The following is an 83909-nucleotide window of genomic DNA, read 5'->3' as shown; positions in this document are numbered from 1 at the left end:
CCCTCCCCCCGCTCCGCCACCCCACGCCGGGAACTCTCACGCCCTGGATCAGTCTCTCGCCGAGCAGTCAGCCGCAGCGCGCGATAGCGCTCGCCTTTCGTCTCGATAGCCTGACGTATCGCTCGCGTGGACTAGGATTTTCTTCAGTGACCAGGAGGAGAACTGCATGTTGGCCACATTGCTTCCCGCTCTGCGTGAACTTGCCTTGCCGCTGCGGCTGCGACTATGGGATGGAAAGGAGCTCGACCTCGGCCCGTCGCCACGTGTCACGCTGGCGATCAACGACCCCAACCTGATCCCGCAACTGGCCCATCCGAGCCTGGATGTGCTCGGCGCGGCCTATGTCGAAGGGCGCATCGACCTGCACGGGCCGCTCGCCGAGGTGATCCGCATCGGCGACGAGCTCACCCGGGCGCTGGGGGAGGACACCAGCACCGCGCCGCCGCGCGAGGAGCATGACAAGGCCACCGACGCGAAGGCCATTTCCTACCACTACGACCTGTCCAACGCCTTCTACGGCCTCTGGCTGGACCGGGACATGGTCTACTCCTGCGCCTATTTCGAGACCGGCAACGAGTCCCTCGACCAGGCCCAGCAGGCCAAGCTGCGCCATCTGTGCCGCAAGCTGCGGCTGAAGCCGGGCGATCGCCTGCTGGATGTCGGCTGCGGCTGGGGCGGGCTGGCGCGCTTCGCGGCGCGCGAGTACGGCGCCGAGGTGTTCGGCATCACCTTAAGCCGCGAGCAGCTCGCCCTGGCGCGTCAACGCGTGGCCGACGAGGGGCTGGAGGATCGGGTGCGCCTGGAGCTGATGGACTACCGCGACCTGCCGGCCGACGAGGGGTTCGACAAGGTGGTCAGCGTCGGCATGTTCGAGCACGTCGGCCATGCCAACCTGCCGCTCTACTGCAAGCAGCTGTTCGGCGCGGTGAGGCCCGGCGGCCTGGTGATGAATCACGGGATCACCGCTCGACACACCGACGGCCGGCCCGTCGGCCACGGTGCCGGCGAGTTCATCGACCGCTACGTCTTCCCCCACGGCGAACTGCCGCACCTGGTGAAGATCGGCGCCTGCATCAGCGAGACCGGGCTCGAGATCGTCGATGTCGAAAGCCTGCGCCTGCACTACGCCAGGACCCTGGAGCTGTGGAGCCAGCGGCTCGAAGCGCGCCTGGAGGACGCCAGGGCGCTGGTGCCCGAGCGCGCGCTGCGGATCTGGCGGCTGTACCTGGCCGGCTGCGCCTACGGCTTTCGCCGCAACTGGATCAACCTGCACCAGATCCTTGCCAGCAAACCCCTGGCGGACGGGTCCCACGAACTCCCCTGGACGCGCGCCGACCTCTATCCCTCGGCCTGAAGGCGCAACGCTCGGCGAGCGTAGGGGCTTTGGCTTACCATGCGCCGATACCCCGCGCCGAGCCGTCCATGCCCGTCCTGCCCAGAAGCCGTTCGTTCCTGCCGATCACCCTGCTGATTCTCCTGGGCCTGGCGATCAGCCTCTACGGCGCCGGCCAGTTCGCCGAGCGCCGGGCCTGGAGCGAGCGCAGCCTGGAGGCGCGCGGCCAGCTCGAACTCTATGGCCAGGCGATTCACACCCTGGTCGAGCGCTTCCGCTCGGTGCCGGCCCTGCTGGCGCTGGACAGCGACATCCGGCAGCTGCTCGAGTCGCCCGACGATCAGGTGCTGCGCCAGCTGCTCAACGAACGCCTCGAGCAGCAGAACCAGGCCGCCGGCTCGGCCGTGCTCTATCTGCTCGATGCCCAGGGGCTGACCATCGCGGCGAGCAACTGGCGCGAATGGACCAGCTTCGTCGGAAACAATTATTCCTTCCGGCCGTACTTTCGCGACGCGATGAGCGACGGCGCGGGGCGCTATTTCGCGGTGGGGGTGACGACGGGCATTCCCGGCTATTTCCTTTCCCACGCGGTGAAGGATGAACAGGGCCGGTCCCTGGGCGTGCTGGTGGTGAAGCTCGAACTCGAAGAGATGCAGCGCGATTGGGTCGGCCAGCCCGGCATCCTGCTGGTGGCCGACTCACTGGACATCGTCATCCTCACCAACCGCCCCGCCTGGCGCTTTCGCCACCTCAGCCCCCTCAGCGACGCCAACCGCGAGCGCCTGGTGGCCGCGCGTCGCTATGCCGAGCAGAACCTGCAGCCGCTCGGATCCCAGCTGCTGGCGCGCCTGGACGAAAGCAGCGAGCAGCGCCGGGTGAACGGGCCGGACGGGCGTCGCAACTACCTCTGGCAACACCTGTCGCTGGTCGAGGAAGGCTGGACCCTGCACCTGTTGCAGGAGCCCCAGACCATCGCCGAAAGCGTGCGCAGCTATCGCCTGGCCGCCGCCGGGGTGTGGATGACCCTCGCCTTCCTGCTGCTGTTCCTGGCCCAGCGGCGCAAGACGCGGCGCCTCGAGGCGCGCAGCCGCAGCGAGCTGGAGCAGCTGGTGCAGGCGCGCACGGCCGAGCTGCGCACCGCCCAGGACGAACTGGTGCACGCGGCGCGCATGGCGGCGCTGGGGCAGATGTCGGCCGCCATGGCCCATGAGATCAACCAGCCGCTGACCGCTCTGCGCATGCAGCTCGGCAGCCTGCGCCTGCTGCTCGACCACCAGCGCACCGAGGAGGTCCGCGACGGGCTGGTGCAGGTCGAGGGCCTGCTCGAACGCATGGCGGCGCTGACCGGTCATCTGAAGACCTTCGCCCGCAAGAGCCCGGGCGGCCTGCACGAGCGGCTGAACCTGGCCCACGTGCTCGACCAGGCCCTGCAGCTGCTGGCCCCGCGCATTCGCAGCGACGCGGTGGAGGTGATCGTGCGCTTGCCGAAGGACGCCGAGGTGATCGGCAATGGCATCCGCCTGGAACAGGTGCTGATCAACCTGCTGCAGAACGCCCTCGACGCGATGGCCGGCCGCGAGCGCAGGCAGCTGCGCATCAGCGGCCGTCGCGAGGGCGACAGCTGGGTCATCAGCGTCGCCGATACCGGCGGTGGCGTCGTCGGCGACGATCTGGAGAAGGTCTTCGAACCCTTCTACACCACCAAACCGGTCGGCCAGGGTCTGGGGTTGGGGCTGGCGGTGTCCTATGGCATCGTCCGTGACCTGGGCGGCAGCCTGGAGGTGAGCAACGACGAGCTGGGCGCGGTGTTCACCCTGAGGCTCGCCGCCGCCCCGGCGCAGGTGCCGGTGACATGAGCGGACACTTGCCGCGCCCCTCGCGGGCCGGTATCAACAGGCTGAAGCCGACAAGCAGGAGCAGTGCGTGAGCGGGCAGGTCATTTTCATCGACGACGAGGCGGCGATTCGCCAGGCGGTTCAGCAATGGCTGGAGCTGTCGGGTTTTTCGGTGCGCAGCTGCGCCAGCGCGCGCGAGGCGCTGGGGCTGATCGACCGCGACTTCGCCGGGGTGGTGATCAGCGACGTGCGCATGCCCGACATCGACGGCCTGAGCCTGCTCGAACGCCTGGTGGCGATCGATGCCGACCTGCCGGTGATCATGGTCACCGGCCACGGCGACGTGCCGATGGCGGTCCAGGCCCTGCACCAGGGCGCCTACGACTTCATCGAGAAGCCCTTCACCCCCGAGCGCCTGCTCGACAGCGTGCGCCGTGCCCAGGACAAGCGCCGCCTGGTCTGCGAAAACCGCCAGCTGCGCGACCAGTTCGCCCGCAGCGGCCGCATCGAGTCGCAGCTGCTCGGCGTCTCGCGGGCGATGCAGACCTTGCGCCGCCAGGTGCTGGAACTGGCCGGCACCGACGTCAACATCCTGATCCGTGGCGAAACCGGCAGCGGCAAGGAGCTGGTCGCCCGCTCGCTGCACGACTTCAGCCGCCGCGCCGACGGCCCCTTCGTCGCGCTCAACTGCGCCGCGATCCCCGAGACCATCTTCGAGAGCGAGCTGTTCGGCCATGAGAGCGGCGCCTTCACCGGGGCGCAGGGCAAACGCATCGGCCGCATCGAACATGCCGCCGGCGGCACGCTGTTCCTCGACGAGGTGGAAAGCATGCCCCTGGCGCAGCAGGTCAAGCTGCTGCGGGTGCTGCAGGAAAAGACCCTGGAGCGGCTCGGCTCGAACCGCAGCATCGAGGTGGACCTGCGGGTCATCAGCGCGGCCAAGCCCGACCTGCTGGACGAAGTGCGCGGCGGGCGCTTTCGCGAAGACCTGCTGTACCGGCTCAACGTCGCCGAGCTGCACATCCCGCCGCTGCGCGAACGCCGCGAAGACATCCCGCTGCTGTTCGAGCATTTCGCCGTGCGCGCAGCCCAGCGCCACGGCCGGGAAGCGCCGCCGCCGAGCCCGGCGCAACTGGCGCACCTGCTCGGCCACGACTGGCCGGGCAACGTGCGCGAGCTGATCAATGCCGCCGAACGCCACGCCCTGGGCCTGACCGCCTCGACGGCGCCCGCCGTGGCGACCTCGGCGGGCGATCAGTCGCTCAGCGCGCAGATGGAAGCCTTCGAGGCGCGCTGCCTGCACAACGCGCTGCTGCAATGCCGGGGCAACATCACCGAAGTGATGGCGCTGCTGCAGGTGCCGCGGCGCACGCTCAATGAAAAGATGCAGCGCCACGGCCTCAGCCGCAGCGACTACCGCCCCACCGACAGCGACGACGACTAGCGCGCGAGCTGCTCCAGCCGCTGGCGCAGGAAGCGCCGCTCCGGCTCCTGTCTCGCCAGCGTCAGCGCGCGCCGGTAGCTCTCCCCGGCTTCACGGGTACGCCCGAGGCGCCGGCAGAGGTCGGCGCGCGCGGCGTGGGCCAGGTGATAGTCGGCCAGCTCGCCGCGTGCCAGCAGCCTGTCGACCTGCGCCAGCCCCGCCGCCGGCCCCTCGCACATCGCCAGCGCCACCGCGCGGTTGAGTTCGACCACCGCCGAGGGCTCCAGCTGCAGGAGCACATCGTAGAGCCCGACGATCTGCCGCCAGTCGGTCGCCTCGGAGTGCCGGGCCTGGGCGTGCACCGCGGCGATCGCCGCCTGCAGCGAATAGGGGCCGAACCGGCGTGACATCAGCGCGCGCGTCACCAGCAGCACGCCCTCGGCGATCGCCGAGGGCTCCCAGAGCGAACGGTCCTGTTCCTCCAGCAGCACCAGCTGGCCGTGGGCATCGGTGCGCGCCGCCTGGCGGGCGTTCTGCAGCAGCATCAGCGCCAACAGCCCGAACGCCTCCGGCTCGGGGAGCAGCTCCGTCAGCAGGCGGCCGAGCCGGATCGCCTCGCCGGTCAGGTCGGCGCGGATCAACGCATCGCCCGACGAAGCGCAGTAGCCCTCGTTGAACACCAGATAGATCACCCGCAACACGCTGCCCAGCCGCCCGGCGAGCGCCTGCGGGCCCGGCACCTCGTAGGGGAGGCCCAGCGAACGGATCCGGCTCTTGGCCCTGACGATGCGCTGCGCGATGGTGGTGGGCGCGACGAGGAACGCCCGGGCGATCTGCTCGGTCTTCAGCCCGCACACCTCGCGCAGCGTCAGCGCCACCTGGGCATCGTCCGGCAACCGGGGATGGCAGCAGATGAAGATCAACCGCAGGCGGTCGTCTTCCATGCCCGGCTCGTCCAGCTCACGCTCCGGCGCGGCCAGCTGCTCGGCCAATGCCGCCAGCGAGGCATCGAAGCGCGCTCGCCGGCGCAACCCGTCGATCGCCTTGAAACGGCCGGTGGAAACCAGCCAGGCGCGCGGGTTGGCGGGCAGACCGTCACGCGGCCACTGCTCGACCGCCGCGATGAAAGCCTCGTGAAGCGCTTCCTCGGCCAGGTCGAAATCGCCCAGCAGGCGGATCAGGGTGGCCAGGACCCGCCGTGACTCCTGCCGGTAGATCGCCTCGACGGTGCTCGCAGCCATGACCGCGTCCACCCTCAGCGCTGCGGCAGCTGGCGCAGCGGCCTGACTTCGATGCTGCCCAGGTGAGCGGGCGGGATATCCGCGGCGATCGCCACCGCCGCCTCGATATCCGGCGCGTCGATCATGTAGAAGCCCGCCAGCTGCTCCTTGGTCTCGGCGAATGGGCCGTCCACCACGGACAACGCACCCCCTTCGCTGCGCAGCGTCTTGGCGGTACGCACCGACTGCAGCGGCTCGCCGGCGAGCATCTGCCCGCTGGCACGCAGCCGCTCGCCGAAGGCCTGGCACCGACCGACCAGGGCCAGCCACTGCTCGTCGGTCATGGCGTCGACCTTGGCTTCGTCGTAATAGATCAGGCAGAGAAAATTCATGCGTGCTCCCCGGATGTCGCGCCCGATTCCGGCTGCAGGTCGAACCGCACCGCGCCGGACTGCATGTCGAAGGGCGCGGAGAAGTGTTCGTGGACCACCTTCCACTCGCCGCCCTGCTTGCGCCAGCAGCGGGTGCCGCGCATCCAGCAGGTCTGCATCTCGCCCTGCTCGTTCGGGCCGCCGCAGTGACTGAGAAAGTGCCCGAACGCCAGGTCGCCGGTGGCTTGAACGTCCATGTCGTGGATCTCGAACAGTCCTTCGCCCTGGCAGAACGACAGGCAGCGCTGCCAGTGTTCTCGGTATAGCTGCGCGCCCTTGAATTGCAACTCCCCGACGGCATCGAAGGCGATCACCTCGTCGGCATAGCCGGCCATGATCCGATCCAGGTCCTTGGCACCCACCGCGGCGACGAACGCCTCGGTCAGCTCACGGATGCGGGTTTCTTCGTGGTTGGCGGTACTCATCTTGCGGTCCTCCGGGTGTGGGGCGTCGCCGGCGGCGACGCCGGGGTTATCAGTGCGGGAGCGGCAGCGCGGCGCCGTGCACCGCGCGGATCTCGATGCAGCCATGGCGGGCCGAGGGCGCGTGGGCGGTGAGCCTGATCGCGTCATTGAGGTCGGCGGCTTCGATCAGGTAGAAGCCGCAGAGCGGGTCGCGCGCCGGCAGGCAGGGCCCGGCGTCGAGGCACGGATCGGCGCCGCGCAGGCGAAGCGAGGTCGCCGCGCGCAGCGGCTGGAGAAACCCTGCGGCAATCAGCTGCCCGCCGCGCTGCAGATCGTCCCGGTAGGCCAGGCACTCGCTGGCCAGCGACGCGCACTGGGCACCGCTCAAACGGGCGAAGGCATCGTGATCGAGATGAATCAGGCAGAGGTATTTCACGTCGGTATCCCCGTGCGGGCGGTGACTGGATACCTCTAGTCGAACGGGCAAGGGATGAATCGACAGTGACGCTCAAAAAAACGGGGCGCACACAGATGCGCCGGGGACGGCGGGTTCGGGCGCTTAAAGAAAGAAGGGGGGGACGAGGCCCCGGCAAGGGGCCTCGGAGGGATCAGGACAGCAGGCTGACCACGGCGAACCGGCTGATGTTGGCCTGGGCGACCACGGTCTGGGTGACGGCGGCGTAGCTCGACGGGCTGCGGTTCATCAGGTCGAAGACCGAGCGGGCATAGGCGAGCGCCCATTCCTTCTCGTCGGCGTCGGCCTGGCGGGCGAGGAATTCGCGGATTTCCTCCTGGCGGTGGCCGAGCTGCTCGCGCAGCGCCGAAACCTTGTCCAGCGCCGTGACGACCGAGTCGAGCACGCGACGCATCTCGCGCAGCGAATCGAGGCGCAGATCGTCCGGGAATGCCAGCAGCTGTTCCTGCTCGCTGTGCAGCCGCACGTACTGGCCCTTGGCGAACAGCTTGCCCTCGCCCTGGACGCCCAGCTGGTCCTTCAGGCGCAGCCAGTCGCCCTCGCGCGCCGAGAATTTCAGCTCGCCGCCCTGGTCCAGCTCGGCGCGGATGCCGGCCTGCCCCAGGGAGCCGTTGAAGCGGCGCAGGATCTGCTCGTCGCTGAGGTTGTCGTCCAGCACGACCGCCACCGGTTCGGCGAGCTGCCGCCCGCCGCTGAACAGCAGGGTTTCCTTGCCGGACTGGCGAACCGCTTCGATCGATTCCAGCCCCTGCAGGCTGAAACGTGCACGAACCGGCTCGTGCAGGTGGAGCTTGAGGTTCGCGTCCAGCGCATTGCCGGAGCGTCTGGCGCGCTGTTCGAGCAGCTCGCCGACCTTCTTCACGCCCTGGCGAATGCTTTCCCGCTCGCCGACCTGGGACTGCGCGGCGAGTTCGCGGCTGAGGTTGAGCTTGAGGTCCGACAGGCGGCTCTGCAGGTCCGTCAGGTAGCTTTCGGCCGACTGCATCGAGGACAGCTGCTGGTTGAGCTGCAGGTTGAAGCTGGCGTTCTTCTTGCCGCCCCTGGCAGTACCGGCGGACAGCTCGCTGCCGGCCCGCTCGCCGCGCGCCTTGGGCAGCGGCGCATCGGGCGGCAACGCCTGGCGGCGATCCTGTGGGTTGATCGTCGAAACAGCGGGAAGCTGCTTGCCAATCTTCATTCACACCACCTCGGTCAGAGCAGCCCGAACAGGGACAGTTCGTTGATCTTCAGGTACGTCTTCTGGGTCGCCTGCAATGCCATCTGATAGTTGTTCAGATCGATGCTCGCGCCAGCGTAATCCAGGCGCGACAGCTCGCCTTCGATCTTCTGGTTCACCAGCGACACGTCCTCGTTGCTGTCGGTGAGCAGCGTCAGGGTGTTCTGCCGACCGCCCAGCTCGGTCACCGCCCCCAGCAGGTCGCCGTGGGTGGCGTCGAGGCTGCCCAGCGTGGCGGTGATCCGGGCGCGCACGGCCGGATCGCCCGCATCGAGCGCCGGGTCCTTGAGCATCTGCACCAGCGCATTGAGTTCGTTGAGCATGGAGACGTCGCCGAACACCTGCGCCGCGGTGACATTCTCCTCGACCAGCACGCCATTGGCGACCGCCGCCTGGCGGTACTTGTCGTTGCCGTTGAGGGCGTAGCGGCCGGTGGCCTCGTCGAAGACGATGGCCGGACGGTCGCTCAGCGTCCCGGAGAACAGGTAGCGCCCCTCCTCGTCCCGCACGTTGGCGAAGCTCAGGATGGTCTTCTCCAGCGTCTCCAGCTCGTTGGCGATGGCGCCCAGGTCTTCGCTGGTGTTGGAGCCGTTGGCGGCCCAGAGCAGCAGGTCGCGCACGCTGAGCATGCTGTCGGAGGCGGCCTTGAGGTTGGTTTCCTGCTTCGACAGGTTGCCCGAGACGTTGGCGATGTTGCTGCGGTACTGCGCCAGGCTCGCTTCCTCGCGCTGGATGCGCAGCACGCGCACGCTGGCGATGGGGTCGTCCGACGGCAGCAGCAGCCGCTCGCCGGTGGCCATCTGCTGCATCAGCTTGCCGAGTTTTTCGGAACTGGTGTTCATCGAGCCGTGCATCAGCGCGGTGATCTGGGCGTTGGAGATCCGCATGGGTGTAAGTCTCGTCTATCCGCTTGCGCGCGTCAGAACATCGCCAGAACGGCGCTGAACAGGTCGTTGGAGGTGCTGATGACCTTCAGGTTGGCCTGGTAGGCCTGCTGGTAGGCCATGAGGTTGACGGCTTCCTCGTCCAGGTTCACCGCGCTGACGCTGTCACGCTGCGCCTGGGCCTGCTGGGTGAGCGTGGTGGCGGCGGCCAGGTCGGCCTGGTTCTGCCGGCTGCCGCTGGCCACGCGGCCCACGAGGCCGGCGTAGCCTTCGTTGAGTGCCACCTGGTTGCCGCCGACCTCGATGCGGCGGTTCTTGACCTCCAGCAGGCCCAGCAGCGTTTCGTTGTTGCCGACTTCGCCGGCGACCGAGGAGAACGCCAGTTCGGAGGGTTTCAAGGCGCTCACGCCGAGCATGCCGCTGGTGCTGTCGGGGTCATAGACGAACAGCGGCTGACCGGGATTGCCGTCGAGATCGAAGCCGCCGGCCAGGGTCTCGTTGACCATCTGCGACAACGCCGAAGCCATCTCGTGAAGCTCCGCCTGGGCCGGACGCAGGTCGCCGTATTCAGCGTCGTGAAGCCCGCCGAGCGAACCGCCGAGCCCGTCCTGCACCAAGGGGAAGGTGGTCTTGGCGAACACCAGCGAGACGTCCTGGCGACCGTCGAGGGTGTTCTCGATCCGCAGCTCCCCCGCCGTGCCGCCGGCGACCAGCGGCTGGCCGTTGGCCAGCGACACGCTGAGCGAGCCGTCGGCCATTTCCTGCACGCGGATGCCGGCGTACTGGCTGAGATCCTTGACCAGGTTCTCGCGGTAATCGCGCAGGGTCGCGGTGTCGCTGCCGGTGGATTCGAGTTCGGTGATCTGCTTGTTCAGCACGGCGATGTTGCCGGCCAGCCCGTTCATCTCGCTGACCATGGCGGTACGCTGGCCCTGCAGCGCGATGATCTGCGTGCCGATGTTGCCGTTGAGGCCGTTGAAGCGCTGCGCGAGCTGCTTGGCCTCGCCCAGGATCTGCTGGCGCAGGGCACTGGATTCGGGCGTCGAGCTCGCTTCGCTGAGCGCCGCGAAGAAGTTGTCGAGGCCGACGCTGATGCTCGAGCCCTCGGCCGCGAGCAGGCCTTCGAGCGACGTCAGGTACTGCTGGGTGGTGCTGAAATAGTTCTGCTCGGTGGTGGCGCGCCACAGCTGCTGGGTCTGGAACTCGTTGGCCAGGCGGCGGATGCTGGTGACCTGCACGCCGGAACCGATGTTCGAGCCGCTCAGGCCGGCGACCGAGCGCAGCTCCGGCGAGAGCCGGCTGAAGCCGGGGGTATTGACGTTGGCGATGTTCTGGCTGGTCGAGGTCATCGCCAGTTGAGAGGCGCGCACACCGCTGTAGCCGATCTGACTCAAAATGCTCACGACAGGATTTCCTTCTCGATGCGGATCGGCTGGGCGAACGCGACCGACTGATGGCCGCCCGGCGCCGCGACGGGATGCTGATGCCTGAACAGAGCGACCGGATCGGCGGCGGACTTAAGCGGCGCATCGTCCGAATCGGCATCCTCGGCCAGCAGCCGTTTTCCCTGGCTCACGGCGATCAGCTCGGCGTTCTTCAGCCGCTCGGCCGACTCCAGGCCGGCACGGGCCTGCTGCGACCAGCGTGGCGCCGCCTCGAGCGTCGTTTGCGCCTGCTCGGCCCGCGGCCGCGCGGCGGCCTGCAGGTCGCCGAGGATGTTGCGGGTGTAGTTGCGGGTTTCCTGGTAGGGAATCTTCTGCACCCAGGCCGCGGTACCGATCTCGCCTGTGCGCGGATCGCCCAGCGTCCGGAGCCATTCGTCCACCTTGCCGGGCCCGGCGTTGTAGGCCGCCAGGGCCAGGGCCTGATGGCCGTCGTAACGGTCGAGCATCTTGTTCAGGTAGGCGCTGCCCAGGCGCTTGTTGTACTCGGCGTCCTCGGTCAGCCGCGCCTCGCTGTAGGGCAGGCCGAGTTCGGCGGCCATGTCCCGCGCCGTGCCGGGCATCAGCTGCATCAGACCCCGGGCGCCCTTGGCCGAAACGGCGGCGACGTTGCCGCTGGACTCGTGCTTGATCACGCTGTCGACCAGCGCCCTGAAGCCTTCCCTGCCGCGGGTCCAGGCCGTGTCCAGCGCCTCGACGCCGCGCTGAACGGAGCGGCCGATGGCATGCAGGCTGGCGCCCTGGGACCTGCCGGGCAGGGCTCCGGAGGCCGGGGCTTGCGCGGCGACCAGGTCGGCGCCGCCGCCGAGTTGCTGCACCAGCATGTCGGCGATGCCCGTCTGGCGCTTGCCGGCCAGGGTCTGGGCCAGCACTTCGTCGTAGAAGTCGCGCATGGTGTCCAGCTCGCGGCTGCGCATCGGGTTGCCGGCGCCCAGCACGTCGCTGGCCTTGCGCATCTGCTTGAGGATCTGCTGCAGGAACAGCGCCTCGAACTGCTCGGATACCGCTTCGAGCTGCTGGCGCCGCGCCGCCGCCGGGCTCTCGCCACGGGCACGCTGGGCGTTGAAGTGCTGCGGGAGGGAAACGATGCTCATGGGGCCTTCTTCAGATCACGACCAGTTCGGCGTTCAGCGCGCCGGCACGTTCGAGCGCCTGGAGGATGCTCATCACGTCGTCCGGGGTGGCGCCCAGGCTGTTGACCGTATTGATGATGCTTTCCAGGTTGGCGCCCTCGGGCCACTCGAACATCGCGTTGCGCTCCTGCTCGACGGCGACGTCCGATTGCGGCGTGACGACGGTCTGGCCGCCCGAGAGCGGACCCGGCTGGCTGACCTGCGGGCGCTCGCTGATGGTCACGGTCAGGGTGCCATGGGCTACCGCGGCCGCCTTCACCCGTACGCCCTGGCCCACCACCACGGTCCCGGTACGGCTGTTGAACACGACCTTCGGCCGGGTCCGCCCTTCCTGCACATCCAGCCCCTCCAGCAGCGCCATGAAGCTCATGCGCTGGGTCGGGGTCACCGGCGCGCGCAGCGACACCTTGGTGGCGTTCAACGCGGTGGCGGTGCCCGGCCCGAAGAATTCGTTCACCGCATCGACCACCCGGGTAGCGGTCTGGAAGCTCGGCTGGCGCAGGTTGAGCATCACGTCGGGGCGTTCGGTGAAATCGGTGGGAATCTCCCGCTCCACCGTCGCGCCGTTGGGGATCAGGCCGGCGTTGGCGCTGTTGATCGCCACGCTGGAGCCGCTCTGGCCGGAGGCGTTGAGCCCGCCGACGACGAGGTTGCCCTGGGCCAGCGCGTAGGTTTCGCCGTCCACGCCCTGCAGCTGGGTCATCAGCAGGGTGCCGCCCCGCAGGCTCTTGGCGTCGCCCAGGGACGACACCGTGACGTCCAGGGTCTGGCCGGGGCTGTAGGACGGCGGCAAGGTCGCGGTGACGGTCACCGCCGCGACGTTCTTGAGCTTGGGATCGACCTTGTCCGGCAGGTTCACGCCGAACTGCTTAAGCATGTTGCCGACCGACTGGCTGGTGAACCTGACCTGGTTCTTGTCACCGGTGCCGTCGAGGCCGACCACCAGGCCGTAGCCGATCAGCTGGTTGCCGCGGATGCCCTCGATGTCCACCAGGTCCATCAGCGGCACGGCGCTCGCGACCGGCAGCCAGGCCAGCACGGCGCCCGCCAGCAGGTATTTGAAGGAAGCACGCATGCCGGTCTCCATCAGATCGGGAACAGGGGTGAGCTGAAGAAGCGCGTCAGCCAGCCGGCCGAGTTGCTGTCGTTGAGCACGCCGCGCCCGGCGTAGGAGATGCGGGCGTTGGCCACGTTCTGCGAGGACACCTGGTTGCTGCGGTTGATGTCATCGATCCGCACCAGGCCCGTGAGGCGGATGAATTCATCACCCTGGTTCAGGCGCAGGGCCTTTTCGCCCTTGACTACCAGCACGCCGCTGGTCAGCACCTGGTGCACGGTGACGGCGATGGAGCCGCGCAGGGTGTTCTGCTGCGAACTCTTGGCGGCGCCGTTGAAGTCGCGCTCGCCGCCCACCGAGGTCTCGATGTCCGGGTACTCGCGGCCCAGCACCTTGGGTACCGGCACGCCGATGCTGGAGGACTTGCCGAAGCTGGTCCCGGCGCTCTTGCTCGACTGGGTCGACTCGTCGAGCACGATGGTCAGGATGTCACCCACCCGCACCGCGCGGCGGTCGTGGGTCAGGGCGCTGGCATAGCCCTGGCGGAACAGCCCGCCGGCGACGGTGGGCGGCGGCGTGTAGTCCAGCTCCGGCGGCTGGTAGAGCGCAGAATCGTCCTCGGGGATGATCTCGTGGAAGCTGGCGCAACCGGCGAGCGTCGCCAACAGGCCGAACAGGAGTGCCTTGCGCATGATCGGGCTCAGACGGTCTGGTTGAGGAATTGCTGCATGCCGCTGGCGGCGTCCAGCACCTTGGCGTTGGCTTCGTAGGCGCGCTGGATGGCGATCATCGCCACCATCGCCTCGACCACCTGGACGTTGGAGCCTTCGAGCACGCCCTGCTTGAGCTGACCGAGGCCCTCTTCGCCCGGCACGCCCTCGACCGGCTCGCCGCTGGCCACGGTCTCGCGGTAAAGGTTGCCGCCCAGGGCTTCGAGGCCGGCCGGGTTGACGAAGTTGACCAGGGTGATCTGCCCCAGCTCCGACGGCAGCGTGTCGCCGGCCAGCACCGCGGTGACGATGCCGTCGCTGCCGACGGTGAAGCCGCTGCTGCCTTCGGGCACTTCGATGGCCGGTGCCAGGGGCAGGCCCTGCGCGTTGACCATCATCCCCTCGGCGTTGAGCTGGAACTGCCCGTTCTCGGTGTAGTAGAGGTCGCCGTTGGGCGCCTCGACCTGGAAGAAGCCACGCCCGACGATCGCCAGGTCCATCGGCTGGCCGGTGGTCTGGATGCTGCCTTCGGTGAAGACCTTCTGGGTCCCGGCGACGCGCACGCCGCTACCGAGCTGAATGCCCGACGGCACGGTGTTGACCACGTCGGCCTGGGCACCAGGCTGCTTTTCGATGGTGTAGAACAGGTCTTCGAAGACCGCCCGGTCGCTCTTGAAGCCGTTGGTGTTGACGTTCGCCAGGTTGTTGGCGACGGTCGACATGGCCTTGTCCTGCGCCGCGAGGCCGGTCTTGCTGACCCAAAGTGCCGAATTCATAGTCGTGTCTCTCCGATCAGCTGCCGCGAATCATTCGGTTGCCCGCGTCGGAGAGGTCCTCGGCGGCTTTCATCATCTTTACCTGGGTTTCGAACAGGCGGTTCAGGCTCATGGTCGAGGCCAGCTCGTCGATCGCCGACACGTTGCTGCCCTCGAGAAAGCCGCTGACCAGCCGACCGTCCTCGAACACTGGCGCCGGCTCGCCGTTGCGGGTCACCAGCAGGCCCGCCTCGTTCTTCATCAGGGCTTCGGCCGGCACGTCCACCAGCCGGATGCGGTCGACCTCGGCCATCAGGTAATCCCCCGGGGCCATGATCGAGACCAGGCCGTCGTTGCCGATCTCCATGCGGTCGTGCTCGGGCAGCACGATCGGGCCGCCCTCGCCGAGCACCGCCCGGCCGTTGAGGGTCAGACGACCCTCGGCGTCGAGCTGCAGGCTGCCGTGGCGGGTGTAGGCCTCGCCGTCACCATCCTGCAGGGCGATCAGGCCCGGGCCCTTGACCGCGAAATCGAGTTCGCGGCCGGTGCTCATCAGCGGCCCTGGCGCGAGGTTCACGCCGTTGTTCTGCACCAGCGCCATGTGCCGGCTGTCGTAGCCATAGCCCTCGACCTTCACCGCCTGGGCGCGCTCCATGTCGGCGCGAAAGCCCGGGGTGTTGACGTTGGCCAAGTTGTTGGAGCGCACCTGCAGCGACATCATCGTGCGGCTGGCGGCGGTCATCGCGGTGTATCCCAGACGGTCCATCGGTCAGCCTCAGATCGCGTTGAACAGCACCTGGGTCAGTTCCTTGTTCGTGGAAATGACCTGGGTGTTGGCTTGGTAGTTACGCTGGCCTTCCATCAGGCCCACCAGCTGCTGGGTGAGGTCGACGTTGGAGCTTTCCAGGGCACCGGCCACCAGGCTGCCGAACTGGCCGACGCCCGGCGCCCCGATCAGGGCGTTGCCGGAGGCGGCGGTTTCGGTCCAGGCGGTACCGCTGATGTTCTTGAGCCCCTCGGCATTGACGAAGCTGGCCAGGACCACCTGACCCTGCAGCAGGCGCTGGCCGTTGCTGTAGCTGGCGTAGATCCTGCCGTCGCTTTCCACCGTCATGCCGGTCTGCTCGCCCGCCGAATAGCCGGTCGGACGGTTGGTGCTGACCATGAATTCGGAGCCGTACTGGCTGCTGCCGCTGTAGTCGAGCGCGATGTTCAGGGGATCGACGCCCGGCAGCGTTGCCGTGAGGTTGACCGCCCCGACCGGCGCGGTGAGCTGCCCGGCGGTGCTGAAGGTCAGCGCATCGGGACCGCCGATAGCGGCGCCGTCGAGGTAGTAGTGGGCATCCCAGGTGTTGTCGCCGGTCTTGGCGAAGTACTGGGTCAGGGTGTGCTCGCGCCCGAGGGAGTCGTACACCTTGGTGGTGTAGGTGGAGTTGTAGCTGGTGGCGTCCTGGGGATCGAACACGGCGGTCGCCGGCACGTCCTGGTTGGCGTTGAGGTTGGCGACGAAGGCGATCGAGTCGGTGGCCTTGGCGGGCAGGCTGCCGGCCTGCAGGCTCAGGTCGCCCACGGTACCGGTCTGCAGGTTGCCGGCGGCGTCGGTGGGATAGCCCTGCAGGCGCTGGCCCTGACTGTTGACGATGTTGTTGGCCGTGTCGGTGCCGAAGATACCGGCGCGGGTGTAGGCGATGTCGCCGTTGCTGGCACGGGTGACGAAGAATCCGCCGCCGGAAATCGCCAGGTCGAGCGTGCGGTTGGTGGTGGTCAGCGCACCGCCCTGGCTGATGCTCTGGGTGCTGCCGAGCACCTCGACACCCATCGCCTGGCTGTCGGCATAGAGGCTGCCGAAGTCGGTACGCGAGGATTTGAAGCCGACGGTGGCCGAGTTGGCGATGTTGTTGCCGATGGTGTTGAGTTGTTCGTTGACGGCCGAAAGACCGGTCAGGGCGATATTGAAGCTCATGGCAAGGGTCTCGATCTGCTAAGGGGATGTCCGCTGCGAGCGGCTAAAGGAGTGCGCCGTCGTTGCGGCCGAATTCGAGGATCTTGTAGAACGGCACCGACCCGGCGCCCTTCACGTCCAGCACGGGGCCTTCGGCGCTGACGCGGACGTGGCCGACCAGGCCGGCGACTTCGATCGGCGGAAACTCACCGGTGTCGGTCTTGATCTCGACGGCGTAGCGCCCCGGCGCCAGTCCGAGCGCACGCGGATCGACCTCGAACGCGACGCTCCCCGCGCCCTGCGGGCCGAGCGTGATGTCCGTCTTCAGGCCATTGGCATCGGTCAGCTGCAATACCGTGCTACCCGAGGCATGGCCCAGCTGGAACTGGCCGCTGACCGGCTGATCGGACAGCTCCAGCGCGTCGACCGACACGGTGACCTGCTGGCCCACCAGGCCGGCGGCGGTCAGGGTCTGCAGGTTGTCCAGCAGCACCAGGTTGCTCTGCGACAGGCTGGCCATGTTCTCCATGCTCTTGACCTGGGACATGGCCGAGAACTGGTTGAGGAACTCGGTGCTGTCCACCGGGTTGGTCGGGTCCTGGTACTTGATCTGGGCGACCATCAGGCTGATGAACTGATTCTCCATCTGGGTGGCGTCGCTGACGTTGACCGCCTGCCGGGGCAGGCCGGTCGAGCCGTTGTTCGTCAGCGCGTTGGCGCCCAGGTCATTGCTCACGGCGCTCATCAGGACTCTCCCAGCCGCAGCAGGCCCTGCTGCATGCTCTTGACGCGGTTGAGCACCTCGACGCTGGTCTCGAAGCTGCGCGTGGCCGACATCATGTCGGTCATTTCCTCGATCTCGTTGACGTCGGGGTAGTAGACGTAGCCGTCACGGTCGGCCAGCGGGTTGCCGGGCTCGTAACGACGCTGCGGGTCGCGCCCGGACGTCACCACGTCCAGCACCTGGACATGGGCGCCGCCGAGCCCGACGCTGCGGGTCAGGGAGCCGTTCTGGTAGACGGCGGCGAACATCGGCTTGCGCGCCTGATAGACGTCTTCGGCACTGGTGGCCGCCGAGTCGGCGTTGGCCAGGTTGCTGGCAACGGTGTTCAGGCGAACGGTCTGGGCGTTCATCGCGGAACCCGCGATGCGGTAGATCGAGTCGAATGACATCTATCAGCGTCCTTCAATGGCCTGCTTGAGCCCACGAAACTTCATGGTCAGAAAGGTCAGGCTGGTCTGGAAATCCATCGAGTTGCGCGAGAACTGCGCCTGCTCGACCGACAGTTCGACGGTGTTGCCGTCCTGCGAAGCCTGGGTCGGCACGCGGTACAACGGACGCGGATCGCCCCCGGCGATGGCCAGCCGCGGGGCATGGTCTTCCAGCCGCCGCATCTCCTGGGTGAAGTCGATATCGCGTGCCTGGAAGCCCGGGGTGTCCTCGTTGGCGAGGTTCGCGGCGAGGATCTCGCTGCGCTGCATGCGCAGCCCCAGCGCGCGCGCATGGACGTTCAAGGTGTCGTCGATCCGTATACTCATTGGCCTTACCCTGGAAATGCCGAGTGGTCAGAAATAGCGTTCGCCGCTCTTCGCAAGGCTATTTGCAGGAACCATGCCTAGATGAAGAACATGGATAAGCCTTTGATTTTAAATAATAAAATCCAGCCCAATCGACCTCGTTCGGGCGCCCCGCTTCCGCTTGGCGGCCGCCGGAGCCGGACAAGGGGAAAAGCCGTTTCCGCTGCAGCGCTGCTGCTCGCCCTGGGCATCTGCGAAGCATCGGCCGCCACGAGCGCTGCCGAGCAGATCAACCAGGCCGTGGAGAACCACCTGCGTCAGGCGCTGGAACTCGAGGCGAAGCGCCAGGGCTGGCAAGGACTGCGGGTGAGCCATGCCACCGAACTGCCGCCACGGGTCGCCGGCTTGTCGCCATGCAGCCGGGCGCTGCAGGTGAGACCTACCGGGCCGGCCGCCTCGCCCCTGGATCGCCAGCGGCTACAGGTTTCATGCCCCGGAACCGGTGGCTGGTCGCTGTCGCTCAGCAGCCAGGCCAATGCGCTGCTGCCGGCGGTCCACGCCCAGGGGCTCATCGAGCGCGGCCAGACCATCGGCGCAGGCGACGTGAAGCTGGAGCCGCTGAACATCGCCAGGGCCAACCGCGGCTTCTACAACCGGCTCGAAGACGTGGTCGGGATGGACGCCAAGCGCCGGATACGCCCCAACCAGCTGCTGACCCCGGTCCTGCTGGCCGAGACCCTGGCCGTTCGACGCGGCCAGCCGGTGAAGATCATCGCCAGCCAGGACGGCATCGAAGCCTCGGCCAGTGGCGAGGCGCTGGCCGACGGCCGCCCCGGTGACGTGATCCGGGTGCGCAACCTGCGCAGCCAGAACGTGATCGACGCCAAGGTCGTGGAAGACGGAGTGGTCAGCAGCACCTTCTAGGGCGGCGGGTGCGCGGGTGCGCGTCAGCCCGGCGGTGGGCAAGGCATCGGGCCGCGGGGGCCTGCAAAAAAATTTGGCGCCAACCTTTAAGGCATCGCCCAAAGGTGTCGCCTTGTTCCTTCAGCAGGCAGTCGAAGCCAGCTCCCAAACGCCCACTCGCACGAAGGAATCAACATGGCCCTGTCCATCCATACCAACTACTCCGCGCTGACCACCAACACCAGCCTGAACAAGTTCAACAGCGCCCTGGCCACCAACCAGCAGCGCCTGGGTACCGGCCTGCGCATCAACTCGGCCGCCGACGACGCCGCCGGTCTGCAGATCGCCACCCGCCTGAACGCCCAGAGCCGCGGCATGGGCGTTGCCATGCGCAACGTCGGCGACTCCGTTTCCATGCTGCAGACCGCCGAAGGCGCCTTCAGCGAAATGACCGACATCATGCAGCGCATGAAGGATCTGGCCACCCAGGCCGCCAACGACACCAACAGCGCCGATGACCGCACCGCGCTGCAGGCCGAATACGACGAGTTGGGCAAGGAACTGACCAACATCATCGACAACACCAAGTATGCCGGCGAAGCCCTGTTCGGCGCCGGCGGCAAGTTCACCGCCGGGATCAACTTCCAGATCGGTTCCAGCAGCGCCGAGACCATGGAGCTGGACGCCAGCGACAAGCTGACCGAAGTCACTGACGCCATCACCACCGTCAAGGCCGAGGCCCTGGACGACGCCACCAACGCCGGCACCGCCATGGACGAGCTGGAAACCGCGCTCAATGCGGTCGGGGCGATGCGTGCCACCCTGGGTGCCAACATCAACCGCCTGAACCACACCAACAACAACCTGGCCAACATGAAGGACAACACCGACATGGCCAAGGGCCGCATCATGGACGCCGACTTCGCCGTCGAAAGCGCCAACATGAGCAAGAACTCCATGCTCATGCAGTCCGGCATCTCCATGCTCAAGCAAGCTGGCCAGATGCCCAGCATGGTCATGTCCCTCCTGGGCTGATGACACGAAGGCGCCCGGCGACGGGCGCCATTGACGCCCCGAACGCGACCGCTTACGGGGCGACGATCGCCAACCGCTCATAAGGATCCAAGACATGGCATTGTCCATCCATACCAACTATTCCGCGCTGACCACCAACACCAGCCTGAACAAGTTCAACAGCGCCCTGGCCACCAACCAGCAGCGTCTGGGCACCGGCCTGCGCATCAACTCGGCCGCCGACGACGCCGCCGGCCTGCAGATCGCCACCCGCCTGAACGCCCAGAGCCGCGGCATGGGCGTCGCCATGCGCAACGTCGGCGATTCGGTATCCATGCTGCAGACCGCCGAAGGCGCCTTCAGCGAGATGACCGACATCGTCCAGCGCATGAAGGACCTGGCCACTCAGGGCGCCAACGGCACCAACGGCGTAGACGACCTCAAGTCGATCCAGGCCGAGTACGACGAGCTGGGCAAGGAACTGCTGAACATCTTCAAGAACACCAAGTACGCCGGTGAGGGCCTGTTCAGCGACGGCGACGGCGTCGACGGCGCCAGCGGCAAGTTCGGCGAAGCCGAGGGCGTGAACTTCCAGATCGGTTCGAGCTCGAGCGAGACCATGGAGGTCAACGTCTCCACCGCGCTCGGCACCCTGGCCACCAACCTGGGCGCGGCGTCGGCGATCTTCACCGACAACGGCGATGACCCAACCACCGTCGGCACCGAAATCGCCACCATCACTGCCGGTACCGCCCCCGCGCCCGACACCGCGGTGAACAATGCCAACGGCACCATCACCAAGCTGGAAACCCTGCTCAACTCGTTGGGCGAGGTGCGCGCTCAGTTTGGTGCCAACATCAACCGCCTGAATCACACCAACAACAACCTGGCCAACATGAAGGACAACACCGACATGGCCAAGGGTCGCATCATGGACGCCGACTTCGCCGTCGAAAGCGCCAACATGAGCAAGAACTCCATGCTCATGCAGTCCGGCATCTCCATGCTCAAGCAAGCCGGCCAGATGCCCAGCATGGTCATGTCCCTGCTCGGCTAAGCCGCGTCACACGGGCCGCCCAAGCGGCCTCGCTGTACCCGAACGCCCCGCTTGTCGGGGCGTTTTCATGTCCGATGACAGTGACGACCATTCGTCGCCCCCGCCTCAGCAATCGGTACCGTCTGCCGATAGCGTTCCGCGCCCGAACGACCTCGCCGGCCCTAGCGCAATCCGCGACATCAATCGAGCAGAAAACGACCAGCGGTAAAAAACAAGGCTTGTATCATCAAAATACTGACGCCAATATATCGCCAGACCGTCCGGTCATACCCAGTCCTTTTTGCAGTTTCGGGCTTCCATGACTACAGACAACGCTCCCCCGGCTTCGGGCGTCGCTCGCTGCCTGTCCCTTAAAACGGGACTTCCCGGTCAGACCGTACGGTTCTTTCCTGCGTTGTATCGCCTGGAGTTCGGCGATGGCGCCGTGCAGGGCGTCGATCTCGGCTTCTCCGGCAGTCGTGTCCTGGAGCGCCTGCTGGCCAGTTGCGGCGAAGTGGTCTCGCGAGACGAATTGCTGGCCTACGCCTGGCAGAGCCGGGTGGTCAGCCAGGGCAGCCTGAACCAGCAGATCTACACGCTGCGCCAGTGCCTGTCCGATGACGCCAACCGCATCATCCAGACCCTGCCCCGGCGTGGCTATCTGTTCAATCCGCAGTTTCTCGAGGTGGAACCGGCACCCGAACCCGCAGCCGCGGCCATCGCAGCCGAAGCCCGGACAGCGCCGGCAGAACCGCCCCGAACGGAAACCGTCGCACCGCAGCGCCGGCGGACGAGGCGCTGGCTCACCGGTGTCGCCGCGGCGATGCTGGTCGCGGCCGGCATGCTGGGCTACGGCCGCCTGCCGCCCCCGGTAGCGGGGAGCGTCACCCACAGCCTGGACCTCGGTCCGCTGCACGTACTTTATGTGGAAAGCACCGACCGGCTGCTGCAGGCGCTGGTCGCCGACACCCGCAGCCTGGTACAGGACATCGCACAGCTCACCGACAAACCGGCTCGACTGATCGTCAACATGTCGCCTGGCTTTTACGAAATTCGTTGCCTGCAACCTGACGGCAGCATCAATTGGTTAAAAGTGCACAAGAGCCGGCTGAATTCAGTCGCCGATGAGCAACTTCAAGGGTGCCTGAAATGAACCTCCACAGCGAAACCGGCGCGGTAGGCAAACTTCTGCTATTGGTGATGGTGCCCGCGGCGCTGCTGTTCTGGGCGTTCGTGGCGACGGCAAGTTATGTCGCCCCGTCGAGCCTGGACGGCCGCTACACCTCGACCGGACAGGTGATCACCGGCAATGGCGAAGTGCTCAACGTCAGCCACAGCGTGGTGCTCAGCAACGGCCGCTTCTACTCGATGACCCGCAAGGCGCCCGCCGTCCTGGAAGCCTCCGGAAGGGTCGAGACCGATCTGCGCGGGCGCATCAGGCTGCATGTCGAATCCGGGGAGATCTCGGGCCTGTCCGACGAGACGGCGCTGGATGACGAATTGCTGTTCAACCTGCTCTACGGACGCCACAAAGGCGCCCAGATCACCTTCGAGCGTGTCGGGGCCTGCTTCTACGGCGTTGAAACCCAGCAGGTCTATTGCGCCGACAACCGCGCCGACCTGCTCTGACCGTCGCGGTACGGCCCAAGCCGCCCCGTTCGACGCGCCTTCGCGCCGCGGCGCGCCTGGACCCAGGCGTATCGGACGCACCCAGACCACCCGGCTTTCCTCTTCTGCGCCGAGGCCTTCCCAGGCCCCGTGACGGTTATGGCTGGCTCGCGCCGCGGTAGCGGGCACCGCTCTCGGTGAAGCGCACCTGCTCGTACGCTTCGCCGAACAGCTCGCGATACAGCGTCTCGGCCGCATCGGTGAGCAACAGGATCTCGACCCGGCGGTTGGCGCCGTTCTCGGGGTCCTCCGGGCGCAGCGGCATGACGTCGGCCTGGGCCGAGACCTGCAGCACCGAACGCTCCGGCAGACCAGCCGCCACCAGCACGTTGCGCGCACGCAGCGCCCGGTCGCCGGAGAGGTTCCAGTTGTCGTAACCCGACGCCAGGCGGTACGGCGTGGCATCGGTATGGCCGCTGATGATCAGCTTGTTCTCGACCTTGGCCAGCACCCCGGAGAGCACCGCGAGGAGCTGGCTGAAATGCGGGTTGAGCGTCGCGCTGCCGCGCTGGAACATGAAACGCTGCTGGTCGTCCTTGATCAGGATGCGCAGGCCCTGGGGCACCACGTTGACCTCAATGTTGGCCAGCGCATCTACCTCTTCGGCCACCTCGCGCATCAGATCGGCCAGCGACTGCATCTCGGCGGCCGAGCTGTAGCGCCTGCTCCCTGACTGATCGCTTTCGGCCTGACCGTCATCCGCCCGCGCCTGGGGCGCCGGCAACGGCACCCCGTCCAGATCCAGCGGGGTGTTGCTGTTGCCATCGAAGATACCCGCGCCGCCGTCGACGATCGGGTTGGTGTCCATCTGCCCGAACGAGGGGTTGGACTGGTCGATCTGCGGCTGGATGATCCAGAGCACCATGAACAGCGCCATCATCGCCAGCGTGAAATCCGCGAAGGCCACCTTCCAGGCACCGCCGTGCTCGTCGCCGTGGCCCTTCTTGCCACGGCGCTTGACGATGGTGACTTCGTGATCCTTGCCGGCCCGGCCCTTCATGCGGCGTCCCTTTCTTCCTCGTACTGGTTGACCCAGACCTCGAGCTGCTTGAAGGCGGGTTTGACGTCCTGCTCGATCAGCTTGCGCCCGGCGTCGACCGCCAGCAGCGTGGGCTTGCCGGCCACGTGCGCCACCAGGGTGGTACGCACGCATTCGAGCGCCGAGAGTTCGGTCTTGATGCGCTGGCTCATGGCATTGGAGAGCGGGTCCATCAGGCAGTAGCAGAAGAAGATGCCGAGGAAGGTACCCACCAGCGCCGCCGCGACGTGCGCGCCGATCTCGGCGACCGAGCCGCCGATGCTGCCCATGGTGATGATGATGCCCATGATCGCCGCCAGGATGCCGAAGCCCGGCATCGCCTCGCCGATCTTGTGCAGCGAGCGCGCCGGCTGCAGCAGGGCGTGCTCCATGGCCTCGAGCTCCTGCTCGAGGAAGCCTTCGAGCTCATGGGCGCTGATCTTGCCCATCGCCATCAGCCGGAAGTTGTCGGCGATGAACGCCATCAGGTTCTTTTCCTTGAGGATCAGCGGATAGCGGGCGAACAGCTCGCTGCTTTCCGGCTCCTCGATGTGCGAATCGAGCACCTTGAGGCCGCCCACGTCGACCATTTCCAGCAGCTCGTACAGCAGCATCAGCAACTGGCGCTGGAACTCCTCGCCGCGGCGCTGGTAAGCGAACACGCCCTTGATCTGATGCAGCATCTCGATCAGCACTTCCTTGGGATTGCCGACCACCAGGCTGCCGAACGCGGCCCCCAGGATGATCACCACCTCCGCGGGCTGCCAGAGCACGCGCATATCGCCGTTGGCCATGGCGTAGCCGCCCAGGACGCAGGCGACGATGATCAGGGCTCCTATGAATTTCTGCATGACGATGACTACTTCCGTTGGTGGCAGACTGTTGAACGCCGCGGCGGACGCCGCGCCTGGGTATCGGCCGCTACTGGCGGTCCGTGAGAAAACGGCAGGCCTTGGCGATGGCCTGCTTGCTGAGCTGGCAGACCCGCGCATCGCTCACTTCGAGCACCAGCGCGATTTCCTTCAGGCTCAGCTCATGTTGGTAATAAAGCGTCAGCACCAGCCGCTCGCGCTCGTCCAGGCGGCTCAGCGCCTGGGTCAGCAGACGCTCCTTGACGAAGCGCTCCTCGAGGCCGTCCCCGCCCTCGGCAAAGCCCTCCTGGCCGCTCTGCAGCAACTCGTCCAGGCTCTCGATGGCCTCGGAGGAATCAGCCCAGAGAAACTCCTGGTACTGCGCCTCGGTAAGGCCGGCATGGCTGCGGATTTCCTCGTCGGTCGGCTGGCGACCGAGTTGCCGCACCAGGCCTCGAATGGCATCACGGACCTTGTGCACCTGCTGGCGGACCTGGCGCGGCCGCCAGTCCTGGCGGCGCAGCTCATCCAGGATCGCGCCACGGATGCGCAGCGCCGCGAACGACCCGAACTGCTCGTCCGGAACGCCATAGCGACGCAATCCTTCGAGCAGCCCCATCAGGCCGATCTGCTCCATGTCTTCCCGATCAAGGACCTGGTTGGCCTGCAGCGACAGTTGCCGGACGATGCGCTTGACCAGCGGCAGGTACTGCATCAGCCAACGCTGCTCGGCCCCGGGCGCGAACAGCGAATGTCCGGCGGGCTCGGCCTCGTAGCCATAGTCGAGAGCATGGTTCGCGATCATGGTGGTTACTGCACGATCAGCTTGCTGACCAGCACCTGCTTGAAGGGCACCGCGGCCTTCTTGCTGGCGAAGTCGGCGAACAGCGCCTGCTCCAGGCGCGTCTGCAACTCGGTGATCTGCAGGCCGCGCAGTTCCTCGAAGGACAGCGTCGAGAGGTAGGACACCACCGAGTTGCGCACCAGGGGCTCGGCCTGCGCGAAGTTCTTCGGCTCGTCGCCGGACTCGGCCTGCAGCATCAGGTCGAGGACGAAATAGCGCTCGCGCCCGTCCCCGCGCAGGCTGACGATGATCTTCTCCACCGGATGGAAGGCGTAGTCGACGATGGTCGCCTCCGGGGCGATCTCGGCTTGGCCAGACAGGGGCTCGCCCGCCGCGTTCAGGCCCGGCTTGAGCAGCCAGTAGGCCACGCCCACGCCACCCGCCACGATCAGCACGTTGAGCACGACCATCAGAATCAAAAGGCGAGGCGCCGTCATATCACACCCATATTCGAGAAATCACTGTTGAGCCCGGTCATACGGTGACCAGGACATCGCTGTCGCTACCGCGCGCATTGTCGGCCGCAGGCGCCGTGGCGAAGTTGCCCATGATCTGAGGCTCGTCGGCCGGCAGGTGCGGCTGGCGGCCCTGTCCCTGGCCACGCCCGGACTGGCCGTCGGCGCCGACCTGGACGTTGACCTGGGTGAAGTTCTGCCCCACCAGCTCGTGGCGCAGACGGTCGCTGGTCTGCTGCAGCAGCCGCGCCACGTCGCCGTTGGTGGCGGAGATCTGCACCGTCAGGCGGCCGGACTCATGGCTGAGGAAGATCTCCATGCTGCCGAGTTCCGGCGGATCGAGGCGGATGGTCGCGTTCTGTACACGCTGCTGCAGCTGCATCTCGACGTTGTCGCGCAGCGCCTGGAGCATCTGCTCGCCCCACTTGGCGTGCGGCGCCTCCAACCGGAGCAGCCGCTCATTGCCCTGCGGCTGGGCCAGCAGCTGGCGCTCCCCGCCTGGCAGGGCCGTGTCGGCGAGCCCGGTATCGCCGGTCGCCAGCAGAGCGTCCAGCTGAGCGCCGAGCGCCTGTTCGGACCGTCCGACACCGGCCATGGGCGTGGCCGTCAGGTCGAGCGGACGCTGGACCAGTTTCGCGGCCGCGGCCGGCCCGCTCCAGCGATCGAGCAGGACGGCCGGCATCGCCAGCAGGACCTCGTCGGTCACGGCGGCTTCCGGCTGCGGCTGCGCAGCGACGTCCTGCGACAGCACCTGCTGCTCGGACAGCGCTTCGGCGCCGTCGCCAGCGATCCGGCCGCCCTCGCGCGCCTCAACCACGGCCAGGCTCTGCTCGAGCATGCCCTGCAGCCACTGCTCGGCGGTGAGTTCCGGCTGCTCGGCGGACTCCGGCTGTCCGGGTCGCCCTTGCGGCAGGTCCGGCTGCGGCTGCGCGAGGCGCTCCTCCTGCGCGGCGAGCACCTGGCCGGCGGCCGCCGCGCTCGTCATCTGCTCGGCGAAACGCCCCTGGAGGCGGCCAACCGCGCGCTCCGACAGCTCTGCCGAACGCTGGGCGAAACCCGCCGGGCGCGCCACCTGGGGCTGCCCTTCGACCGCGGCGCCGGCCTGCTGCGGCAGGCTGACCGGGCGCATCATGGCTGGTCCCCTACCGCGTAGAGACCGATGCGCTGGTAGGCCGCGCGCCCTTCGGCGTGCTCGACGCAGTTCTCCAGCAGCTGGCGCAGGCGCTCGCACTCCTCGGCGCAACGCTTGAGCGCCCGGGCATGCGACTGCTGGAGCTCGGCGCGGGCGCGCATCAGCTCGTCGCTCGGATGCAGGCGCTCGCCCAGAGCCTTCAGGCACTGCGCGATCGCCTGGTCGGCTTCGCTGATCAGGCTCCAGTCATCGAGCTGCATCGCCTGCTCGAGCTGTTGACCCAGCTCCTTCAGGCGGCGGATGTCATTTGCGTGCGGCACTGACGCCCTCCCAGCCTTCGCGCAGGATGCCGAGCAGGCGCACGACTTCGTCCAGCCCCTCCAGCGAAAGGGTGACGCTGACATCGGAGAGCCGGTAGATGCAGTAGTCGTACAGACGCGCCAGCTCCTGCACCACCTCGCCGCCGCCCTCGTAGTCGAGCGCGCCGTTGAGGCCATTGAGGATGTTCATGCACTTTTCCAGCGAAGCGCCCTTCTGCTGGAAGCGCTTGTGCTCGATGTGCCCGCGGGCACGCGCCAGCTCGTCGAGCAGGCCGTCGAACAGGACCAGCACCAGCTCGTAGGGCGACGCCGCGGCCGCGCGGGCCTCGAGGTCCACGGAGCGGTAGCTGTCGTAGCTGTCATTGAACGAATAGGGATTCATCAGAACATTCCAAAGGTCTGCTCCATGGCCTGCATCGTCTGCATCATGGAGGTGTACTGCTTGAGGTAGCGGGCATAGAAGCTGTTGTACTGCTCCTGCAGCTTGTCGAACTGTTCGTCGATCCGCCGCAGGTTCATGTCCAGGGTGTCCATGCGATTCTTCAGCACCCCGTTGGCGCTGCTGGTGTAGACCGACAGGTTCTTGTCGATGGAATCGAGCAGGTTGCCCTTGCCGGTGAAGAGCTTTTCGAAGCCCTCCGGATCATTGGCCACCGCCGCGTCGAAGCGGGCGGCATCGATGGTCAGCTTGCCGTTGCGGTCGGCGCTGATGCCGAAGCTGATCAGGTTGACGCCACCGAAGTCGGTACGCAGCAGCTGGTTCAGGCGGTTTTCGATGGCGCGAATGCTCGAATCGCCGGCCAGCGGGCCGCGGGCGGTGGTGTCGTTGCCGCTGGCGGTGAGGCTGTCCAGGCTGGTCATCAAGGTGTTGAAGGCATTGACGAAGCTCTGCGCCTTCTCCTTGGTCGCGCTCTTGTCCTGGCCGATTTCCAGGCTCAGCGGCTGCTCGCCGGCGGCGTGGGTCTTGGTGAAGGTCAGGCTGACGCCGTCGATGACGCTGTCGAAGGTGTTGCTGGCGTTGGTCAGCAGCATGCCGCTTTCGCCGCCCAGACGCACTCGCGCGTCCTGGGCACGGGTCAGCTCCTGGCGCGCGTCGATCGCGGCGCTCAGCGCGGCGGTGGTGCCGCTGGTCTGCAGGCTGATGGCGTTGTCCGCCCCGCTCTTCTCGCTCGAGAGCACCAGCGAAACCTCGCCGTTGCTGCGCACCAGGGTCGCCTTGGTGCCGGTGTTGCCGGCGTGCTGGTTGATCGCGGCGGCCAGTTCTTCCAGGGAAGTGCTGCCGTTGCCGTCGCTGTCGACCGTGGACAGGTCGATGTCGAAACTGCTGCCGCCCTGGCCGATGGTGAGGGTGCCCTGGGTGCCGATGTCGGCGGCGCTCAGCCCGCCGATCGCGACCTGATGGGCGCTGGCCAGCTGCTCGACGAAGAAGTTGTAGGAGCCGGGGACGGCCTTGGTTCCGACGGTTGCGCTGGCATAGCCGTCCTGGCTGAAAGTCGCGCTGTTGACCAGCATGGTCGAGGTGGTGCTCTTGAGTCCCTTGACCACCGAATTGAAGGTGCTCAGCGAGGTACGCAGCGTCGACAGGGCCGTGCGCTGGGCCTTGTAGTTGGCTTCGTTGCGGTTGAGCCGGTTCAGCGAGGATTGCACCTCGTAATCGGCCAGCTGCTTCGACATCTGCTGAATGTAATCGGAATCTATTGCCATGACGGCCCCCTCTTCCCAAGCGAAAAAGCAAGATGAGTGCCAACGATCCAAAGCCACGAATCACGCGGCTTTGCGCAGGCCTCGCGCAGAAAATCTACTTCCGCCTCGCAAGACGACGACGCAACGGGGAAAAGCCGTTTCCGCCCAGGGTGCAAAGCTGAAGCTGTCCTGATAACAGGCGACCCGGGCGGACGATTACTTAAGGCGGGGTGGCCGAGGGGCCAGGAGGATGGAGCGGGATCAGTAGCCTTGCGGGCCGTACAGGCGCGCGTCGGCCTGGGCGTCGAGCAGCTGGCTGAGGATGTCGTTATGCATCGCCAGCAACGCCCCGTTGCGATCGTTGAGTCCCTTGCACTGTTCGGCCAGATTGCCCAGCTGCTGCCAGACGTTCTGCAGATCGCGGGACTGGGACGCGGGCAGCTGGGCGAGCAGCGCCAGCATGTCCTCGCCGCGCTGGCCCAGCCCGAAGGCGGCGAGCACCTTGCTGCGGCGCTGGGCGCGCAGGCGCAACAGGTCGACCAGGGCGACGATCTGTGGATTGAGCACGTCGATCTGCGCGCTGTCGCGCTCGAGCAGGCACCCGTAGAGCTCCTGCATCAGGCCGCGAAGGCTCAGGTAGTCGCCGCAGTCCTGACGCAGGTCCGCCTCGATCACGCCAAGCAGTTTTTCACGCTGGCTCACGCATCGCTTCCGCTGTGATAGGTCATCACGCTGCTGGCGAGCGCGGCCGGGTCGGTGGAGATTTCGCCGCGCTGCAGCGCCTGCTTGATCGCCGCGACCTTGTCCAGATCGACGTCGGGCATGGCGCGCAGCGCAGCCTGGAGCTGCTCGAGCGGCAGGTCCTGTGCCGTGACGGCCGGGCGCTGCGAGGCGCTCGACGCGGCGTTCGCTTCGACGGCGCGGGATTTGCCGGAGGCTTCGACCGGAGTCGCCAGGACGGGCTTGAAGTGCCTGCTGATTTCCATGAGAGGTTCCAGAAATGTTTCGGTTACAGCCAAACAGGCGACCGCGAGGACGGATAACTTAAATCAATTTTTCGCCGCGCCTCGCGCCGGCCGTCAGAACGCCTGTCCACGCCACCACGCCTGGGCGGCAAGGCCATCCTGGATCTTCTGCTCCTGCTGGGCCAGCAGCAGCTGCCACTGGTCCATCTTGGTCTCGATCAGCTGGGCCACGACCTTTTCGCTGCGCATCGCCTGCAGGAGTTCGCGCTGGATCCGCTCCAGCGCCTGCTCGGCCACTTCCAGTTCGCGCCGCTGCAACTCGACCATCTTGTACAGGGTGGCCTTGTAGCGCTGCTGGTTGTCGCGCTGCAGCGGCGTGCTCATGGGCACGCTGAAGCCGCACAGGCGGCTCAGGCCGGTGATGTTGTTGCGGTAGCGCTGGCAGAGGTTCTGCTGGTACTGGACCCGGCCGAGCATCTGCCGAACCTTGTTGCCGCGCAGGCTGGCCAGCCGCGAAAGGGTGTCGATCTGCTCCTTCATGACTTGCCGAGCACTCCCTGCAGGGTGGCCAGGCTGGTCTGCAGCTCCGCGGCCTCGCCCACTTCCTGGCGCAGGAAGCGCTCGATCCGCGGCGCGAGCTGCACCGCCCGGTCGGTCTTGACGTCCATGCCCGGCGTGTAGCCGCCGAGCGGGATCAGCTCCCTGATCTTCTCGAAGGTGCCGTACAGCTCCTTGAGCTGCCTGGCCGCGCCCAGCTGCGCCGGCGGGCTGACCTGGCTCATGCAGCGGCTGACCGAGGCGCTGATGTCGATGGCCGGGTAGTGGCCGATTTCGGCCAGACGCCGCGAGAGCACTATGTGCCCGTCGAGAATCGCCCGTGCGCAGTCGACGATCGGGTCCTGCTGGTCGTCGCCCTCGGCCAGCACCGTGTAGAGCGCGCTGAGGCTGCCGGATTCGTTGGCGCCATTGCCGGCGCTTTCCACCAGCTCCGGCAGCATGCCGAACACCGACGGCGGATAGCCCTTGGTCGCCGGCGGCTCGCCGAGCGCCAGGGCGATTTCGCGCTGGGCCATGGCGTAGCGGGTCAGCGAATCGACCAGCAGCAGGACGTCCTGGCCCTGGTCGCGGTAGTAGGCGGCGATGCTGTGGCAGAGTTCGGTCGCCTTGAGCCGCATCAGCGGCGATTCGTTGGCGGGCGCGACCACCACCACGGCTTTCTTCAGACCTTCCTCGCCGAGCGAGTGCAGGATGAACTCCTGCACCTCGCGGCCGCGCTCGCCGATCAGCCCGACCACCACCACGTCGGCCTTGGTCTGCCGGGTGATCATCCCCAGCAGCACGCTCTTGCCCACGCCGCTGCCGGCGAACAGGCCGACGCGCTGGCCCTTGCCCAGGGTCAGCAGCGCATTGATCGCCCGCACGCCGACATCCAGCGGCTCGCTGACCGGCCGGCGCCGGAGCGGATTGACCGACGGCAGTTCGGCCGGCAACGGGTCGCGGCCGGACAGCTTGCCCAGCCCGTCCAGCGGCTCGCCCAGGCCGTTGACCACTCGCCCCAGCCAGGTCTCGTCGATGTGCAGCGAGGCTTCGTCCGGCGCCGGGAAGACGCGCGAGCCGGAGGTCAGGCCCACCGGCTTCTTGAACGGCATCAGGTAGGTGATTTCGCGGTTGAAGCCCACCACCTGGGCTTCGAGCATGCTGCCGTCGCCCTGTTCGACGTAGCAGCGCTGGCCGGTCATGCGCTGGCAGCCGAGCGATTCGAGCAGCATGCCGGAGACGCGCACCAGCCGGCCGCTGACCTTGGCCAGCTGCACGCCGTCGAGCGAGCGCAGCGCCTCGTCGAGCTTGAAGGCTTCGCGCAGCGACATCTCAGGCGGACGTCCGGATGTGTTCGCCCAGGGTTTCCATGCAGGCATCGAGGCGCTGCTGGCACCCGATATCGGCCTCGGCCTCGGCGGTGATCACCCGGCACTCGCCCAGCGCCAGGCGCTCATCCGGCACCAGCCGCCAGGCCGCGGCGCGCTCCGGCGCCAGCTCCCGGATCCGGGCGCACTCCTCGGGGTTGAGCAGGATACGCACGTCCTCCTGATCGCCCGGCATCGCCGCCAGGGCCTCCTCGGCCAGGGACAGCAACTGCGTCGGATGCAGCGTCAGCTCGCAGCGAATCACCTGGCGGGCGACCTTCTGCACCAGCTCCAGCAACTCGTCGCGACGGGCCTGCTGGTACTCGCCCTGGAACTGCTCGAAGCGTTCGATCAGACGGTCCAGCGGACGCGCGGCCTCGTCGAAGGCCTGTCGCCCCTGCAGCCGGCCCTCTTCACGGCCCAGGGACTTGCCATCCTCGATGCCGCGCTCGAAGCCTTCGGCATGGCCAGCGGCGCGGCCCTGTTCGAGCCCCTCGCCGTAGCCCTTCTCGATCCCTTCCTGGAAGCCTTCGGAGGGCGCTCGCTGCAGCGCCGCCGGATCGCCTTCCAGCGCCTCGGCCAGGCCCGGCCCGGCAACCTTGAAGCGCGGCGGAAAGCGGAACGGGCGCCAGTTCTTGCCGGCCCCCTTGATCACCTTGATGCTCATGCTCGGCTCACTCGACGGTCTGTTCGCGGAACAGCTGCACCTGCAGCTCGCCGTTGGCGGTCATTTCCCGCACCACACCCATGATGTCCTTGCGGACCTGCTCGACCCGCGACAGCGGTACCGGGCCCTGGCGGCGGTTGATCGACTCCATCTGCTGCGCCTGGCGCTTGGGCAGCGCCGCCTGGATCGCCTTGACCAGCGCGGGCTCGGCGCCCTTGAGCGCGACCACCCACTCTTCCAGCGGGATCACTTCCAGCAGCGTCTGCAGGACATCGGGGTTCTGCCGCGAAAGGATGAAGAAGTCGTACATCTCGTCCTCGATCTTCTCCACCAACTCCTCGTTGTGCGCGCGCAGCAGTTCGAACATCTGGTCGCGGTTGCCCTTGAAGCGATTCATGATGTCGGCCGCCTGCTTGACGCCGCGCACCTGGGAACCCTGGGTCGAGAGCACCTTGAGGCTGCGGTCGATCAGCTGCTCGAGCTCGGCGATCACGTCGCTGTTGACCTCCGAGAGGTTGGCGATGCGATAGAGCAACTCGTCCTGGCGCTCGGCCGGCATGCATTCGAGCACGTCGGTGGCCATGCCCGGCGGCAGGAAGGCGAGGAACACGGCCTGCATCTGGGCGTGTTCCTTGGCGATCAGGGCGGCGAACTGCTTGGGATCGAGCCATTCCATCTTGGCCATCTTGGCGCGGATTTCCTCGCCGTAGATGCTGTCGAGCAGGCTGCGGGTGATCTCCCCGCCCAGCGCCTTGCCGAGCATCCCGGCCAGGTAGCTGCGCGAGGCGCCCTTGATGCTGCTCTGCTCCTTGTAGTCCTCGAAGAAGCGGCTGATGACGTCGGAAACCATCGGCTGCTTGACGTTGGACAGCCGCGCCATCGCCTGGCTGATGCTGATGATTTCCTCGCGCGAGAAGTTGCGCAGAATGCCGGCGGAAATGTCGTCGCCCATGCTCAGCATCAGGATCGCCGCCTGGTCGAGGGAGCTGACCGAGCGGATCTGGCTGGGGCGCGGCTTGATTTCCTTCGCCGAGGCCTTGCCTTCGCTAGCCGGCTGGGTTGAGGTCTCTTTCATTGCGCCCTATCCAATGCTTGATGACTTCCGAAACGCGCTCGGGGTCGTTCTTGGCGAGCATCTGGAGATGCTCGATCTGCAGTTCCAGACCCGATCCCGGCGCCGGCAGGCGGATTTCCGAGAGCGGGTTGAGCTCGCCGAAGATCGGCGAACCATCGGCATCCGTGCGGCCCGGCAGCGCCGGCAGGCGCTCGCTTTCGAGTGCCGCGACACCGCCCGCGGCGAGGGCGCCCGGTGCGGCGAGATCGGCGTTCGGCTGCCCGGCCTGGGGATCGGCGGCCTGGGTCAGCTTGCGCACTGCCGGGCGGACCACGATCAGCAGCAGGAGCAGGGCGATCAGGCCGAACAGCGCGAGCTTGGCGAGCGAATGGATCTGCGGGTTCTCCCACCAGGGCGTTTCCTCGATCGAGGCCTCGGTGGTGGCGAACGGGAACACGCTGACGGTCAGCAGGTCGCCACGCGCCTGGTTGAAACCCACCGCGCTGCGCACCATGGCTTCCATCTCGGCGCGCGCTTCGGCGGTCCAGCCGCCTTCCGGCGCGCTGGCCGCGTTGAGCACCACCGCCACGCTCTGCTGGCGCAGGGAAAAGCCCGGGTGCTTCACATGGGTAACGCTCTGGTCGTAGTCGAGCTGGCGGGTGGACTCTTCGCGCAGCGAGGTCGCCGCCTTGTTTTCCGTGTTCGCCGGCGGGGTTTCGCCTTCCTTGGGCGGGGCTACCGGGCGGTTGGCCAGGGAACCGGGGACCCCGAGGGCGAGCTGGTCCAGCGCGCTTTCGTTGCGCAGCACCTCGTTGCGCAGGCGTGGCGTTTCGCCAAAGGCCTGGAAGGTTTCTTCCTTCTGGCTGAAGTCGATGTCCGCGGCGACGCTGATGCGGTAGTTGCCGCTGCCCAGTACCGGCGCCAGCACCTGCTCGATGTTGGCCACGGCCTTGTTCTGGTAGTCGTCGACCACCTGCCAGTTCTGCGAGGGACCGCCGCCGGCGTTGACGCCGCGCGAGAGCAGCGTGCCGTACTGGTCGACCACGCTGACGTCTTCGGCCTTGAGCTGGGGCACGCTATTGGCCACCAGGTTGATGATCGCCCCGACCTGCTCGGGCTGGAGCTTGTAGCCCGGGTCGAGCTGCAGCACCACCGAGGCCTTGGTCGGCCCGCGACGGCTGACCACGAAGGAGCTGTTCTCCTCCTGGGCCAGGTGGACCCGTGCGCGGTCGATGCCCTTGAGCGACATCACCGTGCGCGCCAGCTCCCCCTCCAGGCTGCGCTTGAGGCGCACGTCCTGGACGAACTGGCTGGTGCCCAGCGGCTCTTCCTTGTCGAACAGCTCATAGCCGGCCGGCAGGCTGACCTTCACGCCCTTGGCCGACAGCAGCATCCGCGCGCGCGCCAGCTGGTCGTCGCGCACCAGGATCTGCCCGCTCTGCGGGTGAATGCGATAGGGCACCGATTCGCCGTCGAGCACCTGCATCACTTCGGCGGCGGGAAAGGACTCGCCCGTGCCGTACAGCGGGCGGAACGAATCGCCGTCGCGCCACAGGTAGTAGACCACCGCCAGCGCCAGTGCAGCCGCGGCGGCAGCCATCCCGACCAGTGCCAGGCGCGGATCGAGTTTGAAGCCCTCTGCCGACAGCTTGCTCTTGATTGTCTCCAGCACGGTTCAGTACCCACGCCCGATCACAGCGGCATCCTCATCACGTCGTCGAACGCCGTGGTCAGCTTGTTGCGTACCTGCAGCAGCGCGGAGAACGAGACGCTGGCCTTCTGGCTGTCGATCATCGCCCCGACCAGGTCGTCGCTCCTGCCGCTGTCCACCGCCGCCATGGCCGCGCTGGCCTTGTGCTGGTCGGCGTCCACGGCACGCATCGCCGCCGCGAACAGGTTGCCCATACCGGCGCCCTGCCCGGGCGCGAACGGGTTGGCGGGCTTGATCGCCTCGCCCTCGGCGGCGCTGGCCAGCGCCTGCATCCGTCCCAGCATCTGTTGCTGCACCTGCATGATTGAGCTCATCGCTTGCGGATTCCCTAGAAGTTCAGCTGGATGCCCTGCTCGCGCATGGCATTGAGTCGATAGCGCAAGGCGCGCGGGGTCATGCCCAGGCTTTGCGCCGCCTTGGCCTTGTGGCCGTCGAAGCGGCGGATGGTGTCGATCACGTGCTGGTACTCGGCCCACTTGCCGCTGGCACGCAGTGCCGCCTTGCCGGTCTCGCCGGGCGCCGCCACCGGCGGCTCGTCATCGCGGGCCGCAGCCGCGAGGGCCGGGGCCTGGAGGCCGAGGTCGCGCGGCTGGATGAACAGCCCGTTGCGCAGCACCAGGGCGCGCTGCACGGTGTTCTCCAGTTCGCGGGCATTGCCCGGCCAGTCGTGTTGCAGCAGGGCGCGGCAGGCGTCCTCGGTGAGTAGCTCGAGATCGGCATCCAGCGGGGCGTATTTGCGGATGAAGCTTCGCGCCAGCGGCAGCACGTCTTCCTTGCGTTCGCGCAGCGGGCTGATGTGCAGCGGCAGCACGTCCAGGCGGAACATCAGGTCGGCACGGAAGCGCCCTTCGGCCACTTCCTGCTGCAGGTCGCGGTTGGTCGCGGCGATCACCCGCACGTCCAGGTCCATCTCGCGCCGCCCGCCGAGCCGCTCGATGCGCTGTTCCTGCAGCACGCGCAGCAGCTTGGCCTGAAGCCCCAGCGGCAGCTCTCCGATCTCGTCGAGAAGCAGGGTGCCGCCATTGGCCAGTTCGAACTTGCCCGGCTGGGCGCTGACGGCGCCGGTGAAGGCGCCGCGCTCGTGGCCGAAGAGGATGGATTCGAGCATCTGCTCGGGGATGGCGGCACAGTTCACGGCGACGAATGGCGCCTCGTCACCGGCGGAAAAGCGGTGGATGTAGCGCGCCATCAGTTCCTTGCCGGTACCCGTCTCGCCGGTGATCAGGATCGGTGCCCGGGTCAGGGCCACGCGCTGGGCCATCGACAACAGGCGACGCCCGGCCTGGGAGCAGGAGACGAAACTCTCCTCGGCCGCTTCGGCGTGCTGCTGACGACGCAGCAAGGCGTCGAGCTGGGTTTCGCTGAACGGCGACAACAGGTAATCGACGCAACCGAGTTCAAGGAGCGCGGCGGCTTTTTCCTGGTCGGCGTATTCGACGATGGGAATGACGTTGATATGTCGGGCCGAACTGACCAGCGCACCGACACGGCCATAAAGAGTGTCCTGGGGCAGACTGCCGATGAGCACGAATACCGTGCCGGTCGATTGCAGCGAGTGCTGCTCCAGTTCGTCGAAACTTGCATATACGGCCACTTCGCGCCGACGAATATTCAGGGCCTGGAGCAGAACGGCGGTCGTGGCGTGATCGCGGCTGCCGACAATTGCGATCTTCTTCTGCGCGAGCGTGCACCCGGGCAGTCGGTCACCGGAATAATCAATGGCTTGGCTGGCGCTTTTCACTCTGACCACCTTGTCCGCTGCTGCTCACCGTTCGGTGAACGCTGCGCCGACGCTGCAAAAAAAATTTTAAATCTCTGGGAACTTTCGTCGCCCTGCCTGTCCAACTGTCGGCAACTTTCCGATGCCGCTTCAGCCGACATCGAGCGATTGCGCGCACGCTAACAAGCGTCGCGCGTGCCGAGCCAATCAGATGTGCTCAAAGCAGATCAAAGACCAAGCCACGACCTCAAAAAAGGTCATTTGAGATCTATTGATTTAATCGCGCCGCGCCCTCCCTCCTACACTGCGCCCACGCCAGAGCCCGTCCTGCGCGCCTTGCAGCCCTTCGGCTGTCGCGTGGCCGACCCTGCGCCATCCATCCAGGCCCTCCAGGCATTCTGCAGTTCGCGGCCAACCTGCCGCTAATGCTGTCAACGACAGGACACTTCGCTCACAACATGACTGGCAATTCAAAAGTCCACCATGGCGTGCCCGCCCAAAGTCTGACTGTGTTGAAACCTCAGAAGCTTGGCCGGCACTACCACCGGATTCCTCAATACATCCGGGAAATCACCCACAAGCATCCGCGACTGGTCGGCGACTATTTCCTGCGCAATTACCGGGTCAATATCGAGTTGTGCCGAATCGATGTGCAGGAACATGCCGCTCGCGCACCGGACTGCATCTATCGGTCACCGCTGGGCAAAGTGGGTTTTGCCATCGATCGCGCGCTGCTGACCGAAGCACTGGAGTGTTATTACGGCGGCACCCTCGTCGCCAACCAGGAAACCCCGCCGATCAGTTCATCCGAACAACGGATGCGCAATCGCCTGGGCCGCGACGTCATCGATATATTCGCGCGCTCGTTATTGTCGGGCAGCACCTTCGGCGCACTCGAACGGTTCGAGAACGATTACGAAGAAACCGTCTGGGAATATGTCGCCGAGTTCGAATACCTGAGCCACCTGACCGGGGCGAAGTCGTCGATCCTGATCTATCTGGACACGCATCTGGCCGACGAGCTGACCCTGCTGCTCGCCGGCCCGCCGCCACGCCTCAACGCCAGCCCCGCAGACAACATCAAGCACCTGCCGGTACGCCTCGACTGCGTGATCGCGGCGGCGCAGGTGCCGCTGGCGCAGGTACTGGGCCTGGAGCTCAACGACATCCTCATGCTGCGCCCGCTGGACCGCTACGACGTCCGCATCAATGGCCAGAAGCTCTTTCGCGGCACCGTCTTCGAGGAAGACGGTGGCCTGTTCCTCACATCACTTGAAAGCGTGAAATCCCAATGAACGGCGATATTTCCGATAACGAGTTCGAAAGCCTGCTCAACGAGGGCGACCTCAACCCCGCGCAGCCGGCCGAGCCGCCGCGCGCCGAAGCGCCGATCCAGCCCAGCCGCCCGGACATGAGCTTCTTCGGCAAGATTCCGGTGAACGTCACTCTGGAAGTGGCTTCGGTGGAAATCACCCTCAAGGAGCTGATGGAAGTCGACACCAGCAGCGTGATCGTGCTCGACAAGCTGGCCGGCGAGCCGCTGGACGTGAAGGTCAACGGCGCCCTGTTCGCCAAGGCCGAAGTGGTGGTGATGAACGGCAACTACGGCCTGCGCATCGTCGAGCTGTCGGGCACCAGCCTGGACGAGCTGACCGCATGAACCGCCGCCTGCTCGCCTCGCTCGGCGTCCTGGCGCTGGGGCTCTGCCCCCTGCTGGCGCAGGCGGCGAACGGCGAGATCACCCTGTTCAACCTGAACGATACGGAAAACGGGCAGGAATTCTCGGTCAAGCTGCAGATCCTGATCGTCATGACGCTGCTCGGCTTCCTGCCGGCGATGCTGATGATGATGACCTGCTTCACCCGCTTCATCATCGTGCTGGCGATCCTGCGCCAGGCCATCGGCCTGCAGCAGAGCCCGCCGAACAACGTGCTGATCGGCATCGCCCTGATCGTCACGCTGCTGGTGATGCGCCCGGTCTGGCAGGAGATCCACAGCCAGGCCTTCGAGCCCTTCCAGAACGACGAGATCAGCCTGGAACAGGGGCTCGACTCGGCCAAGGGCAGCCTGTCGAAGTTCATGCTGGCGCAGACCAACGAGACGTCGCTCGAGACCATGGTCTCGCTGGCCGGCGAGGAACTGCCGGAAAACCTCGAGGATCTGGACTTCTCGCTGCTGCTGCCGGCGTTCGTGCTCAGCGAGCTGAAGACCGCCTTCCAGCTCGGCTTCATGATCTTCGTGCCCTTTCTGGTGATCGACCTGGTGGTCGCCAGCGTGCTGATGGCCATGGGCATGATGATGCTCTCGCCAATGATGATCTCGCTGCCGTTCAAGCTGATGGTGTTCGTGCTCGTCGACGGCTGGGCGCTGCTGATGGGCACCCTCACCACCAGTGTCCAACCCTTCTAGAGGCGCGCCATGCTCACTCCGGATACCGCCGTGAACCTGATTTCCAACGCGATCCACATCATCGTGCTGGTGGTCTGCGTGCTGATCGTGCCGAGCCTGATCGGCGGCCTGCTGGTGAGCATTTTCCAGGCCGCGACCCAGATCAACGAGCAGATGCTCAGCTTCCTGCCGCGCCTGCTGATCACCCTCGGCATGCTGGTGTTCGCCGGGCATTGGATCCTTCGCACCCTGAGCGACCTGTTCATCGAGACCTTCACCCAGGCGGGGCGCCTGGTGGGCTGACATGGCGAACGAACCCCTGATGCAGGTCGGCCACTACCTGCAATCGCTGCTCGCCTACTGGTGGCCGTTCTGCCGGATCATGGCGGTGTTCAGCCTCGCGCCGCTGTTCAACCACAAGGCGATCAGCGTGCGGGTACGGGTGCTGCTGGCGCTGGTGCTGACCGTGACGCTGGCCGCGGCCCTGCCGACGCCGCCGATGATCGACCCGCTCTCGGTGACGGGCATCCTCACCGCGCTCGAGCAGGTGGCCATGGGGCTGATGCTGGGCCTGGCGCTGCTGCTGGTGTTCACCGTGTTCACGCTGATCGGCGACGTGGTCTCGACCCAGCTGGGCCTGTCCATGGCGGTCTACAACGACCCGGTCAACGGCGTGTCGTCTTCGTCGATCATCTACCAGCTGTATTTCATCCTGCTGGTACTGCTGTTCTTCGCCGTCGACGGCCATCTGGTCACGGTGAGCATCATCTACCAGAGCTTCGTCTACTGGCCGATCGGCAGCGGCATCCCGTTCGACGGCCTGCAGACCATCGCCTTCGCCATGAGCTGGGTGCTCTCGGCCGCGCTGCTGATCGCCCTGCCGATCGTCTTCTGCATGACCCTGGTGCAGTTCTGCTTCGGCCTGCTCAACCGCATCTCGCCGGCGATGAACCTGTTCTCCCTGGGCTTTCCCATGGCGATCATCGCCGGGCTGATCCTGATCTACCTGACCCTGCCCAATCTGTCGGAGGCCTACCTGCAGCTGACCCGGCAACTGCTGGACAACATCGGCCTGCTGCTACGGAGCGGCGCCAATGTCTGAGCAGAACAGCTCCCAGGAAAAGACCGAAGAGGCGTCCCAGCACAAGCTGACCAAGAGCCGCAAGGACGGCCAGGTCCCCCGCTCCAAGGACGTCGCGACCATGGTCTCGCTGCTGGTCACGCTGCTGGTGCTCAAGATGAGCGCCGGGCTGTTCATGGATGCGATGCACGAGAGCTTCAGCCTCTCCTACATCAACTTCGGCCACAGCGAGATCGGCGTCGACGACCTGCAGCTGATCATGCTGCACAACCTGTTCCTGTTCATCGGCGTGCTTGTGCCGCTGCTGGTCACGCCGCTGCTGGTGATCGCGCTGGGGCTGATTCCCGGCGGCTGGGTGTTCTCGGCCAAGAATTTCGCGCCCAAGTTCAGCAAGCTCAACCCCATCACCGGGCTGGGCCGGATGGTCGGCGCGCAGAACTGGACCGAACTGGCCAAGTCGATCCTGAAGATCACCGCCCTGCTCGGCGTCGCCGCCTGGCAGCTGTCCTACGCGGCGCCGCGCTACATCGCCCTGCAGCGCAGCGACATCTTCACCGCCATCGGCGGCGCGTTCTCGCTGACCTTCGACCTGGCCTTCTCGCTGCTGCTGGTGTTCGTGCTGTTCTCGCTGATCGACATTCCGCTGCAGCGCTTCTTCTTTCTCAAGAAAATGCGCATGACCAAGCAGGAGCGCAAGGAAGAACACAAGAACCAGGAAGGCCGCCCCGAAGTGAAGGCGCGCATCCGCCAACTGCAGCGGCAGATGGCCCAGCGGCAGATCGCGCGGGTGATCAAGGAAGCCGACGTGGTGATCGTCAACCCGGTGCACTACGCCGTGGCGATCCGCTACGACAGCAAGAAGGCCGAGGCGCCCTACGTGATCGCCAAGGGCATGGACGAGACCGCGCTGTACATCCGCAAGATGGCCCAGGCCCACGCGCTGGAGGTGGTCGAGCTGCCGCCGCTGGCCCGCGCGATCTATTTCAGCACCCAGGTCAACCAGCAGATTCCCGCGCCGCTCTACACCGCGGTGGCCCACGTGCTGACCTACATCCTGCAACTCAAGGCCTGGAAGCAGGGGCGCCGCGCCAAGCCGAAGCTCTCCAGTGACATCCACATTCCCGAACACCTGAACCGAGCCTGATCATGAACCTACTGCAGCGTTTGACGCCGACCTTTCGCAGCGGCCGGATAGGGATCCCGCTGATCATCCTGTCGATCCTGGCGATGATCATCCTGCCGTTGCCGCCGCAACTGCTGGACGTGCTGTTCACCTTCAACATCGCCATGGCGGTGCTGGTGCTGCTGGTCAGCGTGTCGTCCAGGAGCCCGCTGGACTTCTCCCTGTTCCCCACGGTGATCCTGGTCACCACGCTGATGCGCCTGACCCTCAACGTCGCCTCGACCCGCGTGGTGCTGCTCGAAGGCCACTCGGGCACCGGCGCGGCGGGCAAGGTGATCGAGGCCTTCGGCGAGGTGGTGATCGGCGGCAACTTCATCGTCGGCCTGGTGGTGTTCGTGATCCTGATGATCATCAACTTCATCGTCATCACCAAGGGCGGCGAGCGGATCTCCGAGGTCACCGCGCGCTTCACCCTGGACGCCCTGCCGGGCAAGCAGATGGCCATCGACGCCGACCTGAACGCAGGTCTGGTGACCCAGGAAGAAGCCAAGGCGCGGCGCCAGGAAGTGGCCAAGGAAGCGGACTTCTACGGCGCGATGGACGGCGCCTCGAAATTCGTTCGCGGCGACGCCATCGCCGGCATCCTGATCCTGTTGATCAACCTGTTCGGTGGCTTCGCCATCGGCGTGTTCATCCATGACCTGGGCGCGGGGGAGGCCTTCAGGCAGTACGCCCTGCTCACCATCGGCGACGGCCTGGTGGCACAGATCCCGGCGCTGCTGCTGTCCACCGCGGCGGCGATCATCGTCACGCGGATCAACGAGTCCAGCGACATCACCAGCCAGGTGCAGCGCCAACTCTTGGCCAACCCGGGCTCGCTGTACACGGTGGCGGGGATTCTCTTCGTGCTCGGCCTGGTGCCGGGCATGCCGCACCTGGCCTTCATCGGCTTCGCCGCGCTGATCGGCTTCATCGCCTGGCGGGTCTCGCTGCACCAGCCGATCGCCGAGGCCGCCAGCCTCGATCAGGTGCAGGCGATCAGCAAGGCGATGGAGCAGGAACGCAGCCAGACCCTGGCCTGGGACGACATCCCGCTGGTGGAGCGGCTGTCGATCTCGCTGGGCTACAAGCTGGTGGGGCTGGTCAACGAGGCTTCCGGCGCGCCACTGCCGCAGCGGGTACGCGGGGTTCGCCAGACGCTGTCGGAGAACCTGGGGTTCCTGCTGCCGGAGGTGCGGATTCGCGACAGCCTGCGCCTGAAGGCCTCCGAATACGCCATCTACATCAACGGCGAGAAGATCGACGGCGCCGAACTGCACGCCGATCGGCTGATGGCGATTCCCTCGCCGGAACTCTATGGCGAGGTCGACGGCATCCTCGGCACGGACCCGGCGTACCGCATGCAGGTGGTGTGGATCCAGCCCACCGACAAGTCCCGTGCGCTGAACCTCGGCTACCAGGTGATCGACTGCGCCAGCGTGGTCGCCACCCACCTGAACAAGGCGATCCGCGAGCACCTGCCGGACCTCTTCAAGCACGACGACGTCGAGCATCTGATGCAGCGCCTGACGGTACAGGCGCCCAAGCTCGCCGAAAGCCTGAAGGCCCAGCTCAGCTATACCCAGCAGCTGCGCGTATACCGCCAGCTGCTCCAGGAAGAAGTGCCGCTGCGCGACATCGAGACCATCGGCAGCACCCTGCTCGAAAGCAGCGAGAGCACCAAGGACCCGGTGCTACTGACCGCCGACGTGCGCTACGCACTACGCCGCACCCTCGTCGGCGCCATCGCCGGAGACCGGCGCGAACTGGGCGTCTTCGTGCTGGAGAACGCGCTGGAGAACACCCTGCTCAATGCCCTGGCGATCGCCCAGCAGGCCGGCCCGGTGAGCCTGGACAACATCCCGGTGGAGCCGAGCCTGCTCAATCAGCTGCAGAACAGCATGCCGGTGGTGAAGGAGAAACTGCGCAAGGACGGCCATCCGCCGATCCTCACCGTGATGCCGCAGCTGCGCCCGTTGCTGGCGCGCTACGCCCGGGTGTTCAGCCCCGGGCTGCACGTGCTGTCCCAGAACGAGATTCCGGACCGGGTCGGCGTGAACATCCTCGGCACGCTCGGCTGATGGCCAGCCGGGCCGGTCAGCGCCGGCGCGGCAGCAGCCGCGCCACCATCTCGGTGAATGCCGGGCAGGGCCGGTCGAGGGCGAAACCCATGTCGAAGCTGTCGCGGCGCGAATCCTTGCGCGACCACTGGCAGATTACATGGACGTCCACATCGGTGATGCGCTCACCGTGCTCGGGCACCCTCAGGGTCATCTCGTAGCAGCCGCCAATCACCAATGGCTGGCTGGCTACCAGGCGCAGGCCGGCCAGGGAGACGTCGGCGACGTAGCCCATGGGCTCGCCACTCAGGCGGTTGGTGGCCTGGATACGGGACATGTGCCGGAAGGCGATACGGCTGTGTTGACGCATGGGACGGTCTGACGTGCTGGCAAAAGGGTGGCCGTCTGTATACACCCAAGCTCCTGCGACGCGCCACCCCGAGGGCCACGATGAGCGCGGCGGGTCACACGCCAAGGGCTACCCGCGCGAGGCACCGCCATGACGCCAACAGCACGTTCCCGCGCTGCGAGCGGTCCAATGCGCGTCGCCTAACGCGCAACGACCATGAGGAGACGCGATGAACGCTGGCGCACCCCTTCGCCTCGCGCTGGTCTTAGGGTTTTCGACCTTCAGCACAGCGGGGATCACGGCACCCATGCATGACGTACTGATCGGCACCTATACCGAAAACGACAGCCAGGGCATCTATCACCTGCGCTTCGACGGCCAGAGCGGGCGGCTGGACCCGGCGCCGGTACAGGTGATCCCCAGCCAGAACCCGTCCTGGCTGACGCTCGACGCCGAGCAGCGCCTGCTGTTCGCCACCAACGAGAACGGCCCGGGCAAGCCCGACCCGGTCGGCCGCGTCAGCAGTTTTTCGATCGACCCCAAGGATCGCACCCTGACGCCCATCGGCCAGCAGATGACCCTGGGCGACGAGCCGACCCACGCCAGCCTGACGCCCGATGGCCGCTACCTGCTGGTCGCCAACTACGGCTCGCGGGAAGATCCGGGTGGCAGCCTGGTGGTGATGCCGGTGGACGAACAGGGTCGGCCGGGGCCGGTGACGCAGCTCAGCACCCACCAGGCCAGCGGGGTGAACCCCGAGCGCCAGCGCTCGTCCCACGTGCACTCGGCGGTGCTGTCGCCCGATGGCCGGCATGTCTTCAGCAGCGATCTGGGCGCCGACAAGGTCTTCGTCTACCGCTACCAGCCGGACAACCAGGAGCGCCCGCTGCAACCGGCAGAGCCCGCCGAAGTCAGCCTGCCGCCGGGCAGCGGCCCGCGTCACCTGGTATTCAGTCCGGACGGCCGCCATGCCTTCCTGACCCTGGAGCTGACCGCCCAGGTCGCACGCTTCAGCCATGACGACGGCAGGCTGACCCAGCGCCAGCTGGTCGACCTGGTCGGCGAAGCCGACGGCCGCAAGCATTCGGCCGGCGCGATCCATCCTTCGCCCGACGGGCGCTTTCTCTATGTCAGCGACCGCGGCGAGGTGAACCGCATTCTGGTGTTCTCGATCGCCGAGGACGGCGAGCTGCGCGAGATACAGCGCCGGGACGTGGAAGGCAAGGAGCCGCGCGAGTTCGCCTTCGACCCCAGCGGGAGATTCCTGCTCGTCGCCAACCAGCTGAGCGACGAGATCGTGGTGCTGCGGCGCGACCCGCAAAGCGGCGAGCTGGGCGATAAGGTGCAGGCGCTGCCCCTGAGCCGACCCTCGTCGATCCGCTTCCTGAACACGCCCTGACGCCGGTCGGGCCCGGCTGCACGACCGGGCCCGGTGACTCAGCGGCGCTGCTGCGCCTCGTCCTCGCTGACGTCCTCGGCGATCTCTTCCGGCACGTTGTAGGCACCGCCCGGCACGTCCCGGTCGTCGCCTCCGGCGCGCTCGCCGTTGCTCGATCCCGCCGACCCGCCCTGGCCGGTTTTCGGCTGCATGATGTCCGCGTTCTCGCGGCCACGTTCGCTCTGGCTCATGAGGATTCCTCCGTTGCGATGACGCGCCTCGACACGGGCGCCCTCTGGGTAGAAGAGCCGGAACCGCCGAAAGTTGCATGGCGCGTCGGGCCATGTGACCGGTGGCCGCTTGGCGGCGACGCTGAACTTATGCGCGCGGGCGCGGGCCCAATTATCAACGGGGATGTCCCGCTGCCACCTGCGTGAATTATGCAACTGACGACTCGAAGCCTTCCGATAGAACCGGTAGTCGCCTCGGCCGAGGCGAACGAACCGGCAAAGGCCCTCTATTTCGCCCTGTCCGAACCGCATCTGGACGAACGCACCCGGCGCCGTGCCGAGGACTACCTCGTCACCCAGCTGGAGCGGGCCGCGGCCCTGCCCTGCGACCTGCCCGAGGACCCGCAGGGGCTGATCGACTGGATCGAGCGCCACACCGCCGAGGTGGGCCAGCAATACCAGGCCTACCTGCAGAGCCGCGCGGCCGGCGCACCGCGGCGCTACTTTCGCAACAAGTCCCACGCGCTGCATTTCCTGCAGGGCGTCGCGCCGACCAAGCTGGTGGACGGCGCCTGGCTCTACGGCCTGTTGCAGCACTGGAACGATCCGCGCTTCACCGCGCTGATCCAGACCTACCTGGAAGAGCTGGGCGACGGGCTGCCGGAAAAGAACCACGTGGTGCTCTACCGCAAGCTGCTGGCCAGCCAGGGCTGCGAGGACTGGCAGAGCCTGGATGACGAGCACTTCGTGCAGGGCGCCATCCAGCTGTCGCTGGCCGAGCACGCCGAGCACTTCCTGCCCGAGGTGATCGGCTTCAACCTGGGCTACGAGCAGTTGCCGCTGCACCTGCTGATCACCAGCTACGAGCTGACCGAGCTGGGGATCGACCCCTACTACTTCACCCTGCACGTCACCGTCGACAACGCGTCGAGCGGCCACGCCCGCAAGGCCGTGCAGGGCGTACACGCCGCCTGGCCACAGGTCGGCGACAGCAAGGCGTTCTACCGCCGGGTGGCCAACGGTTATCGGCTCAACGACCTGGGCGCCAGCACCCTGTCGGTGATCGCGAACTTCGATCTGGACCGCGAGGTGCTCAAGGTCTTCGAAAAGAAGAGCGCCGTCGGCCAGTTCGTCCATTCCGACTACTGCCGCTTCGCCGGGCGCACCGTCAACCAGTTGCTGGCCAACCCGGCGCTGATCCCGGAATTCCTCCAGACGCTTGAGCAGCGCGGCTGGATCAAGCGCAACGAAGACCCGCGCAACAGCCGCTTCTGGGGGCTGATCCAGGGCGAGCAGGCGGAGATGTTCGGCGTCTTCAGTGCGCAGGAGCAGCAGCTGATCCACGACTGGATCGCCGGCGACTGGTCGGCCAGCGGCACGGCATCCGAAGGGCCCAGCGTGACTTCCGCGCCCGGGCGCCATGTGCTCGAAGGCCGCCGCCAGCTGCTGCGCCGCCGCGCGGGACTGCCCCTGGGCGAACCGGGCCCGGCCGCCCCGACCGCCGACAGCGACTTCGACCAGGAACTGCGTGACCTGGAACGGCAACTCGCCTCGCTGCCCACGCGGGACGCGAAGATGGCGCTGCTGCTGCCGCTGCTGGCGCCGACGCGCCACCACACCCTTCCCGGCCTGATGGCCACCCGGGTATTCGCCGAACTGTTCAGCTGATCGCAACGACAACAAGGATTCGCCATGACCCTGGAAACCGCGCAGGACCGCGCACTGCTGAAGCTGGCCGAGAGCCTGCGCGACAGTGGCTACCGCTTCACCACCCCTTCGCCCCTGACCCACGAACGGGTCAATCAGCGCCCCGAAAACGCCGTCGCCCACGACCTGGCCGGCGTCTTCGGCTGGAGCCGGCTGTTTCCCGCCGAGCTGCTGCCGCCGGCCCTCTTCACCCTGATGGACCAGGCCGGCGTGCTCGAGGCACGAGAGCACCGCTGGCACAGCAAGGTGCGCCTCTCGAGCCTGGCCGGCGAGCTGTTCCTGCATTCGGCCTACCCCACGCGGGCGGCGGACTCGGTGTTCTTCGGCCCGGACACCTACCGCTTCGCCAATGCGATCCAGGCATACCTCGCGAGCCGCTTCACCACCATCGAGCGGGCGATCGACATCGGCTGCGGCTCGGGCGCCGGCGCCATCCTGGTGGCCAAGGCGCGCCCCCAGGCCGAGGTCCTGGCGATCGACATCAACCCCGAAGCCTTGCGCCTGACCCGCCTGAACGCGGCGCTGGCCGACGTCGCCAACCTGCGCGCGCAGCACAGCGACCTGCTGGCGGACGTCACTGGCGAATTCGACCTGATCGTCGCCAACCCGCCCTACCTGGTCGATCCGCACGAGCGCGCCTACCGGCACGGCGGCGGGCCGCTGGGGGCGGGGCTGTCACTGAAGATCGTCGATGCCGCGCTGGATCGCCTGGCACCGGGTGGCTGCCTGCTGCTCTACACCGGCGTGGCGATGATCGACAACGGCGACCCCTTCCTCGCCGAGATCGAACGGCGCCTGGAAGGCCGCGGCTTCGACTGGCACTACCGCGAGACCGACCCCGACGTGTTCGGCGAAGAGCTGCTCAGCGGCGCCTACGTCCACTGCGACCGCATCGCGGCGGTGGTCCTGGAAGTCACCCGTCCGAGCCACACCGGGCTGGCGTAGCCGAACTGGCGTTCGACCTCAATCCACCGGCAGCAGATACAGGCACGCCGACAGGGTCAGCAGCGAGCCCAGGGTCGACAGCAGCACCACCCGCGACACCCGGGCCGCTTCGCGGCCGTAGAACTCGGCGAGCATGAAGGGCCCGGTGCCGGTGGGCAGCGCGCTGAGCAGCAGCGCCGAATAGGTCCACATCGGCGGCAGATGGAAGACCTTCGCGGCCAGGTACCAGGTGATCAGCGGCTGGCCGACCAGCTTGAGCAGCACCAGCGGCCAGACGCCCTTGACCGGCCCACCCGGCTGCGGCTGCGCCAGGAACAGGCCGAGCGAGACCAGCGCGCACGGCGCCGCGGCCGCGCCGAGCAGGCGAAGCAGGGTATCGACCGGCACCGGCAACGGTGCCCCGCCGGCGGCCCACAGTCCGCCCAGCACGGGCGCGATCACCAGCGGATTGCGCACCAGCGCCAGGCTCACCTTGCGCAGCGTCTGGCCTAAACCCTGCCCACCATGCAGGCCGGTCTCCACGCAGGCCAGGGCGATCGCGAACAGCACGCATACGACGATCAGGCTGGACACCAGCGCAGGCTGCAGCGCCTGGTCGCCCAGGATCAGCATGCACAGCGGAATACCGATGTAGCCGGTATTGGCATAGGACGCGCCGAGCGCATCGAGGCTGGCGTCGACCAGGGGCAGTTTCTGCCAGAGCATCCGGTACAGCAGCGTGAAACCGAATACGCCAAGACAACCGACCGAGAAGGCGATGATGAAACCCGGCTGCCAGATCTCCTCCCAGGTGGATCTGGCGGTGATGCTGAACAGCAGCGCCGGCAGCCCGAGCCAGACCACGAAACGGTTGAGCTCCGACGCCGCCGTGGGGCCGAGACGACCGCTGCGCAGGCAAAGGTAGCCCAGCAGGATCAGCGCGAAGACGGGCAATACGACATTGATGACCGAAGACATTGCACTCCGCGCGATGAACGACCCCCTCGGGCCCGGCCGACCACCTTAGCAAAAAAGTGTCACCGCCGGTTTCGCTTGCGTGGCCTCTGGCATGCGGCAGACCGCCTCGCCCGACGCCTGGCGGTCACGACCAGACGTCCCCGACCGCTTCCACGGAACAGGTCATAGGCGCATCGGGGATGGCGTCGACCAACCCTGAACGCTCCCCTTCAGGTTCGTCCCGGGGAGCGGTCTCGGCCGCGAAAAGGGCTCCAGCGGTCCGACCTACACCCCACCGCACGGACCGACGCAGCGGCGACGGCGGTCGAAGCCCCCGCCGCCGTCAGCGCAGCCGAGGCCTCAATGCCGAACCTCGGTCTCGCGGTCGGCGGCATCCATTCCGGTGATCTGCGGGATGCTGTCCATCCGGCCATCGCTGCTCACCAGCCCGCGCATCTGCTCCGCCGGTTTGGGGAAGCCGCTGCGGTCGCTGTAGTCATAGACGGTCACCGGGTGATGTTCCTCGGCCAGGCCCCTGGCGCAGGCGACGTCGAGGGTGGTGATGCCCAGCACGGCGCCGGCCGCGACGGCGGCGCCGGCCGGGTTGTCGCCCTGCTGCATGCCCACGCCGAGGGTCGTCAGGTCCAGCGCATCGCCGGCGATGCGGCCGTAGATCCAGGGCTCGGGGTTGTCTGACAGCAGCAGGCCCACGCCGGTGCCGATCTCGCGCAGGCCGTACAGGCGCATCAGCCCCTCCTGCTCGGGCATGCCCAGCACGCGGGCGAACGGGCGCGGCATCAGCAGCTGGGCGACGCCCAGGCCGATGCTGAACCAGCCGAGCCCGCGGGCCATGCGACGCGCCGCATGGTTGTGGCGGTATTCCTGATAGTGACGAGACATGGGGAAACTCCTCAGGGCTTGAGCACGACTTTGACGCAGCCGTCGTGCTTGTCGCGGAAGGTCTTGTACATGTCGGGCCCCTGCTCCAGGCCGACGGTATGGGTGATCACGAACGACGGATCGATCTGCCCTTCCTGGATGCGGTTGAGCAGGTCGTCGGTCCAGCGGTTCACGTGGGTCTGGCCCATGCGGAAGGTCAGGCCCTTGTTCATCGCCGCGCCGAAGGGGATCTTGTCGATCAGCCCGCCATAGACGCCGGGGATGGAGATGATGCCGGCCGGCCGGCAGACGTAGATCATCTCGCGCAGCACGTGCGGGCGATCGGTCTCCAGCATCACCGCCTGCTTGGCGCGGTCGTACATCGAGTCGATCGAGCGCGCGGCGTGGGCCTCCATCCCGACGGAGTCGATGCACTTCTCCGGCCCCTTGCCCCGGGTCAGCTCCTTGAGCCGCTCGAGCACGCTTTCCTCGTCGAAGTTGATGGTGATGGCCCCGCCAGCGCGCGCCATGGACAGGCGCTCGGGCACGTTGTCGATGCAGATCACCTGCTCGGCGCCCATCATCACCGCGCTGCGGATGGCGAACTGGCCGACCGGACCTGCGCCCCAGATCGCCACGGTGTCGGTGGGCTCGATCTCGCACTGGGCCGCGGCCTGCCAGCCGGTGGGGAAGATGTCGCCGAGGAACAGCACCTGCTCGTCGGTGAGGCCGTTGGGAATCACCACCGGGCCGACGTCGGCGAAGGGCACGCGCACGTATTCGGCCTGCCCGCCCGGATAGCCGCCGGTGAGGTGGGTGTAGCCGTACAGGCCGGCCGTGGCGTGGCCGAACACCTTGTCGGCGAGGTCCTTGTTGCGGTTGCTGCGCTCGCACACCGAGAAGTTGCCGCGCCGGCACTGGTCGCATTCGCCGCAGACGATGGTGAAGGGCACGACCACCCGGTCGCCCACCTTGAGTTTCTTGTTGGCCGAGCCGACTTCCATCACCTCGCCCATGAACTCGTGGCCCATGATGTCGCCGTGCTGCATGCCCGGCATGAAGCCGTCGTAGAGGTGAAGGTCGGAACCGCAGATCGCGCAGGAGCTGACCTTGATGATGGCGTCGCGCGGATCTTCTATCGAGGGATCGGGCACATGGTTGTCGCAGCGGATGTCATGCTTGCCATGCCAGCGGAGGGCTCTCATACGGGACATTCTCCTGGTCGGTGATCGAAACGCCGCCTGGTGTCTATCCCTGGGTGCCCTCGCTCACCGGGGCACGGCTTGTTGCTCCCTCACCTTCTCAGCCTGGGCTGGAACGTCGCGGCGCGCACAAGGGTTTAGTACACAGCGCCCCGCGAGAGTTGCCCGTCAGGCGGCCCTTCACCGACGGGCTGTATTCACGCCAGTGTCGCCCCCCGTTCGGCGATGATCGCGGCATAGCCGTCGCGATAGCTCGGATAGCGCGGCGACCAGCCCAGCGCCCGGGCGCGGGCGTTGCTGCAGCGCTTGCTGCCGGAGCGGCGCATGCCGGCCTCTTCGGACGAATGGGTGACGCCCAGCCGTTCACGCAGCCAGTCCACCACCTCGGCCAGCGGCGCGGGCGCATCGTCGACGCCCAGGTAGCAGCGCTCCAGCGCGGCGCCGCCCGCATCGGCGAGCAGCAGGAACGCCAGCAGCCCGGCGGCGTCGTCGACGTGGATGCGGTTGCCATACAGCGGCGGCTCGCTGACGGGGCGATAGCCGTTGCGCACCTGACGCAGCAGCGCCTGTCGGCCGGGCCCGTAGATGCCGCTCAGGCGCACCACGCTGGCCGGCAGGCCGCTGTCGAGGGCCTGGCGCTCGGCCTGCAGCATGATCCGCCCGGAAAAGCCGGCCGGCTCGGTGGCCGAGGTTTCGTCCACCCACTCACCCTCGTGCTGCCCGTAGACGCTGGTGCTGGAGACGAACAGCAGGCGCCGGGGGCGCTGCCCGTGGCCGGCGAGCCAGCCCAGCACGTGGGAAAGCCCCTGGACATAGGCGGCCTGGTAGCCGGCCTCGTCGTGCTGGTTGGCCGAAGCGGCATAGACGAGGTAATCGAGCTCGCCCGTCGGCCAGGCGGCGGGGGCTTCGGCCCGCTCGAGGTCGCCGGCAACCGGGTGGATCGGCTCGGGCAGCGCCGCGGTATTTCGACGCAGCCCGTAGACGGTCCAGCCACGCGCGTGCAGCTGCAGCCCCAGGCGGCTGCCGACATCGCCGCAGCCGGCAATCAGCACAGAAGGAGGGTTCGACATGGGCAGTCTCCCGGGCTCGCAACGAGGAGCCGTGGTCAGAATGAAGGGTGCAGAGTCTAGCCTTGTGACGGTTTCAGCGGTTGGTTCGAGGCGTTGCAAAGGCTATGCTAGCCGGCACGCTGATGGATGCTCGCTATGACACTGACCGAACTGCGCTATATCGTCACCCTCGCCCAGGAACAGCACTTTGGCCGCGCCGCCGAGCGCTGCCATGTCAGCCAGCCGACCCTCTCCGTCGGCGTGAAGAAGCTCGAAGACGAGCTCGGCGTGCTGATCTTCGAACGCAGCAAGAGCGCGGTACGCCTGACACCGGTGGGCGAAGGCATCGTCACCCAGGCACAGAAGGTGCTCGAACAGGCACAGGGCATCCGCGAACTGGCCCAGGTCGGCAAGAACCAGTTGGCCGCGCCGCTCAAGGTCGGCGCCATCTATACCGTCGGCCCGTACATCTTCCCGCATCTGATCCCGCAGCTTCATCGCGTTGCGCCGGACATGCCGCTGTACATCGAAGAGAACTTCACCCACATCCTGCGCGACAAGCTGCGCACCGGCGAGCTGGACGCGATCATCATCGCGCTGCCGTTCCAGGAAGCCGACGTGCTGACCAAGCCGCTCTACGACGAGCCCTTCTACGTGCTGATGCCCCACGGCCACCCCTGGACCGAGCGGGAAACCATCGACGCCGAGGCGCTCAACGACAAGAGCCTGCTGCTGCTCGGCGAGGGCCATTGCTTCCGCGACCAGGTGCTCGAGGCCTGCCCGACCACGCGCAAGGGCGACACCGCCACCCACACCACGGTCGAGTCCAGCTCGCTGGAAACCATCCGCCACATGGTCGCCTCCGGCCTCGGCATCTCGATCCTGCCGCTGTCGGCGGTGGACAGCCACCACTACGCGCCCGGCGTCATCGAGGTGCGTCCGCTGACGCCGCCGGTGCCATACCGCACCGTGGCGATCGCCTGGCGCGCCAGCTTCCCGCGGCCCAAGGCCATCGAAGTGCTGGCCGACTCCATTCGCCTGTGCTCGGTCGCCAAACCACCGTCAGCCAGCTGATCGCCGCATGAGCGAGCTGTCGGCGATCCCGGTCACCGCCCTCAAGGGCGTGGGCGCGGCCCTGGCCGAAAAGCTCGCCAGGGTCGGCCTGGAAACCCTGCAGGACGTCCTCTTCCACCTGCCGCTGCGCTACCAGGACCGCACCCGCATCACCCCGATCGGCGCCCTGCGTCCCGGTCAGGATGCGGTCGTCGAAGGCGTGGTGTCGGGCGCCGACATCGTCATGGGACGCCGGCGCAGCCTGCTGGTGCGGCTGCAGGACGGCAGCGGCACGCTGTCGCTGCGCTTCTACCACTTCAGCCAGGCGCAGAAGGAAGCGCTCAAGCGCGGCACCCACCTGCGCTGCTACGGCGAGGCGCGCCCCGGAGCCTCGGGACTGGAAATCTACCACCCCGAATACCGGCCCCTGAACGGCGAGGAAACGCCGCCGGTGGAACAGACCCTCACGCCGATCTACCCCACCACCGAGGGGCTGACCCAGCAGCGATTGCGCCAGCTCAGCGCCCAGGCGCTGGCGCGGCTCGGCCCGCAGAGCCTGCCGGACTGGCTGCCGCCCGAACTGGCCCGCGAGCACCGGCTCGGCGCGCTGGACGAGGCGCTGCGCTACCTGCACCGACCGCCACCGGATGCCGATCTCGACGAACTCGCCGAAGGCCGCCACTGGGCCCAGCACCGCCTGGCCTTCGAGGAACTGCTGACCCACCAGCTGTCGCTGCAGCGGCTGCGCGAAAGCGTCCGTGCGCAGCAGGCGCCGCAGCTGCCGCCGGCGCGGCGGCTGCCTGAGCGGTTTCTGGCCAATCTCGGCTTCCAGCCCACCGGCGCCCAGCAGCGGGTCGGCGCCGAGATCGCCTACGACCTCAGCCAGCCCGAGCCGATGCTGCGCCTGGTGCAGGGCGACGTCGGCGCCGGCAAGACGGTGGTCGCCGCCCTCGCCGCTCTGCAGGCGCTGGAAGCCGGCTACCAGGTGGCGCTGATGGCACCCACCGAGATCCTCGCCGAACAGCACTTCATCAACTTCAGCCGCTGGCTCGAACCGCTCGGCATCGAGGTCGCCTGGCTGGCCGGCAAGCTCAAGGGCAAGGCCCGCGCCTCGGCGCTGGAGCGGATCGCCGCCGGCTGCCCGATGGTGGTCGGCACCCATGCGCTGTTCCAGGACGAGGTGCGTTTCCAGCGCCTGGCGCTGGTGATCATCGACGAGCAACACCGCTTCGGCGTCCAGCAGCGCCTGGCGCTGCGCCAGAAGGGCATCGACGGCAGGCTCTGCCCCCATCAGCTGATCATGACCGCGACGCCCATCCCGCGCACGCTCGCGATGAGCGCCTACGCCGACCTCGACACCTCGATCCTCGACGAGCTGCCGCCGGGGCGCACGCCGGTCAATACGGTGCTGGTCGCCGACAGCCGCCGTCTCGAAGTCATCGAACGGGTGCGCTCGGCCTGCAACGAAGGGCGCCAGGCCTACTGGGTCTGCACGCTGATCGAGGAATCCGAAGAGCTCACCTGCCAGGCGGCGCAGAGCACCTTCGAGGACCTGAGCGCGGCCCTGGTCGGCCTGCAGGTCGGGCTGATCCACGGTCGCATGAAGCCGGCGGAAAAGGCCGCCGTGATGCTCGAATTCAAGGAAGGCCGCCTGCAGCTGCTGGTGGCGACCACGGTCATCGAGGTGGGCGTGGACGTGCCCAACGCCAGCCTGATGATCATCGAGAACCCCGAGCGCCTGGGCCTCGCACAGTTGCACCAGCTGCGCGGACGGGTCGGACGCGGCAGCGCGGCGAGCCATTGCGTGCTGCTCTACCACCCACCGCTGTCGCAGATGGGCCGCGAACGCCTGGCGATCATGCGCGAGACCTGCGACGGCTTCGTGATTGCCGAGAAGGACCTGGAGCTGCGCGGCCCCGGCGAGATGCTCGGCACTCGCCAGACCGGCCTGCTGCAGTTCAAGGTGGCCGACCTGATGCGCGACGCGGATCTGCTGCCCGCCGTGCGCGAGGCCGCGCAGACCCTGCTGGCGCAGTGGCCGGGGCACGTGAGCCCCTTGCTAGAGCGGTGGCTGCGCCACGGGCAGCAATACGGGCAAGTCTGACGCTCTGTCGGGCGTTTGCATCACCCTTGTACAGGTATGGCTATACTGCCGCAGAGTCCAGACGTCGGATATTGCAATGAATACAGCTTACGAGACCGCCTTGAACCCGGAGTTGCCACCGCTGATCGCACAGCTGCTGGAAAAGCTGGGCCTGCACTATCAGGTCCGCCGGGAAGAGCCGGGGATACCCGCCGCACAGCGGGTACAAGCTGTACTGCTGGACGACGCCGTCGGCGCGCTGCTGGTGCTCTACCCGCAGGATCACCTGCTCGACCTGCCGCGCCTGACCGAACTCACCGGCCGCCAGCTCACCGCCGTCAAGCCCGAGCGCCTGGAGCGGATGCTCGGCAAGCACAACCTCGGCGTGCTGCCGGGCCTGCCGCCGCTGACCAGTTCGCCCTGCCTCTACGAGGACGTGCTGCTGCAGCGCCCACGCCTGCTGATCGAGTCCGGCCAGCCCGGCATGCTGCTCGAATTCGACGGCGAGTCGTTCAGGCAGCTGGTGACCAAGGGCAGCGCGGGCCGCTTCGCCGTGCCGCTCGGCGAGATCCGCCCGAACCTGGACCGTCCCGACGACGACCGCGCCGAGATCACCCAGGCGGTCCAGGCCTTCACCGCGCGGCGCATCCAGCAGCGCCTGGAAGAGACCATCGAGATTCCCCCGCTGCCGTCCACCGCGCAGCGCATCATCAAGCTGCGCGTGGACCCCAACGCCAGCGTCGACGACATCACCGGCGTGGTGGAGACCGACCCGGCACTGGCGGCCCAGGTGGTCAGCTGGGCCGCCTCGCCCTACTACGCCGCTCCCGGCAGGATTCGCTCGGTGGAGGACGCGATCGTCCGGGTGCTCGGCTTCGACCTGGTGATCAACCTGGCCCTGGGCCTGGCCCTGGGCAAGACCCTGAGCCTGCCGACGGACAAGCCGCAGCATTCGACGCCCTACTGGCAGCAGTCGATCTACACCGCCGCGGTGATCGAGGGGCTGACCCGCGCCATCCCGCGCGCGCAGCGTCCCGAAGGCGGGCTGACCTACCTGGCCGGCCTGCTGCACAATTTCGGCTACCTGGTGCTGGCCCACGTGTTCCCGCCGCATTTCTCGCTGATCTGCCGCCATCTGGAGGTCAACCCGCACCTGGGCCACAGCTACATCGAGCAGCACCTGCTGGGAATCACCCGCGAGCAGATCGGCGCCTGGCTGATGCGCTACTGGGGCATGCCCGAGGAGCTGACCGTCGCCCTGCGCTTCCAGCACGACCCGGACTACCAGGGCGATCACGCCGCCTACGCCAACCTGGTGTGCCTGGCCGTGCGCCTGCTGCGCGACCGCGGGATCGGCTCCGATCCGCAGGTCGAGATTCCCCAGGGGCTTTACGACCGCCTCGGGCTGACCCGCGAAGCGGCCAACAAGGCCGTGGACAAGGTGCTGGAAGCCGAAGCGGCGCTGCGTGAGCTGGCCGGCCAGTTCAACGGCTGACCAGCGGCTGGGCGCGCGACAGGGTCGCGCGCCTCGTACAGGTCTCAGCTGCCGGCGCGAAGGCTCAGCCGCGCATCGACCTGACCCTCCCCGGCACGGTTGAGGCTGACTTCGGCCAGGGTCACGCCCTGGCCTTGCAGCTCGTCGAGCCAGCGCAACAACACCCCGTAGGAGGCCGTCGGCAGCGAGACCAGCAGGCCGCCGTCGCTGCTGTTGTCGAAGCTCGCGATCACCAGGCCATGCTGCTGCGCCGTCTGGGTCACCAACCCCTGCAGCTGTTCGGGCGCCAGCTCGACCCGGTTGACCCGGGACATCTGCCGGGCCAGTTCGGTGTTCTGTTCGATGAAGGCGTACAGCTCGCGCTGCTGCTGGAAATAGGCGCGCGCGTCCTGGACGTTGCGCTGGGCCGGCAGCCACAGCGCCAGGTAGAAGATCACCGCCAGGAGAAAGGCGCCGAGCAGCGCCAGCGACAGCTGCTCGCGCGGTGCCAGGCGCTGCCAGCGGGCCCACAGGGGCGAGGCGGCCAGGCGCGCGCTCAACGGGTTCTTCATCGTCATCCTCCTATCACCACCCGCGCCGTCACGCCGTCGCCTTCGCGACTGGCCGAGCCCAGCTGGACCGACTGGCCGATCTCGGCCAGGCGCTGGCGCAGCTGTTCGAGGGCAGGGAAATCGTTGGCCCGCACCTGCATCGACAGGTCGCCGCGGTCCTCGTTGTAATCGAGCTGGCCGACGGTCACCGCGGTCTCCTCCACCGCCTGCGCGGCGTTGCCGAGCAGGGTCATGAAGCCGGCGCCGGGCCCGGCGTGCTGGCCGATGCGGTCGGTGAACTGCGCCCGCAGGTTGACGATGCGCGTGTCCTCGGGAAACAGCTCGCTGTACAGCGCGCGGCTCGCCTCGGCATAGGCGTCGCCCTGGCGTTCCAAGTACCAGGCCTGGGCGACGTTGAAGCCCAGCTGGATCAGCAGCACCAGCGCAAGGGCGCCGAACAGCGGCTTCCAGGGGCCGATGCCGGTGGCGGCCGTACGCGCGGCGAAATCGCCCTGGGCCAGGTCGACCGCCTCGGCGCGCCCATCGCCGAGCAGTCGATAGGGGTCCTCGACCTGGCGATAGTCATCCACCTCCACCGGCGGCTGGGCGTCGGTGCCCTGGGCGTGACGCGGCGAAGGGCACTGCGCGGCGAGCATCGGCCAGTGTTCGCTGGCGAAGGCCAGGCGCGGCTCGGGGCTGCCGCCGAGCAGGCCGCGCTCGCCGATGAACAGCAGCTGCGCGCCCTCGCGCGGCAGCAGGTCGGCATCGACGTGGATCGCGCCGATGGCGAGACCAAGCGCCTGCAGGTCCTCGTACCAGGCGGCGAGCCGCTCACGGTTGATGGCGATCACCCGGTGGCGGCCGTCTTCGAGCACGTCGCCATGGGTCAGGTGCAGGTCGTCGACATTCTCGGCGAGCAGTTCCTCGACGGCATAGGCCAGCGCCTGGTTGACCCAGCGCGCCTTGCGCGTCGGCAGGCTGACCGCGAAGAAGCTGCAGACCTCGGCCGGCAGTATCAGGGCCACCGGGCCGCGGGCCTGCGCGGCGCTTTCGGCCAGGCTCAGCCAGGCGCCGGCGCCCGTACCCGGCAGCCAATAGACCGACGTCTCTTCGGTCAGCCGGGTGCCGCAGTCGGCGGGCAGAAACAGGCAATCCATCGGCTATCGGTCTCCATCGTCGGATTGGGAAGGCAGGCGCAACGGCTGGCCCAGGTTACGGTAGAGCACCTGCACCGAGCCGTCCTCCTCGCGCTGCAGTACGCTGACCAGCGACAGCCGGCGGTCGCCGACGCGCACTTCGCTGGTCGCCTGAAAGAGTTGACTGCCAACCGCGAGCCGGGTGCCCTGAAGCTGTGTCCCCGACATCGCCGGCTGGGCGAGAAACGCGGCCACGTCCTTGAAGCCGCCGGCGTTGCGGGTGACTTCGACGGCCGCCTCGGCCGCACTCAGACTCAGACTGTCGGACAGGCTGGATATCACCATGGCGCTGGCGGTATTGACGTTCAGCCCCGTCTCCGGCGGCAGCGCCGCCGTGACATAGGGCGCCAGGCGCTGGAAATCCTCCTCGCGCATGCCCAGCAGCAGACGCAGCTCGGAAAGGTCGTACAGGCGACGGCCGGCCGTGCGGTAGGGCGGATCGAGCAGCTGGTAGGCGTTGTCTTCGGCACCCAGCTCGCCGCTCGGCTCCTGGTCGCGGTCGAGCCAGTCGATCAGCCGCTCCGGATAGGGCTCGCTGATCTGCAGCCGCAGCAGCAACCGACGAAACTGGGCCAGCGCGGCCGCGTCGGGCTGCTCGTTGAGCACCAGGCTGTTGAGGTTGAAACGTGCGCTGAGGTCTTCGATGCGCACCCGGATCTCGCCTTCGTCGATGGGGAACGCCGGCAGCGGCCGCGCCCAGGCCTCTAGCATGTGATCGACCACGGCCCCGGGGTCGCCCGGCGCGGCGTCCTGGATGTCGCGCCGCAGGATCGCCTTGGCCAGCGTCTCGCCGCCGAGGGCGTACTGGAAGGCCTGGCGCGCCTGCACCTGGTTGGTGACCGAGCGGATGCTCAGTTGCTGGCGCGCGATCAGCCCCGCGCTGACCACGGTGACGATGGCCACCACCAGCAGCACGGTGATCAGGGCGACGCCGCGCTGGCGCTTCATTGGGTCAGCTCCAGCTGCGGCGCGGGCACGCCGCCGGCGTCCGGCAGCGGCACCTGGGTTCCGGCGCTCTGCGGGTCGGGCAGGCGCAGCAGGCGGCTGATGGCGCCGTAGCGCGGGTGCACGAAACTCAGCTCGACGGCCACCGGCAGCCGCTCGGCGGAGGTCTGCGGACTGCCGCGATTGAAGTCGAACGGCGGCCACTCGTCGCGCCAGCCGCCCTGCTCGTCCATGTAGCGCAGGCGCATGTCCTCGAGGTCTTCGAGCACGCGCTGCACCCGCGGCTCGCTGTCGAGATCGCGGTCGAGGACGACCCAGTAGACGCGCTCGAGGGTCTGCTCGTTGAGCCGCCAGCGCACCCGCTGCAGGTTGGCGCGCTGCAGCCCGGTGGGGTTGCGCCAGCCGCTGCGGGTCAGCTCGACGATCGACTGGCCGTCCTCGGCGCCCTGCTGGCCGATGAAAGCACTGCGCTCGTCGCCGTAGCCGTCGCGGATCGGCCTGGGCACGGCCTGCTGCAGGTCCCGCTCGAAACTCGCGATCGCGCGGTTGAGCTCGCGCAGCCGCTGCTCCTGCAGGCGCGTCGCCTCGTCGCTGCGCAGCACCGATTCGAGCATCCGGTAGGTGGCCAGCCCGAGCAGGGCGAACAGCGCGATGGCGATCAGCAGCTCGAGCAGGGTGAAACCCTGCGCCATGCGTCTGCCCGGCCGGCTCACGGGCGCACCTCGATGAAGCCGGTCAGGCTGCTGATCGAGCGGTCGCGCAGGTTGGCGTTGCGATTGGCGCCTCGCGGCTGGGCCTCGGCCACCCACACGGTGACGCGACGCATCAGCGGCTCGGAGGTCGCCTCGACTTCGCTGAGCACCTGCCAGCGACGGTTGGCGAATTCCAGCTCGCGGGTCTCGCTGCCCTCGGCGGGAATGGGCTCGGCCAGCTGCAGTTCGGTGATGCGGTTGTCGGCGATCCAGTTGGCGAAGGTGATCTGCTCCAGCCGCGCGGCGTTGTTCAGGCTGCGCCCGGCCGCCGTGAGGACCACCGCGGCGACGGTGGCGAAGATGGCCAGGGCGACCAGCACTTCGAGCAGGGTGAACCCGGCGGCACTCGCCGGGCGCCTCGGCGCCGGTCGTTTCATCGCCGCTCCTGCGCCGGCACGGCTTCGGGCAGGGCGAAACCGTCGCTTGCCACGACCCAGGCGTTGCCATCGGGCCGTCGCTCCGAGACCCGCAGGCTGAACGGCGACAGTTCGCCGCTGGAGAGGATCAGCAGTTGCGGCTGCAACCGCGCGGCCTCCCTTTTGCGCTGCTCCTCGTCCTCGTCGCGGGAAAGCCCGGCGCGGTCGCCGCCCTGGCGAACCGGCGCCAGCAGCCGCAGGGGCGTGCCGTCGAGCGCCAGGTCCAGCCGCGCCCAGGAGGGCAGGCGGTGAGTGCCGCGGGCACCATCGTCGACCCAGCGGCCCTGGGCATCGTCGTAACGCAGCACGCGATAACCTTCGTCGTCGATCAGCAGCCCGTACTCGCGGCTGTCGAGCACGGCCTCGTCGGCCAGCAGGCCGATCACCGCGGCGATCCGCTGCGCCTCGTCACGCAGCTCCCGCGCGCTGCTGGCGCTGCCAGTCGAAAGTACCGCCAGGCTGATCAGCGTGCCGAGGATCACCAGCACCACCATCAGCTCGATCAGCGTGAAGCCGGCGGCCCGGCGGCCGTGAAGCATGGGCGTCAGAGATCCCAGTTGCCGATGTCCGCGTTCAGGTCGGAGCCGCCTTCCTTGCCGTCGGCACCGAAGGAATAGAGGTCGAACTGGCCGCGGGTACCGGGCGACAGGTACTGGTAGTCATTGCCCCAGGGGTCCTGCGGCAGGCGCTTGAGGTAGCCGTCGCGGTTCCAGTTCTTCGGCTGCGGGTTGCCGGTGGGCCGCTGGACCAGCGCATCGAGCCCCTGCTGGGTGCTCGGGTAGGCAAAGTTGTCCAGCTTGTACATGTCCAGCGCCGCGGCGATGGCCTTGATGTCGCCCTTGGCGACGGTGACCTTGGCCTGGTCCGGACGGCTCATCACCTGCGGGACCACCAACGCGGCGAGGATCCCCAGGATCACCACCACGACCATGATTTCGATGAGGGTGAAACCACCCTGTGTGCGTGTACGCAACGTCATGTTTAACCTACCAACTGATTGAGAGAAAGAATCGGCATGAGGATCGCAAGGACGATCACCAGGACCACGGCGCCCATGAACACGAGCATGAAGGGCTCGAACAGGCCGACCAGCAGCGAGACCTGGGCCGCCAGGTCGTTCTCCTGGTTGCGCGCGGTACGCGCCAGCATCTGGTCCAGTTCGCCGGATTTTTCACCGCTGGCGATCATGTGCAGCATCATCGGCGGAAATTCGCCGGTCGCATCCAGCGAACGCGTCAGGCTGCTGCCTTCGCGCACCTTCTGGGCGGCTTCGATCACCTTGTCGCGGATGCGTAGGTTAGCGATCACAGCCGCTGCGATGGACAACGCCTCGACCAGCGGTACGCCGCTGCGGGTGAGAATCGCCAGGGTCGAGGCGAAGCGCGCGGTGTTGGTCGCCCGCGACAGGCGGCCGATCAGGGGCAGCTTGAGAATGAACGCATGCCAGCGCCGGCGCAGGTTTTCGTCGCGCAGCGCCCGGCGCATCGCCAGCACCCCGCCGACCGCCACCAGCACCATCAGCCAGCCCCAGGACTGGACCAGTTCGCTCGCGGCGATCAGCCCGGTGGTCAGCGCCGGCAGCTCCTGCCCGGTGTTGACGAAGACCTTGACCACGTCCGGCACCACGTAGCCGAGCAGGAAGCCGACGATGGTCAGCGAGGCGATCATCAGGATGATCGGGTAGAGCAACGCGAGCTGGATCTTCTGCCGCGACTGCTGCCGCTGGTCGGTGTAGTCGGCCAGCTGGTCGAGCACCAGCCCCAGGTGCCCGGCATGCTCGCCGGCCGCCACGGTGGCGCGGTAGAGCTCGGGGAACGCCGACGGGTACTCGCGCAGCGCGGCGGCCAGGCTGTGGCCTTCCATCACCCGCGCCCGCACCGCCAGCAGCATCGACTTGATCTTCTGCGAACTCGATTGCGCCGCGGCGGCGCGCAGGGCTTCCTCGATCGGCAGGGCCGCCTGGACCAGGGTCGACAACTGGCGGGTCACCAGCGCCAGGTCGCGCGCCGACAGCCCGCGGCCGAAGGAGAAGCCACCGCCGCCGGTGTCCTCCCGCGCCCGGGCCTGCTTGACCTCCAGCGGCGACCACTGTTTCTCGCGCAGGAGCTGCCGCGCCTGACGTGGGCTGTCGGCCTCGATCAGCCCTTTCTGCTCGCGGCCGCGGCCGTCGAGGGCCAGGTATTCGAAGGCCGCCATCAGCACGGCCCCGCAGCAGATGCGTGAAACGGCCATTCGCGGTCAAGACCGCTCCCACAGGGACCGGGCGCCGTCATGGGAGCAAGCCTGTGCTCGGGCTTCGAGGGAGCACGCCTGTGCGCGTGCTCCGTGGGAGCGGTCTTGACCGCGATCATCCCGGTGGAGTCGAACAAACCCTTCACCGTTACTCCTCCCGCGTCACGCGCAGTACTTCTTCGATGGTGGTCACGCCTTCGCGCACCTTGCGCATCCCGTCGTCGCGGATGCTCGGCCCGAGCAGGCGCGCATGACGGGTCATGTCCTGCTCCGAGGCCCGGGTATGGATCATGGTGCGCAGGGTGTCGTCGAGCACGACCAGTTCGTAGATCCCGGTTCGCCCCCGATAGCCGAGGTTGCGGCAGACCTCGCAGCCTTCGGCGTGATAGAGGGTCGGCGCGTCGGCCGGGTCGACACCGAGCAGCGCGCACTCGGCCTCGTCGGCGACGTAGGCGCGTTTGCAGTCATTACACAACACCCGCACGAGGCGCTGGGCCAGTACGCCGAGCAGCGAGGAGGAAATCAGGAAGGGTTCCACGCCCATGTCCACCAGGCGCGTGACCGCGCCGATGGCGCTGTTGGTGTGCAGGGTCGAGAGCACCAGGTGGCCGGTCAGGGAGGCCTGCACCGCCATGTCGGCGGTCTCCTGGTCGCGGATCTCGCCGACCATCACCACGTCCGGGTCCTGGCGCAGGATGGCGCGCAGGCCGCGGGCGAAGGTCATGTCGACCTTGGTGTTGACCTGGGTCTGGCCGATGCCCTCGAGGTGGTATTCGATGGGGTCCTCGACGGTGAGGATGTTGCGCGTGCGGTCGTTGAGGGTGGTCAGCGCCGCGTACAGGGTGGTGGTCTTGCCCGAACCGGTCGGGCCGGTGACCAGAATGATGCCGTGGGGCTTCTTCACCGCCTGCTCGAGCTGGCGGCGGTCCTGTTCGTTCATGCCCAGGTGGCGCAGGGTCAGGCGCCCGGCCTGCTTGTCGAGCAGACGCAGCACCACCCGTTCGCCGTTGGCCGAGGGCAGGGTCGAGACGCGGATGTCCACCTCGCGGCCACCGACCCGCAGGGAAATGCGCCCGTCCTGGGGGACGCGCTTCTCGGCGATGTCCAGCCTGGCCATGACCTTGATCCGCGACACCAGCAGCGCCGCCAGCTCGCGCTTGGGCTGGACCACCTCGCGCAGGATGCCGTCGATGCGAAAACGGATCACCAGGCGCTTCTCGAAGGTCTCGACGTGGATATCGGAGGCGTTCTCGTTGATCGCTTCGCCGAGGATGGCGTTGATCAGGCGGATGATCGGCGCATCGTCCTCCTGCTCGAGCAGGTCCTCGGTTTCCTGGACCTGGTCGGCCAGGCTGGCCAGGTCCATGTCGTTGCCCAGCCCCTCGACCATCAGCATGGCCGTCGACGAATCGTGCTGGTAGGCCGTCGACAGCGCCTGGTCGAACGCCTCGGCGCTCAGCCACTGCATGGCCAGCGGCCCGCCGGCCAGGCGCTGGGCCTCCTGCAGGGCGGTCAGCGGGGCGCCTTCGCGCACGCACAGGCGCAGGCCGCCCGCCCCGTCGAGCAGGATCACGCCGTGACGACGGGCGAAGGCGAAAGGCAGGCGCCGCTGGACGGGCGGTTCGTCCAGCAACGGGGCGATGGGATTCATGTCGAGTTCGGGCATGGCGGGCTCCTGCTGGCGCTGCGGAACGTCTGGGACGCCGTTTCCACGGGCGGACGACGAGGCGTTCATCAACGTGGCGTTATCTTTGGACTACAAGGTTTCGATGACATTGCAGACGCGCCGGTTTTTCGGGCTCCGTTTATAAACATTTAAGCACTGCCATGAAACGCCGACGGGCAGGTAGTGTCTCATCGCGGTTCGCTACAAATCGCCGACGCAGCCCTGCGGCGGGCCCGATCGGCCCGCGTCTGTCCATAGCGAAGGGAAATGCGGGGCCATTCAGCCAGCAGGACCTGAGGCCATACGCCTCGGCGCCTGTGGCCTGCAGCGAGGCCGAATCAGGCGATGACGCTTTTTTGGTCAGCTCGTGACTTGTAGTGAACGAATCGTTTTACTTCAAAATGGTTGTCGGGCCACCGCTTCGCCTGCAAAATGCCGCGCCGCCGGCCTTCTGCCGGCGATGCCGGTACCGCTGATCCGCATGCCAGGGCGCCAACGCAGTGCGCTGGTCAATCACGATTGGGTCGCTGAACAGACGGCTTGGAGCCGCGCAAGCACCTGAAAAGATCACGCAGGAGAACAAGACGTGCACATCGGTGTTCCTCTCGAAACCCAGGCTGGGGAAACACGCGTCGCCGCGACCCCGGAGACCATCAAGAAGCTGATCGGCCAGGGCCACCAGGTCACGGTGCAGAGCGGCGCAGGCCAGCGCTCCAGCGTACCGGACAGCGCCTTCGAGGCCGCCGGCGCGATCATCGGCGATGCCGGTGCCGCGCTCGGCGCCGAGATCGTGCTCAAGGTGCTCGCCCCGAACGACGCCGAACTTGCGCAAATGCGCCCCGGCGCCGTGCTGATCGGCATGCTCAACCCCTTCGACAACGCGACCATCGCCCGCATGGCCGAACGCGGCATCACCGCCTTCGCCCTCGAAGCGGCGCCGCGCACCTCCCGCGCGCAGAGCCTGGACGTGCTGTCCTCGCAGGCCAACATCGCCGGCTACAAGGCGGTGCTGCTGGCCGCCCATCACTATCCGCGCTTCATGCCGATGCTGATGACCGCCGCCGGCACGGTGAAAGCCGCGCGGGTGCTGGTGCTGGGCGCCGGGGTCGCCGGTCTGCAGGCGATCGCTACGGCCAAGCGCCTGGGCGCGGTGATCGAGGCGTCCGACGTGCGTCCGGCGGTGAAGGAACAGATCGAGTCGCTCGGCGCCAAGTTCGTCGACGTGCCCTTCGAGACCGACGAGGAGCGCGAGTGCGCCGAAGGCGTCGGCGGCTATGCGCGGCCGATGCCGGCCTCGTGGATGGCGCGTCAGGCCCAGGCCGTGCACGAGCGGGCCAAGCAGGCCGATATCGTCATCACCACCGCGCTGATTCCCGGCCGCAAGGCACCGACCCTGCTCCACGAGGAAACCGTGCAGCAGATGAAGCCCGGCTCGGTGGTCATCGACCTGGCCGCGTCCCAGGGCGGCAACTGCCCGCTGACGGTGCTCGATCAGGTGGTGGTCGCCCACGGCGTGACCCTGGTCGGCTATGCCAACCTGGCCACCTGGGTGCCGGCCGACGCCTCGGCGCTGTACGCCCGCAACCTGCTGGACTTCCTGAAGCTGGTGATCGACAGCGAAGGCCGCTTCCAGCTCAACCTCGAAGACGACATCGTCGCCGCCTGCCTGATGTGCGAAGGCGGCCGGATCGTGCGCACCAACGGCTAAGGGAGACGAACCATGGACCTGATTTCGGACGGCCTCTACAACCTGATCATCTTCGTGCTGGCGATCTACGTCGGCTACCACGTGGTGTGGAACGTCACCCCCGCCCTGCACACGCCGCTGATGGCGGTCACCAACGCGATCTCGGCGATCGTCATCGTCGGCGCCATGCTCGCCGCCGCCCTCACCGTGACCCCGCTGGGCAAGGCGATGGGCACCCTGGCGGTGGCCCTGGCCGCGGTCAACGTGTTCGGCGGCTTCCTGGTCACGCGCCGGATGCTGGAAATGTTCAAGAAGAAGGCCCCGAAGGCCTCGGTGGAGAAGCACTAAGATGAGCATGAATACCATCACCCTGCTCTACCTCGTGGCCTCGGTGTGCTTCATCCAGGCCCTCAAGGGGCTCTCCCACCCGACCACCTCGCGCCGCGGCAACCTGTTCGGCATGGCCGGCATGGCGATCGCCGTGATCACCACGGTGTTCCTGGTGTTCAAGCTCGGCGCACAGCTGTCGGAGAGCAACAACGCCGCCACCGGCATCGTCTTCGTGCTGATCGGCCTGTTGGTCGGCGGTAGCGCCGGCACCCTGATGGCGCGCCGCGTCGAGATGACCAAGATGCCGGAGCTGGTGGCCTTCATGCACAGCATGATCGGCCTGGCCGCGGTGTTCATCGCCATCGCCGCGGTGGTCGAGCCGCAGTCGCTCGGCATCGTCCCGGCGGCCGGCTACAGCATCCCGCTGGGCAACCGGCTGGAGCTGCTCCTCGGCGCGGCCATCGGCGCGATCACCTTCTCCGGGTCGGTCATCGCCTTCGGCAAGCTCTCGGGCAAGTACAAGTTCCGCCTGTTCCAGGGCACGCCCGTGGTGTTCAAGGGCCAGCACCTGGTCAACCTGGCGGTGGGCATCGCGATCCTGGCCCTCGGCCTGATCTACATGTTCACCGGCAGCCTCTCGGCCTTCGCGATCATGCTGGCGCTGGCCTTCGTCATCGGCGTGCTGATCATCATCCCCATCGGCGGCGCCGACATGCCGGTGGTGGTGTCGATGCTCAACAGCTACTCGGGCTGGGCGGCGGCCGGCATCGGCTTCTCGCTGAACAACTCGATGCTGATCATCGCCGGCTCCCTGGTGGGCTCCTCCGGCGCGATCCTCTCCTACATCATGTGCAAGGCGATGAACCGCTCGTTCTTCAACGTGATCCTCGGCGGCTTCGGTGCCGACGCCGATGCCGGCGCGGCGACGGGCAGCAAGGAGCAGCGTCCGGTCAAGTCCGGCTCCAGCGACGATGCCGCCTTCCTGCTGGGCAACGCCGACACCGTGATCATCGTGCCCGGCTACGGCCTGGCGGTGGCGCGCGCGCAGCACGCCCTGATGGAGCTGGCCGAGAAGCTGACCCACCGCGGCGTGACCGTGAAGTACGCGATCCACCCGGTCGCCGGCCGCATGCCCGGCCACATGAACGTGCTGCTGGCCGAGGCCGAGGTGCCTTACGAGCAGGTGTTCGAGATGGACGACATCAACTCCGAGTTCGGCCAGGCCGACGTGGTGCTGGTGCTCGGCGCCAACGACGTGGTCAATCCGGCGGCCAAGAACGATCCCAAGTCGCCAATCGCCGGGATGCCGATCCTCGAAGCCTTCAAGGCCAAGACGATCATCGTCAACAAGCGCTCCATGGCCAGCGGCTATGCGGGCCTGGACAACGAACTGTTCTACATGGACAAGACGATGATGGTCTTCGGCGACGCCAAGAAAGTGGTCGAGGACATGGTCAAGGCCGTGGAATAGAGCACTCGCGTGCACCAAAAGACACCGGCCCCGTGCCGGTGTCCTGCCTTGCGGACGGCTACAAACAGTTCCTGCGCCAGCTGCCGGTACAGTTGCGCCAGGGCGCCGACTGTACCCGCACAATCCCCGCCGCCTGTGACTGTAACCGAACACCCCTTCGCGCGATCCTACTGACCCATGCCCCCACACCCGTTCAGAGACGGGAAGGTCAGTCCGCCATGCAACGCACACTGCCTCGCACCACCCTGCCCACCTTCTCCCGCGACGCAGCCTTCGGCCACCTTCTCGCGATGCTGCAGCTCATCCGCCTGTGGCGCCAGCGCAGCCGCACCCGCCGCCAGCTCGCCCGCCTCGATGAACGCCAGCTGGCCGACATCGGCATCAGCCCGGCGGCCCGCGAAGTCGAGCTCGACAAGCCGTTCTGGCGCTGAGCGCGCCCGCGCAGCGGGAACGCAACGTCCGGCCGGGAGTCTAGAGTCGACGATAGACTGGAGACTCCGCCATGCCCCGCCTGTACCCCTCCCTCGGTATCGCCCTGTGCCTGCTGGCCGGCCACGCCTCGGCCAGCAGCTTTCTCGCCACCACCGACCTGGTGGTGGGCGGGCTGATCAACAGCGTCGAAGCGACGTCGGACCTCACCTCCTCGGCCCGCGACGACAAGCTCGTGCTGCAGGCGCGTGACGACGCGGCGCGCTTCGTCGCCAGCGACGGGCAGCAGCGCGGCGTGCACCTGGAAGCGGCGCTCGACCACATCCGCAGCCAGGCGCCGGAACTGAACGCCAGCGACCGTCAGCTCGCCGAAGCGATCCTGGCGCGCTGACCGCAACGTGCCGCTACAGTTGTACCGGCGCAACGGCGCGCCAGGACTGGCCGCAGCCGCCGGGTTTCGCTAGCCTTGGCGCCGTTTTTCGTTACGGTTCCGCTTCGCCATGCGTCTGCTTACAGCCCTTTCGATCGCCGGCCTCTCGTTCGGCTGCCATGCCCAAGTGCTCGACGTCTCCACCGCCGCGCTCGTGCGGACCAGCTACGTGAGCAGCCTGCTGACCAGCGCGCCCTTCGAGAACAAGCTCGTCATCGGCGCGCGGGACGATGCCGCCTCCTTCGTCGCCAGCGACGGGCTGATGCGCGGCGCCCGGCTGGAAGCGGTCCTGACACGCCTGCGCCAGACCAGCCCCGAGCTCGCCGCCAGCGACCGGGAACTGGCCGAGGCGATCCTCGTTCAATGAACCCAGGAAGACTCTCCCATGCGTAAATCCACGATCGCACAGGCCGCGCTGGCCTCCGCCCTGGTGCTCGGCGCGGCCGCCGCCCAGGCACAGACGCTGGTCGCCACCAGCAACCTGGTCGTTCGCGCCCTCGACCGCAGCATCAACTTCACATCCGACGTCACCAGCCGCATCAGCGACATGAAGGTGGTCCAGGAGGCACGCGACGAAGCCGCCAGCTTCGTCGCCAGCCAGGGCGACATCCGTGGTGCCCGCCTGGAGGCCGCCTTCGGCGCCCTTCGCAGCGAATTCGCCGAAGCCCGCGACGCCAGCGACCAGGCCCTGGCCGAAGCCATCCTCGTCCTGTGAAGGCCGCCCGGGCCTGGCTGGCGGCGATCGCGCTAGGTCTGCTGACCGGCACCGCCAACGCCGGGCTGCGCCTGTCGCTCGATCAGGCCGACCTGCAACCCGCGCAGCGCCAGGCCACCCAGGCCCTGCTCGACGAGGCCATGGCCGCGCTGCCACCCGCCTTCGTCGAACGCCTGGACCGCAGCGTGCGGGTGCGCTGGCGAACCGACCTGCCGGAACAGGCCTATGGCCGCGCCGGGCTCGATACCCTGGACCTCAACCGTCGTCTGCTGGCGGGCCTGACCGATGGCAGCGCGGCGACCCAGCGCACCGCCCGCCCCCACGGCACGGTGCGCCAGGAGCTGCTGGCCACCGTCCTGCATGAACTGACCCACCTCTATGACCGGGCGCGCCTGTGGACGCCCGGCCAGGCGCAGGTGCTGATGCACTGCCGTCAGCGCGAGCAGGTGCTCGGCCCGGTCGGGCTGCCCGACCATTGCCGGGGCCAGACCGCGCGCCGCTTCACACTCAGCGACGATCCCCGCCTGCTGGACCTGGCCGGCTGGCCGCAGCGCGTCGGCCAGCGTGGCGAGCGGGAAACGCACAACGCCCAGGTCGCCCGCAGCCCGGACAGCTACGAGCTGACGAGCCCGCTGGAATTCGTCGCGGTGAACATGGAGTACTTTCTCCTCGACCCGACCTACGCCTGCCGCCGGCCCTCGCTCAATCGCCATTTCTCCGAGCACTTCGGCTGGCAGCCGCCGGACCGCGCCGAGTGCGCACCGGGTTACCCGATCCTCAACGCCGGCCGGGATTTCGGCCGCACGCCCCTGGTCACCCTCGACCCGCAGCGCGTCTACGAAGTGGACTACCTGTTCGCCGAGGCCAACGACGCCTGGGCGAGCCGCTGGGGCCACACCATGCTGCGCCTGGTGATCTGCGCGCCCGGACGCCCGCGCGGCCCGGACTGCCGGCTGGACCTGGACGAGCACCTGGTGCTGTCCTACCGCGCCTTCGTCGGCGACGTGCAGCTGTCGAGCTGGGACGGCCTGACCGGCGCCTATCCGTCGCGCCTGTTCGTCCTGCCGCTGGGCCAGGTGATCGAGGAATACACCAAGGTCGAGCTGCGCAGCCTCGCCTCGGTCCCGCTGAAGCTCGAACGCAGCGACATCGAATCGCTGGTCGAGCGCAGCGCCGAGGTGCACTGGAGCTACGATGGCGACTACTTCTTCCTCTCCAACAACTGCGCCGTGGAAACGCTCAAGCTGATGCGCAGCGGCACCGCCCGGCCGGAGCTGGCGGCGCTGGACAGCATCATGCCCAACGGCCTGCTGGAGATCCTGATCAACCGCGGCCTGGCCGACGCGAGCGTGCTCGACGACCCGCGCGAGGCGCTGCGCCTGGGCTATCGCTTCGACTCCTACCGGGACCGCTACCAGGCCATGTTCGCCGTGCTGCGCGAGCGCCTGACGCTGCCGCAGACCGAAGTCGAGGACTGGCTGGCGCTGCCGGCGGCGGAACGGCGGCGCTGGTTCGAGCAGGCCGACCTGCGGGCCAGCGCCGCGCTGCTGCTGGTCGAGCAGGCGGCGCTTCGTCGCGAGCTGCTGCTGGCCCAGGACGAACTCAAGCGCCGCTACCTGGGCGGCCGCAAGCAGCGCGACAGCGGCCTGGACAAGGCCGACGGCGCGCTGCAGGAGATCCTCGCCAACAGTGGCTACCTGAGCCGCCCGGCCGAACTGCTCGAAGGTGAAGGGTACGGGCTGCCGCAGCTGGGCGAATGGAAGCGCCTGGAGCGCGAAAGCGGCGAGCGCCAGGCCCGGCTCAACGCGCTGAACCAGACGCTGGACCAGGAAGTGCGCAAGCTTCTGGGCGACGAGCGCCGCCGCGAGCTGGAGGCGATCGAGGTCAACCTCACCGGCATTCGCGACCACCTGCAGGCCCTGCACAAGGCCGGCGGCGGGCTCGTCCTGCCCTGACACCCGGCGAGTGCGCGGGGCCTGGTCGTGGGTTTTCCCGGGACGAAAAAAAACCTCGAACTTCTTATGGGGGAGGGGGAAGTTCGAGGTTCAAGTCCGGACCGCTAGGGCGGGGTCCAGAGATCTGCCAACACTTAACACAACAAGGAGCATCGAAGAGGTTTAACGCCCTTCGTGAACTCAGACCCGTTGCAAACAGGAATAGTTCCGCTTTTTTTCTAGGGAGCCGAAAAAAGTTTCAGCTCAGTGCGCCTCGTCCCAGTTGGCGCCCACGCCGGCCTCGACCAGCAGCGGCACGTCCAGCGTGGCCGCCTCGCTCATCAGCGGGCAGATCCGCTCGCGGACCTGATCGACCAGGTCCTCGCGCACTTCCAGCACCAGTTCGTCGTGCACCTGCAGGATGACCCGCGCATCCAGCCCGCTCTCCTGCAGCCAGCCGTCCACCGCGATCATGGCGCGCTTGATGATGTCCGCCGCGGTGCCCTGCATCGGCGCGTTGATCGCGGTGCGCTCGGCGGCCTTGCGCATGGCGCCGTTCTTGGAATGGATCTCCGGCAGGTACAGCCGACGTCCGAACAGGGTTTCCACGTAGCCCTGCTCCGCCGCCTGGGTACGGGTGCGCTCCATGTAGGCGAGCACGCCGGGGTAGCGGGCGAAGTAGCGGTCGATGTAGGCCTGCGCCTCGCCCCGCGCGACGTCGATCTGCTTGGCCAGGCCGAAGGCGCTCATGCCGTAGATCAGACCGAAGTTGATCGCCTTGGCGCTGCGCCGCTGGTCGTTGGTGACCTGATCCAGCTCGACGCCGAACACCTCGGCGGCAGTGGCGCGGTGCACGTCCAGGTCGTTCTGGAAGGCGTGCAAGAGGCCCGCGTCCTGGGCCAGGTGCGCCATGATCCGTAGCTCGATCTGGGAATAGTCGGCGGCCAGCAGGGTGTAGCCCGGCGCGGCGACGAAGGCCTGGCGGATGCGCCGGCCCTCGGCGGTGCGGATCGGGATGTTCTGCAGGTTCGGGTCCGAGGAGGACAGCCGGCCGGTCGCCGTCACGGCCTGGTGGTAGCTGGTGTGGATGCGCCCGGTGCGCGGGTTGATCTGCTGCGGCAGCTTGTCGGTGTAGGTGCCCTTGAGCTTGCTCAAGCTACGGTGCTGCATGATCACCTTGGGCAGCGGGTAGTCCCGCTCGGCCAGCTCGGCCAGCACGCTTTCGGCGGTGGACGGCTGGCCCCCGGCGGTCTTCGACAGCACCGGACAGCCGAGCTTGTCGTAGAGGATCGCGCAGAGCTGCTTGGGCGAACCCAGGTTGAATTCCTCGCCGGCGATCTCGAATGCCTCGCGCTCCAGCTCGGTGAGCCTGTTGCCCAGCTCGACGCTCTGCAGCCCGAGCAGGTTGGCATCGACCAGCGCGCCGTTGCGCTCGATGCGCGCCAGCACCGGCACCAGCGGCATTTCGATCTCGTTGAGTACCTTGAGCAGCGAAGGCGTGGCTTCCAGCTTGCCCATCAGGGTCTGGTGCAGCCGCAGGGTGACGTCGGCGTCTTCGGCGGCGTACGGGCCGGCCTGCTCGACGGCGATCTGGTCGAAGGTCAGCTGCTTGGCGCCCTTGCCGGCGATGTCCTCGAAGCGGATGGTGCCGCGGCCCAGGTACTTGAGCGCCAGGCTGTCCATGTCGTGGCGGGTGGCCGTGGCGTCGAGCACGTAGGATTCGAGCATGGTGTCGAAGGCCATGCCGCGCATCTCGATGCCGTAGTGCATCAGCACGTTCATGTCGTACTTGCCGTGCTGGCAGACCTTGCGCCTGGACGGGTCCTCGAGCAGCGGCTTGAGCGCGCCGAGCACGGCGTCCCGGTCGAGCTGCTGCGGCACGCCCATGTAGCTGTGGCCGAGCGGCACGTAGGCGGCCTTGCCGGTCTCCAGGGCGAAGGACACGCCGACCAGCTGGGCCTTCTGCGCGTCGAGGCTGGTGGTCTCGGTGTCGAAGGCGAAGCAGTCGGCCGCCTTCAGGCGCTCGAGCCAGTCGTCGAACTCGGCCTGATCGAAAATCGTGGTGTACTCGGCCTCGGCCTGGATCGAACAGCCCTCGGGCTGGACTTCGCAATCCTCGCCGGCCGCCTTGGCTTCGCGCAGCAGCTCGTCGAGCCAGGCCTTGAACTCCAGCTCGCGGTACAGCGCGATCAGCGCTTCGCGGTGCGGCTCGCCGGGCATCAGGTCGGCGACTTCGACATCCAGCGGCACGTCGATCTTGATCGTCGCCAGCTCGTAGGACATGAACGCCGCCTCGCGGTGTTCCGCGAGCTTGGCCGCCAGCGACTTGGCCCCGCGGATCGGCAGGTCGCAGACCTTGTCGAGGTTCTCGTAGAGGCCCTTGAGGCCGCCTTCGATGCCGTTGAGCAGGCCGCAGGCGGTCTTCTCGCCGACACCGGGCACACCGGGGATGTTGTCGACCTTGTCGCCCATCAGCGCGAGGAAGTCGATGATCAGCTCAGGGCCGACGCCGAACTTGGTCTTCACGCCCTCGATGTCGTACACGCTGCCGGTCATGGTGTTGACCAGGGTGACGTGGGGGCAGACCAGCTGCGCCATGTCCTTGTCACCGGTGGAGATGATCACGTCGCGACCGAGCGCCGCGCACTGGCGCGCCAGCGTGCCGATCACGTCGTCGGCCTCGACCCCGTCGACGCAGAGCAGCGGCATGCCCAGCGCACGCACGCTGGCATGCAGAGGCTCGACCTGGGAACGCAGGTCGTCGGGCATCGGCGGGCGGTGGGACTTGTATTCGGCGAACAGGGTGTCGCGGAAGGTCGGCCCCTTGGCATCGAAGACCACCGCGAAGGGGCTGTCCGGGTACTGCCGGCGCAGCGACAGCAGCATGTTGAGCACGCCTTTGACCGCCCCGGTGGGCTTGCCGGTGGAAGTGGTCAGGGGAGGCAGGGCGTGGAAGGCGCGATAGAGGTAGGACGAACCGTCCACCAGAACGAGGGGCGCTTGGCTCATGAGCAGGATCAACCTTTTCGGCGGGTCCGGGGCTAGAATGCGCAGGACCATTGACGACAAAGGGACAAGGTTATCATGCGTACTCTGAAACACCTGCTGCTGGCCAGCCTGCTGGCCTGTCTGCCGGTCGCCGCCCAGGCGCAGCAACCGGACAGCGAGCCGGACGTGACGATCCGCCAGGAAGGCGACCGCACGGTCGAGGAATACCGCGTCAATGGCTTTCTCTACGCGGTCAAGGTGACGCCCAAGCACGGCAAGCCGTACTTCCTGGTGCGCGCCGACGGCGACAGCAATTTCATTCGCTCCGACCGGCCGGACATGCTGATCCCGGCCTGGGAAATCTTCAGCTGGTAAACCCAAGGACTCTCGGATGTCGGTGTTCACGCCCCTGCAGCATGACGAGCTGGAAGCCTTCCTCGCGCCCTACCGGCTCGGGCGTCTGATCGCCTTCGAAGGCATCGCCGCGGGCAGCGAGAACAGCAACTTCTTCGTCACCCTCGAGCACGGCGAGTACGTGCTGACCCTGGTCGAGCGCGGCCCGACGGCCGACCTGCCGTTCTTCGTCGAGCTGCTCGAAGTGCTGCACCAGGCCGGGTTGCCGGTGCCCTACGCGCTGACGACCGAGAGCGGCGAAGCCCTGCGCCAGCTCGCCGGCAAGCCGGCGCTGCTGCAGCCGCGCCTGCCGGGGCGGCATCTCTCCACGCCCAACGCGCATCACTGCGCCGAAGTGGGCGCACTGCTGGCGGACATCCATCTGGCCACCCGCGAGCATCTGCTCGAACGTCGCAGCGACCGGGGCCTGGACTGGATGCTGCGCGAAGGGCCGAGCCTGGCGCTGAGCCTGCCGGAGGCGCAGCTGCCGCTGCTGCGCGATGCGCTGGCCGAGATCGGCCGGCTGCAGTGGCAGATTCTCGCCTTGCCCCAGGCCAACCTGCATGCCGACCTGTTCCGCGACAACGCGCTGTTCGACGGCCCCAGGCTCTCGGGGGTGATCGACTTCTACAACGCCTGCTCCGGGCCGATGCTCTACGACCTGGCGATCACCGTGAACGACTGGTGTTCCCATAAGGACGGCCGCCTCGACCCGCCGCGGGTGCGCGCGCTGCTGGCCGCGTACTCGGCGCATCGCCGCTTTACCCCCGCCGAGGCCGAGCTGTGGCCGGCCATGCTGCGCATCGCCTGCGTGCGCTTCTGGCTGTCCCGGCTGATCGCCTCCCAGGCCAACGCGGGGCAGCAGGTGTTGATCCACGACCCGAACGAGTTCCAGCGGCGCCTGCAGCACCGCCAGCAGGTCAACATCGAGCTGCCTTTCGCGTTCTGACGCGTTACAGCGATTCCAGGCAGCCGACCAGCTGCTCGCCCAGCTGCTCGAGCATCTCGACGTAGCCGTTGGGGCCGACCCGGGTGTCGGTGCCCATGGCGTCGAGCTCGGCGAGGCGCGCCGGCAGGCCGCTGGTCAGGGTCTCGGCCAGGCGCGGCCGTAGCGGCGGCTCGCTGAACACGCAGCTCGGGCCCGCCTGCTGCAGCCGCTCGCGCATGGCCGCCACGTGGCGCGCGCCGGGCTGCACCTCCATCCCGGCGCTGAAAACCCCGACATGGCCCAGGCCGTAGGCCGCCTCGAAATACTCGTAGGCCTCGTGAAACACGAAGTACGGCTTGCCGGCGATCCCGGCGACGCGCTGGCGCAGCCGCTCGTCGAGGGCGCCGAGCCGCGCCGTGAATGCCTTGAGGTTCTGCCGGTAGCGCTCGGCATTGGCCGGATCGGCCTCGGCCAGATCCGCGGCCATGCGCCCGGCGATCACCCGGGCGTTGTCCGGCAACAGCCAGAGGTGGGCGTCGAGGCTGCCGGGCCGGTGCGCATGGTCGTGCTCGCCCAGGTCGTGGTCCTGATGCCCGTGCCCATGGTCGTGGTCGTGGTCGTGGTCGTGGTCGTGGTCAGCATGCCCCTCGTCGGAAGGGCCGTGGGGCTCGCCGAAATGCCGCAGGGTGAGCCCCGGCTCGGCCTGCAGGGCGACGCTCGGACCGCTGCGGCCTTCCAGGACGCGCCCCAGGAACGTCTCCAGATCGGGGCCGACCCAATAGAACAGGTCCGCGTCGCGCACGCGCCGTACGTCGGATGGCCGCAGCGCGTACTGGTGCGCCGAGGCACCGGGCGGCAGCAGGACGTCGGGCTCGCCGACACCGTCCTGGACCGCGGCGGCAATCAGCTGCAGAGGTTTGATGCTGGTCAGCAGATTGACGTCGGCGTGGGCGGTGAGAGAGAACGACAGCAACAGCGGCAGGAAAAAAAGACGCGACACGAGGGGATACCGGGCAGAGTGAACAGGTAACATAATAACGTCTCTTCACTAGCCCGTCGCCGACCATGACCACTCCTCCGCTGGCCTGCACGCCCCACGATCACGACCATTGCGTCAGTCACGCACTGGCCGAAGCCGACCACTTGTGCGCGCGCCAGGGCGTGCGGCTGACCGCGCTGCGCCGTCGCGTGCTGGAGCTGGTCTGGCAGAGCCACAAGCCGCTCGGCGCCTACGACATCCTCGCCGTGCTGAGCGAGGCCGATGGCCGCCGCGCGGCGCCGCCGACGGTCTACCGGGCGCTGGATTTCCTGCTCGAGAACGGCCTGGTGCACCGCATCGCCTCGCTCAACGCCTTCGTCGGCTGCAGCCATCCGCAGAGCCCGCACCAGGGCCAGTTCCTCATCTGCCGCAACTGCCATGCCGCCATCGAGTTGGAAAAGGCGACCGTGGCCGATGCGATCAACGCCGCCGCCGCCACCGTCGACTTCGCCGTCGAAGGCCAGACCGTGGAAGTGGTCGGTCTCTGCGCCGCCTGCCGGAGCGCGGCATGAGCGACGCGCTGGTCAGGCTCGACGACATCCATGTGCGCTTCAATGCCCAGGCCGTGCTCGAAGGGGCGCAGCTGCAGGTGCGCCATGGCGAGATCGTCACCCTGATCGGCCCCAACGGGGCCGGCAAGACCACCCTGGTGCGCACCGTGCTCGGCCTGCTCAAACCGGATCGCGGCAGCGTCTGGCGCAAGCCCCGGTTGCGCATCGGCTACATGCCGCAGAAGCTTCACGTGGACCCCACCCTGCCGCTTTCGGTGCTGCGCTTCCTGCGCCTGGTGCCCGGCGTCGACCGTGCCCGCGCCCTGGCGGCCCTTGCCGAGGTCGGCGCCGAGCAGGTCATCGACAGCCCGCTGCAGGGCATCTCCGGCGGCGAGATGCAACGGGTGCTGCTGGCCCGCGCGCTGCTGCGCGCCCCCGAGCTGCTGGTGCTCGACGAGCCGGTACAGGGCGTCGACGTCGCCGGCCAGGCCGAGCTGTACCGGCTGATCGGGCGTCTGCGCGAGCGCCACGGCTGCGGCGTGCTGATGGTCTCCCACGACCTGCACCTGGTGATGAGCGCCACCGATCAGGTGGTCTGCCTGAATCGCCACGTGTGCTGCTCCGGCCACCCCGAGCAGGTCAGCAGCGATCCGGCCTTCGTCGAGCTGTTCGGCCAGGACGCCCGCAGCCTGGCGGTCTATCACCACCACCACGACCATGACCACGACCTGCATGGCTCGGTGCGGCATCCGCACGTGCACACCGAGCATTGCGGACATCTGCCGGTCCAACCGTCGCCGGCCACGCCCGCAGATCCCGAGAAAGGATAGATCCTTGCGCCCCGCTTCCCTGCGCCGCACCCCGCGGCCCCGCGCCTGCCGTCTCCAGGTCACGACCCGGAGCGCGCATGCCTGACTTCCTGCTCAATGCCCTGCTCGCCGGCCTCGCGCTGGCCCTGGTGGCCGGCCCGCTCGGTTCCTTCGTGGTCTGGCGGCGCATGGCCTATTTCGGCGACACGCTGTCCCACGCCGCGCTGCTGGGCGTCGCCCTGGGCCTGATGCTCGACGTCAGCCCGACGCTCGCGGTGACCGTCGGCTGCGTGCTGCTGGCGGTCCTGCTGGTCACGCTGCAACAACGCCAGCCACTGGCTTCCGACACCCTGCTGGGCATCCTCGCCCACAGCACCCTGTCCCTCGGCCTGGTGACCCTGAGCTTCATGAAGGACGTGCGCATCGACCTGATGGGCTACCTGTTCGGCGACCTGCTCGCCGTCGGCCCGACCGACCTGGCCTGGATCCTGGGTGGCAGCGCGATGGTGCTGGCGATGCTGGTGCCGCTCTGGCGCCCGCTGCTGGCGATGACCGTGCACGAGGAGCTGGCGAAGGTGGAAGGGCTGCCGGTGGCGGCGACCCGCCTGGCGCTGATGCTGCTGATCGCGGTGGTGATCGCCGTGGCGATGAAGATCGTCGGCGTGCTGCTGATCACCTCGCTGCTGATCATCCCGGCCGCCGCCGCCCAGCGCCACGCGCGCACGCCCGAGCAGATGGCCGCCGGGGCCAGCGCGCTGGGCATCCTGGCGGTGTGCCTGGGGCTGACGATGTCCTGGTACCAGGACACCCCGGCCGGGCCCTCGATCGTGGTCTCGGCCGCGGCCCTGTTCCTGCTCAGCTTCGCCTGGCCCAGGCGCAGCTAGCGAAGGGCGCGGCCAGGCGGACGCCCTCGCCGGCCGCGCGGCGGTCCGCTCAGGCGTCGCGGTCGATGGCGAACGGCGACCAGGCCTGGCGGGTCGGCATGATTTCCAGGCGGTTGATGTTGACGTGCTCGGGCAGGGTCGCGACGTAGTAGATCTGCTCGGCGATGTCTTCGGCGGTGAGCGGCGTGGTGCCGCGGTAGAGCTTGTCGGACGCGGCCTGGTCACCCTTGGTGCGCACCAGGGTGAACTCCGTCTCGGCCATGCCCGGGGCGATGTCGGTGACCCGCACGCCGGTGCCCTGCAGGTCGCAGCGCAGGTTGAAGCTGAACTGTTTGACGAACGCCTTGCTGGCGCCGTAGACGTGGCCGCCCGGGTACGGCCACTCGCCGGCCACCGAGCCGAGATTGACGATGCTCGCGCCCTTGCCGACCTGCAGCAGCAGCGGCAGCACCGCATGGGTGACGTTGACCAGGCCGGTGATGTTGGTGTCGATCATGGTGTGCCAGTCGGCCAGGTCGACCTTCTGCGCCGGCACCGGAGCCAGCGCCAGGCCAGCGTTGTTGATCAGCGCACGCACGTTGCGAAAGCCCTCGGGGAGGTCGGCGACGAACTGCTTCACCGCCTCGGCGTCGCGCACGTCCAGCGCGCCGATATGCACGGGCACCTGGGCGGCGAGTTCGTCGCGCAGGGCCTCGAGGCGCTCCAGACGACGCCCGCTCAGCACCAGCGCCCAGCCTGCCGCGGCGAAGCGACGGGCCGTGGCGCGACCGAATCCTGATGTCGCACCGGTGATGAAAACCACATTACTCATGACTGACCTCTCTGGCTGGCTGTTCAAAAGGACGATCCCGTCGACACCGAGCGGAACGCTTCCCGGGACCGGAAGCGGCGGTCGGGCCGACATGACGGCCCGCTACAGCATCTGCCGCGGATCGACCGAGCATATAGGAAGCGAGCCCGCAGCCCCAGCCGGATTCGATCGTCCCGAGCTGGCATACTGCGCGCCATGAACCCCACGCCTCCCCTCAAGTACCTGCAGGGCTACCCCGAAGCGCTGCAGCAGCAGGTCGCCCGGCTGATCGCCGAAGGGCGCCTGGGCGATTACCTGGCCGGGCGCTACCCCGGGCGGCACGAAATCCAGAGCGACAAGGCGCTCTACGGTTACGTGCAGCAGCTGCGCCAGGCGCACCTCAAGAGCGCGCCGGCGATCGACAAGGTGCTCTACGACAATCGCCTCGACCTGACCCACCGCGCGCTGGGCCTGCACAGCGCCGTCTCGCGGGTGCAGGGCGGCAAGCTCAAGGCGAAGAAGGAAATCCGCGTCGCCGCGCTGTTTCGCGAGGCGGCGCCGGAGTTCCTGCGGATGATCGTGGTGCACGAGCTGGCGCACCTGCGCGAGAGCGACCACAACCGGGCCTTCTACAAGCTGTGCGAGCACATGCTGCCGGGCTACGCGCAGATCGAGTTCGACCTGCGCCTGTTCCTGCACTGGCGCGACCTGCAGCCGGTCATCGCCCGCTGAAGGCCGCCACGCCTAGATCCAGCCCAGCCAGCGCCACCAGGTGGTGGCGAACACCAGCATGCTCAGGTAGCCGATCACCGTGATCAGCAGCCCGACCCGGGCGAACTGCCGGGCATTGAAGGTCTCGGTGCCCAGGCACACCATGTTCTGCGGCGCGTTGATCGGCAGGATGAAGCCGTAGCTGACCACGAAACCCAGCAGCATGGTCATGCCCAGCCGGTTGAAATCCCCCGGCAGGTTGAGCAGTACCGCGATCAGGATCGGCAGCAGCGCCGAGGTCAGCGCGGTGGCGCTGGCGAAACCCAGGTGGATGACGATCAGGAAGGCGCCGAGGATCGCGAAGATGCCGAGCGGCCCCACCGACCCGAGCCCGGTGTGCGCCACCACCTGGGCGCCGAGCCATTGGCCGGCCTGGGTGCTCAGCAGCACCGTGCCCAGGCTGATGCCCACGCCGAAGACGATCACCGTGCCCCAGGGGATGCGTGCCTGCACGTCCTTCCAGGTCATCACCCCCAGGCGCGGCAGCATCAGGATCACCAGCCCGGCGTAGGTGGTGCTGGTGGTGTCGAAGCCGTGCAGCTTGCCTTCGCTGGCCCAGCACAGCAGCAGGCCGACCGACACCGCCAGCAGGCGCTTCTGCGGCCCGGTCATCGGCCCTAGGGCGGCCAGCTCGCGGGCCACGGCCTCGCGTCCGCCGGCGATCCGCTCGGTCTCCGGCGGCAGCAGCCTGAGCACCACGAACAGCAGCACGAACGACATCAGCAGTGCCCAGGGCGCGCCGGCGATCAGCCAGTCGATCCAGCTCACCCGCGTGCCGAGCAGCTTGTCCATGAAGCCGACCAGCAGCAGGTTCTGCGCCGCGGCCGTCTGAATGCCGATGTTCCAGATGCTGGTGCCCTGGGCGACGATGATCATCATGCCGGCGGCGATGTTGGAGCGCCGGTCGATGCCGAACGCCGCGATGATCCCGAGCATGATCGGCACCACGCAGGCCGCCCGCGCGGTGGCGCTGGGCACCACCAGGCTGAGCAGGACGATCACCACCAGGGTACCGCCCAGCACGTGCCGGGTACTGGTGCCGACCCTGGACAGGGTGAAGAGCGCGATACGCCGGTCGAGCCCGGTGTGGGTCATCGCCGCGGCGATGAACAGCGCACCGGCGACCAGCGCCAGCGCGGGGCTGGAGAAGCCGGTCAGGGCCATCCCGATCGCGGCCGAGCTGCCGTACACCACCTCGGGGTTGGCCACCGTCGGCGCCGTGCCGACGAGGAAGGCCAGCAGCGCGGTGATCATGATCGCGCTCGCCTCGTAGGACACCGCCTCGGTGATCCAGACGACGACGGCGAACACCAGGATCGCCAGGACGCGCTGCCCCGCCACCGGCAAATCGGCCGGCAGCGGCAACAGCAGCACGCCGATCAACGCCAGCACGCCGACCAGCAGGCCGGGCGGAAAACCGCGCAACAGGGAAAAGCGCGAGGTAGAGGTTTCGCTCATGGCAGGGCTCCTTCAGCGCAACGCCGCGCAGCCGCGGCCTCGATCCCGAGTATGGCCGGCGCCACGCGGGCCATACTGACCTGTGTCTACGGCGCGGCTTTTTCGCGCCCCGCGCCAGCCGATTGAGCGCTGGCGGCGATCCGGGGTCTGATGCCCACGACCCCGCCACCCGAGGTGCCCATGAACCCTGTCCCGCGCCTGGCCCTGAATGACGGCCACACCCTCCCGCAGTTCGGCCTCGGCACCTGCCAGATCCCTGACGAGCACGCCGCCTCGGTCGTCCGCGCGGCGGTCGGCCTGGGTTACCGGCATCTGGACACGGCGACCATCTACTACAACGAGCGCGGCGTCGGCGAGGGGATCGCCGGCTGCGGGGTACCGCGTGAAGCGCTCTTCGTCACCACCAAGCTGTGGAACCTGGACCAGGGCTACGACGAGACGCTGCGCGCCTTCGATGCCAGCCTCGAACGCCTCGGACTGGGTTACGTGGACCTGTACCTGATCCACTGGCCCTGCCCCGCCCGGGACCGTTTCGTCGACAGCTGGAGGGCCCTGATCGCCCTGCGCGAGCAGGGCCGGGCGTGCTCGATCGGCGTCTCGAACTTCCAGATCCCGCACCTGCGGCGATTGATCGACGACACCGGCGTGACCCCGGCGGTCAACCAGGTCGAGCTGCACCCCTTCATGCAGCAGGCCGAGCTGCGCCGCTTCCATGAATCGCTGGGCATCGTCACCGAGTCCTGGAGCCCGCTGGCCCGGGGCGGCGACTACCTGAAGGAGCCCCTGCTGCTGGAGCTGGCCGGCAAGCACGGCAAGACCGCCGCGCAGGTCGTCCTGCGCTGGCACGTCGATAACGGGCTGGTGGTGTTTCCCAAGTCCGAATCGCCACAGCGGCTGGCCGAGAACCTGGCGATCTTCGACTTTCGGCTGGACGCCGAGGACCTCGAGCGGATGCGCGGCCTGGAGCGCAACCTGCGCACCGGCGAGCATCCGGACGCAACCCACTAGGGCCGCCGCGCCCGGGAGGACTCACCATGCAATACCGAAAACTGGGCCGCACCGGCCTGAGCGTCTCGCGGCTGTGCCTGGGCTGCATGACCTACGGCATCCCCGAGCGCGGCAAGCACCCCTGGACCCTGGCCGAGGACCAGAGCCGGCCGCTGATCCGCCGCGCGGTGGAGCTGGGCATCAACTTCTTCGACACCGCCAACAGCTACTCGGACGGTACCAGCGAGGAGATCGTCGGCCGTGCGCTGAAGGACTTCGCCCGCCGCGACGAGATCGTGCTGGCGACCAAGGTGCACTTCCCGCTGCGCGACCGTCCCAACATCGGCGGACTGTCGCGCAAGGCGATCTTCAACGCCATCGACGAAAGCCTGCAGCGGCTGGGCACCGACTACGTCGACCTCTACCAGATCCACCGTTGGGACTACGGCACGCCGCTGGAGGAGACCCTCGAGGCGCTGCACGACGTGGTCAAGGCCGGCAAGGCGCGCTACATCGGCGCCTCGTCCATGTACGCCTGGCAGTTCGCCAAGGCACTGTTCACCGCCGAGCGCCACGGCTGGACCCGCTTCGTCAGCATGCAGAACCACCTGAACCTGCTCAACCGCGAGGAGGAACGGGAAATGCTGCCGCTGTGCCGCGACCAGGGCATCGGCGTGATTCCCTGGAGCCCGCTGGCCCGCGGGCGGCTGACCCGCGACCCGGACGCCGGCAGCCGTCGCAGCGAAACCGACGACTTCGGCAAGACGCTCTACACCGCCGCGACCGAGGCCGATCGCCAGGTGATCGGGGCGGTCGGCGAGGTTGCCCGCGGCCGCGGCATTCCCCGCGCCCAGGTGGCGCTGGCCTGGCTGACGCAGAAGGACGGGGTGACCGCCCCCATCATCGGCGCCTCCAAGC

At 67.6% G+C, this 83909-nt stretch carries 89 protein-coding genes (1 of these 89 running past the window's edge); 37 read left to right on the top strand and 52 right to left on the bottom strand.

The window, feature by feature from the left end; genetic code table 11:
* Nucleotides 1-166: 166 nt before the first annotated feature.
* From cfaB to DN824_RS08895, 3 genes are all read left to right on the top strand, one after another.
* Nucleotides 167-1354, top strand: coding sequence for a C17 cyclopropane fatty acid synthase CfaB (cfaB, locus tag DN824_RS08905; protein WP_138408000.1), 1188 nt, complete (start codon nt 167-169; stop codon nt 1352-1354).
* A 68-nt stretch (nt 1355-1422) separates the two neighbouring features.
* The gene (locus tag DN824_RS08900) at nt 1423-3189 is read left to right on the top strand and encodes a sensor histidine kinase (RefSeq protein WP_138407999.1); all 1767 of its coding nucleotides are present in this window, start codon (nt 1423-1425) and stop codon (nt 3187-3189) included.
* A 67-nt stretch (nt 3190-3256) separates the two neighbouring features.
* A complete protein-coding gene (locus DN824_RS08895) occupies nt 3257-4612 on the top strand; it encodes a sigma-54-dependent transcriptional regulator (protein ID WP_138407998.1) in 1356 nt (451 codons plus the stop codon).
* On the opposite strand, the gene DN824_RS08890 is transcribed toward DN824_RS08895, so the two are convergent.
* From DN824_RS08890 to flgB, 16 genes are all read right to left on the bottom strand, one after another.
* A complete protein-coding gene (locus DN824_RS08890) occupies nt 4609-5832 on the bottom strand; it encodes an RNA polymerase sigma factor (protein WP_138407997.1) in 1224 nt (407 codons plus the stop codon). The genes DN824_RS08895 and DN824_RS08890 overlap by 4 nt on opposite strands.
* A 14-nt stretch (nt 5833-5846) precedes the next feature.
* Nucleotides 5847-6203 (bottom strand): YciI family protein, encoded by a 357-nt coding sequence (locus DN824_RS08885; RefSeq protein ID WP_138407996.1) that lies wholly within the window; start codon nt 6201-6203, stop codon nt 5847-5849.
* Complete coding sequence (locus DN824_RS08880) at nt 6200-6667, bottom strand: YybH family protein (RefSeq protein ID WP_138407995.1); 468 nt, start codon at nt 6665-6667, stop codon at nt 6200-6202. Before DN824_RS08880 ends, DN824_RS08885 begins: the two co-directional genes overlap by 4 nt.
* 49 nt (nt 6668-6716) lie before the next feature.
* Nucleotides 6717-7082 (bottom strand): YciI family protein, encoded by a 366-nt coding sequence (locus DN824_RS08875; RefSeq protein WP_158295351.1) that lies wholly within the window; start codon nt 7080-7082, stop codon nt 6717-6719.
* Nucleotides 7083-7254: 172 nt separating this feature from the next.
* Complete coding sequence (locus DN824_RS08870; protein ID WP_138407993.1) at nt 7255-8298, bottom strand: hypothetical protein; 1044 nt, start codon at nt 8296-8298, stop codon at nt 7255-7257.
* A 14-nt stretch (nt 8299-8312) separates the two neighbouring features.
* On the bottom strand, nt 8313-9224 hold the full coding sequence (gene flgL / locus DN824_RS08865) for a flagellar hook-associated protein FlgL (RefSeq protein WP_138407992.1): 912 nt from the start codon (nt 9222-9224) through the stop codon (nt 8313-8315).
* Between the two features lie 32 nt (nt 9225-9256).
* Nucleotides 9257-10624: a flagellar hook-associated protein FlgK gene (gene flgK / locus DN824_RS08860; protein WP_138407991.1), complete on the bottom strand. Its 1368-nt coding sequence runs from the start codon at nt 10622-10624 to the stop codon at nt 9257-9259.
* Nucleotides 10621-11757, bottom strand: a complete 1137-nt coding sequence (locus tag DN824_RS08855; RefSeq protein ID WP_138407990.1) for a lytic transglycosylase domain-containing protein — start codon at nt 11755-11757, stop codon at nt 10621-10623. The genes flgK and DN824_RS08855 overlap by 4 nt, the downstream gene beginning before the upstream one ends.
* A gap of 10 nt (nt 11758-11767) precedes the next feature.
* A complete protein-coding gene (locus DN824_RS08850; protein WP_138407989.1) occupies nt 11768-12871 on the bottom strand; it encodes a flagellar basal body P-ring protein FlgI in 1104 nt (367 codons plus the stop codon).
* Nucleotides 12872-12882: 11 nt separating this feature from the next.
* Entirely contained in the window at nt 12883-13545 is a 663-nt protein-coding gene (flgH, locus tag DN824_RS08845) for a flagellar basal body L-ring protein FlgH (RefSeq protein WP_138407988.1), read from the bottom strand.
* 8 nt (nt 13546-13553) lie between these two features.
* Nucleotides 13554-14339 (bottom strand): flagellar basal-body rod protein FlgG, encoded by a 786-nt coding sequence (gene flgG, locus DN824_RS08840; RefSeq protein ID WP_138407987.1) that lies wholly within the window; start codon nt 14337-14339, stop codon nt 13554-13556.
* Between the two features lie 16 nt (nt 14340-14355).
* On the bottom strand, nt 14356-15084 hold the full coding sequence (locus DN824_RS08835) for a flagellar basal body rod protein FlgF (RefSeq protein ID WP_138407986.1): 729 nt from the start codon (nt 15082-15084) through the stop codon (nt 14356-14358).
* Nucleotides 15085-15093: 9 nt separating this feature from the next.
* Nucleotides 15094-16281: a flagellar hook protein FlgE gene (gene flgE / locus DN824_RS08830; RefSeq protein WP_138407985.1), complete on the bottom strand. Its 1188-nt coding sequence runs from the start codon at nt 16279-16281 to the stop codon at nt 15094-15096.
* 43 nt (nt 16282-16324) lie between these two features.
* Entirely contained in the window at nt 16325-17005 is a 681-nt protein-coding gene (locus DN824_RS08825) for a flagellar hook capping FlgD N-terminal domain-containing protein (RefSeq protein WP_138407984.1), read from the bottom strand.
* The gene (flgC, locus tag DN824_RS08820) at nt 17005-17433 is read right to left on the bottom strand and encodes a flagellar basal body rod protein FlgC (protein ID WP_138407983.1); all 429 of its coding nucleotides are present in this window, start codon (nt 17431-17433) and stop codon (nt 17005-17007) included. The genes DN824_RS08825 and flgC overlap by 1 nt, the downstream gene beginning before the upstream one ends.
* A 3-nt stretch (nt 17434-17436) precedes the next feature.
* Entirely contained in the window at nt 17437-17799 is a 363-nt protein-coding gene (gene flgB / locus DN824_RS08815; RefSeq protein WP_138407982.1) for a flagellar basal body rod protein FlgB, read from the bottom strand.
* 279 nt (nt 17800-18078) lie between these two features.
* Between flgB and flgA the strand changes: the two genes are divergently transcribed.
* The 5 genes from flgA (at nt 18079) to DN824_RS08790 (ending at nt 22360) form a co-directional block, all read left to right on the top strand.
* On the top strand, nt 18079-18702 hold the full coding sequence (gene flgA, locus DN824_RS08810) for a flagellar basal body P-ring formation chaperone FlgA (RefSeq protein ID WP_282097002.1): 624 nt from the start codon (nt 18079-18081) through the stop codon (nt 18700-18702).
* A gap of 174 nt (nt 18703-18876) precedes the next feature.
* Nucleotides 18877-19716: a lateral flagellin LafA gene (gene lafA / locus DN824_RS08805; RefSeq protein WP_138407980.1), complete on the top strand. Its 840-nt coding sequence runs from the start codon at nt 18877-18879 to the stop codon at nt 19714-19716.
* Nucleotides 19717-19810: 94 nt separating this feature from the next.
* Nucleotides 19811-20752, top strand: a complete 942-nt coding sequence (lafA, locus tag DN824_RS08800) for a lateral flagellin LafA (RefSeq protein ID WP_138407979.1) — start codon at nt 19811-19813, stop codon at nt 20750-20752.
* Nucleotides 20753-21146: 394 nt separating this feature from the next.
* Nucleotides 21147-21884: a winged helix-turn-helix domain-containing protein gene (locus DN824_RS08795; protein ID WP_241666679.1), complete on the top strand. Its 738-nt coding sequence runs from the start codon at nt 21147-21149 to the stop codon at nt 21882-21884.
* Nucleotides 21881-22360 carry a hypothetical protein gene (locus DN824_RS08790; protein WP_138407977.1) on the top strand — a complete coding sequence of 160 codons (480 nt, stop codon included), beginning with the start codon at nt 21881-21883 and terminating at the stop codon, nt 22358-22360. The genes DN824_RS08795 and DN824_RS08790 overlap by 4 nt, the downstream gene beginning before the upstream one ends.
* Nucleotides 22361-22496: 136 nt before the next feature.
* Here the strand turns inward: DN824_RS08790 and DN824_RS08785 are convergent, their stop codons facing one another.
* The 17 genes from DN824_RS08785 to DN824_RS08705 form a co-directional block, all read right to left on the bottom strand.
* Nucleotides 22497-23399: an OmpA family protein gene (locus DN824_RS08785; RefSeq protein WP_138407976.1), complete on the bottom strand. Its 903-nt coding sequence runs from the start codon at nt 23397-23399 to the stop codon at nt 22497-22499.
* Nucleotides 23396-24268: a flagellar motor stator protein MotA gene (motA, locus tag DN824_RS08780; protein WP_138407975.1), complete on the bottom strand. Its 873-nt coding sequence runs from the start codon at nt 24266-24268 to the stop codon at nt 23396-23398. The genes DN824_RS08785 and motA overlap by 4 nt, the downstream gene beginning before the upstream one ends.
* Before the next feature lie 70 nt (nt 24269-24338).
* Nucleotides 24339-25073: a FliA/WhiG family RNA polymerase sigma factor gene (locus DN824_RS08775; RefSeq protein ID WP_138407974.1), complete on the bottom strand. Its 735-nt coding sequence runs from the start codon at nt 25071-25073 to the stop codon at nt 24339-24341.
* Between the two features lie 5 nt (nt 25074-25078).
* Nucleotides 25079-25549 carry a flagellar basal body-associated FliL family protein gene (locus tag DN824_RS08770; RefSeq protein ID WP_138407973.1) on the bottom strand — a complete coding sequence of 157 codons (471 nt, stop codon included), beginning with the start codon at nt 25547-25549 and terminating at the stop codon, nt 25079-25081.
* 37 nt (nt 25550-25586) lie between these two features.
* The gene (locus DN824_RS08765; protein ID WP_138407972.1) at nt 25587-26699 is read right to left on the bottom strand and encodes a flagellar hook-length control protein FliK; all 1113 of its coding nucleotides are present in this window, start codon (nt 26697-26699) and stop codon (nt 25587-25589) included.
* A complete protein-coding gene (locus DN824_RS08760; RefSeq protein WP_138407971.1) occupies nt 26696-27019 on the bottom strand; it encodes a hypothetical protein in 324 nt (107 codons plus the stop codon). Before DN824_RS08760 ends, DN824_RS08765 begins: the two co-directional genes overlap by 4 nt.
* A complete protein-coding gene (gene fliS, locus DN824_RS08755; RefSeq protein ID WP_138407970.1) occupies nt 27003-27401 on the bottom strand; it encodes a flagellar export chaperone FliS in 399 nt (132 codons plus the stop codon). The genes DN824_RS08760 and fliS overlap by 17 nt, the downstream gene beginning before the upstream one ends.
* A complete protein-coding gene (fliD, locus tag DN824_RS08750; RefSeq protein ID WP_138407969.1) occupies nt 27401-28723 on the bottom strand; it encodes a flagellar filament capping protein FliD in 1323 nt (440 codons plus the stop codon). The genes fliS and fliD overlap by 1 nt, the downstream gene beginning before the upstream one ends.
* Before the next feature lie 240 nt (nt 28724-28963).
* Nucleotides 28964-29404, bottom strand: coding sequence for a flagellar protein FlgN (gene flgN, locus DN824_RS08745; RefSeq protein WP_174236485.1), 441 nt, complete (start codon nt 29402-29404; stop codon nt 28964-28966).
* The gene (gene flgM / locus DN824_RS08740) at nt 29401-29688 is read right to left on the bottom strand and encodes a flagellar biosynthesis anti-sigma factor FlgM (RefSeq protein ID WP_138407968.1); all 288 of its coding nucleotides are present in this window, start codon (nt 29686-29688) and stop codon (nt 29401-29403) included. Before flgM ends, flgN begins: the two co-directional genes overlap by 4 nt.
* 93 nt (nt 29689-29781) lie before the next feature.
* A complete protein-coding gene (locus DN824_RS08735; RefSeq protein ID WP_138407967.1) occupies nt 29782-30207 on the bottom strand; it encodes a flagellar FliJ family protein in 426 nt (141 codons plus the stop codon).
* The gene (fliI, locus tag DN824_RS08730; RefSeq protein WP_138407966.1) at nt 30204-31535 is read right to left on the bottom strand and encodes a flagellar protein export ATPase FliI; all 1332 of its coding nucleotides are present in this window, start codon (nt 31533-31535) and stop codon (nt 30204-30206) included. The genes DN824_RS08735 and fliI overlap by 4 nt, the downstream gene beginning before the upstream one ends.
* 1 nt (nt 31536) lies before the next feature.
* Nucleotides 31537-32238 (bottom strand): flagellar assembly protein FliH, encoded by a 702-nt coding sequence (fliH, locus tag DN824_RS08725; protein WP_138407965.1) that lies wholly within the window; start codon nt 32236-32238, stop codon nt 31537-31539.
* 7 nt (nt 32239-32245) lie between these two features.
* Nucleotides 32246-33313, bottom strand: a complete 1068-nt coding sequence (locus DN824_RS08720; protein WP_138407964.1) for a FliG C-terminal domain-containing protein — start codon at nt 33311-33313, stop codon at nt 32246-32248.
* Nucleotides 33285-34964: a flagellar basal-body MS-ring/collar protein FliF gene (gene fliF, locus DN824_RS08715; RefSeq protein ID WP_138407963.1), complete on the bottom strand. Its 1680-nt coding sequence runs from the start codon at nt 34962-34964 to the stop codon at nt 33285-33287. Before fliF ends, DN824_RS08720 begins: the two co-directional genes overlap by 29 nt.
* Before the next feature lie 20 nt (nt 34965-34984).
* Nucleotides 34985-35317 (bottom strand): flagellar hook-basal body complex protein FliE, encoded by a 333-nt coding sequence (fliE, locus tag DN824_RS08710; RefSeq protein WP_138407962.1) that lies wholly within the window; start codon nt 35315-35317, stop codon nt 34985-34987.
* Nucleotides 35318-35331: 14 nt separating this feature from the next.
* On the bottom strand, nt 35332-36744 hold the full coding sequence (locus DN824_RS08705; RefSeq protein WP_414718408.1) for a sigma-54 dependent transcriptional regulator: 1413 nt from the start codon (nt 36742-36744) through the stop codon (nt 35332-35334).
* A 437-nt stretch (nt 36745-37181) separates the two neighbouring features.
* Between DN824_RS08705 and DN824_RS08700 the strand changes: the two genes are divergently transcribed.
* Genes DN824_RS08700 through DN824_RS08670 form a run of 7 tightly spaced genes read left to right on the top strand, consistent with a single transcriptional unit; the run spans nt 37182 to nt 43435 of the window.
* Nucleotides 37182-38018 carry a FliM/FliN family flagellar motor C-terminal domain-containing protein gene (locus tag DN824_RS08700; protein ID WP_138408005.1) on the top strand — a complete coding sequence of 279 codons (837 nt, stop codon included), beginning with the start codon at nt 37182-37184 and terminating at the stop codon, nt 38016-38018.
* A complete protein-coding gene (gene fliN / locus DN824_RS08695; RefSeq protein WP_138407960.1) occupies nt 38015-38383 on the top strand; it encodes a flagellar motor switch protein FliN in 369 nt (122 codons plus the stop codon). The genes DN824_RS08700 and fliN overlap by 4 nt, the downstream gene beginning before the upstream one ends.
* Nucleotides 38380-39132 carry a flagellar type III secretion system pore protein FliP gene (gene fliP / locus DN824_RS08690; protein ID WP_138407959.1) on the top strand — a complete coding sequence of 251 codons (753 nt, stop codon included), beginning with the start codon at nt 38380-38382 and terminating at the stop codon, nt 39130-39132. Before fliN ends, fliP begins: the two co-directional genes overlap by 4 nt.
* Before the next feature lie 9 nt (nt 39133-39141).
* Nucleotides 39142-39414 carry a flagellar biosynthetic protein FliQ gene (locus tag DN824_RS08685; RefSeq protein WP_138407958.1) on the top strand — a complete coding sequence of 91 codons (273 nt, stop codon included), beginning with the start codon at nt 39142-39144 and terminating at the stop codon, nt 39412-39414.
* A 19-nt stretch (nt 39415-39433) separates the two neighbouring features.
* Nucleotides 39434-40213 (top strand): flagellar biosynthetic protein FliR, encoded by a 780-nt coding sequence (fliR, locus tag DN824_RS08680; RefSeq protein WP_138408004.1) that lies wholly within the window; start codon nt 39434-39436, stop codon nt 40211-40213.
* On the top strand, nt 40206-41336 hold the full coding sequence (flhB, locus tag DN824_RS08675; RefSeq protein ID WP_138407957.1) for a flagellar biosynthesis protein FlhB: 1131 nt from the start codon (nt 40206-40208) through the stop codon (nt 41334-41336). Before fliR ends, flhB begins: the two co-directional genes overlap by 8 nt.
* 2 nt (nt 41337-41338) lie before the next feature.
* Entirely contained in the window at nt 41339-43435 is a 2097-nt protein-coding gene (locus tag DN824_RS08670) for a flagellar biosynthesis protein FlhA (RefSeq protein WP_138407956.1), read from the top strand.
* A gap of 16 nt (nt 43436-43451) precedes the next feature.
* Here the strand turns inward: DN824_RS08670 and DN824_RS08665 are convergent, their stop codons facing one another.
* On the bottom strand, nt 43452-43784 hold the full coding sequence (locus tag DN824_RS08665) for a PilZ domain-containing protein (protein ID WP_138407955.1): 333 nt from the start codon (nt 43782-43784) through the stop codon (nt 43452-43454).
* A 286-nt stretch (nt 43785-44070) separates the two neighbouring features.
* On the opposite strand from DN824_RS08665, the gene DN824_RS08660 reads away from it, so the two are divergent.
* Nucleotides 44071-45162, top strand: a complete 1092-nt coding sequence (locus tag DN824_RS08660; RefSeq protein ID WP_349751397.1) for a lactonase family protein — start codon at nt 44071-44073, stop codon at nt 45160-45162.
* Nucleotides 45163-45200: 38 nt separating this feature from the next.
* Here the strand turns inward: DN824_RS08660 and DN824_RS08655 are convergent, their stop codons facing one another.
* Nucleotides 45201-45392, bottom strand: coding sequence for a hypothetical protein (locus tag DN824_RS08655; RefSeq protein WP_138407953.1), 192 nt, complete (start codon nt 45390-45392; stop codon nt 45201-45203).
* A 189-nt stretch (nt 45393-45581) separates the two neighbouring features.
* Between DN824_RS08655 and DN824_RS08650 the strand changes: the two genes are divergently transcribed.
* Together DN824_RS08650 and DN824_RS08645 are read left to right on the top strand one after the other, a co-directional pair.
* Nucleotides 45582-47039 carry an iron-containing redox enzyme family protein gene (locus DN824_RS08650; RefSeq protein ID WP_138407952.1) on the top strand — a complete coding sequence of 486 codons (1458 nt, stop codon included), beginning with the start codon at nt 45582-45584 and terminating at the stop codon, nt 47037-47039.
* Between the two features lie 24 nt (nt 47040-47063).
* On the top strand, nt 47064-48023 hold the full coding sequence (locus DN824_RS08645) for a methyltransferase (RefSeq protein WP_138407951.1): 960 nt from the start codon (nt 47064-47066) through the stop codon (nt 48021-48023).
* Nucleotides 48024-48041: 18 nt separating this feature from the next.
* Here the strand turns inward: DN824_RS08645 and DN824_RS08640 are convergent, their stop codons facing one another.
* From DN824_RS08640 to DN824_RS08625, 4 genes are all read right to left on the bottom strand, one after another.
* Entirely contained in the window at nt 48042-48980 is a 939-nt protein-coding gene (locus DN824_RS08640; protein ID WP_138407950.1) for an AEC family transporter, read from the bottom strand.
* Between the two features lie 339 nt (nt 48981-49319).
* Nucleotides 49320-49859: a transcriptional regulator gene (locus DN824_RS22935; RefSeq protein WP_241666678.1), complete on the bottom strand. Its 540-nt coding sequence runs from the start codon at nt 49857-49859 to the stop codon at nt 49320-49322.
* Nucleotides 49860-49870: 11 nt separating this feature from the next.
* Nucleotides 49871-51043 carry a zinc-dependent alcohol dehydrogenase gene (locus tag DN824_RS08630; protein ID WP_138407949.1) on the bottom strand — a complete coding sequence of 391 codons (1173 nt, stop codon included), beginning with the start codon at nt 51041-51043 and terminating at the stop codon, nt 49871-49873.
* A gap of 194 nt (nt 51044-51237) precedes the next feature.
* Nucleotides 51238-52110, bottom strand: coding sequence for an NAD-dependent epimerase/dehydratase family protein (locus tag DN824_RS08625; RefSeq protein ID WP_138407948.1), 873 nt, complete (start codon nt 52108-52110; stop codon nt 51238-51240).
* 135 nt (nt 52111-52245) lie between these two features.
* Between DN824_RS08625 and DN824_RS08620 the strand changes: the two genes are divergently transcribed.
* The 3 genes from DN824_RS08620 to DN824_RS08610 all read left to right on the top strand — a co-directional run bounded on the left by DN824_RS08620 (nt 52246) and on the right by DN824_RS08610 (nt 56720).
* Complete coding sequence (locus tag DN824_RS08620) at nt 52246-53163, top strand: hydrogen peroxide-inducible genes activator (protein ID WP_138407947.1); 918 nt, start codon at nt 52246-52248, stop codon at nt 53161-53163.
* 7 nt (nt 53164-53170) lie between these two features.
* Nucleotides 53171-55246 carry an ATP-dependent DNA helicase RecG gene (gene recG / locus DN824_RS08615; protein WP_138407946.1) on the top strand — a complete coding sequence of 692 codons (2076 nt, stop codon included), beginning with the start codon at nt 53171-53173 and terminating at the stop codon, nt 55244-55246.
* Between the two features lie 76 nt (nt 55247-55322).
* Nucleotides 55323-56720, top strand: a complete 1398-nt coding sequence (locus tag DN824_RS08610; protein WP_138407945.1) for an aminoacyl-tRNA deacylase and HDOD domain-containing protein — start codon at nt 55323-55325, stop codon at nt 56718-56720.
* A 44-nt stretch (nt 56721-56764) separates the two neighbouring features.
* Here the strand turns inward: DN824_RS08610 and DN824_RS08605 are convergent, their stop codons facing one another.
* From DN824_RS08605 to gspE, 9 genes are all read right to left on the bottom strand, one after another.
* Entirely contained in the window at nt 56765-57277 is a 513-nt protein-coding gene (locus tag DN824_RS08605) for a type II secretion system protein M (protein WP_138407944.1), read from the bottom strand.
* Nucleotides 57274-58407, bottom strand: a complete 1134-nt coding sequence (gspL, locus tag DN824_RS08600; protein ID WP_138407943.1) for a type II secretion system protein GspL — start codon at nt 58405-58407, stop codon at nt 57274-57276. Before gspL ends, DN824_RS08605 begins: the two co-directional genes overlap by 4 nt.
* A gap of 3 nt (nt 58408-58410) precedes the next feature.
* The gene (gene gspK, locus DN824_RS08595) at nt 58411-59394 is read right to left on the bottom strand and encodes a type II secretion system minor pseudopilin GspK (protein WP_138407942.1); all 984 of its coding nucleotides are present in this window, start codon (nt 59392-59394) and stop codon (nt 58411-58413) included.
* Entirely contained in the window at nt 59391-60083 is a 693-nt protein-coding gene (gene gspJ, locus DN824_RS08590) for a type II secretion system minor pseudopilin GspJ (RefSeq protein ID WP_138408003.1), read from the bottom strand. The genes gspK and gspJ overlap by 4 nt, the downstream gene beginning before the upstream one ends.
* Before the next feature lie 17 nt (nt 60084-60100).
* Nucleotides 60101-60520 (bottom strand): type II secretion system minor pseudopilin GspI, encoded by a 420-nt coding sequence (gspI, locus tag DN824_RS08585; RefSeq protein WP_138407941.1) that lies wholly within the window; start codon nt 60518-60520, stop codon nt 60101-60103.
* Nucleotides 60517-61098, bottom strand: coding sequence for a type II secretion system minor pseudopilin GspH (gspH, locus tag DN824_RS08580; RefSeq protein ID WP_138407940.1), 582 nt, complete (start codon nt 61096-61098; stop codon nt 60517-60519). The genes gspI and gspH overlap by 4 nt, the downstream gene beginning before the upstream one ends.
* A 5-nt stretch (nt 61099-61103) precedes the next feature.
* A complete protein-coding gene (gspG, locus tag DN824_RS08575; RefSeq protein ID WP_138407939.1) occupies nt 61104-61538 on the bottom strand; it encodes a type II secretion system major pseudopilin GspG in 435 nt (144 codons plus the stop codon).
* Nucleotides 61539-61540: 2 nt separating this feature from the next.
* On the bottom strand, nt 61541-62755 hold the full coding sequence (xcpS, locus tag DN824_RS08570; RefSeq protein WP_138408002.1) for a GspF family T2SS innner membrane protein variant XcpS: 1215 nt from the start codon (nt 62753-62755) through the stop codon (nt 61541-61543).
* Between the two features lie 184 nt (nt 62756-62939).
* A complete protein-coding gene (gene gspE, locus DN824_RS08565) occupies nt 62940-64457 on the bottom strand; it encodes a type II secretion system ATPase GspE (RefSeq protein WP_138407938.1) in 1518 nt (505 codons plus the stop codon).
* A 586-nt stretch (nt 64458-65043) separates the two neighbouring features.
* Here gspE and DN824_RS08560 point away from each other — a divergent pair.
* The 8 genes from DN824_RS08560 (at nt 65044) to DN824_RS08525 (ending at nt 71474) form a co-directional block, all read left to right on the top strand.
* The gene (locus DN824_RS08560; RefSeq protein WP_138407937.1) at nt 65044-66165 is read left to right on the top strand and encodes a Re/Si-specific NAD(P)(+) transhydrogenase subunit alpha; all 1122 of its coding nucleotides are present in this window, start codon (nt 65044-65046) and stop codon (nt 66163-66165) included.
* A gap of 12 nt (nt 66166-66177) precedes the next feature.
* Entirely contained in the window at nt 66178-66492 is a 315-nt protein-coding gene (locus tag DN824_RS08555) for an NAD(P) transhydrogenase subunit alpha part 2 (RefSeq protein ID WP_138407936.1), read from the top strand.
* 1 nt (nt 66493) lies between these two features.
* On the top strand, nt 66494-67945 hold the full coding sequence (locus DN824_RS08550) for an NAD(P)(+) transhydrogenase (Re/Si-specific) subunit beta (RefSeq protein WP_138407935.1): 1452 nt from the start codon (nt 66494-66496) through the stop codon (nt 67943-67945).
* Between the two features lie 218 nt (nt 67946-68163).
* Nucleotides 68164-68376, top strand: a complete 213-nt coding sequence (locus tag DN824_RS08545) for a DUF1127 domain-containing protein (protein WP_138407934.1) — start codon at nt 68164-68166, stop codon at nt 68374-68376.
* A gap of 71 nt (nt 68377-68447) precedes the next feature.
* Nucleotides 68448-68765 (top strand): DUF2388 domain-containing protein, encoded by a 318-nt coding sequence (locus DN824_RS08540; RefSeq protein WP_138407933.1) that lies wholly within the window; start codon nt 68448-68450, stop codon nt 68763-68765.
* 109 nt (nt 68766-68874) lie between these two features.
* The gene (locus DN824_RS08535; protein WP_138407932.1) at nt 68875-69171 is read left to right on the top strand and encodes a DUF2388 domain-containing protein; all 297 of its coding nucleotides are present in this window, start codon (nt 68875-68877) and stop codon (nt 69169-69171) included.
* A gap of 18 nt (nt 69172-69189) precedes the next feature.
* Nucleotides 69190-69519: a DUF2388 domain-containing protein gene (locus DN824_RS08530; RefSeq protein WP_138407931.1), complete on the top strand. Its 330-nt coding sequence runs from the start codon at nt 69190-69192 to the stop codon at nt 69517-69519.
* A complete protein-coding gene (locus DN824_RS08525; protein WP_138407930.1) occupies nt 69516-71474 on the top strand; it encodes a DUF7844 domain-containing protein in 1959 nt (652 codons plus the stop codon). Before DN824_RS08530 ends, DN824_RS08525 begins: the two co-directional genes overlap by 4 nt.
* A 243-nt stretch (nt 71475-71717) precedes the next feature.
* Here the strand turns inward: DN824_RS08525 and polA are convergent, their stop codons facing one another.
* Complete coding sequence (gene polA, locus DN824_RS08520; protein WP_138407929.1) at nt 71718-74462, bottom strand: DNA polymerase I; 2745 nt, start codon at nt 74460-74462, stop codon at nt 71718-71720.
* A gap of 75 nt (nt 74463-74537) precedes the next feature.
* Between polA and DN824_RS08515 the strand changes: the two genes are divergently transcribed.
* The gene (locus DN824_RS08515) at nt 74538-74816 is read left to right on the top strand and encodes a DUF2782 domain-containing protein (RefSeq protein ID WP_138407928.1); all 279 of its coding nucleotides are present in this window, start codon (nt 74538-74540) and stop codon (nt 74814-74816) included.
* A gap of 16 nt (nt 74817-74832) precedes the next feature.
* On the top strand, nt 74833-75783 hold the full coding sequence (locus tag DN824_RS08510; protein ID WP_138407927.1) for a homoserine kinase: 951 nt from the start codon (nt 74833-74835) through the stop codon (nt 75781-75783).
* 4 nt (nt 75784-75787) lie between these two features.
* On the opposite strand, the gene znuA is transcribed toward DN824_RS08510, so the two are convergent.
* Entirely contained in the window at nt 75788-76762 is a 975-nt protein-coding gene (gene znuA / locus DN824_RS08505) for a zinc ABC transporter substrate-binding protein ZnuA (RefSeq protein ID WP_194150424.1), read from the bottom strand.
* 65 nt (nt 76763-76827) lie between these two features.
* Here znuA and zur point away from each other — a divergent pair, with 65 nt between their 5' ends.
* The 3 genes from zur (at nt 76828) to znuB (ending at nt 78985) form a co-directional block, all read left to right on the top strand.
* Nucleotides 76828-77313, top strand: coding sequence for a zinc uptake transcriptional repressor Zur (zur, locus tag DN824_RS08500; RefSeq protein WP_138407925.1), 486 nt, complete (start codon nt 76828-76830; stop codon nt 77311-77313).
* Entirely contained in the window at nt 77310-78122 is an 813-nt protein-coding gene (gene znuC / locus DN824_RS08495; RefSeq protein WP_138407924.1) for a zinc ABC transporter ATP-binding protein ZnuC, read from the top strand. Before zur ends, znuC begins: the two co-directional genes overlap by 4 nt.
* Before the next feature lie 77 nt (nt 78123-78199).
* Entirely contained in the window at nt 78200-78985 is a 786-nt protein-coding gene (gene znuB / locus DN824_RS08490) for a zinc ABC transporter permease subunit ZnuB (RefSeq protein WP_138407923.1), read from the top strand.
* 49 nt (nt 78986-79034) lie between these two features.
* On the opposite strand, the gene DN824_RS08485 is transcribed toward znuB, so the two are convergent.
* Entirely contained in the window at nt 79035-79796 is a 762-nt protein-coding gene (locus DN824_RS08485) for an SDR family NAD(P)-dependent oxidoreductase (RefSeq protein WP_138407922.1), read from the bottom strand.
* Nucleotides 79797-79991: 195 nt separating this feature from the next.
* Here DN824_RS08485 and DN824_RS08480 point away from each other — a divergent pair, with 195 nt between their 5' ends.
* On the top strand, nt 79992-80507 hold the full coding sequence (locus tag DN824_RS08480) for a YgjP-like metallopeptidase domain-containing protein (protein WP_138407921.1): 516 nt from the start codon (nt 79992-79994) through the stop codon (nt 80505-80507).
* Nucleotides 80508-80519: 12 nt separating this feature from the next.
* On the opposite strand, the gene DN824_RS08475 is transcribed toward DN824_RS08480, so the two are convergent.
* The gene (locus tag DN824_RS08475) at nt 80520-82004 is read right to left on the bottom strand and encodes a DASS family sodium-coupled anion symporter (protein ID WP_138407920.1); all 1485 of its coding nucleotides are present in this window, start codon (nt 82002-82004) and stop codon (nt 80520-80522) included.
* Between the two features lie 180 nt (nt 82005-82184).
* On the opposite strand from DN824_RS08475, the gene DN824_RS08470 reads away from it, so the two are divergent.
* A complete protein-coding gene (locus tag DN824_RS08470; protein WP_138407919.1) occupies nt 82185-83012 on the top strand; it encodes an aldo/keto reductase in 828 nt (275 codons plus the stop codon).
* A gap of 26 nt (nt 83013-83038) precedes the next feature.
* Nucleotides 83039-83909: the 5' portion of an aldo/keto reductase gene (locus DN824_RS08465; RefSeq protein WP_138407918.1), read on the top strand. 110 nt of this gene lie beyond the right edge of the window; only the first 871 of its 981 coding nucleotides appear in the window; the start codon lies at nt 83039-83041; its stop codon lies off the right edge, out of view.

Origin of the sequence: Stutzerimonas nosocomialis, from assembly GCF_005876855.1 — a bacterium.
Taxonomy (GTDB): Bacteria; Pseudomonadota; Gammaproteobacteria; order Pseudomonadales; family Pseudomonadaceae; genus Stutzerimonas; species Stutzerimonas nosocomialis.
This window is presented reverse-complemented; position numbering and strand designations above follow the sequence as displayed.

Excerpts from the sequence above, each read along its gene's own strand:
- gspI (WP_138407941.1), bottom strand. The coding sequence starts at position 60,520 with ATGAAACGACCGGCGCCGAGGCGCCCGGCGAGTGCCGCCGGGTTCACC.
- flhB (WP_138407957.1), top strand. The coding sequence starts at position 40,206 with ATGTCTGAGCAGAACAGCTCCCAGGAAAAGACCGAAGAGGCGTCCCAG.
- motA (WP_138407975.1), bottom strand. The coding sequence starts at position 24,268 with ATGCAGAAATTCATAGGAGCCCTGATCATCGTCGCCTGCGTCCTGGGC.
- fliD (WP_138407969.1), bottom strand. The coding sequence starts at position 28,723 with ATGGCAATAGATTCCGATTACATTCAGCAGATGTCGAAGCAGCTGGCC.
- DN824_RS08640 (WP_138407950.1), bottom strand. The coding sequence starts at position 48,980 with ATGTCTTCGGTCATCAATGTCGTATTGCCCGTCTTCGCGCTGATCCTG.
- zur (WP_138407925.1), top strand. The coding sequence starts at position 76,828 with ATGACCACTCCTCCGCTGGCCTGCACGCCCCACGATCACGACCATTGC.
- DN824_RS08545 (WP_138407934.1), top strand. The coding sequence starts at position 68,164 with ATGCAACGCACACTGCCTCGCACCACCCTGCCCACCTTCTCCCGCGAC.
- DN824_RS22935 (WP_241666678.1), bottom strand. The coding sequence starts at position 49,859 with ATGTCTCGTCACTATCAGGAATACCGCCACAACCATGCGGCGCGTCGC.
- DN824_RS08885 (WP_138407996.1), bottom strand. The coding sequence starts at position 6,203 with ATGAATTTTCTCTGCCTGATCTATTACGACGAAGCCAAGGTCGACGCC.
- fliR (WP_138408004.1), top strand. The coding sequence starts at position 39,434 with ATGCAGGTCGGCCACTACCTGCAATCGCTGCTCGCCTACTGGTGGCCG.
- flgB (WP_138407982.1), bottom strand. The coding sequence starts at position 17,799 with ATGAGTATACGGATCGACGACACCTTGAACGTCCATGCGCGCGCGCTG.
- DN824_RS08540 (WP_138407933.1), top strand. The coding sequence starts at position 68,448 with ATGCCCCGCCTGTACCCCTCCCTCGGTATCGCCCTGTGCCTGCTGGCC.
- DN824_RS08770 (WP_138407973.1), bottom strand. The coding sequence starts at position 25,549 with ATGACGGCGCCTCGCCTTTTGATTCTGATGGTCGTGCTCAACGTGCTG.
- lafA (WP_138407980.1), top strand. The coding sequence starts at position 18,877 with ATGGCCCTGTCCATCCATACCAACTACTCCGCGCTGACCACCAACACC.
- DN824_RS08775 (WP_138407974.1), bottom strand. The coding sequence starts at position 25,073 with ATGATCGCGAACCATGCTCTCGACTATGGCTACGAGGCCGAGCCCGCC.
- DN824_RS08790 (WP_138407977.1), top strand. The coding sequence starts at position 21,881 with ATGAACCTCCACAGCGAAACCGGCGCGGTAGGCAAACTTCTGCTATTG.
- DN824_RS08650 (WP_138407952.1), top strand. The coding sequence starts at position 45,582 with ATGCAACTGACGACTCGAAGCCTTCCGATAGAACCGGTAGTCGCCTCG.
- lafA (WP_138407979.1), top strand. The coding sequence starts at position 19,811 with ATGGCATTGTCCATCCATACCAACTATTCCGCGCTGACCACCAACACC.
- DN824_RS08720 (WP_138407964.1), bottom strand. The coding sequence starts at position 33,313 with ATGAAAGAGACCTCAACCCAGCCGGCTAGCGAAGGCAAGGCCTCGGCG.
- DN824_RS08535 (WP_138407932.1), top strand. The coding sequence starts at position 68,875 with ATGCGTCTGCTTACAGCCCTTTCGATCGCCGGCCTCTCGTTCGGCTGC.
- flgM (WP_138407968.1), bottom strand. The coding sequence starts at position 29,688 with ATGGAAATCAGCAGGCACTTCAAGCCCGTCCTGGCGACTCCGGTCGAA.
- gspK (WP_138407942.1), bottom strand. The coding sequence starts at position 59,394 with ATGAAGCGCCAGCGCGGCGTCGCCCTGATCACCGTGCTGCTGGTGGTG.
- gspJ (WP_138408003.1), bottom strand. The coding sequence starts at position 60,083 with ATGGCGCAGGGTTTCACCCTGCTCGAGCTGCTGATCGCCATCGCGCTG.
- fliN (WP_138407960.1), top strand. The coding sequence starts at position 38,015 with ATGAACGGCGATATTTCCGATAACGAGTTCGAAAGCCTGCTCAACGAG.
- DN824_RS08700 (WP_138408005.1), top strand. The coding sequence starts at position 37,182 with ATGACTGGCAATTCAAAAGTCCACCATGGCGTGCCCGCCCAAAGTCTG.
- DN824_RS08825 (WP_138407984.1), bottom strand. The coding sequence starts at position 17,005 with ATGAGCGCCGTGAGCAATGACCTGGGCGCCAACGCGCTGACGAACAAC.
- DN824_RS08870 (WP_138407993.1), bottom strand. The coding sequence starts at position 8,298 with ATGAAGATTGGCAAGCAGCTTCCCGCTGTTTCGACGATCAACCCACAG.
- DN824_RS08735 (WP_138407967.1), bottom strand. The coding sequence starts at position 30,207 with ATGAAGGAGCAGATCGACACCCTTTCGCGGCTGGCCAGCCTGCGCGGC.
- DN824_RS08475 (WP_138407920.1), bottom strand. The coding sequence starts at position 82,004 with ATGAGCGAAACCTCTACCTCGCGCTTTTCCCTGTTGCGCGGTTTTCCG.
- DN824_RS08880 (WP_138407995.1), bottom strand. The coding sequence starts at position 6,667 with ATGAGTACCGCCAACCACGAAGAAACCCGCATCCGTGAGCTGACCGAG.
- flgG (WP_138407987.1), bottom strand. The coding sequence starts at position 14,339 with ATGAATTCGGCACTTTGGGTCAGCAAGACCGGCCTCGCGGCGCAGGAC.
- DN824_RS08855 (WP_138407990.1), bottom strand. The coding sequence starts at position 11,757 with ATGAGCATCGTTTCCCTCCCGCAGCACTTCAACGCCCAGCGTGCCCGT.
- DN824_RS08670 (WP_138407956.1), top strand. The coding sequence starts at position 41,339 with ATGAACCTACTGCAGCGTTTGACGCCGACCTTTCGCAGCGGCCGGATA.
- DN824_RS08655 (WP_138407953.1), bottom strand. The coding sequence starts at position 45,392 with ATGAGCCAGAGCGAACGTGGCCGCGAGAACGCGGACATCATGCAGCCG.
- fliH (WP_138407965.1), bottom strand. The coding sequence starts at position 32,238 with ATGAGCATCAAGGTGATCAAGGGGGCCGGCAAGAACTGGCGCCCGTTC.
- DN824_RS08610 (WP_138407945.1), top strand. The coding sequence starts at position 55,323 with ATGAATACAGCTTACGAGACCGCCTTGAACCCGGAGTTGCCACCGCTG.
- gspG (WP_138407939.1), bottom strand. The coding sequence starts at position 61,538 with ATGACGTTGCGTACACGCACACAGGGTGGTTTCACCCTCATCGAAATC.
- DN824_RS08630 (WP_138407949.1), bottom strand. The coding sequence starts at position 51,043 with ATGAGAGCCCTCCGCTGGCATGGCAAGCATGACATCCGCTGCGACAAC.
- znuC (WP_138407924.1), top strand. The coding sequence starts at position 77,310 with ATGAGCGACGCGCTGGTCAGGCTCGACGACATCCATGTGCGCTTCAAT.
- DN824_RS08515 (WP_138407928.1), top strand. The coding sequence starts at position 74,538 with ATGCGTACTCTGAAACACCTGCTGCTGGCCAGCCTGCTGGCCTGTCTG.
- DN824_RS08550 (WP_138407935.1), top strand. The coding sequence starts at position 66,494 with ATGAGCATGAATACCATCACCCTGCTCTACCTCGTGGCCTCGGTGTGC.
- DN824_RS08900 (WP_138407999.1), top strand. The coding sequence starts at position 1,423 with ATGCCCGTCCTGCCCAGAAGCCGTTCGTTCCTGCCGATCACCCTGCTG.
- znuB (WP_138407923.1), top strand. The coding sequence starts at position 78,200 with ATGCCTGACTTCCTGCTCAATGCCCTGCTCGCCGGCCTCGCGCTGGCC.
- DN824_RS08605 (WP_138407944.1), bottom strand. The coding sequence starts at position 57,277 with ATGACGATGAAGAACCCGTTGAGCGCGCGCCTGGCCGCCTCGCCCCTG.
- DN824_RS08835 (WP_138407986.1), bottom strand. The coding sequence starts at position 15,084 with ATGGACCGTCTGGGATACACCGCGATGACCGCCGCCAGCCGCACGATG.
- fliI (WP_138407966.1), bottom strand. The coding sequence starts at position 31,535 with ATGTCGCTGCGCGAAGCCTTCAAGCTCGACGAGGCGCTGCGCTCGCTC.
- flgL (WP_138407992.1), bottom strand. The coding sequence starts at position 9,224 with ATGCGGATCTCCAACGCCCAGATCACCGCGCTGATGCACGGCTCGATG.
- flgC (WP_138407983.1), bottom strand. The coding sequence starts at position 17,433 with ATGTCATTCGACTCGATCTACCGCATCGCGGGTTCCGCGATGAACGCC.
- DN824_RS08510 (WP_138407927.1), top strand. The coding sequence starts at position 74,833 with ATGTCGGTGTTCACGCCCCTGCAGCATGACGAGCTGGAAGCCTTCCTC.
- flgH (WP_138407988.1), bottom strand. The coding sequence starts at position 13,545 with ATGCGCAAGGCACTCCTGTTCGGCCTGTTGGCGACGCTCGCCGGTTGC.
- polA (WP_138407929.1), bottom strand. The coding sequence starts at position 74,462 with ATGAGCCAAGCGCCCCTCGTTCTGGTGGACGGTTCGTCCTACCTCTAT.
- DN824_RS08480 (WP_138407921.1), top strand. The coding sequence starts at position 79,992 with ATGAACCCCACGCCTCCCCTCAAGTACCTGCAGGGCTACCCCGAAGCG.
- DN824_RS08625 (WP_138407948.1), bottom strand. The coding sequence starts at position 52,110 with ATGTCGAACCCTCCTTCTGTGCTGATTGCCGGCTGCGGCGATGTCGGC.
- DN824_RS08785 (WP_138407976.1), bottom strand. The coding sequence starts at position 23,399 with ATGAAGGGCCGGGCCGGCAAGGATCACGAAGTCACCATCGTCAAGCGC.
- DN824_RS08665 (WP_138407955.1), bottom strand. The coding sequence starts at position 43,784 with ATGCGTCAACACAGCCGTATCGCCTTCCGGCACATGTCCCGTATCCAG.
- flgE (WP_138407985.1), bottom strand. The coding sequence starts at position 16,281 with ATGAGCTTCAATATCGCCCTGACCGGTCTTTCGGCCGTCAACGAACAA.
- DN824_RS08555 (WP_138407936.1), top strand. The coding sequence starts at position 66,178 with ATGGACCTGATTTCGGACGGCCTCTACAACCTGATCATCTTCGTGCTG.
- DN824_RS08765 (WP_138407972.1), bottom strand. The coding sequence starts at position 26,699 with ATGATGCGCCCGGTCAGCCTGCCGCAGCAGGCCGGCGCCGCGGTCGAA.
- xcpS (WP_138408002.1), bottom strand. The coding sequence starts at position 62,755 with ATGGCGGCCTTCGAATACCTGGCCCTCGACGGCCGCGGCCGCGAGCAG.
- DN824_RS08470 (WP_138407919.1), top strand. The coding sequence starts at position 82,185 with ATGAACCCTGTCCCGCGCCTGGCCCTGAATGACGGCCACACCCTCCCG.
- gspE (WP_138407938.1), bottom strand. The coding sequence starts at position 64,457 with ATGCCCGAACTCGACATGAATCCCATCGCCCCGTTGCTGGACGAACCG.
- DN824_RS08685 (WP_138407958.1), top strand. The coding sequence starts at position 39,142 with ATGCTCACTCCGGATACCGCCGTGAACCTGATTTCCAACGCGATCCAC.
- gspH (WP_138407940.1), bottom strand. The coding sequence starts at position 61,098 with ATGCTTCACGGCCGCCGGGCCGCCGGCTTCACGCTGATCGAGCTGATG.
- DN824_RS08530 (WP_138407931.1), top strand. The coding sequence starts at position 69,190 with ATGCGTAAATCCACGATCGCACAGGCCGCGCTGGCCTCCGCCCTGGTG.
- DN824_RS08645 (WP_138407951.1), top strand. The coding sequence starts at position 47,064 with ATGACCCTGGAAACCGCGCAGGACCGCGCACTGCTGAAGCTGGCCGAG.
- gspL (WP_138407943.1), bottom strand. The coding sequence starts at position 58,407 with ATGGATTGCCTGTTTCTGCCCGCCGACTGCGGCACCCGGCTGACCGAA.
- DN824_RS08485 (WP_138407922.1), bottom strand. The coding sequence starts at position 79,796 with ATGAGTAATGTGGTTTTCATCACCGGTGCGACATCAGGATTCGGTCGC.
- recG (WP_138407946.1), top strand. The coding sequence starts at position 53,171 with ATGAGCGAGCTGTCGGCGATCCCGGTCACCGCCCTCAAGGGCGTGGGC.
- DN824_RS08890 (WP_138407997.1), bottom strand. The coding sequence starts at position 5,832 with ATGGCTGCGAGCACCGTCGAGGCGATCTACCGGCAGGAGTCACGGCGG.
- DN824_RS08660 (WP_349751397.1), top strand. The coding sequence starts at position 44,071 with ATGCATGACGTACTGATCGGCACCTATACCGAAAACGACAGCCAGGGC.
- fliP (WP_138407959.1), top strand. The coding sequence starts at position 38,380 with ATGAACCGCCGCCTGCTCGCCTCGCTCGGCGTCCTGGCGCTGGGGCTC.
- DN824_RS08620 (WP_138407947.1), top strand. The coding sequence starts at position 52,246 with ATGACACTGACCGAACTGCGCTATATCGTCACCCTCGCCCAGGAACAG.
- fliE (WP_138407962.1), bottom strand. The coding sequence starts at position 35,317 with ATGAGCTCAATCATGCAGGTGCAGCAACAGATGCTGGGACGGATGCAG.
- DN824_RS08850 (WP_138407989.1), bottom strand. The coding sequence starts at position 12,871 with ATGCGTGCTTCCTTCAAATACCTGCTGGCGGGCGCCGTGCTGGCCTGG.
- fliS (WP_138407970.1), bottom strand. The coding sequence starts at position 27,401 with ATGAATCCCTATTCGTTCAATGACAGCTACGACAGCTACCGCTCCGTG.
- cfaB (WP_138408000.1), top strand. The coding sequence starts at position 167 with ATGTTGGCCACATTGCTTCCCGCTCTGCGTGAACTTGCCTTGCCGCTG.